The sequence below is a fragment of the Flavobacterium cryophilum genome, assembly GCF_048286555.1.
Lineage (GTDB): Bacteria > Bacteroidota > Bacteroidia > Flavobacteriales > Flavobacteriaceae > Flavobacterium.
Window position 1 is genome coordinate 1 of sequence record NZ_JBLVPZ010000007.1, and the last position, 115343, is coordinate 115343.

Here is a 115343-nt window from a genome sequence, read left to right on the forward strand (position 1 = left end):
CAAAAAGTTGTTTCCAACTTTTCCAACAAGCCGCTGGAACGGAATTCGTAATCGAAAAACACCCTACATATAACCATCTTAAAAGTTGTTAATAACTTAATGATGCTTTACATAGGAACAGCTGTTACCTGTTGCCCTTTTTTATCACTTAATTTTTTATTTACTAATTATTATGTCTGTTAAGTTTAAAGCAATTTGACCATCACCTTCTTTTAGGACATCATAATATTCTTCTTCCTCTCTTGGATCATAGTCGTCCGCTGGGTCATAATAATTGTAACTAGGATTATAAACGCGTTCATATTTGTCTTTAAAGTCAGTTGTCAAAGTATTGACTTTTTCGTCTTTGAATAAAACTTTAGCGAATATTTCATATTCTATCGATTTATTAAGAGTGATAAATTTCTTGAATTGTTCAAATTCTATGAAAATGTGTCGAAAATTTTTAAACTTAAGTTCTGGATGAACTACTTCTATTTGACTTACAATGGTTTTTCCAAATTCAAAATTGAAGTTTTTGCAAATTGCTTTTGAAACAGGAAGTGGTTGTCTTTTAAACTTTATTTTTAATTTTATTTCTCGTCCTGAATATGCAGCTGGCACGAGAAAAAACAAATTAAGGATTTTATTCGTGTTTTCGTATTCATCTTCAATAACTGCTGTAGCCTTGGGGGTTAATAATTCCTTAAATTTTCTTTGAAGTTTTGTAACTAAATCTTGCGAATTAGAAAATGTGTCAATCGTATGTTTATCTTTAAGAATAGCTTTGAAGTTATTTAGCTTCTGAATTTTATCAAACTGAATTAAGTTTGGAATTACAGGAGAACTTTCTTCGTCAATAAGGTAGATTAGGATTTCTTTATTTTGCTTAACAGCCTTTTCGTATTCTAATTGTGAATAGGATTTTCCACTATTTGGCTCTTCGCTACCATATCTCATTCCTATTATGCCAACATATATGTCAGATTGCTCAACTTCAGAGATGCAAGTCGTTAAAGGATTAGATGTTCTTGCACCGAATTGTTCCATTCCTTTGACTGTTACGTCAAATTTCTCAAGAGTATCCCAAACCTTTTTTCTTTCCTCTTTTAGGTCTACAAAAGTTGAGGATATAAAAACAGTTTTTCTTGTTATGTTTTTTTTAGCAGTCATTTTATTTTGTTATTTGTTTTTTGTAGTGTCGACACAAGGTTGCAGGTAATGTCTTGGTACTAAAGCGGGTTTGGGACTAAATTAAGCACATTATTCGAATTTGCCACCCGAGCGATAGCGAACAGGCGAAGCAAATCAAAGTATGGTTTTTTCATAAAAAGTAACTTCATGTCACTTTTGTTTAGGTTTACGATATCTTATTGATACAGATATTCCAAAAGTAAATTCAGAAGTTTATAGAGTGCGATTCCTGTAGCTACTCCAATTAGCATCCAAAAAAATCTTTGCGATTTGTCTACTTTTACCAGTAACTCTTGTACCAATTCACCATTTTCTTTCAATTCAAGTTTGATTTCTTTTTTGTCGAATTGTTTGTATTTGGATTCCAATATTAAATCTCTGGCGTGTAGTTTTATTTCATGCTTAATTCCATTAAAAGAAAACTTTTTAGAAATTCTTTTCCCATTCAATAAAACGCTTTCTATTCCAAAAATAGAGTTCCAGAATTCTATTTTGTTCGATTCAATATTAAATTCAGCGTATTTCATTTTTAATTTGAGTTTTTTTTTAACGTTTCGCGTCTTTGCGAGGTTGTGAACTTCGTAACCGAGATCTTTCGACTAAGATAAAATTTCTTGCGAAACGGAAACGTGAATTAACCACAAAATTCGCACTCTCGCAATTAGGCGTAGTTTATATTATTAACTTCATGCTCAAATGAATTATAGTTTAGGCTTGTATCGTTTTTAATTTCATCGTAAACATTAATATTCCCATTTTCATCTATGACTTCTATAATTATAGCATAGTCTTGCTTGAAATTTACATCATTTATACTCCTAGTATATAACCTTAAAGCAACTTCCCATTCCCCAGCATCAAAATTTCTAGTAAAAGACTTTTCAAATTGTAAAATTGGACTCCATTGTTTAGTATAAATATTTGAATTTGAAAGACTAATTTCTTTTAACCCAATTTCAGTATTTTTAACCAATTTTACCGAAAGTCTCGTTTTTGAGTATTCACAATCATTATTTAAATTAACCTCTGGATTATATACAATTGTGATTTTTAATTTAAGCTTGCCTTCTGAGTTTCCATCAGAAAAAATATTTGGAATGTTAAATTTTACATTATCGTAATTGTCCATATCTAACTCTCCTTGATATAGGTATGTTGCTGTATTATTTGCATATAAAGCATTTTGTATCAAAGGTTCACCGAATCCTGTAAATTTAAAATCGAAATCAAAATTTTCAAAAATTTCTCTTTTTTCTGCAAAATGAATAAGCAAAGCTTTAATTATATTTGTTTTTGCGAACGGATAGTAGTCGAAAAGCATTTGAGCATATCTTGAGATAATGGGGGAAGAAAAGCTAGTTCCATTATCATAAGACAAGCTTAAACCATCTTCAAACAATCCACAAGTTGAAATTCTAGGGAATGAAGTATAAGGAGACATAAGATTTCCACCATGAGAAACTAACTCAGGTTTCAAACCGCCATCTGTGCCAGGACCAATTTTTGAAAAAGGAGAAATTAAGTCCCTTTTTGTTAGTGAACCGTGATCGTCATATTTAGCGATGGATCCAACCGTTAATCCTAATAATGATTCTGCTGGTGAGCCAATTCTAGCATTTACATTAGAAAAATGATTTTCGGGGTAAGTTCCAAGACTAAAATCTATATTCCCTGACGAAATAACAAATAACACATCAAATTCTTTAGATAAAAAATCAAGTGTTTTCCCTAAATGGGATCGCTCATTATCTCTTAATGAATTTGGATTCCCTAAAGATAAGTTATAGACTTTAACTTCTAAATATAGAGATTCAACAACTTCTGTAATAGCAATTGCTAAATCAAAATCATTTAATCCAAGTATATTATTAAGACTATCAATCCCGAAAACTGGAACATCAATAACATAACAATATGGTTTTAAATTTTTAGTAGTAATTTGAAACTCTATGTTATCACCGAAAACACAACGACTTGCAACAAATGTTCCGTGAGAATATTGTGGTGAAACAGAACCCGTTGGTAAATAGGAGTTAATTCTAGCTCGAACATAATTTGGAATTATTTGACCATTAGTTGTAATTCCAGAATCAAATATACAAATTGCCGAACTTGAAGAAACATCTTCGAATTTTATATCATCTGCAATTGTTTCTCCTTTTACAGAATTTGTAATGAAGTAATTTTGATTTAAAGTAATTTCTTTAATTGAGTTAAATTCATTGAGAATGGAATTAATTTCCGAACCATTTAATCTTGTTTTTACAGTTACTATCCGATTTGAAATATTTGAAAAATTATATTCGAAATCATTCTGAAGAAACTCTGTTCTTATTAATTTTTCTAAAGGTTTAATTTCGTCTTTTTTTATTCCATCGAAGAATTGTATAAGCAAATCATATCTTGCCTCTGAATTGATATCAATATCGTGTGATACTTTAGTTTCAATAGGTATTGCTTTTATATTTTCAATGGCGGAAAAGTAAGTTTTATATTTGTTTTCTGGAGTACTAATATACTCTTCTAATTTTACTTCAAATTCTTCAAATTTATCATCATCAATTTTAAAATTCGCAATAGATTTATTTTCGTGATTTAAGGAAACTAGTTCAAATCCTAAATTCTCTATTTTGAGAATATGCGATTTAATTTTTATGTTATCGAGTGTTGAAAGTTGTAAAAATATATTACTTATAACCTTCAAATCCTTTTTTGCAGACTCAATTTCCTTAAATTTATTTGTATTATTTCTTAAAGAAATCCCATGTTCAGAGTAACTAAATCTTGGAACAGATTCACCAAATCCGGTTTTATTTATTTCCGTTTTTTTAATATTCTCTTTAGGAATTTCCAAATGGTATTTTTTTTTCATGTGCAGTTTTTAAATTACGCCTAATTAATATATCGACGAAACAAACCTTCGTACATGCACCCAAATATGGGTAGGTTGGCGAAGATTTGTTTTATTCTATATTTCTCAAATATATTAAAATTTTCTTACAATTTTTCTTGAAAAGAATAAACGTTATAATTGTTGCGGTTTGCGTGAGGGAGGGAAGCGGCATCCTTTATTTTCTTTCTTTAAGAAAATAAAGATACAGCGTACCGCCCGACCCAAAGTTGCGAGGAGGAACGACAAAGCTACTGCAGGGGCACGCCCAAAGGAACAATCTCACTTCGCTTTTACCACTCACCATTCACTTTTCACGATTGACTTTGCTGTCACTTTCCACTTCCATTTTATGAAATTTCCAAAAAAAGTATATCTTTAGCCAACTAAAAACCCAAAACCCAATACCAAAAAAAAATATGGAAGACCAAAAACCAGACGATTTTAAAAGAGAATTAGGATTACTCGACGGAACCATGCTTGTGGTGGGTTCTATGATAGGTTCCGGGATATTTATTGTAAGCTCTGATATGGTTCGCCAGTTGGGTTCCGCTGGTTGGTTGATTGCTATGTGGGTGCTTACGGGTGCCATTACGGTGATTGCTGCCGTGAGTTATGGCGAGTTGAGCGCGATGTTTCCTAAAGCGGGTGGTCAATATGTGTACATTAAGGAAGCCTACGGCAAATTGGTGGGTTTTTTATACGGTTGGAGTTTCTTTGCCGTGATACAAACCGGTACGATTGCTGCGGTGGGTGTGGCTTTTGCTAAATTTGCCGCCTATCTGTACGCACCTTTAAGTGATAAGAATATTTTATATGAAATAGGGGATTTCAAACTCAATGCGGCTCAGATTGTTTCTATTTTCACCATTATTTTGCTGAGTTACATTAACAGCCGTGGGGTGAAAAACTCAAAGATTTTACAAACGGTTTTGACAGTTATAAAAATTCTGTCGTTAGCAGGTTTGATTATTTTTGGCTTTATGGCTGCCAAAGCCGAGGTTTGGGACGCAAACTGGACGAATGCCTGGACGTCACAAGCATTGAATGTGAAAACTGGTGCGTGGTTGCCCATCAGCGGAACGGCTTTAATATCGGGGATTTCGGCTGCCTTGGTAGGTTCGATGTTCTCCAGTGTGGCTTGGGAAGGAGTAACTTTTATCGCCGGTGAAATAAAAAATCCAAAACGCAATGTGGGATTGAGTTTATTCTTAGGAACCTTAATTGTGAGTGTGATTTATGTTTTGGCGAATATCATGTACTTGGCAGTGGTGCCTTTGTACGAAATAGCAACGGCTGAATCTGATCGGGTGGCTGTTGTGGCTTCGCAGAGTATTTTTGGAGCTGTTGGAACATTAATTATTGCTGTGATGATTATGATTTCGACTTTTGCCTGCAATAACGGACTGATTATGGCGGGTGCCAGAGTGTATTATACGATGGCGCAAGACGGTGTTTTCTTCAAGAAAGCAGCTGAACTGAACAAAGCCAGTGTTCCGGCTTGGTCTATCTGGGCGCAATGTATTTGGGCGTCGGCGTTGTGTCTTACAGGGAAATATGGAGATTTATTGGATTTTGTGGTCATCATCGTTTTGATATTTTATATTCTGACTATTTTAGGAATATTTATTCTGCGCAAGAAAATGCCAAATGCTGAAAGACCGTATAAAGCGTTTGGATATCCATTTTTACCGGGATTGTATATTGTTATCGCAACAGCTATTTGTATCGCTTTATTGTATACTAAAACCAGTACCAGTGGTTGGGGGGTGGTGATTATGCTAATTGGTATTCCGGTGTATTATTTGACCAAAGCTAAGGAGTAGTTTATTTTAATTATGAATTATGAATTTGTGGCTGTATTACACTATTTATGAATTCAAATTAGTCCAACTTATATTTCTTATATGTTTAAAAAACAATCATAATTAATTTTAGTAGTTTTTAAAAAATCCGCGTCATCTGCGTTCCAATTCGGTACAATAAAGACATTAACACTTAAATAAAAAAATCCGTCTCGTTTTGATAACGCGACGGATTTTCTGTTAAATTCAGGTTGGGTTGCTGCTTTTTTCAATTTAAATCTAAAAACTAAAAAACTAAAAATTACAACCTGCAATCCACAACCTGTAATCTATAGGCTAGTAATACGTGAAGCGTCTTACTTTGGCAATGTATTTTGCTAATCGGATTACTTGATGACTGTATCCGTATTCGTTATCGTACCAAATGTATAACACGATATTTTTTCCATCGGCAGAAACGATTGTGGCGTTACTGTCATATATTGCAGGTGCTGATGTCCCCACGATATCTGAAGAAACCAATTCGTTATTCAAAGAATATTTTATTTGCTCTACTAATTCGCCTTCCAGTGCGTATTTTTTTATAATGGCATTGATTTCTAACAGCGATGTTTCTCTGGATACTTCAAGATTCAAGACAACCAATGAACCGTTAGGAACTGGCACCCGAATCGCATTTGAGGTTAATTTTCCGGCAAGGCTTGGCAATGCTTTTGCAACAGCATTTCCTGCACCTGTTTCAGTAATTACCATATTCAGGGCTGCTGCTCGACCGCGACGGTATTTTTTGTGCATATTATCAACAAGATTCTGGTCGTTTGTATAGGCATGAATAGTTTCTAAATGGCCTTTGACAACTCCTAAAGTGTCTTCAACAGCTTTCAAAATTGGCGTGATGGCATTCGTAGTGCAGGAGGCTGCCGAGAAAATATTGATCTCGTCAGGATTGTATTCGTTATGGTTTACGCCATGAACAATATTAGGAACTCCTTTTCCGGGAGCGGTAAGCAACACTTTGTCCACACCTTTCGAAACCAAATGTCGGCTTAACGCTTCATGTGAAGTGAAAGCACCTGTGTTGTCAATTACTAACGCATTGGTAATTCCATAAAGCGTATAATCAATTTCTTCCGGTCCGTTAGCAGTAATGACATGTACGGTAGTTCCGTTAATAATTAAAGCATTATTTTCAGGATCAGCAGTTACTGAGCCTTGAAAATTACCGTGAATAGAATCGTATCGCAGCAAGGAGGCTCTTTTTTCAAGAGAAATGGCGTCATTTTTATCGCGAGTTACGATAGCTCGCAGTCGCAATTGACTTCCTTTTCCGGTCTTAGACATTAATTCTCGGGCTAATAAGCGTCCAATACGACCAAAACCATACAACACAACATCTTTCGGCTGAATGTCCTCAGAGTTTTTGGCTTTCTTTAATTTGTCAATGACAAAATACTTGGCATCCGGATATTTGTCTTCTTCTAAACCATATTCGTACGTCAGTTTACCAATGTCCAATTTTGCCGGTGGTAAATTCATTTCTAAAATGGCTTTTGCAATTTTAACAGAATCAAATACGGAGATTGGCTTGCCTACAAATTCGGCAGCATATTCATGCAGGTTTATAATATCACTGACATTGCGATCAATTAATTGATTTCGGAAGAAGACCATTTCTATGGATTTATCATACCATAAATCGCTGATGATTTTAATGAGTTTTACTCCTGCACGTCGCCTGTCGGCTTGAAAAGAAACTTCTTTTTCGTATAATGTTGTAATTGCCATGTTGAAAATTTAATGAAAATAAGGAATTGTATTTTTTAAAATTTGCGCAAAAATACCCATTTCAATCGATTTCGTAACGCATTTTTAAGATTATTTACAAAATAAAAAAGCCACCTTGTTTTGTCAAGATGGCTTTGGTTTTTTAAAAAATAGGATGCGTTAAAGAATCACGCGCAGTACTTCTCCATTTTTATTAATCATTTCGATACGTACAGTTTGATTTTCCTCTTTTTGACTTAAAAGTTTAGAAACCGTTTCCACGTCTGTAGCTTTGATATTGTCAATGCTCAAGATAATATTTCCTATTAATTCGTCTTCATACTGTTTTAAACTTTGACTGCTGATTGATTTAATTCGTACACCGTATTCAATTTTAAACTTTTTTTTGTCAGCGGCCTCAATATTCTCTAATTCGATTCCTTTAAATTCGGCGTTGAAAAATTCATTTTTACTCAAAATCACAGGCACTATTCTGGTTTTTCCCGCTCTGATATACGTGACCTGTATTTTATCATTCGGTCTTTTTGTATTGATGTACCCAGAAAGATCCGCAAAAGTTGCCACATTTAGTTCGTCTAATTTAACGATGACATCTCCTTTTTCCAGACCTGATTTCTCGGCACCGGAATTTTTGGTCACTTTATTAATGTAAAAACCTTGCGTTTGTGTTATTCCTAATTCTTTAGAACTAATACTGTTCAATTCTCCTCCTTCAACGCCAAGAATTCCGCGTTGTACATTTCCAAATTCCATAAGATCCTCAATAATTTTTCGGGCAATATTTGAAGGAACGGCAAAGGAATAGCCTACGTATGAACCGGTCATGGACGAAATCATCGTGTTGATTCCTATCAGTTCACCACGCGTATTAACTAAGGCACCACCACTATTTCCGGGATTCACAGCAGCATCTGTTTGTATAAAAGACTGGATTCCGCTGGTGTCTAAATCTCGGGCTTTCGCCGAAACAATTCCTGCAGTTACTGTAGAAGTTAAATTGTACGGATTTCCAACTGCCAGAACCCATTCTCCCACTTTAACCGAATCAGAATTGGCAAAAACAGTATATGGTAATTTCTCTTCCACATCAATTTTCAATAAGGCAATATCCATTTTAGAATCGGTTCCAATGAGTGTTGCTACATATGATTTTTTGTTGTTCAAGGTAATTGCAATTTCTGATGCATCTTTAATTACGTGATTATTCGTCACAATGTAACCGTCCTCAGAAATGATCACTCCGGAACCTGTTCCTACTTGCTCCTGGGATTGTCCCCCTTTGTACCCGTAAAAATATTCTAATATCGGATTGGTAACAGTTCTGCGGGACACGTTTTTCACGTGTACCACGGTATGGATGGTTTTTTCGGCAGCCTCAGTAAAATCAAGCACATCGGATGATAATCCTACTTTCTTTCCGTAAGAATCGGATGCTCTCGTTATTCCTAAATTTCTATCATTAGAAAAATATCCATTAGTGTCAAATAATAATTTGTAGGCACCTAGTGTTACTACTCCGCTCAACAGGGAAACCAAAAATAGTGTTGAAAATTTTTTCATAATTAAATTCGTTTATTACGATTTTTATTCGTAAAAATAAAACTAAATTAGCTAGGTAAAATACAGTTTAACGCTCTTTAACAATGATTAACATTTCATTAATAATTCGTAATTTTGTACAACTCAATTCAAATTAAATGCAACTAGAATTTTATAAATACCAAGGGACAGGAAATGATTTTGTAATGGTTGATAGTCGTTCCAATTGTTTTCCATTAGAGAATACACAACTCATCGCGCACTTATGTGACAGACGTTTTGGAATAGGCGGCGATGGTCTTATTTTATTGGAAAATGACGCTGAAACTGATTTCAAAATGATCTATTACAACTCGGATGGAAACCAAAGTTCGATGTGTGGCAACGGCGGAAGATGTTTAGTGGCTTTCGCCAAAAAGCTAAACGTAATCCAAAACAGCGCTACTTTTATTGCGACAGATGGTTTGCATCACGCAACAATTGCGGATGACGGATTGGTTTCACTTCAAATGATAGACATTGACGAGGTAAAAGTGAGTTCAGATCATGTTTTTCTAAATACGGGTTCGCCACACCATGTGCAACTGGTAGATGATTTAGAAAATTATAATATAAAGGAAAAGGGAGCAGCCATTCGATATGGAGATTTGTACGGGAACGCAGGAAGCAACATCAATTTTGTAAAACAAATTGACGAATCGACTTTTGCGTTAAGAACCTATGAAAGAGGTGTTGAGGATGAAACGCTTTCTTGTGGAACCGGCGCTACCGCAGTTGCAATTGCAATGAATGTATTAGGAAAAACGAATGCTTCTTCTATTGATTTGAATGTAGAAGGCGGAAAATTAGTCGTTTCTTTTGATAAAAAAGAAGGACAGTTTACTAATGTCTTCTTGAAAGGACCAGCGGAATTTGTATTTAAAGGAACAATTCAGATTTAACTAAAACCCAAAACCTAAAACCCAATACCAAGAACCTAATACCTAAATGAAAACATTAAAAGGCGAGAACATCTATATTCGTGCATTAGAACCCAATGATTTGGAGTTTGTATATGGTTTAGAAAACGACCAAAGCATTTGGGAAGTCAGTAATACACATACTCCTTATAGCCGGTTTTTAGTGAAACAATATTTAGAAAATGCCCATCAGGATATTTATGAAGCCAAGCAGTTGCGATTGGCTATTTGTCAGGATCAGGATTTTCCCGCTTTGGGTTTAATCGATTTATTTGATTTTGATCCAAAGAATAATAGGGCTGGAGTAGGTATTGTTATCCAAGACAATGAAAATAGAAAGCAGAATATTGGTTCAGAAGCTTTGGGGCTATTAATCGAATATGCTTTTTATAATCTTAATTTACACCAATTATATGCAAATATTGGTACCGAAAATGAAGCTAGTAAAGCACTTTTTGCTAAATTTGGATTCGAAATGATAGGTGTCAAAAAAGATTGGACCTTTGTGAACGGGACTTATAAAGACGAAGCTGTTTTTCAATTAATCAATACTAAATTTTAAATTTTTTAGTTTTGAATCATTACCATTTTAATATCAAATAAAATAGGAAGAATGACACGATTGTCATGCCATAAAAAATAACACCACCTATGAATCTCAAGAAAATTATCACCATCGCTTCAATTATTTTAATATCAATATTAATGATTTACGGATTAATATTATTAAGACAGATTTTTTCGGCCAATACAAAATTTACAGATAATGAAATGTATGTGTACATTCCAACGGACTCTAAATACGAAGATGTCAAGAAGATAATTGCGCCATATGTCGAGAATATGGATCGTTTTGAAATGGTAGCCAATAAAAGAGGCTATACTGATAATGTGATTCCGGGTCGTTTTTTATTCACAAAAGGAATGAATAGTTATGAAATGGTAAAAACTTTAAGACTTAATTCGGCTGTAAAACTGGCATTTAATAATCAGGAACGAGTAGAGAATTTAGCGGGGCGAATTGGTTCTCAAATAGAAGCCGACAGCGTATCATTACTGACGTCGTTTAAAGATTCTATTTTTTTAAAAGAAAACGGGTTCAATGAAGAGAACGTTTTGGTAATGTTTATTCCTAATACGTATGAGATTTATTGGAACACTACGGCTGAAAAGTTCCGTGATAAAATGATTAAGGAATACCGTAATTTTTGGAATAAGGAAAGAGTTGCCAAAGCGCAAAAGCAAGGATTAACACCTATTGAAGCGACTATTTTGGCTTCGATCGTTCACAAAGAATCTGTTAAAAAAGATGAACGACCTAGAATTGCAGGGGTGTATTTGAACCGATTGAGAGCGGGAATGCCATTGCAGGCTGATCCAACTGTTATTTTTGCGATAAAAAAGAAATCGAATGACTTCAATCAGGTCATCAAAAGGGTTTTTTACAATGATTTGACAAGGAGTCATCCCTACAATACATATATGAATATAGGACTTCCTCCTGGACCTATCGCTATGCCTGACATTACAGCATTAGAAGCGGTTTTAAATCCGGAAAAAAATAATTTTATTTATTTCTGTGCCAGTGTTGAGCGTTTTGGATACCACGAGTTTGCCGCGACCTTAGAGGAACACAACAAAAATGCCAAAAAATACTCGGATTGGATCAATAGCCAAGGCGTAAAAAGATAATTTTGGGATTAAAAAAATTACTGGTATTTTTATTTTATGTTGGAATTCAAATTGGATATTCACAAAATGAAGCGGATAGTTTCTTTCAGCCATCCGATTCGTTACAGATTAAAAGACAAAATACAGTTGTCATTTCCGAAGCAGTTTTGGCTACGGGAACTTTAATTGGTTTAAACCAAGTTTGGTATGCCGATTATCCTAAATCTCCGTTTCATTTTATAAATGACACTTCAGAGTGGCTCCAAATGGATAAAGCCGGTCATGTATTTTCGTCGTACCATCTAGGTCGATTTGGTGCCGAAATGCTACACTGGAGTGGGGCCAGTAAAAAAAATCAATTGTTGTACGGAGCGGGATTAGGATTTGCGTTTTTAACGGCAGTTGAAGTTCTAGATGGGTATTCCACTGAATGGGGCGCTTCAGTAGGGGATGTTGTTGCTAATGCATCTGGAACCGCTATATATGTTTCCCAAGAATTAATCTGGAAAGAACAGCGCATTGCACCTAAGTTTTCTTTCCATACTACAAAATATGCTAGTGACAGGCCAGAGGTTTTAGGAAGTTCCTTTACGGAGCAAATTCTAAAAGACTATAATGGACAAACCTATTGGCTTTCGGTGAATTTACATTCTTTTGCTAAAGGCTCAAAAATACCAAAATGGCTCAACTTGGCTTTGGGGTATGGAGCCGATGGTATGATCACCGGAAATAAAGAAGATACTTCGCCAGTTTTAACTTCGAATCCACAAAGATTGAGACAATTTTACCTGAGTTTGGATGTCGATTTGACAAAAATTAAGACAAAATCCCATTTTTTGAAGACCGTTTTCTCTGTTTTTAATACCGTTAAAATTCCTGCACCGACCATCGAATTTGTGCGTTTTAACGATATAAAATACCACTTCATCTATTTTTAGAAAAGTTTAACTACTTGATTATCAGTATAATTATTTTTGTTGTATCTTTGCACATAGAAATTTCTTAACGGGACAGCGTTTTGAAGAAAAATAATTTATGATAAAGAAGTGGTATTTTTACACTAGTCTGACTGTTATTACAGTTTTTTTAAGTTCAGGTTTTAAACCGTTTAAATTAGAAACCAGCCCTTGGTTTCTCATCAATGAAGAAGAAGGAACACACTACTTATTTCCTTCTGAAAAGCAAGAAGATTACATCAATTCGAACATCCCTTTTACTGGAAATTTTTTCATTGGTTTTAAAGAAGCGATCGGATATCGAGAATCTGAAAGTAAATATAAAAAAATCAACTCTTTAGGATATTTAGGTAAATACCAATTTGGTGTTGAGACTTTAAAATCAGTAGGAGTTCGCAATAGTATTACTTTTTTAAATAGCCCTGAATTACAAGAAAAAGCATTTATTGCACTGTTGGCTAAAAATAAATGGGAATTGAAAAAAGAAATTGAAAAATATGAAGGAACAATACTTAATGGCATACATGTTACTGAATCTGGAATTTTAGCTGCAGCTCATTTAGGCGGTGCCGGATCAGTAAAAAAATATTTTAAAAACAATGGAAAGCGTTATTTTAAAGATGCTTATGGAACTTCCATTCGAACATATATGAAGCTTTTCGGCGGGTATGATACCTCATTTATTGTTGCAGATATTAATGCAAGCGTAAAAAGCATATAAGCCAAAATCAAAAATAGTCAAATAAAAAAAGGCTGCCTACAAGTTAACTTGTAGACAGCCTTTTTTTTATTATAAAACTAAATTATCTAGATTTTAGAATTTCTCCATCAGGACGCACCACTAATTTTATTGTTTCTTTATCTTTTTTGATTTTAATATTATATTGTTTTTTCAGCACATCTCCATCTTCCTGTGAATAGAGAAAGCTGTCATTTACAATAGCCCAACCAGGATAGGTACGATAAATAGAATAAATAACTTCACCAGGCAGCTTTACATTTTTGAATTCTTCCACAACCCGTACTAATTTTCCATTTTCATTATAAGTTGCGGTCAAAGAACCATTTTTCATTTCCATTACTACAAGGTATTCTTCAAACCCTTCAGCATCCGTACCTAAATCATAGGCTATAAATTTTTCTTCAATAGTTTTCACTCTTTGGTCAGGATTATTATCAGGAATATAGACAGAAAAATCTGATCCAACCCTTTTAATAACGACACCAGGTAGTTCTTCGATTTTAATTTTACCTTTTGGAGTTTCTTGTGAATACGATGCTATAGTAACGCTTAAAAAAAGTAGAATAATAAGTGCTTTCATAATACTTAAGTTTTAAATTAATTAATGATTTTTATAATTGTAATAAACTAGTAGCTTGTAGTTTTGCCGTATTATTTTTAATTTATCAAAAAACATAAAAAACTGTATATCAGTAATATAAAGTTTAATTCTTCAGTAAAAAACATAAATATTAGTGTAAATTTAGCTTTTTAATTTAGCTATTTGCGTTAACACATACCATAAGTTATGTTAATAAAATAAGTCAAATAATCTCTTTTTTAATAAGAATAATATGTTTTTAATTTTTTGATTAAAACAAAAAAGCACTAATCTTTTGACTAGTGCTAAATAGAATTGACAAGTAGATTGTTGTTTTTAATCGAAACTATCCATTAAAATTTCTAATATTTTAATGGCAGCTTCGCTGATTTTTGTTCCAGGTCCAAATACGGCAACTGCACCGGCATCAAATAAAAACTGGTAATCTTGTGCCGGAATTACTCCACCAACCACCACCATAATGTCTTCGCGACCGTATTTTTTTAGTTCTTCGATTACTTGTGGCACCAGCGTTTTATGTCCTGCCGCAAGAGAGGAAACGCCCAAAATATGCACGTCGTTTTCTACCGCTTGTTTGGCCGCTTCGGCTGGTGTTTGAAAAAGTGGCCCAATGTCTACATCAAAACCAACATCAGCATAACCTGTAGCCACAACTTTTGCACCACGATCATGACCGTCTTGCCCCATTTTGGCAATCATAATTCGGGGCCTGCGTCCTTCTTGTTTTGCAAATTCGTCTGCTAATAGCTTTGCTTTTTCAAAACTTTTGTCGTCTTTTATTTCTTTACTATACACACCGCTAAAGGATTTAATTTGTGCTTTGTATCTTCCAAAAACCGTTTCCAGTGCATCACTAATTTCTCCTAATGTCGTTCGGTTTCTGGCAGCTTCAACGGCAATTTCAAGTAAATTACCTTTTCCTGTTTGTGCACAAAGGGTTAGTTTTTTTAGTGAATTTTGTACTTTTTCTGAATCTCGAGTTGCTTTAATTCGCTCTAATTGTTCCAATTGTTGTTTGCGAACCATTTGGTTATCGACATCCAAAATTTGTAACGGATCTTCTTTTTCTAATCGATATTGATTCACGCCCACAATAATATCTTGTCCGCTGTCTATTCGTGCTTGTTTTCTAGCGGCTGCTTCCTCGATTCTAAGTTTGGGTATTCCAGATTCAATGGCTTTAGTCATTCCGCCCAGTTCTTCCACTTCTTGAATCAGTTCCCATGCCTTTTCGGCAATCTCGTTCGTCAAACTTTCTACATAATAACTGCCTGCCCAAGGGTCAACGGTTTTAGTAATCTTAGTTTCTTCCTGTAAAAATATCTGCGTGTTTCTCGCAATTCTGGCAGAGAAATCGGTTGGTAAGGCAATAGCTTCATCTAAAGCATTCGTGTGTAAGGATTGTGTTCCTCCAAAAGCTGCAGCTGAGGCTTCAATGCATGTTCGAGCCACATTGTTAAAAGGATCCTGCTCTGTTAAACTCCAGCCCGAAGTTTGACAATGGGTTCGCAATGCCAATGATTTATCATCTTTTGGGTTGAATTGTTTCACCAGTTTTGCCCAGATCATTCTACCAGCACGCATTTTGGCAATTTCCATAAAATGGTTCATTCCAATGGCCCAAAAGAAAGAAAGGCGAGGAGCGAACTCATCAATTTTCATTCCTGTGGCAAGTCCGGTTCTAATGTATTCCAATCCATCGGCCAGGGTGTAAGCCAATTCAATATCTGCAGTGGCACCGGCTTCCTGCATGTGATATCCTGAAATTGAAATCGAGTTGAATTTCGGCATTTTTTTGCTGGTAAATTCAAAAATATCAGCAATGATTTTCATCGAAGGTGTTGGCGGATAAATATACGTATTACGCACCATGAACTCTTTTAAAATATCATTTTGTATTGTTCCCGAAAGTTTTTCCGGTTGTACGCCTTGTTCTTCGGCGGCGACAATATAGAAAGCCATAATGGGCAAAACAGCTCCATTCATCGTCATCGAAACGGACATTTCATCCAACGGAATTTGGTCAAATAATACTTTCATATCTTCCACGGAATCTATTGCAACTCCCGCTTTTCCTACATCACCTACAACGCGTTCATGATCAGAATCATAGCCTCGGTGTGTTGGTAAATCAAAAGCGATGGAAAGTCCTTTTTGACCTGCAGCCAGATTTCGTCTGTAAAAAGCATTGCTTTCTTCGGCAGTCGAAAATCCTGCATATTGACGCACAGTCCATGGTCGACGAACGTACATCGTAGCATAAGGACCACGTAAATTTGGTGCAAAACCAGCTCCAAAATCAAGATGAGTAAGATTCTCAATATCTTGTTCTGAATACGTTTGTTTTAGTTCGATTCCTTCGGCTGTTAAAAATGCATCATCCAAAGAATTTTCGTTCTCCACTTTCAAAGGCGTGCTTTCTAATTGTATATGTTGTAAATCTTTTCTTTTCATTTGTTTAGTACCAAATTACAGGAATGTTGATGATATTTAATTTTGATTAATCGAAATAGCGGACTGACTATTCAAGATTCAATCGCTCTTGTTCTATTTTTTCTGCCATACGTTTTTCGATTATAGGCGTGATTAAGGTTTTTCTAGGATTTTGTTTTACAAAAGGAAATAATTCTAAATCATGTTTCATTCTGTCATCCTTGTTGGGATATTTATTTGTTCCTAATAAAATTTCCTTTCCGGCATCAAATAATTCTTGTTCTTTGTCTGCACTTTCCTGAATTTTTCTTTTAATTATTCCATCGTTAAGTTGTTTCAAGAAACCGCCATTCACCTCTATATCTTTGAATAAAGCCAATGATTTTTCTGCTAATTGACTGGTAATATTTTCTATATAATAACTGCCGTCCGCGGTATTGTTGACTTTATCAAAATAACTTTCTTTTTTGAGAATCAACAATTGGTTTCGGGCGATTCGGTCACCAAATTCGTTGTCTTTGTGATATAATGCATCGTAAGGTAAGTTAGCAATTGCATCCGCTCCGCCAATAATCGCGCTCATACATTCAGTTGTAGTGCGCAACATGTTTACATTATAATCATATAAAGTTTTGTTTCGTTTTGTGGGCGAAACGATGATGTTGCAATCTAAGGTATGATTGTATTCTTTGGCAATCAAATTAAAAAGTAATCGCAAAGCACGCAGTTTTGCAATTTCAAAAAAGTAATTTGTCCCAACGGCAACTTCAAAAACAATGGGTTGATTTACGGCTTCGATTCTATTGAAATATTCATTGGCCTGTCCTAAACTATAAGCAATTTGCTGCACCATGTTGGCTCCAGCATTTTGATACAAAGAGGCATTGATACCTATTAGTGATACTGATGTAGTCGCCGAAGAAAGTAAATTTAGTGTTTCGAAATTACTTTTTTCGTTAGTTACAAACCAGTTTCCATCTTTGGCTAATTGCCCAATTGGATCCAGATTACAGAAAATGGCAGTGTGGCTTTTGTTTGCAAAAGCATCTATTTTTTTGACGAAATCGATTGAAATAAAGGAGAGATTAAAATAGACAGTAATGTTTTCTAAAGGTAATTTTTCCAATAGTTGTGTAATATCAATTGACTCATTTTCTATTGTAAAACGAATACTATCAGCACCACGTTTTAGCGAGTCAAGTGCTCTATCTATCGATTTTTCAACATCGTAAACAAATATGTTTTGGCAAATTTTGAAATTTGTCGCTTTTGTAGGTACTGAAAAAACCTTCGTGAATTCATCTTTGTGATAAAAAGGTTTCACTTGGATGTCTTCGGGAGAATTCCACACTAAGGTTTCATTATAATCAGCTCCATTGAGTTCAAATTGGATTTTTTGTTTCCATTGTTTTGACGAAATGGAAGTGAAATCATCGAAAAGATTTGTTGTCATTTTGTATATGGTTTTCCTAATCCCAGGTTCACCAAAGGAAAGTGAGCTGAAACTGAGTTGTTGTGTTTTCAATAATTACTATAAATTTCACACTCCCTTCCCTTTAAGAAGGGTTGGGGATGGGTTTTTATTTTTCAATAGTGTCGCCTTCGAATTCAATGATATAAATATCTTCACTATCTTTTTTCATATAGTATTTTTCGCGGGCGTATTTTTCTATCTGCTCTGAATTTTTTAATTGCTTGATGTTTTTCTGATCTTTTTTTATTTCTTCCTTATAATAATTTGCATTGTCTTCTAATTCGTTAATTTGTTTGTCTAAAACACGATGTCCGAAATAGGAATAGTTATCCAGAAAAATCATCCACGCAGCAAAAAATAATAAGACCCATACATATTTGTTACTTAAAAATTTAAACCAGGGTTTGTTTTTGTACGGATTTGTCATTTTTTATTTGTTTTAGCCCCGATTACAGTGAAAATCCTTTTAGTAGGTGATGATGACGAAAGGAAGATTCACCTACTAATAAGATTGCAACGGAAAGCGGGAAATAGCTCCTGATATTTAGTGCACTAAAAATACAATTAAATTATAGAATTTTTTGATTAATTACCGCACGAACCACGTCGATGGCTACGGTGTTGTATTTGTCGTTTGGTATAATAATGTCTGCAAATGCTTTGGTAGGTTCGATGAACTGTTCGTGCATGGGTTTCAATGTTGTTTGATATCTGTTGATTACTTCATGCATGTCTCGGCCGCGTTCCGTGATATCACGTTTCATACGGCGGATTAATCGCTCGTCAGAATCAGCATGAACGTATATTTTCACATCAAATAATTCTCTTAATTCTGGGTTTGCCAATATTAAAATTCCTTCCACAATCATCACTTTTCGGGGATGTGTGAAAACGGTATCGTCCGTTCTATTATGCGTTACGAATGAATAAACGGGTTGATGAATGTTGTTTCCTTCTTTTAATTCCTTAAGGTGCGCTACCAATAATTCGAAATCAATGGCACGCGGATGATCAAAATTAATTAATGCTCTTTCATCAAATGACAGTCCATGGTTTTCTTTGTAGTATGAGTCTTGCGAGATAATGCCCACCTCGGTTTGTGGTAATTCATTCATGATTTGATGTACAACGGTCGTTTTTCCGCTTCCTGTACCACCTGCAATTCCTATAATGAGCATAATTTATTTGTTATGTGTTTTATCCTGACAAAAATAGGAATTTAATTGGGAGTGGATTTTATTTTTTGCGGAAATCTTGCTAATTTAATATATTTAGGATGCGTTATTAATTGACATTTTTTCTATCTTTAGTATCTAAAAAACACTATTTTGTATTCACAAATCAATAAAAATATTAGCCGCTATGTCACTTTTGAACCTAAAGAAGTAGAAATTTTTAATTCTTTGTTGGTCTATAGAACGATTCCTAAGAAAACAATTTTACTGCAGGAAGGCGAGATGTGCAATTTTGAAGCTTTTGTCATCAAAGGTTGTGTCCGAAAATATTATATTGATGCCAATGGTTTTGAAGTCATTTTGCAATTTGCTGTCGAAAATGCTTGGGTGAGCGATATTTCTTTTAGTATTTACGAGAAAAAAACCAGTAGGGTATATATCGAAACATTGGAAGATTGTGAGTTTTTTATGTTTAGCCCTGACACTAAAGAAGATTTATTTATCAGAGCACCAAAATTTGAAAGAGCTTTCCGTATCCTGATGCAAAGGAGTCTTGCAGTGACTCAAGAACGCTTATTCAATACTATTTCTAAAACTGCTACTGAAAAATATTTAGAGTTTCTCGAACATTATCCCACACTTTCACAGCGAGTTGCCCAGCATTATATTGCTTCTTATTTAGGTATTTCTGCAGAGTTTCTCAGTAAGATAAGAACTAAAATTGCCAAAAATTAAAATCCTAGTACTTTTCATTTCTTGTCCTAGTTCAATGCAGGCGCTTTTTTTTTGCCGCAACTTTGCATCCTACTATTAAAGGATACAACGATGGAAAATACAGATAAAATAACAGACGGTGTAATTACGCATTCTGTTTTGCATAAAGCGAATACGCGCGGTCATGCTAATCACGGTTGGTTAGAATCGTACCACACTTTTAGTTTTGCAAATTACCACAATCCAGAACGTATGAATTTTGGTGTGCTTCGCGTTTTGAATGATGACAGAGTCAATCAGGGAATGGGTTTTGGAAAACATCCACATGACAATATGGAAATCATTTCGATTCCGCTCGAAGGGGATTTGGAGCATCAAGATAGTATGGGAAATACTACCGTAATTAAAGAAGGAGATATTCAGGCAATGAGTGCCGGCACCGGAATTTTTCATAGTGAGTACAATAAGAACAAAGACCAATCGGTTAAGTTTTTACAGATTTGGATTTATCCGAATCAGAAAAATGTAACGCCACGTTACGACCAAATCACTTTAGATTTAAACGATCGTCATAATAAATTACAGCAAATTTTGTCGCCAAATCCAGAAGATGAAGGGGTTTGGATTCATCAAGATGCTTGGTTTCATATCGGGAAATTCGACAAGGATTTTTCTATTTCGTATGAATTGAAAAAACCTGGAAATGGAATCTATGCTTTTGTTTTAAAAGGGGATTTCACCATAGGGAACATCGCTTTACAGGAACGTGACGGATTAGGAATTTGGGATACAAATAGTATTAAAATTACCGCTAATTCAGTTAATGCCGAAATCCTGGTGATGGAAGTGCCAATGAAATTGTAAATAATCTAAAGAAAACATAATTAAAATAAATAATAAATCACAATACTATGTCAACAACAAAATGGGTAATTGACCCGACACACTCAGAAATTGGTTTTAAAGTAAAACACATGATGTTCACTACTATTTCAGGTAAATTTTTAAAATTCGACGCAACGATTGAATCAGAAGACAATGATTTTGAAAATGCAAAAATTGAATTTACTGGAGCAATTGATTCCGTAACTACAGGAAATACAGATCGAGATACTCATTTATTGAGTCCCGATTTTTTTGATGCTGCACAATTTCCAGAAATTAAATTTAGCGCTTCTTCTTTTTCCAAAATTAATGAAGGTGAATATGAATTGGTTGGAGATTTAACCTTACATGGCGTTACAAAATCAGTAAAATTAGCTGCAGACTATGGAGGATTAATGAAAGATCCGTGGGGAAATACCAAAACGGCACTTTCATTAGAAGGTAAAATTAATAGAAAAGATTGGGGGTTAAATTGGAATTCGGCTCTTGAAACGGGTGGTGTTTTAGTAAGCGAAGAAGTTCGTTTGAATATTGAACTACAATTTTTGCAACAATAATTTTAAAGTAAATAAACGCAAATCTCAAAGAATTATTTCCTTTGGGGTTTGTGTTTTTTAAAAAAGTGGAATGATGGAAACCATTACTATTTTATACATAGGAAGACATCTTGAAATTCTAGAAACTGTCATCCGATTAATAAATGCAAACGAAAATTGGAATGGAGTTGGCGTAATGAACGACGAGGAAGCGAAGGAAATTTTTCTAAGAAAAGATTTTTCCCTTGTATTATTGGGTTCTGGAATTCAGGAAGAAAGCGAAACTGAATTGTGTGCTTTTATCAAAAATCAAAATCCAAATATAAGTATTGTTCAACATTATGGCGGTGGAAGTGGTTTGCTAAAAAGTGAAATTTTGGGGGCCTTAAAAAACAATAAAAATTAAACCATTAAGAAAGGAAGGTTTATTAATCGTTAATTCTTAATTTTTCTTAATCTCTTAATGGTTCAATTTTTTAAAACTATTACTTATTCTTTTTTGCTTTAATCATCATTTCCAACTGATCCCATAATTCTTCAGGAATAGCTTCCAGAATGTTAAATTGTCCGGCACCTTTCAGCCATTCGCCACCGTCAATAACAACTACTTCACCATTTACATAGGCTGAAAAATCAGAAACTAAATACGCTGCTAAGTTGGCTAATTCCTGGTGATCTCCTACGCGCTTTAACGGTACTTTTTTGGCCATATCAAATTTTTCGGCTAGATCTCCGGGTAACAATCGGTCCCAAGCACCTTTAGTTGGGAATGGTCCGGGTGCAATCGCATTAGAACGAATTCCGTATTTTGCCCATTCTACCGCAAGACTTCGTGTCATTGCCAAAACTCCAGCTTTTGCAGTGGCACTAGGCACAACGTAGGCAGAACCTGTCCAAGCGTACGTCGTTACGATATTCAATATGGTAGATGATTTTTGTTTGGTGTCAATCCAATGTTTTCCAAAAGCAAGTGTACAGTTTTTAGTCCCCTTTAAAACAATGTCAATTACAGTATCAAAGGCATTGGCAGATAATCTTTCGGTAGGAGAAATAAAATTTCCGGCAGCATTATTAAGCAAAACATCGACTTTGCCAAAAACTTTCAAAACTTCTTGAAGCATATTCTCTACTTCTTCATAATGCCGTACGTCACATTGAACAGGAAGACAGGTTCCGCCTGTTTCCGTTTCTAACTCTGCAGCCGTGTTTTTTAGTTTTTCTAAATCTCTGGAGGTAATGGCAACTTCTGCTCCCAATTCCAAGAAATATTTAGTCATTGCTTTTCCTAAGCCGCTTCCGCCTCCGGTTACAACAATTACTTTGCCTTTCAGGGCATCGTCTCGTAACATTTTATCTGTAGAACTCATGTTTTTTATATTTTTTCATTGTAAATATAATCAATTAAATAGTATGCATGCATAATAAAAAAATATAATCAGTGCTTTCAAATCGCACACAATCTTTTAGTAGCTTCCTCTAACGTATCATTGTCTTTAGCAAAACAGAAACGTATTAATTTCAGATCTTTTCCATCGGCATAAAAAGCAGAAATGGGAATTGCCGCCACACCATGTTCCGTGATGAGACGTTTGCAAAAATCAATATCACTCTCATTTGATATAGCTGCATACGAAGCCACCTGGAAATAGGTTCCTTCGCATGGCAGTAGTTCGAAGCGGCTACTAATTAATAATTGTCTAAAATAATCTCGTTTTTCCTGATATAATTCCCCGATTTTAGTTATCGAAACGATGTCAAAATACGCGCTAATGGCAGCTTGACAAATACTATTTACGCTAAAAACTAAAAACTGATGTACTTTGTTGATTTCCTTCATTAAGTATTCAGGAGCTACTAAATAGCCCACTTTCCATCCAGTTACGTGAAACGATTTTCCAAAAGAGGAAACCATCACGCAACGATTAAGTAGTTTCTCGCGTGTATGAGCCGAAATATGTTTTTCCTCGAAAGTGATGTATTCATACACTTCATCAGAAAGAAGCACGATGTCGGGATATTTTTCCAACAGGATTTCCAAAGCTTCGAAATCAATTTCCGTTAAAATTTTCCCTGTTGGATTATGCGGATTATTAATGATAATCATCTTAGTTTTTGCCGTACACGCTTTTTCGATAATTCCCCAATTTGGCGTATAATCATCGTTTAGTGCTACCCGAACCGGATTAGCGTTGCACAATAACACGGGTGCTTCATAGCAATCATAACTTGGGTCTAAAATAATTACATCCTCATTATTTTTCACTAAAGCCGTTATAATGGTGAAAATGGCTTGGGTCGCTCCAGCAGTAACTAACAATTCCGTTTCCGGTTGAATTGTTCTTCCATAGGAGGTATTAATTAAGGTTGCTATTTTTGATAATAACGGCGGATAGCCAGACATAGGGGTGTATTGATGCACGTTTTCGTTAGCCAGTTTGGCAACAATATCAGTTAATCTTTGGTCAACAGGAAAGTTTGGAAAACCTTGTGAAAGATTGATGGCATTATATTCAGCTGCCATTTTTGACATTACCGTAAAAATACTCGTGCTAATATTAGGAAGTTTACTCATTACAAATAACATTGATTACTTTATAAATGTAGTAGTTTAATCCTTATTTTAATTTTTTGCGGACTGATAATTCATCAAAAATATAATTTCATACGTTTCATATTAATCTGCAAAAATTGTATTTTATATTTACTGTCTCGAAAGGACAAAACTAATACAAAGTAATTTTCCAGTTTAGGAAATAGACAGGAGGAAAACTTTCAAAATGTTTAATTTTTGAAATGAGTTTGCATTGCTATAAAAGCTGTACTTTGACAAGTGATTAATCTCTAATTGAGATCTAAATATATTTATATTCCAAAAGCTGAAATATTAAATTTTGTGAATAATAAAAATAGTAGGACGGTTGTGTAAATCTACTTGCACTTTTTTCCATTCAGAAGCGCGCATCGTTTTGATATATTCTGTTGGTAAAGTAATATCTGTTGCAATACAAAGGTGAGTCGCGGGATTAATAGCCTGTAAGATATCCTCCAACATTTTATTATTTCTATACGGAGTTTCTATGAAAATTTGAGATTGGTTTTTATCCTGAGATAGTTTCTCTAAATTTTTTAGAGTTGTTTTCTTTTCTCCTTTTTCTATAGGCAAGTAACCATTAAATGTAAAACTTTGTCCGTTCATTCCTGATGCCATCATCGCCAGAAGAATAGAAGAAGGGCCTACCAAAGGAATAACCTGGATTCCTTTTTCATGGGCTAATTTCACAATCACAGCGCCAGGATCAGCCACTCCGGGACAACCTGCTTCGCTCATTAAACCCATGTTGTGACCTTCCAGCAAAGGTTTTATAAATTCTAAATGTTCTTTGGTTTCAGTGTGTTTGTTTAATACAAAAAGTTTGAGCTCAGATTGTTTCTTTTCAATATTTACACCTTTTATTGATTTTCGGGCTGTTTTTTCGTTTTCAACAATATAATAATCAATGAAATCAATGCTTCTTTTTATGGTTTGAGGCAACACATCCATTGGATCGCAATTCCCCATTGTAGTAGGGATTAAATATAGTTTTCCTAATAAAGTAGTTGTTTGCATCGCTGTAATTTTACGTTTCTAGAGTAAATTTTTTGTTGTTTTGTAATAAGAATTTTAAATCCAAAGGATTATTGATGTTTGTCTTTTAATTTTTTTGCAATTACTTCACAAACTTCATCCAGCATGTTATAAACAATCTCAAATCCATTGGGTAAACCAAAATAAGGATCCGGAACATCTACTTTTTCGTTTGGAAATAATTCATCTAAAATTAGTTTGACTTTTTGTTTTTGTTCTTGATTTTCGGCAAGTTCAATTACGTGCTTGTAATTAGAATTATCCATTACATAGATATAATCGTAGGAATCGAAATCCGATTTACTGAATTGTCTTCCTTTTTGATCGGAGATATTTATTTTATTTTTTTTTGCTACGGCAACAGAACGATCATCCGGTTTATGGCCAACATGCCAAGCACCAGTTCCTGCTGAATCAACTTTGAATTTATTTTTTGGGAGCTTTGAAGCTAATATGCCTTCGGCCAAGGGTGATCGACAAATATTACCTAAACAGATCATTAAAATTTTTACGGACATGATGCGTTTACAGCGTTAATTTTTTATTGATGTCTTCAACAAATTTTTTGAATTGTTTGTCAGTAGCAACTAAATTATCAACGGTTTTACACGCGTGTAATACGGTAGCATGGTCTCTGTCCCCTATTTGAGAACCAATATTGGCCAAAGATGCTTTTGTGAATTTTTTTGCAAAAAACATAGCCAACTGTCGGGCTTGAACAACGTGTCTTTTTCTGGTTTTTGATTGCAATGTTTCTAAATCCAATTGGAAATAATCAGAAACAATTTTTTGAATGTAATCAATAGAAATTTCTCGTTTTACATTTTTAACAAATTTTTCGACAACACTTTTAGCAAGTTCCAGTGTGACTTCTTTTTTATTAAATGAAGATTGTGCAATCAAGGAAATGATAGCTCCTTCGAGTTCTCTAACGTTCGATTTGATATTGCGGGCAACATATTCAATTATTTCTTCCGGGATTTCAACACCATCTCTGTACAATATGTTTTTAAGGATAGAAATTCTGGTTTCATAATCCGGCTGGTGCAACTCAGCAGACAATCCCCATTTGAAACGCGATAATAAACGTTGTTCAATATCTTGCATGTCAACTGGAGCCTTGTCAGATGTCAAGATTACCTGTTTACCATTCTGGTGTAAATAATTGAAAATATGGAAAAATACATCCTGCGTTCCAGATTTTCCAGAAAGGAACTGAACATCATCAATAATTAAAACATCAATTAATTGGTAAAAGTGTATAAAATCATTTCGGTTGTTTTTCTTTACCGAGTCAATATACTGCTGCGTGAAAATCTCAGCTGAAATGTATAAAACTGTTTTTTCGGGATATTTATCCTTAATTTCTACACCAATAGCATGCGCTAAGTGTGTTTTCCCTAGACCAACTCCTCCAAAAATCAACAACGGATTAAAGGAAGTTCCTCCCGGTTTATTGGCAACAGCCATACCTGCCGAACGGGCTAAACGATTAGAATCTCCTTCTAGAAAATTATCAAAACTGTAATTTGCATTTAGTTGCGATTCAATTTTTAAATTTCGGATTCCTGGTATTACAAATGGATTTTTTAACTCTGGGTTTAAGTTTTTAAATGGAGCATCAATTTCTTGTGGCTTCATCGGAACTCTGTTGGCACTTGGCAATTGCTCCGTAAACGGTTGTTTGTTGCCATAAGTGTTTTCCATTCTAATTTTATAAAGTAACTTAGCGTTTTTTCCAAGTTCTTTGGTTAGTGCTACTTTTAATAATTTCACATAATGTTCTTCTAACCATTCGTAAAAAAATTTACTTGGAACTTGAATATATAATGCGTTATCGGTAAGTTCAACTGATTTGATTGGTTCGAACCAAGTTTTGTAAGCTTGATCCTGAATGTTGTCTTTTATAAAAGACAAACAGTTTTCCCATACTGATTGAGCAGTTTTGTTCATATATTCTGTTAAATTGTTTTTAATTGGTAATTTTTATCTTACTAAAAAAAAGATGTTTTGTTATTATTTATCGGGTTAACAAATATGTGAACAAATTTCTATAAAAAAAAATATATTGGACAAAAATTTTATAAATTATTGTTGTAAGGAGCTTTTTCAATTTAAAATTTTTAATACATAATTAATGAAAGATCATCAAATACAAGTTAGGGTTCGTTACTCTGAAACAGATCAAATGGGTGTGGTATATCATGGAAATTACATCCCCTATTTTGAGATTGGAAGAGTGGAATGGCTTAGAGACAAAGGGATCTCGTATAAAAGCATGGAGGAAAGTGGGATTGCGCTTCCAATAGTTTCGATGAATATAAATTATAAAAAATCAGCCCGCTATGATGAGTTGTTAAGCGTTCACACTATTTTCAAAAGTCAGAGTTCTGTGAAGATAGAATTTGATTGCGCTATTTATAACGAATCTGATGAGTTATTAACAACTGCCCAATTTATTCTTGTTTTTGTGTCCTTAAAAACAGGTCGTCCTACTGCGCCGCCCGATTATATTTTAGAACTCTTAAAAACAATGGAATAAATTATAAAAAAAGCAATTTTGAATAGTAATTAATGTTGTTTTATATCAATTTCAAACATTGAATTAAAAATGTCGAATACCATTTCGGCATTTTTTTTTCTGGTTTTTAGCTCAATTTTGCCTATCGGAAGCCCTGAATTTTCATTTATTTCCATTGCTTGACTTACAATATCTAGCTTTTTCTCCTTGATTACCCGCATTACTTTATTCATGTTTTGATAATCAAAAGTGATTGTGAAATGAATATCAATCGTCTTTTCGACTATTTCGCTTGTCGCCAACACCATCTGTGCGGTAGTTTTATAAGCGGAGATTAATCCTCCTACGCCTAATTTAACACCGCCAAATATTCGGACTACAACAATAAGTAAATTGGTAACAGAATAGGACTGAATTTGTCCGTAAATAGGCATTCCGGCACTATTACTGGGCTCGCCATCATCATTTGCTCTATAGGTTACAGTTTCAGCTCCTATTTGATACGCATAACAAAAATGTCCAGCAGTATGGTGTAGTTTTCGTAAGGTTTCCATTAGTGGTTTTACTTCCTCCTCTGATTGAATTGGAAATGCATAACCAAAAAATTTACTGTTTTTTTCTTTGAATAATACTACTGAAGAGGGAACTTCAATAGTGTTGTACGTGTCTTTCAATTCCAAAAGTGACTTTTCTAAATTATTTTTATGTCAAATAACTGCACTACATCTTCTTTTCCCACTTGTAAGTTCCAAACTTGAAATCCTAATGCAAGCGCTGCATCGGTATTTTCTTTTTTGTCATCAATGAACAACGTTCGTTTTGGAGTTAAATCATGTTTTTTTACCAAATAATTGAAAATTTCGGCGTCGGGTTTTCGCATTCCTAACTCAAAAGAAAAATAAACCCTTTCAAAACATTGATAAAATTCTCTGTAAAACGTTATTCCAGCTTTGTGTTGAAAGGTGTCAATGTGAATTGCATCGGTGTTACTCAATAAAAACAAGCGGTATTTTTGCGAAAGCATTTGTAAAAATTCAAGTCTATACAATGGGAAATCTAATATAATGGTATTCCATGCGCTCCTGATCTCATCTATTGAAGCATGAGGTATGTGTTTCTGGAAACCTTCAATGAATTGAAGTTCAGAAATTTTTCCTTTTTCAAATGATAGGTTGAGTATATTTAAATCCTCCGTCCATTCTTTTAAACCTAGTTTAGTAAACGCAGCTATAGGAGCTTCTTTGTCTAAGTTGATGAAAATATCTCCAAAATCAAAAATTATCGAATTAATCATAGTTTCTAAATAATGTTAATTGATCCTTACCAATAGATTGTCTTTTAAACTGGTTTTTCACAATAATTGGAGCTTTGGTCCCTTCTTTAAATTGGACACTTCCAACAAATATTCGCGCTTCGTCCCAAAGATTGGCATCAATAAATGTTTGTAATGTTCGCCGTCCACCTTCAATAATAATGGATTGAATTTGATGCTGATAAAGCGATTGTATTATTTGGAAGGCTATGTTTTGTTCAAAATCAATAGATTCAAAGATACATTTTTCTTTCTCAATAGTTCGTTTTGATTTAGAAAACACAATTGTTTTAACTTGATTATCAAATACATGGTTGTCTTTGGGAATGCGATTATTTTGATCCAAAACTACTCGAATGGGATTTTCTCCGGACCAATCCCGTGCGTTTAATTTTGGATTGTCTTCGATAGCGGTTTGAGTTCCCACCAGGATAGCTTGTTCCTGGGTTCTCCATTTATGAACCAATTGTTTCGAATACTGATTTGTAATCCAAACGGGTTTTTTTTCTAATTTTTCTTTTGGTGCAATAAAACCATCTTGACTTTCGGCCCATTTCAAAATAATATAAGGTCTTTTCTTTTTGTGAAAAGTAAAAAACCTTTTGTTGAGTTCATTACATTCGTCTTCAAGAATCCCTACGGTAACTTGTATTCCAGCTTCCATTAGTTTTTTGATTCCGTTTCCTGCCACTTTCACATTGGGGTCTACAGTTCCAATAACTACATTTGGAATTTTATTTTTGATAATCAAATCACTACATGGTGGCGTTTTGCCAAAATGACTACACGGTTCTAAACTCACGTAAATTGTCGCTTTTTTCAATAACGATTTGTCTTTTACAGAATTCACAGCGTTAACCTCGGCGTGTGGTTCTCCTGATTTTTTGTGCCAGCCCTCGCCGATAATTTTATCTTCGTAGACAATAACACTGCCTACCAAAGGATTCGGATATGTTGTTCCTAAACCATTTTTGGCTAACTCGATGCACCGTCGGATATATTTTTCATGTGTATTCACAACACAAAAGTAGTAATTTTTGAGTTGAGCCCCAATCGGGTAGTTATAGAATGGGATTATTTTTGAAACTTTCTAAAATAACAGCAAACAATTTCTACTTTTGCATGTAAAATTAGTTTTAGATAAAAATGGAAAATTACAGCATTAGAAAAATAAAAAAAGAGGACAATCCAGCAGTTGCAGCATTGATAAGAGCAGTTTTTGATGAATTAAATATTCCAAAAGTAGGAACAGCTTATGAAGATCCATATTTGGATTTGATGTTTGAGGAATATAGTAAGCCAAAATCAGTTTATTATGTTTTAGAAAAGGACGGAAAAATTATTGGCTCGGCTGGTGTCGCACCACTTGAAAATGAAGCAGAAACCATCTGCGAACTTCAAAAAATGTATTTTCTGCCAGAAACCAGGGGGCTTGGAATTGGAAGCCAAATGATGTCCAAATGTTTGCAAAGTGCCAAAGATTTTGGTTTTGAAAAATGCTATTTGGAAACAATGCCTTTTATGCTGGATGCTCAAAAACTATACAAGAAAGTAGGTTTTGAATACATTTCTTCTCCGATGGGAAGCACGGGTCATACCAGTTGTCCTGTTTGGATGCTCAAAAAATTATGAATTTTAAATTATGAATTTTAAATGAAAAACAGCTCTTTTAAAATTAAAGAATATAGAACCCTATTTATTCACGAACTGACATCAATTTATGATGCCGGTGAAGCGGAGAGTTTTTTCTATTTAATTTTAGAAGAAAAACACAAAGTGAAAAGAATTGACTTGGCGTTGCATCCTGATTTGGTTTTTTCGGAGGAAGAAATAATAATTTGGAACTCGATTTTGGAACAATTGAAACAGGAAATTCCAGTACAATATCTTTTGGGAAAAACGAGTTTTTATGGATTGGATTTTGAAGTCAATGAAAATGTTTTGATTCCAAGACCTGAAACGGAAGAATTAGTGGAATGGATTTTAGAAAGTCAAAAGTCGAAAGGCGAAAGTCAAAAGATCCATATTCTGGATATTGGAACGGGAAGTGGCTGTATTGCTATTTCATTGGCAAAAAATCTTCCACATGCAACAGTTTTTGCAATTGATATTTCTGAAAAGGCGTTGGCTACAGCCAAAATAAACGCAGAAAATAATTCGGTGAACGTTACTTTTATCAATCAGAATATTCTTGAAACGGTCGATTTAAGGCAACAATTTGATATCATTGTTTCTAATCCGCCGTATGTTCGCCATTTAGAAAAAGCGGAAATCAAGAAAAATGTATTGGACAATGAACCGCATCTGGCGCTTTTTGTAGAAGATAATGATGCGTTGATTTTTTATAAAAAAATAGCCGAATTGGCAAAAAAAAACCTGTCTAAAAACGGACAATTGTTTTTTGAAATCAATCAGTATTTAGGAAAAGAAATGGTCGATTTACTCGAAAAAATGAATTTCAACAACATTGAATTACGAAAAGACATTTACGGGAATGACAGGATGATTAAAGGAAGTGTGCAGTAATCGTAGTGAGTTTTGAATGTACTGCATGTTAAACTAAACTAATTACTCTAAATTACTCATATCGCAATGCCTCAATTGGATCCAGCATAGCCGCTTTTATGGCAGGATATAATCCAGAAGCGATTGCAACCATAAAACTGGTGATGAATGCCGCCATAATTGCGCTCCACGGAATTACGAATGCAAAACTCATGGCAGTTGCAATCCCAAAACCAATCAAGATCCCAAAAATAATACCCACCAATCCGCCTAATTGACCAATAAGTAATGTTTCTATAAAAAACTGAAAGGCAATTGTCGTTTTTTTGGCGCCTAAAGCTTTTCGAACGCCTATTTCCCGTGTACGTTCCGTTACCGAAACAATCATAATATTCATCAAAGCAATGGAAGATCCAAGTACGGTGATAATACCGATAAGCCAAGAGGCAAGGCCAAGATATTTTGTGATTCCAAGGATTCTGTTGATAAGATCATCACTGCGAACGACTCCAAAATTATTGTCTTTTACGGGACTTAATTTACGTACGCGACGCATGGTGCTTGTTGCATTGTCTATGGCCTGCTCTAATAATTCTTTTTTAGACACCATGACACTCATAGTATAATTTATACGTGGCGCTGTAAACATGGAACGAGCCACTTGAATAGGTATCAAAATTCTTAAATCTTGATTATTGCCAAAAGTGGATCCTTTCTCCTTTAATACTCCAATGACTTTAAATTTAGCTCCTCTAATCGAGATTAGTTTATCAATAGGATTTACGTCTTTTAATAATCCTTTTTCAAAATCAGAACCTACAATACACACATATGCATTGTTGTCGACGTCAAATCGGGTGAAATTACGTCCGGAACTGGTTTCTAATCCAGAGTTAGTAATGAAAAATTCATCCACACCAACGACCGTATTTTCAGGATCCGTTTTTGAGGACCCGTATTTTACTTCAGCAACTGAGGTTGCGGTAAAAGAAAGTGAAGTTTCGGTAAAAGGATATTTGTATTTGTTTTTGAAAGCAACCGCTTCAGGATAAGAAATAATTGGATTGATCACCTCACGTTCATCACTTCCGTGCCTTCTCGTGTTGTTTTCATACTGATTAATGTTAAATGTATTGGCTCCCATCGATGCAAAATCTGAGGAAATAGTGTTTTCCAAAGCAGAAACTACGGTAAGAATACTTACTAAAGCGGTGATACCAATAGCAATAATCAACACAGTAAGAACGGTTCTCAACAATTGTGTTCTGATAGAACCGAATGCAATTCGAATATTTTCTTTGAATAATTTTAACATCATAGCAGTTTGACACGAAAATACAATTTTTGTTACAAATTTGTTTTAGAAGAAGCATTATTTATTTTAAAGTAATACATTTGCTGTAAGAAAATTTGACGTTTAGGTTTTGACTAAATAGATTTTTTGAAATTCTTTTTTTGTAAATTAATTGAAATGAACAATATTTTTTATACCCTTTTCTGTATTCTTTTTTTTAGCAATGTTGGGAACTCTCAAAGTTTTAAAATCAGTAAAATAATTGCTGACCAAACAACAAAATTACCTTTAGAAAACGTCAGTATTTACAATGATAAAGATAATTCTACAACGAATCAAGAGGGATTATTTGTATTTGTTTCTGGTGTAAACGAAATCAATTTCAATTTGTTGGGTTATAATTCCTCAAAAACTAATTTTGAAGGAATAGAAAAGCAAGATACCATTTTTATGGAAGCCAAAACCTTTGAGCTCAAGGAGGTTGTGGTGACTAATAATGAATCGTTTATCAAAAAAGTCTATGATAAAATGGTCGACAATTATAGTACAAAGTACACTTCAAACTTCTTTTTAAGAAATGTACTCAAAAAAGGCAATAACATCGTCGTATTGCAAGATATTCACGCCAAAAGAGGTAAAAATTCATTTCCCAAAAATTTTAGCGAGATCGAAGTTTTAAATATGAGGAAAACCAGTTTTTTTGAAAAAAAGAAGCATATTGATTTTGCCTTTCCAGATTTTACAGAGTTTTTTGGTGGGTTCTATCCTGCATTGGATCAAAATATTTTTACAGAAGTTGATTACAATGAAGTTGATTACAGAAAATTTTTATTTGAAGCTCAAGAGAAAAATGTGTGGGGACAAATTAGCAAAGGGTATCTTATTATTAATATAAACGATTATGCAATCATCGAATTTTATGTGTCAATGTATGATAATCCTGGAGAGCTTCCTCTTAAGAAATTTAAACTTTCGACTACACAATATAGAACTACACAGTATGAAAAAATCATCAAGTTCAACAAAAACGATGCCTTAAATAAATATTATCTCAGTTTATCAAAACTGAATGCGCAGGTTGAAGTATTGGCAGATAAAAAAAGTGATGAAAGATTTTATTACAATTTAACAATGGATTATTTCACGACCAATTCTATTACGAATGAAAAAGTGGAATCCAATTTTGATGTTGACAAAGATGTTTTTAAAGCTAAATTTCCTTATTCGGCAACTTTTTGGAACAATCAAAATCAATTACCCTTAACGAATGAACTTAAAGATTTTTTGAAACGAGTTTCTGATAATAAAGACCAAAAGAAGGAATTTGAGATAATTGGAAATTTCTAAATTTTTTTATTTTAAAATCAAGATATTTGCAGAGAGAATTAAAAATTTCAAAGTAGTAATTACGATTTTGAAGAAATCGGTTTTATTTTTTGAAATTTGTACTTCGTAATTTGTAATTAATTAAAATGGCATCAAAACCGAGCATTCCAAAAGGAACCAGAGATTTTTCACCAACTGAAGTGGCAAAACGGCACTATATCATCCAAATTATAAAAAGCAACTTCGAGAAATTCGGATTCCAACCCATAGAAACACCTTCATTTGAAAACTCCGAAACCTTAATGGGAAAATATGGAGAAGAAGGCGATCGTTTGATTTTTAAAATATTAAATTCAGGAGATTATTTGGCAAAAGCCAATGCCACTCATTTAGAAAACAAAGACAGCACTAAATTAACGTCAAGTATTTCTGAGAAAGCTTTGCGTTATGACTTAACCGTTCCATTTGCGCGATATGTGGTACAACACCAAAATGATATAGAATTTCCCTTTAAAAGATACCAAATTCAGCCAGTTTGGCGAGCGGATCGCCCGCAAAAAGGACGTTTCAGAGAGTTTTTTCAATGCGACGCAGATGTGGTAGGTTCTAAATCATTGTGGCAAGAAGTAGAATTAGTACAGCTTTATGATTCTGTTTTCACTGCTTTGGGTTTAAAGCGAGTAACCATCAAAATAAATAATCGAAAAATATTATCTGGGATTGCGGAAGTGATTGGCGCATCCGATAAATTAATAGATTTCACGGTAGCGTTGGACAAACTCGATAAGATTGGGGAAGACGGCGTGAAAAAAGAAATGATGGAAAAAGGGATTTCGGAAGAAGCAATTGCCAAAGTACAACCGTTATTTAATTTTACAGGAACTATTTCGGAGAAATTAAACCAGCTTTCAGTATTGCTTACGGAGTCCAATGAAGGAATGAAAGGAGTTGAAGAGCTACGTTTTATCTGTGACAACGTTACGGAACTCGGATTGTCAACAGCAATTTTAGACTTGGATGTGACCTTGGCCAGAGGTTTGAATTATTACACCGGCGCTATTTTTGAAGTGGCTCCGCCAAAATCAGTTTCGATGGGATCCATTGGCGGTGGCGGAAGATATGATGATTTGACCGGAATTTTCGGATTGAAAAATATGAGTGGCGTGGGGATTTCTTTTGGATTGGACCGAATTTATTTGGTCGTCGAAGAATTGAATTTATTTCCTGAAACCGTAACCGCAACTTCAAAAGCGCTGTTTATTAATTATGGAGATAAAGAAGCTTTTTATGCAATGAAAACGATTAAAGACTTACGGAATTCAGGTATAAAAGTTGAAATGTATCCTGATAATGCGAAAATAGCAAAGCAGTTTCAGCATGCAGATAAAAGAGGAATTCTTTTTGCCGTAATCGCGGGAGAACAAGAAATGGCATCTAATTCTTTTTTGCTTAAAAATTTAGCGAACGGCGAACAGACTTCTGTGGATTTTGAAGGTTTGAAAAACGCATTATTATAGTTTTATTTTAGGTGCATAAAAAAAGCTTCGTCTACTAAACGAAGCTTTTTTTAATATAAAATAATGGTGAATTAATAATTTGTAGGGAATCTCTAATTTTTCAGTACAGAAAAATAACTGTAAATTATTGGAAGCAAATTTATATAAACTACTTCAAGATAATCTTAAAATTGTATTAAAATTTTGAGTGGGTAAAAATTATTTTAAAGAGTATAATATGGAATATGATTTTTAAAGTCAATAAAAAGATGACAATTTGACATTTTAAAAGAATTGGCAGTACTTTTGCAATCCAAAGAAAAGAATAAAAATGAAGTTTAAAGATATTTTTAAAAATACAAGTAATATGACTACTGAAAATACAGAAATTGATCAAGAAATAGATGATGTGACCTTAGAGAATAATGCAAATGGAGAGCAAATCATTATTGAGGAATTAAGTCTGGAAGAGCAATTGACTCAAGACTTAGCCAAAGAGAAAGACAAGTATTTACGATTATTTGCTGAATTTGAAAATTACAAACGTAGAACTTCAAAAGAACGTATCGATCTTTTTAAAACGGCTAATCAAGACGTTTTGCTAGCCATGCTTCCTGTATTGGATGACTTTGACAGAGCTATAGTTGAAATAAACAAATCTGATGATGAATTATTGACAAAAGGAGTGGAGCTTATTCATGAGAAATTAAAGAATGCGTTGGTGTCTAAAGGATTAGAACAAGTAGAGGTACAGGCTGGAGACGCTTTTGATGCTGATTTTGCTGAAGCAATAACTCAAATTCCTGCACCATCGGATAAATTGAAAGGTAAAATTGTTGATGTTCTCGAAAAAGGATATAAATTAGGAGACAAGATCATTCGTTTTCCAAAAGTTGTATTAGGGCAGTAGTCGAGCCGCGATTTACCACGTCTTTATATCACGCTTAGAGGTGCACAGCAGTGTGACTCAACAAAAGAAAAAATAAAAATGAAAAAAGATTTTTACGAAATATTAGGCATTTCAAAAAATGCTGATGCTGCCGAAATTAAAAAAGCATACCGAAAAAACGCACTACAATTTCATCCTGACAAGAATCCTGGAGACAAATCGGCAGAAGATAAATTTAAATTAGCTGCTGAAGCTTACGAAGTATTAAGTGATCCTCAGAAAAAAGCAAAATACGACCAATATGGTCATCAAGCTTTTGATGGTTCAGGCGGTTTTGGAGGCGGTGGTCACGGTGGAATGAATATGGATGACATTTTCAGCCAGTTTGGTGATATTTTTGGAGGCGGTTTTGGTGGTTTCGGAGGTGGCGGTGGCGGTGGAGTTCGTCGTGCTAAAGGGAGCAACCTGCGCATCAAAGTAAAATTAACATTGGAAGAAATTGCCAATGGTGTAGAGAAAAAAGTAAAAGTAAAACGTAAAGTTCAAGCGCCTGGCGTTTCCTATAAAACATGTTCTACCTGCAATGGTCAAGGACAAGTGATGCGCGTTACGAATACAATTTTGGGTAGAATGCAGTCTGCTTCTACTTGTCCGACATGTAGTGGTTCGGGTCAAATTTTAGATAAAAAACCAGCAGAAGCAGATTCACAAGGAATGATTCTTGAGGATGAAACAGTTTCAATAAAAATACCCGCGGGTGTTGTGGACGGAATGCAATTGAAAGTTTCTAATAAAGGAAACGATGCCCCAGGAAACAGTATTCCGGGAGATTTAATTGTTGCTATTGAAGAATTGGAGCATGAGTTCTTGAAACGAGAAGGAGAGAATTTGCATTATGATTTATATATCAGTTTTTCTGAAGCGGTTCTTGGAATATCCAAAGACATCGAAGCTATAAACGGAAAAGTAAGAATCAAACTGGAAGAAGGAATACAATCCGGTAAAATCCTGAGATTAAAAGGAAAAGGAATTCCAAGCATCAATGGGTACGGTAACGGAGATTTATTGGTGCATGTAAATGTTTGGACTCCAAAAACGCTGAACAAAGATCAAAAACAGTTTTTTGAAAAAAATCTTACCGATGAGAATTTTATTCCAAATCCTGAAAAATCAGACAAATCATTTTTTGAAAAAGTGAAAGACATGTTTTCATAATAAATAGTAGAGACGCAATTTATCGATATTATTGAAAAAATATATTCCCCATCCTTGTTATAATAAGGATGGGTTTTTTATGCAATCGCCGCTAACAATTTGTTAGTTGCAAACAAACATCAATAATATAAGGCGATAACATATATGACCGCTAAAAATTAAATGCTACATATATGAAACTATTCTAAGTATTTTGATACTAATTATTTACTTTTACACCAATTAAAAAATAAGCATGAGTAACATTCTTGAAGTGCATAAAGTTGTCAAGCAATACGGTGATTATGTGGCGCTTAACGAGGTTTCATTAATGGTTCCAAAAGGAAGTATCTATGGGCTTTTAGGTCCAAATGGAGCGGGAAAAACATCACTTATTCGAATTATAAATCAAATTACATTGCCGGACCGTGGTGAAATTATTTTGGATGGTGAAAAATTGCAATCCAAACACGTCCAATATATAGGCTATTTGCCTGAAGAAAGAGGATTGTACAACACGATGAAAGTGGGAGAACAATGTTTGTATTTGGCTCAAATGAAAGGACTTTCTAAAGCTGAAGCCAAAAAACAGCTGGAATACTGGTTCGAAAGATTAGATATTCAGGGCTGGTGGGACAAGAAAATACAAGAGCTTTCTAAAGGAATGGCCCAAAAAATTCAGTTTGTTGTATGTGTCTTGCACAAGCCAAAACTATTGATTTTTGACGAACCTTTTTCTGGTTTTGACCCCGTAAACGCCAATATCATAAAAGATGAAATCCTTGCACTGAGAGCCGAAGGCGCCACCATAATTTTCTCAACACACCGTATGGAAAGCGTTGAAGAATTATGTGATCACATCGCTTTGATTCATAAATCGAATAAACTCATTGAAGGAAAACTGGACGATGTAAAAAGACAATTTAAAACCAATAGTTTTGAAGTGGGTATTTTGTCGGAGAATATAGAAGGTTTGATGTATGCTATTACACAAAAATTTAATGTTGGCCCCGCTAATTTTAAATCACTAAACAACGAATTAAAATTGGAAATTCAACTCGGGGATGCATCACCAAATGAGTTATTGAATATCCTGACACAACGCGGCCAAGTAACACATTTTGTGGAAAAAATTCCAAGTGTCAATGATATTTTTATTCAAACAGTAAGTAAATAGACTTCCTTAGACTTCTTAGATTTTCAGAAAATCTAAGGGTTTATAAATCTAAAATGTCTAACAATCTAATAATCTAAAATGTCTATAATAGCATTAATCATAAAAAGAGAGTTTATTGCCAAAGTGCGAAACAAATCTTTTATTGTTATGACTTTTTTAAGTCCGTTACTATTTGTGGGAATAGCTATTTTTGTTGCGTATTTAAGTTCGATGAAAGCAGATACTAAACGAATCGCTATTCATGACCAATCTGGTATGTTTGTAAAGGAATTTACGTCGCAAAACACTAAAAATCAAGAATATAAATACGTTGATTTGTCAACTATAGAATTAAGATTCCTCAAAGACAGTATCGTCAATGAAAGTTATGAAGGATTGTTATTCATCCCAAAAGCGACTAATACAAAGGATTTTGAAAGTAAAATCCAGTTTATTTCAAATAGTAGTCCCAGTATTTCATTCATTGAAAACGTTCAGGATGTAATAGCTAATAAACTGACCAGAAATAATTTAGAAAAGGCACATTTAGATACCCTGGCAATTAAAAATGCCCAGTCAAAAGTGAATATCAGCTTGTCCAAAGCATCTGGTGAAGAAAGTGTCAAAGGACTTAACGAAATCAAAATTGGGATTGGCGGCGCTTTTGGATATCTTATTATGATGTTCATAATCATTTATGGAAACATGGTGATGCGAAGTGTCATTGAAGAAAAAACCAGCCGTATCGTAGAAATCATAATTTCCTCAGTCAAACCATTTCAATTGATGATGGGGAAAATTATAGGAACTTCATTAGCGGGATTGCTGCAATTCTTTATTTGGGCAATAATCGGAATGTCATTAATGTTTGCTGCCTCGGTATTTTTGGGAGTAAATGTAGGGCCTACAGCCCGTGTTTCACCTGAATTGATGCATACTGCACAGCAAGAAATGACCGGAACTGCCCAGATGTATATTAAGGAATTATGGAATTTGCCCATTGCCAGTATCCTCATTGGATTTGTGATCTATTTCATTGGCGGTTATTTTCTGTACAGTTCGTTTTACGCGGCAATTGGTGCAGCAGTCGATAATCAAACTGATTCGCAACAATTTTTGTTACCTATCATCATGCCATTGATGTTAAGTGTTTATGTCGGATTTTTCACGGTTATCAATGATCCACACGGAACAGTTGCAGTTGTTTTTTCTATGATACCCCTTACTTCGCCAATCGTTATGCTGATGCGAATTCCGTTTGGCGTACCTTTGTGGCAAATTGCAATATCAGTTACGTTATTATTCGGAAGCTTCTTTTTTGTAGTTTGGTTTGCCGCAAAAATATACCGAATAGGAATACTCATGTACGGCAAAAAACCAACGTGGAGTGAAATGTACCGCTGGTTGAAATATTAAATTAAGATTAATTCGTTACTTTGGTTATTCGTTTAACGATTAAACAAATAACCAAATTAACGATCAAACAAATTATTAAAATATGTCAAAAATACTAATCATAGAAGACGAAGCCGCAATTCGAAGAGTACTTACAAAAATACTCACCGAAGAAAACGACACTTATCAGGTTGAAGAAGCCGAAGATGGTGTTGCAGGTTTTGAAAAAATAAAAAATAACGATTACGACTTGGTTTTGTGCGATATCAAAATGCCAAAAATGGATGGTGTTGAGGTACTGGAAGCAGTCAAAAAAATCAAGCCCGAAATTCCTATGGTTATAATCTCTGGTCATGGCGATATGGAAACGGCAATCAATACGATGCGTTTAGGTGCATTTGATTACATCTCAAAACCACCAGATTTAAACCGATTATTAAACACGGTTCGCAACGCCTTAGACAAAAAACAGCTCGTAGTAGAGAATAAAATTCTGAAGAAAAAAGTCAGCAAGAACTACGAAATGATTGGCGAAAGCGAAGCCATCAATCATATCAAAGTGATGATTGAAAAAGTAGCTCAAACCGAAGCCAGGGTTTTAATCACGGGGCCAAACGGAACCGGAAAAGAGCTCGTAGCACATCAATTACACGAAAAAAGTGAACGTGCTAATTTTCCTTTAATCGAAGTGAATTGTGCAGCAATACCATCTGAATTGATAGAAAGCGAATTATTCGGTCACGTAAAAGGAGCGTTTACATCGGCAGTAAAAGACCGTGCAGGTAAATTTGAAGCGGCCGATAAAGGAACTATTTTCTTGGATGAAATTGGGGATATGAGCCTTTCGGCGCAAGCCAAAGTATTACGTGCTTTACAGGAAAGTATGATTACCAGAGTGGGCGCGGACAAGGATATTAAAGTAGATGTTCGTGTTGTGGCAGCTACGAATAAAGATTTGACTAAAGAAATTGCCGAAGGTCGTTTCCGTGAAGATTTGTACCATCGTTTGGCCGTAATTTTGATAAAAGTTCCGTCATTGAATGATAGACGGGATGACATCCCGATGTTGATTTCGCATTTTGCTGATAAAATTGCTTCGGAGCAAGGAAATGCCGTCAAAAAGTTCTCTTCGGCAGCGATTAATTTACTGAAGGAATACGATTGGACAGGAAATATCCGTGAATTGCGAAATGTAGTGGAGCGGTTGATTATCCTTGGCGGAAGCGAAATTTCCGAAAATGATGTGAAGCTGTTCGCATCAAAATAAAATTAATTTAATGATTTAAAGATTTGGCACAAGTTTTAATCTTTTAATTTTTAATCTTTCAATCATAAGAAATGAAACTAAAAAAAATAAACGAAGAGTTGCAACAAGCCTTAATTGAAAACGGTTTGACCGAGGCCAATGCGATGCAAAAAGAAACCTTTTCGACAATGAAAAGTGGTTCGGATTGTATTATTATTGCACCTAAAGGAAGCGGGAAATCGACAACAATTGTGCTGAATGTAATTCAAAGGCTGGCAGGCGCAAACGAGGAATCACCAAGGGCTTTGATTATTGTTGAAGACAAAGCTAAAGTTTTGGAAATGGAATCACTTTTTGAAAAATACGGAAAGAATTCTAATTTAGAAGTTTATGGTGTTCATGATAAAGGAGATACGGAATACGACAAAAATTATATTTCTAGCGGCGTTGACGTATTGATAGGAACTCCAAATAAATTAAGCGAAATGTTTACTACGGCTGGATTTAACGTAAACCGATTGAAAATGTTTATTTTAGATGCTGCAGATCCAATTTTGAAATTGCGTCATGAAACAAAGATTATGCGTATTTCGAATAGCATAGTCAGAACCCAACGTATTATTTTTTCAGAACAATTCACAGAACGAATAGAAGTTCTTGCCGACAAAATGCTGGTAGAACCTTTTGAATTCGATTTTGGTGGAGTGGAAGAGTAGGAAGATTTTGAAGATGAAGAAAACGTTGAGGCAGTTGAAGATGCTGATTTTACGGAGCAAGACGGTGATCAAGAAAATGGTAATAAATAATTAAATAAAAAGTACAATGGGATTAATGAAAGTGTTTTCGGGAAGTGAAATTTTAGCAATGGCTTTACAACAAAAAATTGAAGCGATTGGTGTAAATGTTGTTGTGAAAAACAATATCCAATCAGCTCGATTGGGAGGTTTTGGAAATTCGGATTTAGCGGTTGAATTATTCGTCCAGGAAACCGAGTTTTCAAAAGTAAATCCAGTTATTGAGGAATTCAGAATGAGTATTTAAAATTTGTATATTTGTTATTCTAATAACTCCGTAACATGGATATAGCTGCAAAGAAAATAGAATTGATGGATTGGTTGCTTCATATTACGGATGAAAGTAAACTCAAAAAAATAATAGCGTTTAAATCTATTTTAGATAAAGAAGTTGTTGCTCATACTATTAGTGGATATCCAGTGGATAAAGAAGAATATATCAATATGATTAAAGAAGCTGATGAAAGAATATCCTCAGGTAACTATACAACAATTGAAGATTTAGAAAGAGAAATAGAGAATTGGTAATATGCAAAAACCAATTATTATATTTTGGGATAACCAAGCCAAAGCAGATTTAAGATTAATCTTTGAATTCATCAAATTAAAATCGTCTCAAGGAGCAATAAATGTTATCAAGGATATTGTTATTCAAAGTAAAAACATTCACTTTGTGGAACAATATCAAGTAGATGAATTCTTAGGTGAACCATACAGAAGAATGATTGTTCGAGATTATAAAGTTATATATAAAATTCACTCTGAAACGGAAATTCGTATTCTTCAAATTTTTGATACTCGTCAGAATTCAGTCAAATTGAAAAGGTAACTGTGAATCTGCGGTAGTTGAAACTATTACTTTTAAAAAATAAAAATGAAATATAAAATGTTGGTTTTGGACATGGATGATACTTTGTTGACCGATGACCATACCATTTCAAACGAGAATAAAGAAATGTTGTTTAAGGCACAGGAATTGGGTGTTCATATTGTTCTGGCATCCGGAAGGCCTACACCAGCAATGACTGCGTATGCCAAAGAATTGCAATTGGACGATTCGTATATGATATCGTATAATGGCGCTGTGATTACTGATCTAAAAGAAGATAAAGTCATTTTTGAGCAAACTTTAACGCAAGAACAAATTCATAAATTATATGATTATAGTTTAAAAAGTAAGACCCATATTATTACGTACGTTGCTGGTAAAATTGTAAGTGAAACAGATTCGGAATATATTGAAATCGAAAAAAACATCACTGGTTTAGAGCATAATAAAGTGGTAAGTTTTAAAGAGGAAGTTCAATCTTCAGCTGTAAAATGCATATTATTAGAAGAGCCAAGTTATTTGAAAGAAGTAGAAAAAGATTTGAAAGCAACTATGCCAGATCTTAGTGTCAGCATGTCAAAGCCTTTTTTTCTTGAAGTAGCACAAAATGGAATTGATAAAGGAGCCAGTATTAAATTTTTAGCGGAAAAACTAAATATCCTTCAAAGTGAAATTATCGCCGTTGGAAACGCAGAAAATGATTTAACCATGATTGAATATGCAGGATTGGGCGTTTGGGTCGATAATGTAGACCCTGAATTGAGAGATAAAGGAGATGTTATTGTTGCATCAAATAATGATCACGGCGTTGCTGAGGTTGTGAGACGATTTATCTTGAATTAGAATTTTAGTTTAAAAATTAATTTATTATCCGATACTTGGTCTCATAAAAGAGCCTGAGTGTCGGATTTAGTTTTTAATAAATTGGCTGTTGTCTAAAATTAATAAATTTTAGTTCGTAAATTTGCACACTCAATTTTTTGACAACGATTTCATTAATTGAGTTATTTTATGGAAAACAGAAAAAAAGTTGCTTTTTATACGCTGGGTTGCAAACTGAATTTTTCAGAAACCTCTACGATTGCCCGTAATCTTCAAGATGAGGGTTTTGATCGGGTAGATTTTGAGGAAGTGGCTGATATGTATGTGATTAATACGTGTTCGGTGACGGAAAATGCAGATAAGCAATTCAAGCAAGTCGTGCGAAAAGCAATGAAATTGAATGACAAAGCTTTTGTCGCAGCGGTAGGTTGTTATGCGCAATTGAAACCAGAAGAATTAGCGGCAGTTGATGGTGTGGATTTAGTGCTTGGCGCAACTGAAAAATTTAAATTGACCGATTATATTAATGATTTGTCCAAAAATGATTTTGGAGAAGTACACTCCTGTGAAATTTCTGAAGCTGATTTTTACGTGGGAAGTTATTCGATAGGAGACAGAACACGTGCTTTCCTGAAAGTACAGGATGGTTGCGATTATAAATGTACGTACTGTACGATTCCATTAGCGAGAGGAATTTCGCGAAGTGAAGAACTTGAAAATGTATTGAAGAATGCCGCTGAAATTTCGAAGCAAAATATCAAGGAAATTGTTCTTACAGGAGTAAATATTGGCGATTACGGAAAAGGGGAATTTGGAAATAAAAAACACGAACATACTTTTTTAGAATTAGTTCAGGAATTGGATAAAGTGGACGGAATCGAAAGATTGCGAATTTCATCTATTGAGCCGAATTTATTGAAAAATGAAACGATAGAATTTGTATCGAAAAGCAGGACTTTTGTACCGCATTTTCACATTCCGTTGCAATCAGGAAGTAATGATATTTTGAAATTAATGAAACGCCGGTACCAACGTGAAATATATACCGAAAGAGTAAATAAGATTCGGGAAGTTATGCCACATGCCTGCATTGGCGTGGATGTGATTGTTGGTTTTCCTGGCGAAACAGATGAACATTTCTTAGAAACCTATCATTTCTTAAATGAGATGAATATTTCGTATTTACATGTTTTCACGTATTCAGAACGTGATAATACGGAGGCTGCTACGATGGAAGGTGTTGTTCCAGGAAATGTTCGCGCAAAACGCAGCAAAATGATGCGCGGTCTATCGGTGAAAAAACGTCGTGCTTTTTATGAAAGTCAGTTGGGAACCAATAGAACCGTTTTGTTTGAAAGTGAAAATAAAGAAGGTTACATTCACGGGTTTACAGAAAACTATGTAAAAGTAAAAACACCTTGGAATCCAGAATTAGTCAACACGTTGCACGACATTAATTTGACAAAAATTGATGAAGACGGAAGTGTTCGAATGGATTTTGTTACGGCTATGGTTTAGTTTATAAACATATAAGTCATTTAAGTTTTTAGGACTAACCAGGACTTTAACAAAACAAAGAGATTAAGAGAATAAGAGTGATATTTAAATAAGTTTCTCGAAAGTTGTAAACCATTAAGAGATTAAGAAAATTAAGCGTAAAACTTAATGAAACTTAATTTCTTAATGGTTTTTTATTAGATATTGGTTATTCGACTTTTAGACTTTCGGCTACTTTTACGGATTCGTAGACCAAATACTGCTATTTTTGATAAAAACGCGTCGGTTTAATTTGAGTTGCGCGACGATTAATTCGGCCATATCTTCCGCTTGCATAACGGTATCAGGATTTCCGTCAGTCAGTTTTAGTTCTTTGGCCATATCAGTGGCAACAGTACTTGGCGTTAAGGCCGTTACACGAATGTTATGCTTACGCACTTCCTGCATCAAAGAATCGGTTAATCCTAAAACTGCAAATTTAGAAGCACTATAAGCGCTCGTTAACGCATTTCCGCTCAATCCTGCTGTTGAAGATATATTGATGATGTCGCCCGTTTGTCTTTCGATCATATTTGGCAAAACGGCACGCGTTACATAATATGTCCCCATTAAGTTTACCTGAATGATGCGTTCCCAATCCGTGGGTTCTAATTCTAAGAATTTTCCAAAAGCGGCTATTCCGGCGTTGTTGATTAAAATATCAATGGTCCCAAATTCAGCCAATGCTTTCTCAACTGCAACGTTCACAGAATTGATATCAGCGACATCAGCGGTTATCGCCAGTGCTTTTACTCTTAAAGAGCGCACTTTTGCCGCTACACTGTCTATTTCTTCCTGTGTTCGTGCTACCAATATTACATTTACGCCTTCTTTGGCTAAGGCCAAAGCAATCGCTTTTCCAATTCCTTTTCCTGCGCCGGTGATAAGGGCATTTTTATTTTTTAAATCTGTCATACTATTAATTGTTTTGATGCCAATGAAAGGCGCCGTTTACTGTAAAAGTACTTTGTTTTATATTTGAAATCTATTTTGATTTTCTATTTAATCTAAATTTAACGTTCTCTTATTTGGAACAAAACAAATATTTTTAATCTAATGGATTTCCGTTTAAATTCAAAGTTAATTTATAAATGTCCGTTTCTAAAACTTCTGTGTCCTTGTCTTCACAAAGTAAGAACTCGATTTTTTTGTTTGAATTGCTGTACAAAGTCAATCCTTCGAATTTATGGGTACTGCTAATTTTTTGGGTGAACTCGATTTTCATAGTTTTCAGGTTAATTCTCCCAATAAAGCTTCCTAAAACTTCACCGTCATCATAAGTAGATGCAGTATCTTCGGCTGTCGCCAAAAAATAAATGCAATTATTGACTAAAACGCCATCGGTAAAACTACTGCGAACTCCTTTTATTTTAGGAAGTTTGTAGGCGTTAGAAAGAATAGTGAAATCATTGGTGAGGTTTTTTCCTTCAATGGTAAAAAGGACATTCTTATGGGAACCGCCGTTTCCACGATTCAATAAAAACCACCTTTCCCCAGTGTATATGGCGCCTTCAATGTTGAAATCTTCAGGTTTTATTTCTCCAAAACTTTGCATGACTGCATACAAACCCGAGATATCATTTGTAGCAATTACCTTTTTATCGCTGGAATTGACTTGTATCATTTTGTTTCTTTTCTCGGTGGAACCGCTACCAAAAACATACATACTATCACCAAAATGAGTAATAGCTTCAAAATCAGCTTTGTCTTTTTTGGGCGTGTTCTCTGTGGGGTTTTCCAGTAAGGGATGTCGTTTCAAGTCCTGTGAATCCATGTGGTAGTCATAAAGATAACCGCTGTTGTCACCTATAATCAGTAGTGAGTTGTCTTTGTAAATAAGTCCTGATGCGGAACCAATGCCAATGATTTGAAAGAGTAATTCGAGTGTAAATTTTTCCATTGTATTTGTTTTAAAAGCGAGTTCCTAGCCCGGATTACTTCACTTAATTTCTATTTTCATAGGAGTTTAGCAAATTTAGTTTGCAGTGAAAATCCTTTTAATATTTTTTTTAAAAATAAAAAATTGCAACGTATAGCTGGAAAATGCTCCTTATAATTTGTTATATTTGAGTCTACAAAGATAAAATATTTGTTATGAAATCTATAAACCCTGATGATTTTAAAGTGATTGGCAAAATTGATTTGTCAAAAATTCCTACGAACTTGTTCAATGATTCCAGTGATGACGATAAAGAGGAGAAATTGGATAAGGTGCAGGAGAAATTGAGCGAGTTACAGGATGTCATGTATGCGCACAATCGATACGGTGTTTTGATTTGTCTGCAAGGCATGGACACCTCTGGGAAGGATAGTTTGATTCGGGAAGTTTTTAAGGAATTTAATTCACGAGGTGTTGTAGTCCATAGTTTTAAAACGCCAAATTCCAGTGAATTAGAACATGATTATTTATGGAGGCATTATTTAGTTTTACCTGAAAAGGGAAAATTCACGGTTTTTAATCGATCGCATTACGAAAATGTTTTGGTTACTCGTGTTCATCCCGAATATCTATTAAATGAAAATTTACCGGGAATTGACGATATATCAGCTGTCACGCCTCAGTTTTGGGACAATAGAATGGAGCAAATCAATAACTTTGAAAAGCACATTACCCAAAATGGTACCATCGTGTTGAAATTCTTTTTACACTTAAGTAAAGAGGAACAGCGAAAACGCTTGTTGCGCCGTCTAGAGGAGCAAAAACACAATTGGAAATTCTCTATTGGTGATTTGAAAGAGCGTGAACGTTGGGATGATTACATGCATTGCTATGAAGAAGCAATTAATAAAACAGCTACTGTTTACGCGCCGTGGTTTATTATTCCTGCTGATGATAAAGAAATGGCGCGGTATATTGTCGCTAAAATTATTTGGGAAGAAATGCGACAACATTCTGATATTCAAGAACCAAAAATGGACACTGCTATAAAGGCGAATATTGAGTTGTATAAAGAAATGCTTAAGAAGGAAAAGTAGCTTACAATAGTTCTTAGCGTAAGGTCAATTACAGTTTGTTATTGTAAATTTGATGTTCTGGCGTTCCTGTTAAATATGAATAATGAGAAACTAAAAATTGCCACTTACAGTAAATAAAAAATGCGCTGAATTTCAGCGCATTTTTCTTAACTAATTCAATATTTTTTTACAGTTGAAAACCATAAGCTAAACGTACACCAACTTGTCCAATTCCTCTACCAAGAGAACCGTTACTGTTTAAACGATCAAAATGATTGTACTGTGTATAGTTTAAAGAAATATCTATGTATTTCGTAGCATAACCTATACTTGGAGATAACAATAAAGAAGTTTTGTCTCTGGTATTTTCTACATTACTTGTTGCGAATGCTGCACCAGCTTCTCCCATTACGTAAAATTGGTCATTCCAAATAAAAGCTTTGAAACCAGCTTTAGCTGGAATAATACCTAAATCTTTTCCTTCTGTTTGACCAGGAAACCCATCAGCTTTGCTTACAAATAAATTAGTGTAACCTGTAGTCAAGGTCAAAGAGTATCTTTTTGATAAATCATATTGTCCTCTTACATCTGCACCAAGTGATAATTTGTAAGGATCATTAGTAGAGTATCCAGCATTTAAACCAACACCTAAACGGAATCCCTGATCGTAATTTGTATCTTGATTTGTTGTTTCTTGTGCTTGTACATTGTTAGCAAACATCATTGCTATTGCAAATACAAATAACATTTTGATTTTTCCTGTCATTTTCATAATTGTAAATTTTTTATTAATTTTTTTTTATGTTGTTTGATTTGTTTAATTCAAAACAACGGTGCAAATGTAGAGCCCTCATAAGCCTGTTTTGTTATAGAATTTTTTGGTTTTGTTATAGAATTCCTTGTTTTGTTAGAAAAATCAGTAAAAAAGACGCGTTATATATGTAATAGTTGTGATGCAATTGAAAGCTTCTAATTATCTTTGCCATCAAAAAAGTAAAAAGTGAATTTATCTCAGTACTTCAAAGAGTTTTCCTATAATATTAAATTAGCCTATCCTGTTGTTTTAGGAATGTTAGGACATACATTGATCGGTATAGTTGATAATTTCATGGTAGGCAAATTAGGTTCCACAGAGTTGGCTGCCGTTTCATTAGGTAATAGCTTTATTTTCATTGCTTTGTCTTTAGGAATCGGATTTTCTACGGCAATCACTCCGTTAGTGGCTGAGGCAGATGCCGAAAAAGACGACCAAAAAATCCGTTCTACTTTTCATCATGGGTTGCTTTTATGCACAGTTTTGGGAGTTGCCTTATTTATTCTGACAGTACTCTCTAAACAAATTATGTATTTGATGCACCAACCCAAAGAAGTTGCTGATATGGCTGCTCCATATATTGATTGGGTTGCATTTTCTTTGATTCCGGTGATTATCTATCAGGGGTACAAACAATTTGCGGATGGTTTAGCCAAAACAAAATATTCGATGTATGCTATTTTTATGGCTAACGTGGTGCATATATTTTTTAACTACGTATTGATTTACGGGATTTGGATTTTTCCTAAATTAGGAATTCTTGGAGCTGCATTAGGAACTGTTTTGTCAAGAATAATGATGGTAGTTTTCATGCATTACCTAATGAAACGAAATTCGGAATTAAAAAAATATTTTAAAAACTTCAGTTTTAAAGAAATACGGAAATTAATTTTGAAAAAAATTATCAGTCTTGGTTTACCGTCAGCAATGCAAATGTTGTTTGAAGTAACGTTATTTACCGCAGCGATTTGGCTTTCCGGTTCATTGGGTAAAAATAGTCAGGCTGCTAATCAGATTGCACTTATATTAGCCTCCTCCACTTTTATGGTTGCGATGGGTTTAAGCGTTACCGCAATGATACGAGTGAGTCATACCAAAGGAATGAACGATTATAAAAAGTTGATTACTGTAGCGCGATCTATTTTTCTGTTGGCGATTATACTGGAAACCTTTTTTGCGATAATCTTTGTCGCATTTCATAATTTTTTGCCGCATTTATTCCTCAATATGACAGATTTAGGTCAGATGATGGATAACGAAGAAATTATCATTATAACTTCAAAATTACTATTGATTGCAGCCATTTTCCAAATTTCGGATGGAATTCAAGTCGTTGTTTTGGGAGCGTTACGGGGTTTACAAGATGTAAAAATTCCCATGTACATTACCTTTGTGGCGTATTGGGTAATAGGTTTTCCTATTTCCTATTATTTAGGAAAATATACGGAGCTCAAAGCCGTTGGAATTTGGATAGGTCTTCTGGCAGGGTTAACCGCAGCCGCTTTATTTTTGTATATTCGCTTTGCGAGTTTGACAAGAAAGTTGGTGGTGCAAAACGAGAACAAATAAAATAATAAATTACTTAACTATTAAATTCATGGAATTACCAAAATTTTTACTGGGCGATAACACTGATTTTCCCGAGGATATTTTCATCATACATCTTGATTACCCTCGATTTATAATTAATCTGAAAGATGATGAGGTAGAGTTTATGGAAGAAGCTGAGGATCTTGACGAAGCAGAATTAAATGCTGAAATGGAAGGATTAATCGTTCTTGCCAATGAGTTTTACGATAGAGAAATGGAACGGTACGAGAAAGAGTAGTTTGTAACCAATTTAATTTATTTATATGAAAAATGTATTTATGTATTCCATGTTTATTTTTGGGACACTGCTCGTAATTAAAGGGATTTTTAATTTTTTCCCTTTTGAAATTCGTTCAAATGAAAACTTTAGTGATGCCTATAATTATGGACATGTTGCGGGTTATGTTATTGATAAATTTGCTAAAATTGCCTTAGGCTTAATGATGATAAAATACGGTTATGAAACCTATTTAAAAAGGAAGATGATAAAGTAATATATTAGTCTTTTTTAAAATACTGTTCCAGTAATTTCTGAGCGGCTGCAAAGGGTGAAATTTCATCATTTTGCACCGCTTTTTTAGTTGAATCCAATGATTTTTGAATTTCCGGATTGCTATAAAAATTCGTTTTCAATTGCTCGTTGATGGTCTCCATCATCCAATATTGGTTTTGTTCTTTTCGTTTTTCAAAGAAATAGGTATTGCCTTTTGTCAGTTCTAAGAATTTTTGAACGGTTTCCCATACATCAGGTATTCCTTCATGGGTTATGGCGCTACAGGCTGCTGTTGTAGGTGTCCAACCTGATTTTTTAGCAGGAAAAAGATGCAAGGCTCTATTGAATTCCAATTTAGCAAGATGTGCTCTTTTAATATTGTCACCATCCGCTTTGTTGATGACAATAGCATCCGCCATTTCCATGATTCCACGTTTGATTCCTTGCAATTCATCACCTGCACCAGAAATTTTTAAGAGTAGAAAAAAATCAACCATGCTGTGAACGGCAGTTTCACTTTGGCCTACGCCAACCGTCTCGATGATGATGGTGTCAAAACCTGCGGCCTCACAAAGGGTAATAGTTTCGCGGGTTTTTCGAGCTACGCCACCTAATGTTTCCCCCGAAGCTGATGGGCGTATAAAAGCATTCTTGTCTTTGACGAGTTCTTCCATTCGGGTTTTATCACCCAAAATACTTCCATGTGAAATCGTACTGCTGGGATCAACAGCCAGCACCGCTACTTTTTTTCCTAAACCGGTCAAGTATTTTCCAAAAGCTTCAATAAAAGTGCTTTTTCCAACACCCGGAACGCCCGTTATTCCTATCCTGACGGATTCATTGGCATGAGGCAAACAAGCATTTATTACTTCATTGGCTTTTGCCAAATGGCTTATATTCGTACTTTCGACTAACGTAATCGCACGGCTCAGCGCAGTGATATTTTTTTCTAAAATCCCTTTAACGAGTTCTTTTGCCAAAGGTTGTATTTTTCTAAATTGCTGAATATTTCCAACAGCAATGGCACTGATGATTTCTGGAGGAGAAATCCCGGGTTTTTCGTTAAGGGCTGAATGCTGTGGGTTTTTATGTGGCAAAGTGACTTATTTGAACAGTAAAATTAATAAAAAACTATCTTGAATAGACGGTCATGCTCTTAAAATGTCAGTTCCTTTTAAATTATTGATGTCATCTTACTACTTTTCTGCAAAATTTTACATTTTTTGAATTCATTTTATAAATCATTTGTCAATATCTTTGCGGTATTATGACCAACATTATACTAATCTTTGTTTTTTTATTCCTAGGCATTGTACTTCAGAATATAAAAGGATTTCCTGTAAATATCTATAAGCTATTAAATAAGATTGTTATTTATATCTGTCTTCCAGCGCTGGCCCTGTATTATATTCCAAAAATAAAATGGAGTAATGAATTGTTATTTCCAATTGGAGTTGCTTGGATTGGATTTATTGTTTCCTATTTTTTATTCAGTTTTTTAGGCAACAAATTCGGCTGGTCTAAAAAACTGATTGGTTGTTTAATTTTAACGGCTGGTTTGGGTAATACGTCCTTTTTAGGTTTTCCAATAATTGAAGCATTGTATGGGGAAGAAGGTTTAAAAACGGCTATTTTAGTCGATCAACCCGGTTCTTTTGTGGTACTTACTACGTTGGGAATTCTAGTAGCGACGGTATATTCCAGAGGCAATCCAAATGGTTACATAATCGCCAAAAAAATTCTTCTCTTTCCACCATTTATAACTTTCTTAATAGCCTGTTTGATGAATGTTTTTAATCTCGATTTTCATGAGTTGGTTCAGCAGTTATTTTTAAAACTAGGAAGTGGTGTGACGCCTTTAGCTTTGCTTTCTGTAGGGTTGCAATTGCGTTTTGATCGCAAAAGCAAGCATTGGAAGTTTTTAGGACTGGGACTTTTGTATAAATTAATATTGACTCCAGCTCTCATTTACGTGTTGTATGTCGTAATTTTGCAACAGCATTCCAAAATTATTCAAGTCGCCATCATGGAGTCAGCGATGGCACCCATGATTACAGGTTGCATTTTAGCTTCTACCCATGGATTAAAACCTCGTTTAAGCAGTATGATGATTGGTTTTGGAATCCCATTATCGTTTATCACCTTATTATTTTGGTATTTCGTTGTTCAGTTTCTTTAATTTATAAAATGAATCTGAACCAATAATTAGTAATATAGTTTTTTAGAATTATGAATTCATCTCTTGATACTGTATCAAAAATTGATACAACTCCTATTGCTCAGCAAACCGTCTACTCTATATTATTTTCCATCGCATTCGCCCATTTATTGAATGATTTATTACAGTCGGTTATTCCAGCTGCGTATCCTATTTTAAAAGAAAATTTCAATTTAACATTCACACAAATCGGATTAATCACCCTGGCGTATCAGTTGGCAGCTTCTATATTGCAGCCTTTGGTAGGTTTATATACGGACAAAAGACCTAAGCCTTTTTCTCAAATTTTCGGAATGCTGTTTACCTTATCCGGTATTGTGTTTTTATCGTATGCTTCCAGTTTTTCAATGATCATAATTTCGGTTATTTTGGTTGGGATAGGTTCTTCCATTTTTCATCCTGAAGCGTCCCGAATCTCATTTTTGGCATCAGGTGGAAAACGTGGTTTGGCACAATCCATTTTCCAACTGGGAGGCAATGCCGGAACTGCAATAGGACCTTTATTGGTTGCCTTGATTGTTGTACCAAATTCACAATATTACATCATTTGGTTTGTGGTGGTTGCCATTATCGCAATGATTGTTTTGAGCAGAATCGCGTTTTGGTATCAAAACCATTTAAGTTTGAGAAGTAGTAAGAAAGTGATAATCGATTTGCCTAATCTATCCCAAAAAACGATTGTAATCTCAGTGGGAATCTTGCTGGTTTTAATATTTTCAAAATTCTTTTACATGGCCAGTATGTCCAGTTACTTCACCTTTTATTTAATCGAAAAATTTGGATTGTCGGTTCAGGATGCGCAATTTTATTTGGTTTTATTCTTGGCTTCTTGTGCCATTGGAACTTTAATAGGAGGACCAATAGGCGATAAATTCGGAAGGAAATATGTGATTTGGTTTTCGGTTTTGGGAGCCGCGCCTTTTACTTTATTGTTGCCTTATGCTGATTTGTTTTGGACAGGAGTTTTATCAGTCTTAATTGGAATTATAATCTCCTCTGCATTTCCGGCAATCTTGGTTTACGCACAAGAATTATTGCCTAAAAAACTCGGAATGGTTTCTGGTCTGTTTTATGGTTTTGCCTTTGGTATGGGCGGGTTAGGTTCCGCTTTATTAGGGAATCTTGCCGATCACACCAGCATAACTTACGTGTATTACCTCTGTGCGTATTTGCCTTTGATAGGGATTATAGCGCTCTTTTTGCCTAACCTAAAGAAAAAATAATATTTTTTTTCAGAAGCTTTTTCCTGCTATTCGCTGTATCCGCGCAGAAAAAGCGCGGGATGCCGCTGCTATCAGGGCTAGCGCATCTAGTTTCCTACTTGCATTATTTTAAAAGAATAGCTATCTGGTTTTATAAAAATTAATACAATTTTAAGATTAGTTTTCTCCTTTATTGCTTTTATTTCAATAACTTACAGTGTTACTAATTAATAAAATAAATTACTATGGCAACATTACGATTAGGCGATATTGCTCCTGATTTTGAAGCAGAAACGTCGCAAGGAAAAATAAATTTTCATGAATGGTTAGGAGATTCATGGGGTATTTTATTCTCACATCCCGCTGATTTTACACCTGTTTGTACCACTGAATTAGGAACAGTTGCAAATTATTATCCTGAATTTGAAAAACGAAATGTAAAAGTAATCGCTTTGAGTGTCGATGGAGTAGATTCGCACATGGAGTGGATTAAAGACATCAATGAAACTCAAAACACAACTGTAAATTTCCCTATAATTGCCGATGAAGACAGGCATATTGCTGAATTATATGATATGATTCATCCCAACGCAAGTGAGAGTTTCACGGTTCGCTCGGTGTTTATTGTAGGACCAGATAAGAAAATAAAATTAACGCTGACGTATCCAGCTTCAACTGGTCGAAATTTCGATGAATTAGTACGTGTAATAGACAGTTTACAATTGACTGCTAATTATAGCGTTGCAACACCAGCAAATTGGAAAGATGGTGAAAAGGTAGTAATCTCTACAACGATTAAAGATGAAGATATTGCTGCTAAATTCCCAAAAGGTTATGAACGAGTAAAGCCGTATTTAAGAATGACCCCACAACCTAATAAATAAAATTTGTTTGAAACACCTTTTAAATTGAAAAGCAGAATAAATTGATTTTTATTCTGCTTTTTTTTGGGATGTAGTATTTAGAATAAAGGTATTTACGTTTTTTAATGTAATATATAAAATCTTCAAATGTGCTCGTAAATTCTTAATTTCATTGTTGGATTTAGTGCTTAATTTAGTACTAAAAAAAACGAATAATTACTTCTTATTGGAGATAAATAACCCTGAAATAATGATTACCATGCTTATGATTTGCGTCAGTAAAATCGCTTGATTTAAAAAAAAATACGCCAAGATCCCACTGAATACCGGAATCAAATAGTAAATTAATGCGGTTTTTGATGTACCAATTAATCGAATGGCTTCGTTCCATAAATAAAAAGAAATTAGGGAAGCGCAGATACCTACATAAGAGGTTACCAAAACAGTTTTAGTGTCAAAAATCACTTTTTTATGATAGATGTGTTCATACATATAAAAAGGGAAAAGTACAATTGTACCAATGACAAATACACTAAACAAAAATACTTTAGCCGTTAATTCCTCTGGTTTTTGTCGGACTAATATCGTGTAATAAGCAAAAAAAAAGCAAGCCATGAGCATCAATAAATCCCCAATTGTGAAGTTGATGTGGAGTAGTGCTTGCAAGGAACCTTTTGAAATAAGCACTAGAACCCCCGTGATTATGGTAGCAATTCCCACTATTTTTATATTAGACACTTTCTCTTTAAAAATAATTCTAGAGAGTACAACAATAAAAAGCGGAATCGTAATAGCAATTAATGATAAATTGACTGCACTTGTTGTTTTTCCTGCAAAGTAAATAAGCGTATTGAAAATTGTAATGCCTAAAACAGCGGTAAGAGAAAGATACCGAATATGTTTTTTTACAATTTTGAAGCTTTCAATAGTGGTTTTTACAGCGAATGGAGCCAAAACGACACAAGCAATTGACCAACGCCAAAAAGCCAACCCAACAGGTGGGATGTGTCCTTTTATACCACTGGCGATCACCATATTTACTGACCAAAGCAAGGTAGCGAATAAGGCAAATAAAACTCCTTTACTGGTATTGTTCATTAAATAAGACAATTTATTTTGGCATATTGTAATAACATAATGGTCTTTGCATCCTGCATTTGACCGGATTCAATCATATCGTACGCGTCGTTGAATGCCATTTCCATCACCTCTATGTTTTCTTCTTCATGCTCTGCTCCACCACCGTCACTCACTTTCATGGATTCATCATATTCGCCCACAAATAAATATAAAATTTCAGTTACGGCACCGGGAGACATATAGGTTTCCATTACTTTTTTGACTTTAGAAATACGGTATCCTGTTTCTTCTTCAGTTTCCCGAATGATGCATTGCTCTGGATTATCTTGGTCCAGAAGTCCTGCACAAACCTCAGTCATCATACCGGTTTCATTTCCGTTAAGATAGGTTGGCAAACGAAACTGTCTAGTTAGAATAACTGTTTTTTGTTGTGTATTATAAAGCAAAATGGCAGCGCCGTTTCCTCTATCGTAGACTTCTCTTTTTTGGGTAATCCAAGAGGCATCTTTTTTTTGATAGTCAAAAGTTACTTTGTTTAAGACGTACCAATTGTCAGAGAGCAATTCGGTTTTTTGTATTTTGATAGCTGGGTTTTTCATTCGGTTGGATTGGTTTTTTAAACTAAAAAAAACGCTCTGAAATTTCAGAGCGTTTGGAATCTATTTTAGAATAGTTTGCTTTCTGTCTGGACCTACAGAAACGATTCTGATAGGAACTTCCACTTCTTTTTCAATGAATTCAATGTAATCTTTTAACTCTGTTGGTAATTCATCATAGGTTGTCATACCCGTCAAATCAGCTTGCCATCCTTTGAAATCCTGATACACCGGAGTTACATTTTCTGGCTCGATATTATAAGGGAAATGAGAAATATTCTCGCCTTTATAATTGTATTCAGTACATACTTTCAACGTTTCAAATCCTGAAAGAACATCACCTTTCATCATCATCAGTTGTGTTACACCATTCACCTGAACAGCATATTTAAGTGCTACTAAATCTAACCACCCACAACGTCTTTGTCTTCCGGTTACTGAACCAAATTCATTTCCTACACGTGCCATAGTTGCACCATCTTCGTCAAAAAGTTCAGTAGGGAATGGACCACTTCCTACACGTGTTACATATGCTTTGAAGATTCCGTATACTTCTTTGATTTTATTTGGAGCAATCCCTAAACCGGTACAAGCACCGGCAGCAGTGGTATTAGATGAAGTTACAAATGGATACGTTCCAAAATCAACATCCAATAACGAACCTTGAGCACCTTCACATAATATTGATTTACCCGCTTTTTGAGCTTGGTGTAAATATTCTTCGCTGTCGATAAAATCTAATTTTTTTAGTTCTTCGATGGCTTCAAAAAATTCTTTTTCTAATTCCTCTAAGTTGTATTGGATAGCAACATCGTAAAATTTAATCATGGCTTCGTGCTTGTCAGCCAAAGCTCTGTAACGATCAGCAAAATCTTCTAATTCAATATCACCAACACGAATACCATTTCTTCCGGTTTTGTCCATATACGTTGGGCCAATTCCTTTTAATGTTGAACCAATTTTTGCTTTACCTTTTGAAGCCTCAGAAGCGGCATCTAATAAACGGTGAGTAGGCAAAATTAAATGCGCTTTTCTTGAAATAATTAATTTATTTTTAATGTCTAAATTAAATTTTGCAAGACCTTCAATTTCTTTTTGAAAAACAACCGGATCAATTACTACTCCATTTCCAATTATGTTTATTGCAGTTTTATGAAAAATACCAGAAGGAATTGTTCTAAGAACATGTTTTATACCGTCAAATTCCAAAGTATGTCCTGCATTTGGGCCGCCTTGAAAACGAGCGATAATATCATAATTTGAAGTTAGAACATCAACAATTTTTCCTTTACCTTCATCTCCCCATTGTAATCCTAGTAATAAATCTACGGTCATTCTATCTGTTATTTGTAGTTAGTGATATATTAAAGGGACAACTTATAAGTTATCCGTACTATTTTTGCTTTTTTATTCCATATAAATATAGGGAATGGTTTGTAATCTCTATGTCGAAAATTTCTTCGATTGTTTTTTTGATACTTTGAATTCTGGGGTCACAAAACTCAATTACTTCACCAGTATCTGTCATTATAATATGATCGTGCTGTTTGTCAAAATACGATTTTTCGTAATGCGCCTGGTTTTGTCCAAATTGGTGTTTTCGCACTAAAGCACAATCTAGTAGCAGTTCAATCGTGTTATAGAGAGTTGCTCTACTCACACGGTAGTTTTTATTTTTCATTTTAATATAAAGATTCTCTACATCAAAATGTTCTTCGCTATCGTAAATTTCCTGAAGGATAGCATAACGTTCAGGAGTCTTGCGATGTCCTTTTTTTTCAAGATACATCGTAAAAACATTTTTTACAATTTCTTGGTTTTTGGAGTTATCTGTGGAAATGAGTGTCATATGCAGGCAAAGATAAATTTTTTAGTTTAAAGTATAAAGTTTCAGGTTTGTTTAGTTTCAAGTTTTTTAGCTTCAAGTTAAATAAATCGAGAAGTAAAACAAAAAAAGCAGATTTTTTTTTACGTTTTGTATACCCTTGTTACTTTATCGATTCCGTCAATTTTTTTGATGTTATTGATCATTTTTTTTAAAATAGTATTATTTTGAACAATTACCGCAACCTGACCGTGAAAAATTCCTGCATCTGTACTCAAAGAAATACTCTGAATATTGACATGCATATTGTTTGAAATTACCTTTGTTAATTGGTTTGTCAGCCCTAAAACATCCATTCCGGTTATGTTTATAATGGCTTTAAATTCTTCTTGTGAAGAGTCAATCCATTTGGCTGTCATTATTCTGTAGGCATAATTAGATTGCATTCCAATGGCGTTTGGGCAATCTTTTTTATGCACTTTTATTCCTTCGTTGATGGTTACAAATCCAAACACGTCATCACCAGGTATGGGGTTGCAGCACGGAGATAATTTGTAATCCAGTTTGTCGTGTTCTTTACCAAAAACAAGCATATCATAACTACTGCTTATGATTGGTTTATGGATGTCTTCATCAGCAGTACTAGGCGTACGTTTCATTTTGTTTTTGAAAAAATTAATGAAAGTATTGCTTTTTTGAGCTGCGTAATCTTTGAGCTGCTGGTTTTCAATAGCCCCAATTCCCACCCGATAAAATAAATCTAAACTAGTTTTGAGTTTGAAAAAGTTAACCAATTCGTTTACTACTGATTCATTTAATGTGATTTTTAAATGTTTGAGTTTTCGCGTGAGCAGTTCTTTTCCTTCCTCGCCAATTTTCTTGGTGTTTTCGTTTAAAACATTTTTTATTTTCGTTTTCGCTCTGGAAGTGGTTACGTAATCGAGCCAGTTGATTGTAGGTTTTTGATGTTGTGAGGTAATAACTTCAATTTGGTCACCACTTTTTAATTCAAAGTTCAAAGGAACCAGCTTCCCATTAACACGTGTACCTCTTGTTCTAATTCCTATTTCAGAGTGAATGCTGAAAGCAAAATCAAGCGAAGTGGCGCCTTTTGGCAAAGATTTTATTTCTCCTTTAGGAGTAAACACAAAGATTTCTTTAGAATATAAATTCATTTTGAAGTCTTCTACAAAATCGACCGCATTCGTTTCGGAATTTTCCAGCGCTTCTTTTAGTAAATTTAGCCAAACATCCAAACCGCTTTCTTCAGTAGCGCCATTTTTATATTTGTAATGTGCTGCATATCCTTTTTCAGCTATTTCATCCATACGTTCGCTTCGCACCTGCACTTCAACCCAGCGTCCTTTTGGACCCATTACTGTAATATGTAACGCTTCGTAACCAGTAGATTTTGGTGACGAAATCCAGTCACGCAATCTACTTGGGCTTGGTCTGTAATGGTCAGTTACGATAGAATATATTTTCCAGGCAAGAAATTTTTCGTCATGAGGATTTGATTTGTATACGATGCGCAACGCAAACTTATCATACACTTCGTCGAAGCTTACGTTTTGCGCTTGCATTTTTCGACGAATAGAATAAATAGATTTTGGGCGACCTTTTATCATGTACTCAATTCCTTCTTGATCCAAAGCTGTTTTTAGAACAGTTGTAATATTAGCAATGTAGTCATCTTGCTCTTCTTTGGTTTCTTTTATTTTACTTACAATATCATTGTATACAGCGGGTTCCGTGTATTTTAATCCTAAATCTTCTAGCTTTGTTTTTATGTTGTATAAACCCAAACGATGCGCTAATGGAGCATATATGTATAAAGTTTCAGAGGCAATTTTAGTTTGCTTGTCTTCCTGCATTGAATCCATAGTCTGCATATTATGCAAACGATCGGCTAGTTTAATCAAAATCACACGAACGTCATCATTCAGTGTAAGAATCATTTTCCTAAAATTCTCGGCTTGTAAAGAGGCATTTAAATCTCTTTGCACCATCGATATTTTTGTCAATCCTTCAACGATTTGAGCGACTTTAGGATTAAACAAACGTTCAATATCCTGCACTGTAGTTGGAGTGTCCTCAACAACATCATGCAATAGTGCAGCAGCAATGGATGTTGCTCCTAAACCTATTTCGGAAGCGACAATTTTTGCCACAGCAATAGGATGAAAAATATAGGCTTCCCCCGATTTTCTCCGTTGCTCTTTATGAGCTTCAACGGAAACATCAAATGCTTTCCGAATCAGTTTTTTGTCTTCAGGAGTTAAGGTTTGATAACTTATCCGAAGCAGTTCTTTATATTCTTGAGCAATTGCTTTGTTTTCTTTTTCTAAATCTATATCAGTCATAACGGCATGGTTCATTTTCTAAAAATAGCAATAAGCTCGGAGATATGCAAATGTATATTTGAATTTAAGGTTACGAAATGTGGCTTTCTATTACTGTATTCTTTTAAAATCTAAATCCTGAAAATCATAACTAAAATCGGTTAATTGAGAAATCGGTTTCATAGTTATTCTAACAGCTTTTCCGCTTGCATCACATTCAAAAAATAAATGCGCATCGGCATGGAAATAGGCATTGTCCCATTTCACCACATAATTCGTGTCCTTGTAGAAAAAAACTTCGCCCGTAAGTTGGGGAGAACGTTTTGAAGCAAAATACAATCTTCCTTTTCTTTCTGAAAGAACGACTTCGCCAAACCAATTGTCTTTGTATGTTCCAATGAAACTTTTAAAATCGATTTTGATATTTTCTTTTTTCTTTGTGGCTACCGAAGCCCATACTTCAGCTGTTATTTTATCGGCAGTTTCTTCATTCGCTTTCATTCGATCGCTATAAATAGTTACATAATTCTCCGATTGAATCCCCAAATAATTATCTTTTATCGTATTAGTAATAGCATTAAAAGCAGCTCCAGATTGTTGATTGGTCAATACAATAATTCCTAATTTTAATTCTGGAATCAAAGTCACTTGGGTAACTATTCCTTCTAATCCGCCCGTATGAGATACTTGTTTATAGCCTTTTACATCATTTAAAAACCAACCAAGCCCATAGCCGCTAAAATGAGTGTTATAGGGCGCTTTAGTTTTTGTAGGAATGATAGTTTGTAATTGCCACATTTCGTCGTGCTCTTTCTCGGAAAATAATTGTTTGTTTTGTGGGCCGTATTTTCCATTGTTCATTTGCATAATCGTCCATTTGCTCAAATCATTAACACTAGAGTAAATTCCGGCGGCAGCATCAAAAAGCTGATTTTGGTAGCGTTTAATTACTTTTAGTTTACCGTCAATAGGAACGTGTGGCGCAATAATGTTTGTGGTGTCTTTTAATCGTAAAAAAGAAGCGACACTATTATTCATTTCCAAGGGCTTCATCATGCGTTCTTCCACAAAATCACACCAGCTCAAACCGCTTGCTACGCGAATTACTTCTCCGGCAACAATGTACAGTAAATTATCATAATCGTATTGTGTTCTAAATGCCGAAACGGGCTTTAAATACTGTAAATTCTCAATAATATCTGTTGGTGTAAAGTTACCTCCTCCAGGCCAAATCATTAAATCGCCTGCGCCAAGTCCAAGGCCGCTCCTATGCGTGAGTAAATCCCGAATCGTAAATTCGGTCGTTACATAGTCATTATACATCTTGAAATTAGGAAGGTATTTAATCACTTTATCATCCCATTTCACTTTTCCCTCGTCTACTAACATTGCTAGTGCTGCACTCGTAAACGCTTTACTATTGGATGCAATTCCAAAAAGGGTATTTGCATCTACTTTTTCATTAGTCAAAATCGATTTTACACCGTATCCTTTAGCATGAATAACCGTTCCATCTTTTACGATGGCGACAGCAATTCCAGGAACATTGAATGTTTTTAGTGTACGATTTACCACTTCATCGACTTGAGTTGAACTGATTTGTGCGAAAGAAAGTGTTGTGGTTAATAGCGTGATTACAAGTACTAATTTATTTTTCATAGTATTAATTTTATTTTTTTTAAAAGCGGAAATCGAAAATCAGCAATTTACATCTAATAATCTAAAATCCTCGCTGTCTTTTGGCTTCAAAAATCAAGATGGCTGCTGCAACCGAAACATTCATAGAGTCGATTTCGCCTTGCATGGGAATAATAATATTTTGGGTCGCTTCTTTTCTCCATTCCTCCGTTAATCCAGTGGCTTCGGTCCCTACTACCAAAGCGGTTGGAGTAGTGTAATCTTGTGTATGATATGAAGTGGAGTTTTGCAAAGTAGCGCAATAAAAATTGATTTTTCTTTCTTTCAAAAAGGCAATAATTTCAGCGGTAGTTCCGGCGGCAATTTGGTTGGTAAACAAACAGCCCACGCTGGAACGCACAATATTTGGATTGTATAAATCGCTTTTTGGATTGGCAATAATTACTGCATCAAGGTTAGCAGCATCGGCGGTACGAAGCAATGCGCCTATATTTCCAGGTTTTTCGGGTGCTTCAGCAATAAGAATCAATGGATTTTCAGATAATTTCAAATCAGATAATTGCAACGACTTGGTTTTGGCTACAGCCAAAATTCCTTCAGTAGTATCTCGATAAGCAAGTTTTTGATAAACTTCCTTGTTAATTTCGATCAGTTCTGCGTTTTTAGATAATTGTCTGGCTTCGGCTTCTGAACAAATTTCGGGTAAAAATAGCAGTGTCTCCATAACATAATTACCCTTGATCGCAATTGAAATTTCGCGTTTTCCCTCGATTAAAAAGGTACCAGATTGTTTACGTGCTTTTGCTTTTTCCTGCAATTGCACTAATAATTTTATGTATGGATTTTGTATCGAAGTGATTTGTTTCAAGAGGTACACCTATTTTAATTTATTGGAAACAAAGATACATAGAGAAAGTTCAGTTTTCTATATTTGAATTCGAATATTTATTAGCTGTAATGTATGTTTATTAAAAGTAGACAATAGGAGTTGGTTACAGCAGTATTTTCTTTAATTTTGCCTAAATCATATTCAATTCACTGCATCATTTTTATCCATTTTTAAATCCAAAACAGCATGTTTCATTTATTAGACATCATCGGTACACTGGCTTTTGCCATGTCTGGCGCTTTGACGGCAATGAGTAAAAAAATGGATCCTTTTGGTGTATTTATTATTGCATTTGTAACTGCCGTAGGCGGCGGAACCTTACGAGATGTTATGATTGGTAGTACGCCTGTGGGATGGATGCTGAATTTACAATACGTTTATATCATAATCATCGGATTTATAGTGGCTATTATTTTTAGAAAAAAATTCGATCGATTGCGAACTTCTTTGTTTTTATTTGACACCATTGGGTTAGGCGTTTTTACTTTAATAGGGCTTGAAAAAGGAATAAATATTGGACTTCATCCCGTCATTTGTATCGCTTTAGGAACCATGACAGCTTGTTTTGGAGGTGTTATCCGTGATATTTTATGTACTGATATTCCAGTTATTTTCAGTAGAGAAATTTATGCAACGATTTGTATTTTGGGCGGAATTGTTTTCTTTATCCTTCGGGAATTTAATCTACAAAATGATGTTTTATACGTAGTGACATCCGTAGTGATCATTTCGGTTCGTTTGATGGCAGTACAATTTAAATGGTATTTACCTACTTTAGAAAACAAATAAAAAATGCTTAATTTAACGAAGTCTAAAATTAAAGAGTGAAAAATTATTTCGTCAAACGATACCAAGAAAATGATTATGCACATTGGAATGCCTTTATTGGTCAAGCCAAAAACGCTACCTTTTTATTTCACCGTGATTTTATGGAATACCATAAAGATCAATTTGAGGATTTCTCGTTGCTGGTTTTTGAGAATAAAAAACTGGTTGCTGTTTTGCCTGCAAATAGGACTGGGGCAATAGTTTATTCCCATCAGGGTTTAACCTATGGCGGCTTAGTTTTTAATGGACAATCAAAATTGACCACTGTAATTAAGGCTTTTAGATCTATTTTGTTGTTTTTGGAAGAAAATAAGATACAGAAATTGCATCTCAAAACAATTCCTTATATTTATAATACTAAACCTGCCGAGGAAATTCAATATGCGTTATTTTTAGCAGAAGCCCAATTGGTGCGTAGAGATAGTTTGTCGGTTATTGATTTGTCACATCATAATAAGTTGTCAAAAATCAGAAAAAGAGGCATTCGAAATGCACTTGTAAACGGATTGATAATTAAGGAAGAAGAGGTTTTTGAATCCTTTTGGAATGAAATTTTGATTCCAAACTTAAGTGAAAAACACCATGCAGAGCCGGTTCATTCCATTACAGACATGAAACTTTTAAAAAGTCATTTTCCTAATAATATAAGGCAGTTTAATGTGTTTTACAACGATAAAATTGTGGCAGGAACAACAGTTTTTGAAAGCGAAAGGGTTGCGCATTGTCAGTACATTTCTAAATATGAAAAAGGGGAGAATCTTGGTAGTTTAGATTTATTATGTCATTTTTTGATTACGGAAGTTTTTTCTGATAAACGATTTTTTGATTTTGGAACTTCTAATGAAGCACAAGGACGAAAACTGAATAAAGGATTGTCCTATTGGAAAGAAAGTTTCGGAGCCGGCACTGTAGCGCATGATTTTTATGAAGTAGAAACGGCAAATCATTTCAAATTAGAAAATATATTTGTCTAATAATCGATTTTAAACAGACAGAATTAAAACCATCTTAAATCCGCTTTTAATGATCCCATTTCTTGATTTAAAAAAAATAAACGAACCATATGAATCTGCTTTTCAGGAAAAATTGAAAACAGTTTTAGCTAGTGGTTGGTATGTTTTAGGAAATGAAGTGAAGGATTTCGAGACCAGTTTTGCTAAATATTGCGGTACAAAATACTGCATCGGGACAGGAAATGGTCTAGACGCTTTAATTTTGATTTTCAAAGGTTATATTGAACTTGGGAAATTGCAAAAAGGCGATGAAGTTATTGTTCCTGCGAACACTTATATTGCCAGTATTCTGGCTATTTTACAAGCAGGTTTAGTTCCGGTTTTGGTTGAACCAAAATTAGAAACCTACAATATTAATCCCGATTTAATTTCAGAAAAGATTACTTCAAAAACCAAAGCGATTCTGGCAGTTCATCTTTATGGACAACTGGCTGAAATGAGCAAGATAAATGAAATTGCTGTTGCACATGATTTGCTTGTTATTGAAGATGCGGCTCAGGCTCATGGCGCTTTCTTTGAAGACGAAAATTCTGATACCCAGAACGTGGAGCCAAAAACCCAAGCCTATAGTTTTTATCCAGGAAAAAATTTAGGAGCATTGGGGGATGCAGGTGCAATTACAACAAATGATTCCGAATTAGCAAAAACGATTCAATCACTCCGGAACTATGGTTCAGAAGCTAAATATTACAATGATTATATCGGTATAAATTCAAGATTAGATGAACTGCAAGCGGCTTTCCTGAATGTGAAATTACCGAATTTAGATTCTGAAAATAAAAAACGGCGATTAATTGCAGAGTGCTATTTGTCTGAAATTAAAAACGATAAAATAATATTGCCAACTATGTTAGTGCGAGGCAAGAAGCAATCCAGTCATGTTTTCCATTTATTTGTCATTCGAACTCAAAATAGAGTTGATTTACTGGGTTATTTACATCGAAATAATATTCAAACGGTAATTCATTATCCTGTTCCGCCGCACAATCAAAAAGCTTTATCGCACTGGAATCATTTATCTTTTCCAGTAACCCAAAAAATTCATGATGAAGTGTTGAGTTTACCTATAAGTCCAGTTATGACAATGGATGAGGTGCATTTTATTATTGAAATTCTAAATAAATATTAAGTTGAAATTTATTAGAAAAATTGTCCAAACACAGCTGTTTAAAATTTCTTCTTTAAATAGTTTGAGTGTTATTGTAAAGATTGCAATTGGTTTAATAACTTCAAAATTATTGGCTGTTTTTGTTGGCCCAAGCGGAATGGCTTTAGTGGGAAATTTGAGAAATTTTTTAACTTCATTAGAAGGTGTTTCGACTTTAGGTTTTCAAAACGGAATTATAAAATATGTTGTTGAAAACAAAAAAAACGAAGAGCAGCTTAAAAAAATAATTAGTACAATTTTTATTAGTTTAGTTGTTGTTGCGAGTGTTTTAAGTGGTGTTTTATACTTTTTTGCCTCGTATTGGAATTATCAAATATTTGGAGGCAATGTCGAATATTCTGTTGTTTTTAAAGCGCTGGCCTTCGCTCTGCCTTGGTATGTAATTTCGGTCTTTTTGTTAGCTGTAATCAATGGTCTTGGACAATTCAAAAGAGTGATTTGGGTTAATATTATAGGGAATGCAATAGGTTTAATGATTGCAATCGGGATGATTTTGAACTATCAAACTCTTGGTGCATTACTGTCGTTAGTTATTTCGCCGGCGTTATTGTTTTTTGTGACATTTTATTACATAAATAAAGACATTAATTTTATTAAAACGATTCAGTTTAATCAATTTGATTATCAGGTTTTAAAAAATTTATCATCATATTCTTTAATGGCAGTAATTTCAACGGTTTTAGGACCTTTGGTTTATTTGGTAATCAGAAATCATATTATTCAGCATGTTGGACTTGAACAAGCCGGTTTTTGGGAGACAATGACACGAATTTCTACCTACTATATGATGTTTGTCACTACAATTTTGACGGTTTATTTTTTACCAAAATTGGCTGTTGCCAAAAGTATTCAAGACACAAAACGTGTTTTTTGGACGTACTTTAAAAGTATTGTACCCGTTTTTATCTTTGCTTTAACGCTTGTTTATTTTATGCGGTTTTTTATCGTTAATTTAGTGTTTACCACGGCATTTCTACCCGTTACAACTTTGTTTTTTTGGCAATTATCTGGAGATGTTTTTAAAGTAGCGTCTTTAATTTTAGGGTATCAATTTTTCGCAAAAAAATTAACTGTAGCCTTTATAGTTTCCGAAATATTTTCACTTCTTGTATTGTACTTTTCAAGTATTTATTTAATTAATTTATTCGGAATTCAAGGAGTTGTAATGGCTCAGGCTTTTGATAATTTGCTTTATTTTTTAGTGTTGGTTCTTTATTTCAGGAAGAGTTTATTTTAGTTTATTTGATAAAAAATTAAGCTTTATTCCAAGTTTCTAAATATTGAGTCGCTATTTTTATATAATCATGTTCTTTCTCCACAAATGCTCGTGCTCGTTTGCCAATTGCGATAATCTCTTCGGGATGTTCAATCAAAAAAGACAATTCCATAACTAAATAATCTACATCAGGTAATGCATTTACAGCAACTCGTTCAGAAAGGTTGTAATGCTGTACAAACTCTTTTTCGGCACCCGTGAAAACCACTTTTCCTTTTGCCATAGCTTCCAGTGCATTATATCCTTGGTCACAACTAAAAGATTGGTCTAATAAAATATGTGCCTTGTTGTAGGAGTCAATATAGAGGTCATACGCAAGTGTTTTTGTAATAATTATTTCAACTTTTTTTTCGTATTTTATTTTTATAATTTCAAGTGCTTTTTCAAAATAGGAGATGCCTTTTTGATTGTAACTCCATTCATTTATACCAAGAAATATCACTATTTTACTTTCAATACTCAATTCTTGAAACAGTAATTTATTATGATTAATTGGATATGGAATAAAACCGGAATATTTTGGGTTTTGGCTTATGGCAGCTACATAATCAAAGTCGGTTGCGATTATTCCACTGCATTTTTCTAGAACAAAAGTGTGTAGTTTTTTATGGTTTTCTTTTAAATATGCAAACAAAGAATGATACTCTTTTGTCAAGCTTGGATCTTGAAAGAACGGCTGTAATATTGATTTTTTGGATTTATTTTCCAAATCAAATTTCATGTTTAAATAATCGACACCACAAGACAAAACGAACACCTTTTTGGTTGTTTCAAAGACTTTTTTAAGCAAGAAAAGTTCGAAATTTTTATTGGTTTTTATTGGAGTTTCATTGATGAACTGAACGATGTCAAAATTTTTGACCTTTTTTAGCAATAAATAAAAACGGATGCCTTTTTCTAATTTTGCAATATCATAGTGAAACAAACGTGCAATTACTTGTCTCGGAATATTGATGATTTTTGTTTTGCTAAATTTATAATCAATAGAGTGATCTACAGGAAAATCTTTAAAACCATCGCTGTCAGCAACAATGACAACTTCATGGCCTAATTGTAGCAAACCTTCCTTTAAGGAATTATGTAAACGACTGTATTCGCCAATAAGTAAAATCCGCATGAATGATTATATTTGTAACGAAAATATGCAATCAGCAATGATAAAACAAAACTTTAAGTATAAAATTGCTTTAATTGGGTATCGGTTAAGTGGAGGAGGAAGCGAAAAAGTTATGGCTACGTTGTCGATTTTTTTTGATAAAATGGGAATAGACGTTTATAACATAATTATTTTAGATGAAGTATCGTATCGGTATTCTGGGAAGCTTGTCAATTTAGGTTTATTGAAAGACAACAAAAATGGATTTATCAATAAATACAAGCGACTGATTGCATTGCGAAATTGTTTAAATGCAAATAATTTTGATTATATAATAGATTTTCGTTTTAGAATCAAACCCCTTCAAGAGTTAATTTTGTCACGATTGATTTATAATACAAAAACGATATTTACAGTTCATAGTTTTTTGATAGATCATTATATGCCCAACAACTCTTTGTTAACTAGGTTTATGTACAATCATTGTTATGCGAATGTCGCTATTGTGGAAGAAATGAAGGAGTTGATTGAGCAAAAACATAATTTAAAAAACGTAGTTACTATTTCTAATCCAGTAAATATAGAGGAAGTTAACGAGAAGTGCACGGAATCTATTGACATTGAATTTGATTATATCATAGCGATAGGTCAATATGAGAGTACAATAAAGCAGTTTGATAAGTTAATAGTGAGTTATGTAAATTCAATGTTACATCGTAGAAATATTCATCTCATAATCCTTGGAAAAGGCAATAAAAGCCCATTGAAAAGTATAGCAGAAGCAAATGGAGTTTTAGAATATGTACATTTTTTAGGATACCAAAACAATCCTTTTAAGTATATTTCTAAAGCTAAATTTTTGGTACTTACGAGTAAAAATGAAGGATTTGCCAATGTTTTATTAGAAGCTTTAGCATGTGAAACACCCGTTATAGCATTTGATTGTCCCTGTGGGCCAAGCGTAATAATCAAGCATAATAAAAATGGGATTTTAGTAGAAAATCAAAACTTGCAAAAACTTACGGAAGCAATGAATTTACTAGAGTCAGATGAATCTCTATATCTCCATTGCAAGCAAAATGCATTAGAAAGTATAAAGCCTTTTTTACTGGAAACAATTGGACAGCAATGGTTAGAACTAATGAAAATGGAAGGTTCTTTTAATACAACTAAATTAAAATTATGAATGTAAAAATAATAGACATTCCAAAAATAGAAAATGCCTTAGGAAACATTGCAGTAATGGAAAATGGTTCCATTCCTTTCGATATAAAAAGAGTTTATTATCTATATGATATTCCAAGTTCTTCAAAACGAGGTGGTCATTCCCATAAAAATCTTCATCAAATATTGATAGCCATTTCAGGAAGTTTTGATGTAGTTTTAAAGAACGGAAATTCAGTCAAAACAATTACATTGAATAAACCGGACAAAGGATTATTTATAGAAAATCACATTTGGAGGGAATTAGAAAATTTTTCTTCCGGAGCAGTTTGTTTGGTTTTGGCATCTGATGTATTCGATGAAGAAGATTATATTCGGGATTTTGATGAATTTTTGATTTCTAAAAAATGAAACTTTTGTACATTGTCCCCAGCATAAATAACGAAGGCGGTGTGGCCCGAGTTATTTCCGTAAAAGCCAACTATCTCGTTGAAAAATTTGGATATGAAGTCCATATTCTGACGCAAAACGAGGGATTTTTCCCTTTGTTTTATTCTTTTAATGCCGCTATTGTTTTTCACGATTTGCGATTGAAAGGTAACTTATTTCAGTTTTTTTATTCTTTCGCGCAAGGACTAAAAAGTAAAATAAAAGCAATACAACCGGATGTTATTATTGTTTGTGATAATGGTCTAAAAGCGTATTTAATTCCTTTTATTTTAAAAAATAAAGTTCCTATTGTGTTAGAAATGCACAGTTCCAAATTTGTTGAAGAAAAAGAATCAGATAAAAATATTTTGACGAAAGTTGTGTCTACTTGTATTCCTCTTTTAAAAAAAATCGGGATAAAAAAATACAATAGATTTGTTGTGGAAACAAGCGAAAGCATTGTAGAATGGCAGATAAAGAATTCAGTTATCATTCCCAATCCTTTATGGTTTACTTCAGAAAAATGCAGTGCTTTAGAAAATAAAAAAGTTATTGCAGTTGGTCGCCATACTTATGAAAAAGGATTTGACAGGATGTTGCAAATCTGGAAAAAAGTGGTCGCGAAATACCCAAATTGGAAATTGGAAATTTATGGAAAATCATCTGACAATAGTAATTTACGATTGTTAGCTGAAGATCTGAATATTTTCAACAATGTTATTTTTCATGAACCAGTTCAGAATATTAACGAAAAATATTTAGATGCTTCATTTTATCTAATGACGTCTCGATTTGAAGGTTTTGGAATGGTTTTAATTGAGGCAATGGCTTCTGGATTGCCCTGTATTGTTTATGATTGTCCGTGCGGACCAAGAGGAATAATTTCTCAAAATGAAGACGGATTTTTGATTGAAAATGGCAATGAACCAGAATATATCAAAGCAATTGAGACTTTAATCGAAAATACTACAGTAAGAAAAAAAATGGGAGCAAAGGCAAAATTATCCAGCGAAAAATACAATATCGATGCTATTATGGAAACTTGGAATCAATTATTCATTGGAATGCAAAAGAATTAATTTTTATCATTTATTGAGCATAAATAACCTATCCGAAACCAATTATAAAGGAATAAATTAGGATTTTTCCCGGTTAAATTTCGCAGCTGATATTTTTCAAAAACCGAATGTATTTTTGAAATGATAAAAGTGCATTTTGTTTGTTTCAAAAAATGATACAATTGAATAAGCTTTACAAACTCAATAGTAATTATTTCTTCTTTGTACAGCGAAATCAAATTTTCTAAGGACTCTTTGGTTTTGTTCATATAAACCAAGTTTGTGTCAATTTCGCCGTGTTCAACAGGATTTTCAATCTGATTTACTTTAACTTTTAACAGACTCAACTGATATGAAAGTTGGGTGTCATCATGACCGTATTTTTTCCTGTTTGTATCAAATTTTACTTTGTCAAAACAGTCTTTTTTAATTACAGTATTATTAAAAAGTAACGACTGATATTGTTTTTTCTTTCGGTGTACTGCAGATTTGTCCTCAATAAATCGTCCGTATTTCCAACGTAGTTTTTGATTGTCGGAAGGACATTTTTCAGGATGTATCCTGCCGCCAAAAACCACATCAAAATCTTGGAGATTATCAATATATTTTTTTATGTAATGATCATGAATAATTATAGAGTCCCCGTCAATAAAAAGCAAATAATCAAATTTTGCTTGCTCTGCCAAGGAATTTCTGTTTTCACGATGTGCTAGATTCTCTTTCAAGGAGACAAAACTGCAATTTGATAAAGCATTTACAGGCTCATTAAATGCATTCAGACTTGATTTTGAAGCGTCGTCTTGACATAAAATTTCAAACGGTATTGCGCAATTGTTGCATTGTTTGTGCAGCTCTAAAACCAGCGGATAAACATTGTAATTGTATATTGGAACAAGAATGGAAAGCATTATGCCGTTCTCTGAACTACTTCAAAGATTTTTGCGTCTTCACACTTCAACGTTTTTGAAGGGAATTTCATCAATAGAGCGTAATCGTGCGTCGCCATAATGATGGTTTTTCCATTGGCGTTGATTTTCTTTAAGACCTCCAGTATTTCGGCACTCGTTTGAGGATCTAAGTTTCCTGTTGGTTCATCAGCAAGGATTAATTCCGGATCGTTAAGTAAAGCGCGAGCTATGGCAACACGTTGCTGTTCTCCTCCAGAAATTTGATGCGGCATTTTTTTGCCAAAATCTCTCATTCCCACTTTATTTAAAACTTCATCAATCTTATTTTGCATTTCTATATTGTCTGTCCAGCCAGTTGCTTTGAGTACAAATAGCATGTTGTCATTTATAGTACGGTCCGGAAGTAATTTGAAATCTTGAAAAACGATTCCAATTTTTCTTCTTAAAAACGGGATGTCATTTTCTTTTAAAGTGGCTAAATCAAAATCTACTATGCTTCCTTCTCCTTCCGTTAAAGTTAAATCTGCATATAAAGTTTTCATTAAGCTACTTTTTCCCGAGCCTGTTTTTCCAATGATGTAAAGGAATTCACCATGTTTTACCTCTAGGTTTACCTCTGTTAAGATAGATTTTCCTTCTTGATAAATCGTTACATTTTTTAAAGACAGTACGGATTGTGACATAATTTGCATTTGTTTATTGGGTAAAAGTAATAAGATAACGGTTCTATTCAAAATAAATTCTATTCAATTAGATAGAATTCTGATAATTATAAATAATAGGGGAAAGTAGCGGCATTTACAGCGATGAATAGTAGGGCCTGTAAAGGTGAATTCTGCAGTGTTAAAAAAAATGTTCATAATAAAAGCCAATAACGATTCGTTATAGAGTTCAGAATATGATACATTTGAATTATTAAAATAAAATCACAATGCGTAAAATTTCTTGGCTCTTCTTTATTCCAATTTTTATCATAACGACCGCTGTTACGGCACAAAAATCAACTATTTATACACACGATTCGAAAGATTATAATAAAGCGGTTTCGTTATTTAAAGATGCGCAATATGCATCGGCGCAAATTATTTTTAATAAAGTAAAGGAAACGGCGACAACTGAAGAGCTAAAATCAGACTGCGCATATTATGCCGCTAATTGTGCCATTCGAACCAATCAATCCAATGCAGATGCATTAATGGAGCAATTTGTTTCGGATTATCCTACGAGTGTGAAACAAAATCAAGCTTACATTGAGGTGGCACATTATCATTTTAGCCAAGGAAATTATCCGCAGGCGTTACAATGGTTTGATAAAGTGGACGAAAGCAGTTTAAGCAGAAATGACCAAGATAAATTTAATTTCCAGAAAGGTTACAGTTTTTTTAATGCCAAAAAGAAAAAAGAGGCTACAGTTTATTTGAATAAAGTAGTGAACTCCGCTGAATATGGCTCTCAAGCTAAATATTACTTGGGGTTTATGGCCTATGAAGGCGATGATTATAAGCAAGCTACAAAATATTTTGATGAAGTTTCGGGAGAAGAAAAATACAAAGAAAAGCTTTCTTACTATCAGGCTGATATGAATTTTAAATTGGGAAATTTCCAAAAAGCAATAGATTTAGGTCAGAAAGCAATGGCAAAATCAAGTCCTTTAGAAAAATCTGAATTGAATAAAATTATTGGCGAAAGCTATTTTAATTTGAAGCAATATGATAAAGCAATTCCATTTTTAGTAGATTATAAAGGAAAAAAAGGAAAATGGAACAATACGGATTTTTACCAATTGGGATATGCGTATTACAAACAAAAAGACTACGAAAATGCGATTTCTCAATTCAATAAGATCATTGGTGGGAAAGATTTCGTAGCGCAAAATGCCTATTATCATTTGGGTGAAAGCTACCTGAATACCGATAAAAAACAACAGGCCTTGAATGCTTTCAAAAATGCTTCGGAAATGGAATTTGATTTGGCCATTCAGGAAGATGCCAGTTTGAATTATGCTAAATTGAGTTATGAATTAGGGAATTCATACCAAAGTGTACCCGCTGTTTTGCAAGCTTTTTTGAATAAATATCCAGACAATGGAAGCCGTTCTGAGGTTGAAAAATTATTGATTGACTCTTATATTTCCTCGAAAAACTACAAAGAAGCCCTTGTTTTATTGGAAAAAAATAAAGCACCAGAAAATAAATTAGCGTACCAAAAAGTGCTTTTTTATAGAGGTTTAGAATTATACACCGATGAGAATTATTCAGAGGCATTGAAAATGTTCACTAAATCTATAAATGAACAAAAAGATGCGGTTTTTACTGCCCGAGCTACTTTCTGGAAAGGAGAGTCTGAATATGTTTTAAATGATTTCAAAGAGGCGTTATTAAGTTTTAAGCAATTCATTGGTTCAAATCAAGCCGCAAAAACACCGGAATTTAAAAACATTAATTACAATATTGCTTACGCGTATTTTAAATTGAAAGAATACGATCAGGCGGGTAACTATTTTCAAAATCAAATAGAAAAAGCACCTAGTGATAAAGTGCGATTGAATGATTCCTATTTGCGTTTGGCTGATTGTCGTTTTGTAACTTCAAAATATGGTCCGGCAATGGATGCGTACACTCAAGTGATTGAATCTAAAAGTGTCGATGCGGATTATGCGTATTTTCAAAAAGCAATTTCCTATGGGTTTATGGCTAAAAACGATAAGAAAATGGAGGAGCTAAATGCTTTTTTACAATTGTATCCAAAATCAGAATACAGAGACGATGCGCTTTTTGAACTTGCTAATACCTATGTTGCCGAGAATAAAAATGACCTTGCAATTAAAACGTATGACCGATTAAATACTGAATTTAAAAAAGGTTCCTTTACTTCCAAATCTATTTTGCGTCAGGGATTAGTGTATTATAACACTGATAAAGACGATCAGGCATTGTTGAAATTTAAAAAAGTAGCCGCTGATTTTCCTAGAACGGCTGAAGCTTTAGCAGCGGTAGCCACCGCTCGATTGATTTACGTGGATAATGGCAGAGTGGATGAATATGCAACATGGGTTCGTACATTGGATTTTGTCGCGGTGACTGATGCAGAACTTGATAATGATACGTATGAAGCCGCTGAAAAACAATTTCAACAGAATAATGTTAAGCAGGCAATTGCAGGATTTAGTGGTTATATAAATCAGTTTTCTCGCGGTATTCATGCTTTACAGGCTAACTATTATCTTGCTCAATTGTATTTCTCTGAAGGATCAGAGAGCAAATCTATTGCTAATTATGAATACGTAATTGCACAATCTCGAAGCGAATTTACAGAGCAATCTTTGTTGCGATTGGCTCAGATTTTCCTTAAAAATAAAGAGTCTGAAAAAGCAATTTTGGTGTTATCTCGTTTAGAAAACGAAGCTGATATTTCTCAGAATAAAACATATGCACAATCCAACTTGATGAAATCCTACTATGACAAAAAAGATTATCCAAATTCAGTTATTTATGCGGAGAAAGTTTTGATCAATCCTAAAACTGACGATACTGTAAAAAGCGATGCGCAAATTATTATCGCTCGCGCGGCAATTGAAACAGGTGATGAAGCGAAAGCTAAAGTTGCTTACGCAAAATTAATGACGATTGCCAAAGGGGAATTAGCCGCCGAAGCTTTATATTATGATGCTTATTTTAAAAATAAAGAAGAAAAGTTTGAAGCTTCTAATACTGCAGTACAAAAATTAGCGAAGAATTATTCCAGCTATAAATATTTTGGAGCCAAAGGATTAGTATTGATGGCTAAAAACTTTTACGGACTGAAAGATAGTTACCAAGCAACCTATATTTTAGAAAATGTAATTCAAAACTTCACTGATTTTCAGGATGTAGTTTCAGATGCACAAAGAGAATTGAACACTATAAAGGCCGAAGAATCCAAAACAAATTCATCAATTACTAAATAAAGGAAGTCCGAAAATTGGATTACGGAAACAGGAAGAAACGGCATGGAATTTTTTAATAAACGAAAGCCAAAAAACAAATTGAATGAGTTTATCTTTTTATATCGTTGATGTTTTTACGTCAAAAAAATATGCAGGCAATCAGTTGGCTGTTTTTTTAGGAGCTCAAGCATTAAGTGACGAACAGATGCAAAAAATTGCCCGTGAAATCAACTTTGCGGAAAGCACTTTTATCACCAAGCTTAATGCTGAAAACAATTCGGCAACAATTAGAATTTTTACTCCGGAACACGAAATGAAGTTCGCCGGTCATCCAATTATTGGAACTACGTGGGTTTTGATGAATAAAATATTTGAGCACCAGCCTGAAAAGATTACGCTATCAGTACCTATTGGTGAAATTCCAGTGAATCAATCGGGAGATTTAGTATGGTTGCAGGCAGCTCAACCGGAATTTTTGGATACTTTTTCCTCAGAGGATTTTAAATCTTTCAGCAATTTAAGCAGTACGGATTTTGATGATAAATTTCCTATTCAGGAGGTGACTACAGGAAGCGCTTTTGTAATTGTTCCTGTTAAAAGTAAAAAGGCATTGGAGAATTTAATTCTTGACAAGGTTAAAATGGATGAATGGTTACACAAGCACTGTAAAACCAATCATAGAGCGTTCTATTTTTATTGTTTAGATGATGCAGAACTCAGTAGCAGAATGCTGTGCATTGAAAATAATCAACTTGTTGAAGATGCGGCAACGGGAAGTGCAAGCACTTGTTTGCAGGCTTTTCTGTTAAAATATGACGCGCCTGAAATTCAAATAATCAATCATCAGGGCGATTTTATAAACAGACCTTCACAGATTTATTTTGATGGAAAATTGACAAAAAATCATTTTGATATAAAAATCGGAGGGAAAACGGAATTCATTGCAAAAGGCGAATGGGAAGTGTAATACTATAATTATAAGCATTAGAAATAAGAAGTAAAAAAAAATAAAACATGACATTCAAACAATTAAACATAAAACCATTTTTAAATCAGGTAACGCCATTTTCGGCTTCCTTTCCTTCGGGGAAGGTTGGTATTGGGATTTTATTTCTTTTCGTTTCCCAATTTTCTTTTGCTCAAAAGAAAGAGCAAATAGGCACAGAAACCGTAAATGTAGTAAAACCATATACACCCAAAATTTCCGACGCATTCAAAGTGAAAGAAATTCCGGAACTCGATGATGAGGCGAATACCAAAAAAGAAACTATAAAATATACGATTTTCTCTTTTCCTGTCGCGTCTACTTTTACACCGTCTAAAGGAAAAGCTGAAGGCGTAGAGAAAGAAAAACAAGCACATTTGTTTCAAAATTATGCCACTTTTGGTGTTGGAAATTACGGAACTTTTATAGGGGAATTATTCGTAAATCATGCTATCAGCAACACGGATTATCTTGGCGGGATGTTTCGTCATCATTCGTCTGAAGGCGGAATTAAAAATATAGCATTAGAAGATCGTTTTTATGATACATCGATTGACTTGATGTATGGTTCAAATCAAAAAAACGTGTCGTATAATCTTGACTTAGGGTATCAAAACCAAATTTATAATTGGTACGGATTACCTGAAAATTTTGGAAGCTCTTTGGCTTCTCAAAACAGAGTGGCTTTGATTAACGGAATTAATCCACAGCAGACTTATGGTACGATATCGTTCGGCGGAAATGTAGTATTAAACGAAAGTTTTTTAAATAAAGCAAGTTTAAAATACAACCATTTTTCAGATGCTTCCGGATCTTCTGAAAATCGATTTTATGTTAAGCCAACAGTAACGTTTAATGTAATGGAAAGTGCGGTAAAAACCAACATAATTGTTGATTATGTGGGTGGTAGTTTCAAGAAAAATTATTCAAATACGAATACCGAGCGTGTAGAGTATGGTTTCACGAATTTTGGAATCGTTCCTAGTTTTGTAATGCAGCAAGATGATTGGACGTTAAATATTGGAGCTGGTTTGTTTTACAGCTTAGATAATGTAAACAGCAACAATAAATTTCTAGTCTATCCGCAGTTCAATGCCTCGTACAAAGTGGTGGGTGATTTGATGATTTTTTATGCTGGAGCCGAAGGAAACATAGAGCAAAATTCTTATATGGATTTTGTTAGTGAAAATCCGTTTTTATCGCCAACATTAAATATTGCTCCAACAGACAAACAGTATGACGTTTTTGCCGGATTAAAAGGGAAATTAATTAATACTATAAGTTATAATGTTAAGGCTTCCTATGTAAACGAAAGAAATAAAGCTTTATTTAGAAGCAACGATTACAATGAAAATGCGAGCAATGCTGATTATGGGTATGGAAATTCCTTTCAAGTGGTCTATGACGACATGAGAACATTGAGTTTTTACGGAGAATTAAAAGCTGATTTTTCTGACGATGTGTCTTTTGGGATCAACGGGACTTTCAGTAAATATACCAATGATTTTGAGCAAGAAGCTTGGAATCTGCCTACTATAAAAATAAGTTCAAATCTTGATTTTAATATTACGGAGAAATGGTTCGCTGGTGCAAATGTGTTTTACGTAGGCGAGCGAAAAGATTTTCAGGTAAATACCGACTTAGTATATGTAGTTCAGCCGGGTCCTTTTACTTTAAAATCTTATTTTGATGTAAATGCAAATGTAGGATTCAAATACAGTGACCGATTGACTGCTTTTGCAAGAGCCAATAATATCACTAATAATGCGTACCAAAAATGGTTGAATTATCCAGTTCAGGGTTTTCAGGTGATTTTAGGCGTGAACTATAAATTCGATTTTTAATCTTCACCCCAGCCCTCCCCGAAAAGGAGGAAGCCAAAACGCAACAACAATAATAATTACTTTTGTATTCAAAAACTTCGCGCCTTAGTGGCAAGATCCTATGACTTTCAAACAAAAAATACATACTCATTATCTGCAATTAGTTCAGGATCGAATCGATGTTTTTAAAGATATGATCGTGGCACTTACCGAAGATTCTAAAAACGACGCCAAAGGTTCTGCCGGAGACAAACACGAGACCGCTTTATCAATGATGCACATTGAGCAGGAAAAACTCAATCGAAAATTGAGAGAAGTACTGGATCAAAAAACAGTCTTGGATAAAATTGATGCCGTCACAATTGCCGAAACTATTATTGTGGGGAGCTTAGTAAAAGCAAATGGAATCTATTTATACCTAAGTGTGGCACTTCCAAAAATCAATGTCGAAGGAATCAATATTATCGCATTATCTCCACAATCACCTTTGGGAAATAAACTGATGGGAAATCAAGAAGGTTTTACTTTTGAGATTAACGGGACGAAGTATTTGGTGGAGAATATTGAATAAAACTCATCTCATCTGCGTTTCATTTTACAATCCGCAACTTCCAAGCTATTTTTATTACCTTTCAATTACATTTTAAACACAAATAATCTTTTTTTGTTGTTATCTACAACTAAAAATAGCATTTGTGTTTTTCAATTAGAACTATAACGCCATCTTTGCCCTATCAAAATAAACAAAACAATAAAAATATATAGTTATGTGCGGAATAGTATGTGCCTTTGATTTAAAACAAAAAGCCGAAGTTTTAAGACCACAAGTGTTAGAGATGTCTAAAATTATCCGTCATCGTGGACCTGACTGGAGCGGAATTTTTAGTAATGAAAAAGCGATTTTGTCTCACGAACGTTTGGCAATTGTTGATCCTGCTTCTGGAAAACAACCGTTGTTTAGTGAAGACAAACAACTTGTTTTAGCAGCAAATGGTGAAATATACAACCACAGAGAATTACGTAAACAATTTGAGGGTAAATATAACTTTCAAACTGAAAGTGACTGCGAAGTAATTTTAGCGCTTTACAAAGAAAAAGGGCCTCATTTTATAGATGAAATGAACGGGATTTTTGGATTTGCCATTTACGATGTCGAAAAAGATGAGTATTTTGTTGCTCGGGATCACATGGGAATTATTCCATTATACATTGGTTGGGATGAGCACGGAACGTTTTACGTCGCGTCAGAATTGAAAGCATTAGAAGGATATTGTACCAAAATCCAATTGTTTCCTCCGGGACATTATATGTCAAGTAAAGATGGCGAATTTGTACAATGGTATAAAAGAGAATGGGTTGATTATGATGCTGTAAAAGACAACGTAACCAGTATTGATGCTATTAAAGTCGCTTTAGAAGCAGCGGTTCACAGACAATTGATGAGCGATGTGCCCTATGGAGTTTTACTTTCGGGAGGATTAGATTCGTCAATTACTTCGGCTGTAGCCAAAAAATATGCGCAAAAACGTATTGAATCCGGAGATGTAGCCGATGCCTGGTATCCCCAATTACATTCGTTCTCGGTAGGATTAGACGGTTCTCCAGATCTAGCGGCTGCGCAAATAGTAGCGGATCATATTGGAACCATTCACCACGAAATTAAATTCACTATTCAAGAAGGGCTAGACGCGGTTAAAGATGTAATTTATAACTTGGAGACGTATGATGTGACAACAATTAGGGCCTCAACACCAATGTGGTTGATGGCAAGAGTTATTAAATCTATGGGTATCAAGATGGTGTTATCTGGTGAAGGAGCAGATGAGCTTTTTGGAGGATATTTGTATTTTCACAAAGCGCCAAACGCGAGAGAATTCCATGAAGAAAATGTACGTAAATTAGGGAAACTTCACATGTATGACTGTTTGCGGGCTAACAAAAGTTTAGCAGCATGGGGAATTGAAGGCCGTGTGCCATTTTTAGATAAAGAATTTATCGATGTGGCGATGAGAGTTAATCCACAAGATAAAATGATTAATGCAGAACATCCCATGGAAAAGTGGGTGGTTCGCAAAGCTTTTGAAGAGATGTTACCGCCCAGTGTGGCTTGGAGACAAAAAGAACAATTTAGTGATGGTGTAGGTTACGGCTGGATTGATACATTAAAAGAAGTGGTAGCTGTTGAAATTTCGGATGAACAATTAGCAAATGCTAAATACAAGTTCCCTTTACAAACGCCTACCTCTAAAGAGGAATATTACTATCGTTCAATTTTTCACGAGCATTTTCCAAGTGATGCTGCAGCTTTGTGCGTTCCACAAGAAGCAAGTGTTGCGTGTAGTACAAAAATTGCATTGGAATGGGATGAGGCTTTCAAGAATATGAATGATCCCTCCGGAAGAGCGGTAGCGAGTGTGCATGATGACGCGTATGTAAAAGCATAAGCATAAAATAATTAAGATTTTTTAAATTCACAGAACGCTCTCCATTCGAGAGCGTTTTTTTATGGAAACTATATTTGTGTAGAAATATAGAATTTGAATAAACGTTATAATTACGCATTGTTTAAAATAATTAGGTGAGTTTTTTTATATTAGCGCAACTAAAATGTTTATTATGAAATTTATTACACTATTCTTTGGCTTATTCTTATTGATTTCTTGTGATCAAAAAAATAAAATTTCCGTTGATACCATTATTACCGATGCAACGATTTACTCGGTCAATAACGCTTTTGAGACCGCTTCGGCTATGGCAATAGATAAGGGCAAAATTGTGGCTATTGGTACTAATCGTGAAATTACAAAACAATACGAATCTAAAAATACGATACAAGCGGAGGGAAAATTCATTTATCCTGGCTTAATTGATGCGCATTGCCATTTTTACAGCTATGGATTAAGTCTACAAGAAGCTGATTTGCGTGGAACTAAAAGTATGGACGAAATAATTACCCGCTTAAAGACTTTTCAAAAAGATAAGAATCCTACATTTATTGTTGGTAATGGTTGGGATCAGAACGATTGGAATGTAAAAAAGTATCCAACAAAAGCAGATTTAGATGTTGCATTTCCGGATATTCCTGTAGTCTTGAATAGAGTAGATGGGCATGCGATAATCGTAAATAGCAAGGCGTTAAAATTAGCTGGAATTACAAAAGATACGAAAGCTGTTGGCGGTCAGATTGAAATTGCAAACGGGGAACCAACAGGAATTTTAGTTGATAATCCAATGGAATTAGTGTTTAAGATAATTCCAAAACCAACTCGTAAAATACAAATTGCTGCTTTATTGGATGCTGAAAAAGTAATGTTTGATTATGGATTGACAACGGTAAATGATGCAGGATTAGATCCGGATGTAATTCATTTAATGGATAGCTTACAAAAAGCAAAATTGATGAAGCTTAATGTATATGCTATGGTTACGGCAAATCAAAAAAATATTGATTTATACTTAAAAAAAGGAATTTATAAAACGGATAATCTAACTGTACGTTCCTTTAAAATGTATGGAGATGGCGCTTTGGGTTCGCGTGGCGCTTGTATGCACAAACCGTATTCTGACAAGCCAGATCAAAATGGAGCTTTGTTAGCACCTCCTACAGAATTACGAGCGGTCGCGAGTCAGATTGCGGGCTCAGATTTTCAATTAAACACACATGCCATTGGTGATTCGGCAAATACGGTGATTTTAAAAATATACAAAGAAGTTTTGACAGGCACAAAAGATCGAAGATGGAAAATTGAGCACGCCCAAGTTTTACGTGAAGCTGATTTTGACTATTTTAAATTTGGAATTATTCCGTCGGTTCAACCCACTCATGCCACATCTGATATGTATTGGGCAGAAGACCGATTGGGGAAAGAAAGATTAAAAAATGCATATGCTTATAAAAAATTACTTCAAAAAGCGGGAATGATAGCTTTAGGAACAGATTTTCCTGTGGAAGAAGTGAATCCAATGCTAACTTTTCATGCTGCCGTAGCCAGAAAAGACAGTAAGGAATACCCAAAAGATGGTTTTCAAAAGGAAAATGCGTTAACCAGAGCCGAAACTTTAAGAGGAATGACAATTTGGGCTGCTTTTTCTAATTTCGAAGAAAAAGAAAAAGGAAGTTTAGAAGTGGGTAAATGGGCTGACTTTGTAATGTATGATCAAGATTTAATGAAAGTGGAAGAAAATAAAATAGTGAAAATGAAACCGACGAACACATATTTGAAAGGCAAGAAAGTGAAATAAAGGAGTGCTCCGTTTTGATCATTTATATTTGTCATGAAAAATTTAATTTATTGCTATTTAAATTACTGTTTTGATTTAAAATCAAATTTTTTGTTTTAAATGTAAACTAAAAAGTGTGTTTGTGTTTTGAGTTTGTAACTGCTGTCGCATATTTGTTATGGTAAAAGTGGTGAAAAAATAAAAAAAATAGTGTTATGTGCGGAATATTAGCTATCATCGGAAGAGGAAAAGAGGAGCAATTATTTGGAGAACTTTCAAAAAGAATGGCGCATCGTGGCCCGGATGAAAGTGATTTATACGTTACGGAAAGAGGACACATTTTAAGTCATGAACGGTTATCGATAATCGATTTGCATTCTGGAAAACAACCGATACAAGGCACGAAAACGGCCTATATGGTTCATAATGGAGAAATATACAATCATCAGGAATTAAGAAATGGTGTTTTGAAAGGGCACACTTTTAGAACGAAATCAGATTCAGAAGTTATTGTGCATTTGTATGAAGAGTTTGGATACGATTTTTGCAACATGCTGGATGGAGACTGGGCTTTTATAGTAATTGATGGGGATGATTTTATTGCCGGCAGAGACCCAATGGGAGTGAAGCCGTTGTATTATGGTTTGGACGAAAGAGGCAGAATTTATTTCTCCTCTGAAATGAAATCTATAGCTGATCAATGCAAAACATTTTCTACTTTTCCTCCGGGACATTATTATACTCAAAAAACAGGCTTTGTAAAATATTACAAACCGGAATACGAAGATTATTTAAAAGCGGATCAAGAATTAGATTTGGATTTAATCAGAGCAACTTTGACTGAAGCAACTCGCAAACGATTAATGAGCGATGTGCCCATTGGAGTATTGCTTTCCGGTGGATTAGATTCCTCATTGACTTCAGCTATTGCGTCCAGATTATTGGCCGAAAGCGGGAAAAAATTACATTCTTTTTCTATCGGATTGGATGCGGATGCACCAGATGCTGCCGCTGCCAGAAAAGTGGCGAAGTATTTAGGTACTGAACACCATGAAGTTCACTTTACTATTGAAGAAGGAATTAAGATTTTAAATACATTAATCTGGCATTTAGAAACGTACGATGTGACTTCGGTACGAGCAAGTACACCTATGTATTTCTTGTCAAAAGCCATTACTGATTTGGGAATAAAAGTGGTGCTTTCTGGAGAAGGTGCCGATGAGATTTTTGGAGGTTATTTGTATTTTAGAAATGCGCCATCAGCGGAAGATTTTCAAAAGGAAACAATCGAAAGAGTTCAAAAATTATTTACTGCTGATTTGTTAAGAGCCGATAAATCAACCATGGCACATGGATTAGAAGCTCGGGTTCCGTTTTTAGACAAAGCCTTCTTAGATGTGGCTGTTCGTATTAAAGCAGAGGAAAAGATGCCTAAAACGTACGAGGGAAAAGAAAAATACATATTAAGAAAAGCATTTGATACTCCGGACAACCCCTATCTTCCAGAAGAAGTTTTATGGAGGCAAAAAGAGCAATTTTCCGATGGAGTGGGGTACAAATGGATCGATCAATTGATTGAATACTGTGCTGCTCAAGTTACGGATGATCAGTTAGCTGGAGCTGAGGCAGAATTTCCATACAACTCGCCTGCGAGTAAAGAAGCGTACTTTTATCGATCCATATTTAATAAATATTACCCGCAAGTAAGTGCGGCACAAACGGTTAGGAAATGGATCCCAAAATGGCAGGAAAATCAAGATCCTAGCGGAAGAGCAAATGCAGCGCACGTTCAGGCAGACACCGAAATTGCTAAAAAAGGCGCTACGGTTTAAAATACTAATTTGATTTTGCATAAATAAAAAACGCTCTCGATTTTGAGAGCGTTTTTTCGCTATTATATGAACAAATGTTAATAACTTAGGCGCTTAAAAAGGGATTTTAACGCTTATATAATTTACGTTTTTATATATTTGCGTGTTAGACAAAAATTACATTTTTTAGAATAAAATATATGAGCGAAGAAATCAAGAAGGACAGTTATTCAGCAGATAGTATTCAGGCATTAGAAGGAATGGAGCATGTTAGAATGCGTCCGTCGATGTATATTGGAGATGTAGGAGTTCGAGGACTCCATCATTTAGTTTATGAGGTGGTAGATAACTCTATTGATGAGGCAATGGGAGGTCATTGTGATACGATTATAGTTGATATAAATGAAGATGGATCTGTTTCTGTTGAGGACAACGGTCGTGGAATTCCGGTTGGCATTCATAAAAAAGAAGGTGTTTCGGCATTAGAGGTTGTAATGACCAAAATTGGTGCTGGAGGGAAATTTGATAAAGATTCGTATAAAGTTTCCGGGGGACTACACGGTGTTGGGGTTTCTGTCGTAAATGCATTATCAAATCACTTAAGAGCAACCGTTCACAGTAGTGACGGAAAGGTCTACGAGCAAGAATATGAAAAGGGAAAAGCGTTATATCCGGTTAAACAAATTGGCGTAACTACAAAAAGAGGGACAATAGTCACTTTTTACCCAGATGAAAGTATTTTTACACAAACGACCGAGTTTTCATATGATACCTTGTCAGCGCGTATGCGTGAGTTGTCTTATTTGAACAAAGGGGTTACAATTACATTTACAGACAAAAGAGAAGTAGATAAAGACGGAAATTTTGTTTCTGAAATTTTTTATTCTACTGAAGGTCTTAAAGAATACATCCGATATTTAGATGGTAATCGTGAGCCAATTATAGCGCACGTTATTTCTATGGATAACGACAAAGGAGAAATTCCAGTTGAAGTGGCTTTGATTTACAATACAAGTTACACTGAAAATATTTTTTCGTACGTAAATAATATCAATACACACGAAGGAGGAACGCACTTGCAAGGTTTTAGAACGGGTCTTACCAGATCGTTAAAGAAATATGCAGATGCATCGGGAATGTTAGATAAATTAAAATTTGACATATCTGGTGATGACTTTCGTGAAGGACTTACCGCTATTATTTCAGTAAAAGTTGCTGAGCCACAATTTGAGGGACAAACAAAAACTAAACTTGGAAATAGAGAAGTTGTTTCGCCAGTAAGTCAAGCTGTTGGTGATATGATTGAGGCTTATTTGGAAGAAAATCCAAATGATGCTCGAATCATTGTTCAAAAAGTAATTCTTGCAGCCCAGGCACGTCACGCAGCCAAAAAAGCGCGTGAAATGGTTCAGCGTAAAACCGTAATGGGTGGTGGCGGATTGCCAGGTAAACTATCGGATTGTTCCGAACAAGATCCTGCAAAATGCGAAGTATATCTTGTCGAGGGAGATTCGGCAGGTGGAACGGCAAAGCAAGGTCGTGACCGTGCATTTCAGGCCATTTTGCCGTTGCGAGGTAAGATTTTGAATGTCGAAAAAGCAATGGTTCACAAGGTTTTCGAAAATGAAGAGATTCGCAATATATTTACGGCGCTTGGAGTTACGATTGGAACAGCCGAAGACAGCAAGGCTTTAAATATTGAAAAATTACGCTATCATAAAGTAATTATTATGTGTGATGCCGATGTCGACGGTAGTCATATTTCTACTTTAATCTTGACGTTCTTCTTTAGATTTATGAAAGAATTAATTGAAGAAGGTCATGTATATATTGCAGCGCCACCGTTGTATTTAGTTAAAAAAGGAAACAAAAAAGAATATGCTTGGAATGACTTACAACGTGACCAAGCAAATGAAAGAATGGGCGGAAGCGCAGGAATTCAACGATATAAAGGTCTTGGAGAAATGAATGCCGAACAATTATGGGAAACTACAATGGATCCAAGTTTTAGGACTTTACGTCAAGTAACTATTGACAGTTTGGCCGAAGCTGATAGAGTATTTTCTATGTTAATGGGTGATGAGGTACCGCCAAGAAGAGAATTTATTGAGAAAAATGCTGTTTATGCCAATATTGATGCTTAATTAAAACGTTTATTCGTTGATTTGGTTATTAGTTTAATCGATTCAATGATTAAACAAATAACCAAATAAATATAAAAAAATGAAAGTTACTATCGTAGGAGCAGGAAATGTAGGCGCAACGTGTGCAGACGTAATTTCTTATAGAGGAATTGCCAGCGAAATAGTTTTGTTAGATATTAGAGAGGGTTTTGCAGAAGGTAAAGCTTTAGATATTATGCAGTGCGCTACCAATACAGGTTTTAATACCAAAGTAGTAGGGGTTACCAATGATTATTCTAAAACCGCGGGAAGTGATGTAGTTGTTATTACATCAGGAATACCAAGAAAGCCCGGAATGACCCGTGAAGAATTAATAGGTATTAATGCAGGAATCGTTAAAACGGTTGCTGAAAACGTATTGAAACATTCGCCAGATACTATACTGGTTGTAGTTTCTAATCCTATGGATACCATGACATATTTAGCCTTGAAATCTACTGGATTGCCAAAAAATAGAATTATTGGTATGGGTGGCGCATTAGATAGTTCTCGTTTTAGAACGTATTTGTCTTTGGCGTTAGACAAACCGGCTAATGATATTTCAGCAATGGTTATTGGAGGACATGGGGATACTACTATGATTCCTTTAACAAGATTGGCTTCTTATAACGGAATTCCAGTTTCTCAATTTTTATCGGAAGAGGAATTGCAAAAAGTAGCTGCAGACACGATGGTTGGTGGGGCTACACTTACGGGTCTTTTAGGAACTTCGGCTTGGTATGCTCCAGGAGCTTCAGTTGCTTTCTTGGTCGACAGTATTTTGAATGACCAAAAGAAAATGATTGCTTGTTCTGTTTTTGTTGAAGGCGAATACGGTCAGGATGATATTTGTATCGGTGTTCCTTGTATTATTGGTAAGAATGGTGTAGAAGAAATTCTTGACATTACGCTCAATGAACAAGAAAAAGCCTTATTTGCTAAAAGTGCTGACGCCGTTAGACAAATGAATGATGCCTTAAAATCGATTTTAGCATAAAAAAACACAGATATAATAAGGAAGACTGCTAATATGCAGTCTTTTTCTTGAGATTAATCAATAAATTAATTGGTTAATCTTAACGTTAATTATATATTTGCTCGGTTTAAAAAAATGATGTAGTGCGAGATATTCTTTTTTGAATTTAAAAAATCGATGTCACGTCCCATTCTATAAGGTTTAAAGTAAAAACAAATAAATAAAAAATAATTAATTTTTAGTAATAATGCAGAATAAAGGACTTATTAAATTTTTCGCAATTCTATTTGCATTGGTAAGTATTTACCAACTTTCTTTCACTTTTGTGGCCAACAAAGTAAAAAGTGATGCAAAATCTTTCGCTGGTGGAAATCCTGAAAAAGAAGTAAAATATTTAGATTCTATTGGTAAAGAAAAAGTATTTAATCTTGGGTTTACTAATTTTACGTTTAACGAAGTTAGTGACAAACAAATCAACAAGGGACTTGACTTAGAAGGCGGTATTAATGTTATTCTTCAAATATCGGTAAAAGATATTTTAAAAGGATTATCTAATAATTCTAAAAATCCAGTTTTCAATAAGTCGTTGGCTGATGCAACTGCAAACCAAAAAGGAAATCAGACCTATCTAGATGCTTTTTATGATGCTTTTGATGCCAATTCGAAAGGTAATGTAAAACTAGCATCGCCCGATATTTTTGCTAACAGAAGTTTGCAAGGTGAAGGTGGCGTTGATTTTCAAATGACAGATGCAGAAGTAAAAAAGGTAATCTCCAGAAAAGTAGATGAATCCGTAGAAAGCGCTTTTGGAGTTTTAAGAAAACGTATCGATAAATTTGGGGTAACACAACCTAATATTCAAAAATTAGGAGAGTCGGGACAAATTCTCGTAGAACTTCCAGGTGCAAAAGATGTAGACAGAATTAAAAATTTATTACAAAGTACTGCTCAATTAGAGTTTTGGGAAACGTATAAAATTGAAGAAATGGGTACCTTTTTAATGGCTGCTAATGAGTCATTGAAAAAAACTGAAATCAAAACTACCGAAGTAAAACCAGTTGTAAAAGATTCTTTAAGTGCTTTGCTTACGGATTCTAAGGATTCAACTGCTGCTAAAACAGGAGAAAATCCTTTATTTGATAAAATTATCGGGCAAGGTGGAGGTCCAGTTTTAGGACTTTTCTCTCCAAAGGATACTGCAGTTGTAAACGGATATTTGAAAAGAGCAGACATTAGACTTTTATTAGCAGGTGACCAACGTTATGCGAAATTTGTTTGGGGTATACCAACAATTATTAAAGATGCTAAAGCTAAAGATATTGAAGTTTTAGAATTATATGCTTTAAAAGGAAACAGAGACAATGTGCCAGCAATGAGTGGTGGTGTTGTTACAGATGCTAGTGATACATTTGATCAATCGGGTAAACCAGCGGTTTCAATGCAGATGAACGGTCAAGGAGCTAAAGCTTGGGAAGAACTAACCGGTAGAGCATATACTCAAAAAAGTAATATTGCTATTGTTCTTGATGATGTAGTTTATTCTGCACCTGGAGTTTCTACAGGCCCTATTTCAGGTGGTAGATCTGAAATTTCAGGAGCTTTTGATATTACACAAACTAAAGATTTAGCGAATGTTTTAAGAGCAGGGAAACTTCCTGCGGCGGCGGATATTGTTCAGTCAGAAGTAGTAGGTCCATCCCTGGGTCAGGAAGCAATTGATAACGGAACTAATTCTGCTTTGATAGGTTTGCTTTTAGTATCACTTTGGATGATGATCTATTATGGTAAAGCAGGTTGGTATGCTAACCTTGCCTTGGCGGTTAACTTACTTTTCTTATTCGGAATTTTAGCGAGTATTGGAGCCGTACTTACATTGCCTGGTATTGCAGGTATCGTTTTAACAATGGGAACAGCGGTTGATGCGAATATCATTATTTACGAACGAGCAAAAGAAGAATTGCGTGCGGGAAAAACACTTGAAGAAGCTATTAAAACTTCGTACAGTTGGAGAGGGGCAATGTCATCAATTACAGATGCAAATGTTACGCATATTTTAACAGGAGCAGTTTTATTTATATTTGGTTCAGGACCAATTAAAGGATTTGCTACTACGTTATTGATCGGTATCATAACCTCTTTGTTTACTTCTATTTTTATCGCAAGAATTTTTATAGATTGGAATATAAGTAAAAAGAATAATTTAAGTTTTGTTACTAAGTTTTCTAAAAATATGTTTAACAATTTTCATTTTGATTTCTTAGGAGTGAAAAAATGGACGTATTTATTCTCAAGTATTGTAGTAATTATTAGTGTTATCTCTTTAGCTACAAACGGTCTTGATGAAGGTGTAGATTTTGTTGGAGGAAGAACCTTTCAAGTTCGTTTTGAAAAACCGATTGAAACAGAAATAGTAAAAGCGGAATTAGCAAAAGTTTTTGACGGTAGTGCTGAAGTAAAAGTTTTTGGTAGTCAGAATCAATTGAAAATTACTACTAAATATAAAGTTAAAGAGCATGGAAGTAAGGCTGACGAAGAAGTTAACAGGTTGTTATACGATAATTTGAAACAGCATTACTCAGCAGGATTAACTTATGATCAATTTATAAATGCATATGATGGTAAAAAAGTAGGTGTTTTACTGGCTTCAAAAGTAGGTCCTACCGTTGCTGAAGATATCAAAACCAATGCATATTGGGCTGTATTAGGTGCTATGCTTATCGTGTTCTTATATTTGATGATCAGTTTTAGAAAATGGCAATATAGTTTAGGAGCTATTGCAGCTGTAGCACATGATGTTATTTTTGTATTGGGTATTTATTCACTATGTTATAAATTTATGCCTTTTGGTATGGAAATAGATCAACATTTTATTGCTGCTATTTTAACTGTTATTGGGTATTCAATGAATGATACCGTTATTGTATTTGACAGGGTTAGAGAGTATTTAGCCGGAAAAACTAAAGGAACATTCGCTGATATTGTAAATCAATCCATCAACACTACCATGTCACGAACAATCAATACTTCATTAACAATGATTGTGGTATTATTGATCATGTTTATTTTTGGTGGGGAATCTATCAGAGGATTTATTTTCGCTATGTTAGTGGGTATCATCGTAGGAACTTATTCTTCGTTGTTTATTGCAACTCCAGTACTTGTAGATACAATTTCAAAAGAAGATAAGAGCAAGGTAGAAAAAGCTCATCAGGAAAGCTAAAAAAATCTTTTTACATAAATTTCAAAAAAAGAGATTCAGCGAAAGTTGAATCTCTTTTTTTATTCTATAAGGTCAATAGTAAACCATTATTTGGAAGGAAATTGATTGGTTGTAAAATTAATTTCATTTACAAAAAAAAACACTTCTTTTTTTAATTGTTTTAGGTATTCTAAGAGTTATAATAAACTACAATTAAACGATACCGTAAGCCAAACAAAAAATCTTTTTATAGGGAATCTTGCTTAAAAAACTACAGATGACTTAAAGCCTAAATTTGTCCTGTTAGTAATGCGCTGTGACCAGATTCAAATCCAGATAAATACTAAAAAATATTATTTGGTTGTTCATTTTCTTTATTAAATTGCTTCTAGTTTTTCTATCTCATTTATAATCAGTTAATATGTACTAACATATTTATTATGAATGTATAAAATTTATATATTTACTAAATATTTGTTAAAGCACACTACTTTTTTAATTGAAATTTAAACCTAACTAATAATGGAAAAATTTATTAAGTCTTTCGTTTTTATTTTTCTGATTACAATTTTATCAAATGCAATTGTTCACGCAAAAAGCAATTTTATTGGTTGTGGGGTTAAAAGTGAAGGATTAATTATCGACTATTTTTTTTTATCATTAGAAGCTAGTTGCCATTCTAAGGATACTTTAATATTTCTTAATACTGTAAGTAAAGAATTGGATTTTTTTGCTTCCCCACCAACAGTTACTTCCCCAGTTTATTATTGTCAAAACGCTACTGCTGTTGCTTTGACAGCCACAGCATCTTCCGGAGGAACATTGAATTGGTATGGAATAAACGCAACAGGAGGGACAGCATCAGCTACTGCACCAACTCCTTCAACAGCTGCCGTTGGCACAACGTCTTATTATGTTAGCGAAACTGTTGGAGGTATTGAAAGTACCCGTTCTAAAATTGATGTAATTGTTGTTGCTAATAATGGATCGAAGATTCTTCTTTTTAGATGTGATCCTTCGCAAATTTTACTTGCAGATAAATATTCTTCTGTTAATTTTGATTGGACAAATACTACAGGTGTACCCAATCAATATACATATAGTTATTCCATTGATGGAGCTCCTGCAATTACTGGGACTACAATTTTCTCCAGTTTACAGGTCTTTGGATTGTCACCAGGACAATCAGTTACTTTAACAGTATCGCATACTACATATCCATGTGATCGTTCAGTATTAACTTGTACTGTTCCTTGTCTTACTTTATCAACCCCAACTTTTAATCCTATAGCTCCTTTTTGTTCAGGGACTACTCCGGTACCCTTATTATCATTGGCTTCGAATGAAGGTATTACCGGAACTTGGTCACCAGCTCTTATAAACAATACGACGAGCGGAAGTTATGTATTTACTCCAAATCCAACTTTGTTTCCATGTTCTACCACACAAACTTTGAATGTGGCCGTTGTACCATTGGTAACACCAACATTCACCGGTATTCCAGCTACTGTCTGTCAAAATTCGACTCCGCCATTCTTGTCAACCACGTCGAATAATTCACCTGCTATTTCAGGTTTCTGGAGTCCTGCTACGGTGAATACGACTATGCTCGGAGCCACCACTTATACTTTTACACCTAACCCGGGTCAATGTACATCAGCTACACCCACTACTGTTTCTATAACTATTGTGCCTGTTGTAACACCTAATTTTGCGAATATTCCACCTTTTTGTTCAGGAACCACAGCGCCACTTTTATCTAACACATCTCCAAATGGTACTGTAGGTACTTGGTCACCGGCAATAATTAGTAATACAGTTAGCAGAAATTATGTTTTCACACCAAATCCTAATCAATGTGCCACAACTCAAACCTTAAGTGTAACTGTCACAGCAAAATCAGCTCCAAGCTTTGCGGCGATACCCGCTTTTTGTTCTGGAAGTGCAGCGCCAACTTTAGCAACCACTTCCCCAAATGGTATAACCGGTACTTGGTCGCCAGCAGCAATAAGTAATACTGTAAGTGGGAGCTATGTTTTTACACCTAATACTACGGAATGTGCTACAAACCAAACACTGGCAGTAACAGTTAATCCCCTTATTGTGCCTAATTTTATTAATTTTTCAATTTGTTCAGGTAAGCCAGCACCTAATTTGAATACTACATCCCCAAATGGAATTCGCGGAACTTGGTCTCCAGCGACAATTGATAATACAACTAGTGCCACTTATGTCTTTACTCCAAATCCTGGCCAAATGTGTGCGTCCACGGTTAAAACCATAAATGTAACTGTAAATCCATCCAATGCAATTACAAATTTAAATTGGACTGTTACAGATGCATTTGCCAAAAATCAAATAGTTACTGTTACGGATCCAGTGGGAGTGAATTATTTGTATCAACTGGATAACGGCCCTATTCAAGTAAGTACTGTATTTGAAAATGTTTCTTTAGGAACGCATTCCATTACTGTAAAACATGTAAATGGTTGTAGTGAATTTACAAATGATAATGTTCTAGTCATTAATTATCCTAAATTTTTCACGCCAAATGATGATGGATACAATGATACATGGAATGTTTTTACTTTACAAGAGCAATTAAATTCCAAAATTCTAATATTTGACCGTCATGGTAAATTTTTAAAAGAAATTTTTCCAAATGGTACCGGATGGGACGGCACGTATATTGGACAGCCAATGCCAGCCAATGATTATTGGTTCAGTATTGAATATATAGAACAGGACGTAGTCAAAAATTTTAAATCCCATTTTTCTTTAAAAAGATAAAAATAAAAACTTCCTAATTTAGAGGGTAATGAAATTAAAAGACATAGCAAAACACGAACGCTCCTCGACATCACATCTGAGATGGTATAAATTGTTTTCAAAAGCAAATACGTGAACATATGAACAGGCCTTGCTGCCGTGCGACCATTATTTTTACAGCATGTATTTAACAACGCATCGTAAAAATGATTACACTTAAAAATACATAAAAAAAGGAGTAAAAATCAAATTTTCCTACTCCTTTTAATTAATACTTTATTCCTAAAAAGACTTTTTTAATACCTTCTGATTTTAGGAAGCTTTTTTTACTTTATAACGCGAATTTGAAGTTAAACTTTTAGAGGTTTTTCGGCTGTAAAAATAAAATACAACCCTATAAATATAAAAGGAATACTTAACCATTGTCCCGTAGAAAATAACCCTAACGAACTCTCAAAACCACCTTGACTTTCTTTAACTGATTCTATTACAAAACGCACAGAAAATAAAAGGACTAAAAACATACCAAATATATATCCCGTTTTGTTTCTTTTTTCAGTTTTCCAATACAAGAAAAATAAAATTGCAAAAACAAAAATGTAACAAAAGGCTTCGTATAATTGCGTAGGATGTCTTGCTGGAACCTGCTCAAGCAATGACGCAAATTTTGGGTCAGTTGCGATCGCTGTATAGGCCTCTTTAGGATTTGCTATTTGCGTAGCATTGACAGCATCCATTGGACTGAAATGATCTTTGACAAATTTAATTCCAAATGTAGATGTAGTTTCATGACCAATTATTTCTGAATTGAAAAAATTCCCTAATCGTACAAAAATAGCGCCACTGGCGACGGGAATTACCACTCGATCCAAAATCCACATTTGTGGTTTTTTAAGTACATTTTTACTGTAAAAATACATCGCAATTATTATAGAAATAGCAGCGCCATGACTGGCTAAACCTTGGTAACCCGTAAATTCAAAAGTCGGAGAAAAACGAAACGGTAAAATGATTTCCAATACATGATTGCGATAATATTCCCAATCATAAAAGAAAACATGTCCTAAACGCGCACCAATTAAAGTAGCAAGTACAGTCCAGATAAACAAAGAATCTAGTTTCTCTATAGATTGTCCTTCACGTTCAAATATATGTTTCATTATGTACCAGCCTAATCCAAAAGCGATTACAAACATTAAGCTGTAAAATCGAATGATAAAAAAGCCTAAATCGATTCCTTCTGATGGATTCCAAACGATGTTTAAAGCGTGTGTCATTTAGTGTTAAATTTGTTAATTAGTCGTAAAAATAAAGATTTAAAGTACAATTTCGTATTTAAAAAAAGTTAATGTTTGTGATGGCACACTTTTTTTGGAACAGGATCATAGCCTGTTTTTCCCCAAGGATGACATCTCAAAATACGCTTCAATCCCAAAAATCCACCATAAAATAAACCATGGGTTTGTAATGCTTCAATCATATACGACGAGCAAGTAGGCTGAAATCTACAAGCTGCAGGAAGAAAAGGGGAAATTGCAACTTGATAAAACCGAATCAATACTAGAAATGGATAAACAATTATTTTTGACAACATGACTTTAGAATTGGAATTTAAAACTTCACATTTGTTAATCTTAATTATTTTACGGTATTAATTATAAACGTATTAGAGGAAACTAGATGTTAAAAGTAGTACCTTCTTTTCCGTCTTTCAGCTGAATTCCTAGTGCAATCAATTGATCCCTAATTTGGTCTGATAAGGCAAAATTTTTATTGTCGCGAGCTTGTTTTCTCATTTCAATAAGCATCGTGACCGTTCCTGCTAATCTGTCATTATTGCTATCCGAAATTTTTTCCTCTTCCAGACCTAGAACTTCAAAAATAAAACCGTGCATTGCTTTTTCGAAAGATTTTATATCCTCAGTATTTAATGTTTCTTTTCCATCTTTCAAGACATTTATAAAACGAACGCCTTCAAATAACTGTGCAATCAAAATGGGAGTATTAAAATCATCATTCATGGCGTCATAACACAACTGTTTCCAAGCCGAAATATCAATAGTGCTTTTTGTGCCCGCCGCAATGTCCTTTAACGCATTCATCGCTTCCATCAATCGTTTGTATCCTTTTTCTGCAGCAACTATGGCGTCATCAGAAAAATCAAGAATACTGCGGTAATGTGCTTGTAACATAAAAAATCGGGCTACTGATGCTGAAAAGGCTTTACTTAGAATAGTGTTGTCTCCAGTCAATATCTCTCTTGGCAAAATGTTATTACCAGTAGATTTAGCCATTTTTTTACCGTTTAATGTCAGCATATTGGCATGCATCCAGTAATTAACGGGAGTTTGACCGGTACACGCTTCATTTTGAGCAATTTCACATTCGTGATGCGGGAATTTTAAATCCATTCCGCCTCCGTGAATATCAAAATGATTCCCTAAATATTTTGTGCTCATGGCGGTACATTCTAGATGCCAACCCGGAAATCCATCACTCCATGGCGATGGCCATCTCATGATATGTTGTGGTTCGGCTTTTTTCCAAAGCGCAAAATCCTGTGAATTTCTCTTGTCACTTTGACCGTCGAGGTCACGAGTGTTCGCAAGCATATCCTCAATGTTTCGACCGCTTAATCTGCCGTAATGATTGGTTTCATTAAACTTTACTACATCGAAATAAACAGATCCATTGGCTTCATAACCAATTCCCTTTTCAATTATAGTTTTAATAATTTCAATTTGCTCAATAATATGTCCTGTGGCTGTTGGCTCAATACTTGGCGGTAAAAAATTAAATTCATTCAAAATATCATGAAAATCTACCGTATAACGCTGCACCACTTCCATGGGTTCCAGTTGCTCTAAACGTGCTTTTTTTGCAATTTTATCTTCACCTTCGTCAACATCATCCACGATATGCCCCACATCGGTAATGTTCCGAACGTAACGCACTTTGTAATCCAAGTGCAAAAAATATCTAAAAATTACGTCAAAAGACATGAATGTTCGCACATTCCCAAGATGTACATTACTGTAAACCGTAGGTCCACAAACGTACATTCCTACATTTCCTGCATGTATGGGGGTGAAAGTTTCTTTTTCTCCCGAAAGAGAATTGTATATTTTTAGAGTTTGGCTACTATATAATGACATTTTTTATTTTTTAAGAGCTTATTCCTGCTGTACGCTTAATCTTTTTTTGGCTAAAGACGCCATAAAAAGGATACCGCTACCATCAGGGCTAGGCTTTATCGGTAAAATGAATTTATTTCTATTTTAGAACTTTGTTTCTAATTTGATATAATCCAAAAACTCTCTTCGAGTTGCGTGGTCTTTAAATTTTCCGCCAAATTCTGAGGTCACAGTGCTACTTTCAATATCACTGACTCCTCTTGAGTTAACACAAAGGTGTTTGGCATCAATCACACAAGCGACATCTTTAGTCCCCAAAGCGATTTGTAATTCCTGAACAATTTGCATGGTTAAACGCTCTTGAACCTGAGGTCTTTTAGCGTAAAACTCTACAATACGATTCATCTTAGATAAGCCAATAACTGTTCCGTTAGAAATATAAGCTACATGAGCTCTTCCTATAATTGGTAATAAATGATGCTCACAAGTCGAGTAAACGATAATGTTTTTTTCAACTAACATTTCGCCGTATTTGTAATTATTGTCAAAGGTAGACGCTCTTGGTTTTTTTGCAGGATTTAAACCTGCAAAAATTTCTTTCACAAACATTTTAGCAACACGATTGGGCGTGCCTTTCAAACTATCATCAGTCAAGTCCATTCCAAGTGTTATTAGAATGCTCTCCACGTCCTTTTTTATTTTCTCAATTTTTTCATCATCAGACAAATCAAAAGCATCGTCTCTTACTGGATTTTGTGCAGATAAACTAAAATGATTATCTCCTATTTCGTCTTGAAATTCTTCGTTTTTTATCATTAAAAGCAACTATTATTGTGGGTGTAAATATTTAAGCGGTAAAGATAAATAATAAAAAGTAAAGAATTTCTATAGCTCATACTATTTAATGATGACTTTATAGCCTACAAAGTCAGTGGCTTGTTTCTATTGGTTATAAAAATCAAAAGGCACTAACACAATGATTACTGCCTTTTGATACAATATAAATTTTTTCGGCTATCGTTTAGCGCTAAAAAGCGACGCTTAATTTAGCCCTTTATTTGAATAGCGTTATAAACTGGAATAGCGGCTTTCAAAATAGATACTGCCGTAATTAAATCCTCTTTCTTTAATACGTAAGCTATTCGGACCTGATTTAATCCCATTCCTGGAGTCGAATAAAACCCTGCAGCGGGGGCTACCATTACAGTTTCACCATTTAAATCATAGGATTCTAAAAGCCATTGTGCAAAATTATCGGCATTGTCAATAGGAAGTTGTGCGATACAATAAAAAGCACCTTTTGGTTTTGATATTATAACACCTTCAATTTTATGTAGCTCATTTATTAATGTGTCTCTTCGCTCTCGATATTCTGAAATTACTTCATCAAAATAACTTTTTGGAGTATCAAGCGCAGCTTCACTCGCAATTTGTTCAACAGTAGGAGGGCTTAATCTTGCTTGTGCAAATTTCATAGCGGTAGCCATAAGTTCTTTGTTTTTAGAAACAATACAACCTATTCTTGCGCCACACATGCTGTATCTTTTCGAAACTGAATCAATCATAATAGCGTGTTCTTCAAGCCCGGGAACATTCATGACTGAATAATGGATATCACCATCATAGGTAAACTCACGATATACTTCGTCAGAAATCAAGAATAAATCATGTTTTTTTACTAAAGCTGCGAGCTTCATAATTTCTTCTTTCGAATATAAATAACCCGTTGGATTTCCGGGATTACAAATCAGGATAGCTTTGGTCTTCGGGGTGATAAGTTTTTCAAAATCTTCTACAGCTGGTAAAGCAAAACCTGTTTCAATAGTTGAAATTACTGGAACAACAGTTACACCGGACGCTGTTGAAAATCCATTGTAATTCGCATAAAATGGTTCTGGAATAATGATTTCATCTCCTTGATCCATTGTGCTTCCCATAGCAAACATTAGTGCTTCTGATCCACCAGTAGTGACAATGATGTCCTCAATATTTACTGAAATGCCTTGTTTGATGTAGTAGTTTGATAATTTTTTTCTATAGCTTTCATTTCCTGCTGAATGACTGTATTCCAGTATCGTTAAATCGATATTTTTAATAGCATTCATGGCAACTTCTGGCGTTTTGATATCCGGTTGGCCAATGTTTAAATGGTAAACTTTATGTCCTTTTTTCTTTGCAATTTCTGAGTACGGAACCAATTTTCGTATTGGCGATTCAGGCATTTGTTTGCCTTTGTTTGATATTTTTGGCATAGTCTTAATTATTGAATTGCAAATTTGCGATTTTTTTTTCGAATTTTTTCGAATCAATATGCGTATATATTGTTAAATCTGCATTTTTGATATGATTTATTTAGTAATTTTATGTAAAAGATTAACAATGAAAAAAACGATAGTTATAATTTTCATTTACTTATTTACTAGCCTTGTTGTTGCACAACAAGGATTTCAGTTTGAAAAAAACATGAATAAAATTAGTGTCCCTTTTCAATTGATTAATAATTTAGTTTTTGTGCCTATAAAAGTAAATGGCGTCGAATTGAATTTTTTATTGGATACCGGTGTTGCCGAAACCATATTATTTAGTTTAAAAGATAAAAAAGAAGTTCGTTTTTTTAATGCCGAAAAAATATTATTGAAAGGTTTAGGCAGCCAAGAGGCTGTTGAAGGTTTGAAATCCACTAATAATATTTTAGAATTCAGTAGTATGAAGTATAGCAATCACATGCTCTATATTATTTTAGACCCTGAATTTAATTTGTCTTCACATGTTGGGATTCCCGTTAACGGAATTATTGGGTATCATTTTTTTCGAAATAATTTAGTAGAAGTTAATTACAGGAAAAAGAGAATTATCGTGTATAAAGACACCGATAGAAATCGGAAAAAAATCAAAAAAAGTTACAAAACAATTCCTATTACCATTGAAAAATTTAAACCTTATTTAAAAAGCACAGTGATTCAAAATGCAAAAGAAATTTCAGCAAAGTTATTGATAGATATAGGGAATAGCGATGCGATATGGTTGTTTCAAGATCGATCAGAATGGATTAAAATTCCGGCAAAAAATTTCGAAGATTTTTTAGGAAGAGGTTTTAGTGGTGATGTACTAGGAAGAAGAGCCATAACTGAAAAGATTGAAATAGGAGATTTTGAATTTAATAATCCTGTGGTCGCCTTTCCCGATTCGGTATCCATTAGAAATGTAAATATGGTGCCAGATAGGAGAGGTTCAGTAGGAGGAGAAATTATGAAGCGATTTACAGTTGTTTTTGATTACCAAAACAACCTACTGTATTTAAAAAAAAACCGTGATTATAAAGCTCCCTTTAGCTATAATAAAAGTGGCGTTGAGATCCAACAGAACGGTTTGCAGTGGGTTCAGGAAACCGTGCGAATGGAAACGGTTCCGTTGTCTAAAAAATATAATGAGTTTGGTATTGTTAAAGTATTTACCAATGACTTTAAATACAAATTCCAATTAAAGCCTATTTATCAAATCGCCCATGTTAGGCAGAATTCTCCCGCCGCGAACGCAGGATTGCAAAAAGGAGATATAATCATTTTGATTAATAATAATCCCATTCACAAACATTCATTACAAGAGATTAATGCGCTCTTTAGGACGGAAGAAGAAAAATGGATTACGTTAGAAGTAGAACGTAAAAGCGAAATTTTAAAGTTTAGTTTTCAATTGTATAATATTTTATAGACAGAAAACGCTTTTGGAAATAATATCCAAAAGCGTTTTTAATTTTTTTTTTCTTCTGCAAATTAATTAGAAATAACTTCTCCTTTAATTTTCAGAGCAACTCTTCCCGCTTCATAATTCACTGCATTTGACTCAACGGTTAACGTTTTTCGGATTGGTCCTGGTGCCATATTGTATTTTACAGTTATTATTCCTGTTTTTCCAGGCATGATCGGTTCATCAGGCTTTGTAGGAACCGTGCAACCACATGTTGATAGAACATTTGTGATAATTAATGGAGCATTACCCGTGTTTGTAAATATAAAATCACGAGCGCCATTTTCATTCTTAGTAACCTTTCCGTAATCGATAGTATTGTCTTTAGCAGCAAATTCAATTTTTGGGCCATTTTGAGCAAAACTACTAGTACTGATTAAGGCGAACGCGAATAAAGCTATTGTTTTTTTCATTTTCTTATATTTAAATTCATTTAGTAAATTTACTTTCTTTTAATTAACGTACAAATTTTTATTTCTCTTTTTATAGTGTACTTAATTATTTACTTTTGTTCCCAATTAGAATTACAAATATCAGACCAAAGATTAATTTTGGTTTTAACAGTTGCTTTTTATGACAATATCTGCACAATTTGACGCTAAAACCATTGAGAATAAGTGGTATGACTACTGGATGAAGAACAATTATTTTCATTCAGAACCTGACCAAAGAACACCTTATACCATTGTAATTCCTCCGCCTAATGTTACTGGAGTTTTACACATGGGACACATGTTAAATAATACCATTCAAGATGTATTAATTAGAAGAGCGCGGCTTAAAGGATTCAACGCTTGTTGGGTTCCGGGAACAGATCACGCGTCAATAGCCACTGAAGCTAAGGTAGTTGCAAAATTAAAAGCGGAAGGGATTAATAAAAATGATTTGACTCGTGAAGAGTTTTTGAAACACGCTTGGGAATGGACGGATAAATATGGTGGAGTAATTCTCGATCAATTGAAACAATTGGGCTGTTCTTGTGATTGGGAACGCACTAAGTTTACGATGGATCCTGATATGTCAGCCTCGGTAATTCGTTCTTTTGTCGATTTGTACAATAAAGGCTTGATTTATAGAGGATACCGAATGATTAATTGGGATCCCGAAGCTAAAACTACGTTGTCTGACGAGGAGGTAATTTATGAAGAACAACAAGGAAAATTGTATTTCCTAAAATATAAAATTGAAGGTGGTGAAGACTTCCTGACGATTGCTACAACGCGTCCGGAAACTATTTTTGGAGACACTGCAATTTGTATTAATCCAAATGACGAACGTTCTGCTCATTTGAAAGGCAAAAAAGCGATTGTTCCTATTTGCGGAAGAGTAATTCCAATTATTGAAGATGAATATGTTGACATCGAGTTTGGAACGGGTTGCTTAAAAGTCACTCCGGCGCACGACATGAATGACAAAGCATTGGGAGAAAAGCATAATCTTGAAATTATTGATATTTTCAACGAAGATGCAACTTTGAATAGTTTTGGACTACATTATCAAGGACAAGATCGTTTTGTGGTTCGGGAAGCAATTGCCAAAGAATTAGAAACCATCGGAGCTTTAGCAAAAACTGAAATTTACCTGAATAAAGTAGGAACTTCTGAAAGAACCAAAGCGGTCATCGAACCTCGTTTATCAGACCAATGGTTCTTGAAAATGGAAGATTTGGTAAAGCCGGCAATCAAATCCGTTTTAGAAGATGGTGAAATCAAATTGCATCCTGCGCGTTTTAATAATACGTACGCACACTGGTTGAACAACATTCGTGACTGGAATATTTCGCGTCAATTGTGGTGGGGACAACAAATTCCTGCGTATTTCTATGGAGATGGGAAAGAAGATTTCGTTGTTGCTGAATCTATCGAAGAAGCTTTAGTTTTAGCTAAAGAAAGAACCAACAACTTACAACTTACAACTTCAGACCTAACTCAAGATGTTGATGCATTGGATACTTGGTTTTCTTCTTGGCTGTGGCCAATGTCGGTTTTTGGAGGAATAATGGATCCAGAAAGCGAAGATTTTAAATACTATTATCCAACGAATGATTTAGTTACCGGTCCGGATATTTTGTTTTTCTGGGTAGCTAGAATGATTATTGCAGGATATGAATATACAGGCAAAAAACCGTTTACAAATGTGTATTTGACTGGTTTAGTGCGTGACAAACAACGTCGAAAAATGTCTAAATCGTTAGGTAATTCACCTAATCCTTTGGATTTGATTGGAAAATTTGGTGCTGATGGAGTTCGTGTGGGATTGCTTTTGAGCGCTTCTGCAGGGAATGATATAATGTTTGATGAAGAATTGTGTAATCAAGGAAAAGCGTTTACCAATAAAATATGGAATGCTTTCAAACTAATAAAAGGTTGGGACGTTTCGGATACAATTGCGCAGCCGGAATCTTCAAAAGTGGCAATTGAGTGGTACGAAGCTAAATTGCAACAGACACTGCTAGAAATCGAAGATAATTTCGGAAAATATAGAATTTCCGATGCTTTAATGGCAATTTATAAATTGGTTTGGGATGATTTCTGTTCTTGGTTTCTCGAAATGATAAAACCGGGTTATCAACAGCCAATTGACGGCGTAACTTTTGCGAAAGCGATAGAAATGCTTGAAAATAATTTAAAATTATTGCATCCGTTTATGCCATTCCTAACAGAGGAAATTTGGCAAATTCTTGCCGAACGAACTACTGAAGAAGCGTTAATCGTTTCGATTTGGCCAGAAATGAAACCTTTTAACGCCGCTATTATCGCTGATTTTGAAAATACAATCGAAGTGATTTCTGGAATCAGAACGATTCGTAAAGACAAGAATATTGCGTTTAAGGATGCTATTGAACTGAAAGCGGTAAATAACGATAAAGCATCCACGTATTTTGATTCGGTAATCATTAAATTAGGAAACATCACTTTGTTAGAATATGTGTCGGATAAAGTAGACGGAGCTCTATCTTTCCGTGTAAAATCGAATGAATATTTCATCCCAATTACCGGAAATATAAATATTGAGGAAGAAATTTCAAAACTAACTGCTGAGTTGAAGTATACGCAAGGTTTCTTGAAATCAGTGCAAAATAAACTGGGGAACGAGAAATTTGTCGCGGGTGCCCCGGAAAAAGTTTTGGCAAACGAAAGACAAAAAGAAGCCGATGCTTTATCTAAAATTGAAACAATCGAACACAGTTTAGTCGGATTGAAATAAAATTTATTTTACGTATAGCATTCAAAATCCCATTCGCCTTGGCGAATGGGATTTTTTTGTTGAAAAGTTGAATAAATACTTTGTTTTTGGTTAAAGTGAAATACTTGCTTTTTATAATGATTTGATACTATTTTATCGATAAACGACAGTGGTATTGTGCTTTAAAGAGTATTTTATCCTTTAAACGATTTTTTTGCATGTATTGAAATTTTGTTACTATGTTTGTGAGGCAATTCTCAATTATACAGTAGTAAAAAAAATGAAAAAAATATTTAATCCAGTCTATAGAGACCACTACCTTGACGGATATTCAATGGGTTTAAATCCATTTATGGAATTTAATTTTGCAGAAACAAATGAAGCTTTCATTGCTGGATTTGATTCTGGAAGATCAGACTATGAACGGATGAACGGAACTATTAGTGATGGAATTCCACCATGTATTGTTACTAATAAAATTCTGGAAGATTTTCTTCTTGCGGGTTTATTAGACTTGAGAACCCATACAGAAAACTATACTTCACATCAGAAAGACTTAATATCAAGATGGTATCAAAGTGGTGTAGAAAAACAAGAGCCAAATCAAAGTATCGCTCTTGATGAATTATTGGAAAAGAACGGAATTCAAATAAATTAAAGTTTTTTTCAAATAGCGAAAACTAATAATCGTGCAATAACCTGCCCCCAAAAAGTTAGATACTATTTGGGGGCAGTCTATTCTTAAATGATTCGCACTTCGAAACAGAATCCGGTTCCCCATTTTATAAATAACCTGAAGTTAAGCCTGATAGATGAGATGGACCACTAATTGTATGCAGCTATTGTGATTTCCGAACGAGTACAGACATTCTCGGGTATCATTTTTTCAAACCACAAAAAAAGCTTTCTAAACAAATAATCTTGACATCTGAAATGTTTTAGATATCTATCCCTATAATACCTTTTAACGGCCAATTTAATCATCGGATCCTAATTTATAGAAATTAGCTGATCGAAAACTAATTTGGTCAAAAAACAGCTATTTTTGTCCGTCGTTATTTTGATTTTGTAAAACTAAATTGCGATTTTTATAAAAAGACATTAATTGGGCTTCTTTTTTTATCGGATACAAAAGACAGTTTAATTAGCATTACATTTATACGATTCTTTGGACTGGTTAGTAATAGTTTATGGCCTGACACAAATATCTATTTTCAGCAAAAAATATTTTGAGATTAGTTTTTTAGTACATTTATTAAAATTTATAAAATTTAGCATTTTGAAAATTTCTAAAACATGGGTAGTTCTATTCTTCGTATTTGTTAGTTTTGGTTATGCGCAAAATAAGCTAACCGGAAAGGTTGTGGATTACAAGAATAAACCAGTAGTAAATGCAAGGATATATTTAGATTCCATTTATTCAAACGTTTCTACAAATAGGAATGGAAATTTTGAAGTTTTACTTCCTAAAAAGGTTGCTGTTATTAACGTGTACTCACATAAATATGGTTTGTTGTCTTCTAAATTCAATAATGAAAATGTAATGACTTTCATGTTTTTAGAATCTCAAAAATCGATAAAAAATCGAGTCAAAAATGGAGATAATATAAATGTAGGATATTCTGAAGTGGATAAGCAATATAAAGTATATACAACACAAAGTTTAGATGCTCAAAACGATAAAAACGCAAGTATTTATAATACTATTTATGACCTTATTCGAGGGCGTTTAGCAGGGGTTACTGTCACTAGGGACAATAAAATATCGATTAGGGGAGTAAGTTCACTTCGAAACATTGGCGAGCCATTATTTGTAGTCGATGGCGTAATCGTGTCAAGTATTGATTATATTTTCCCTAATAATGTAAAAAGTGTAAGCGTATTAAAAGATGCAGCCGCATCTATTTATGGAGCCCAGGGAGGTAATGGAGTTATCCTGATTAAGACTAAGTAAAGTGTAATCTTCATGTATTTATTTATTGTATTCGGATTATCTATTTTGGAATACTATTTTTCGTCCAAACTGCGATTTCACCTGAATGAAATTTAAGTTTTATATTTTCTGGAATTTATTCTATCGTATAATTTATGCTTTTTAGACTATCATAAAATTAAAAAATCCCTAGACGATAAAATGTATTGTCTAGGGATTTGTCATGTCAGTTCGGGACTGATTTATTTACGATAATAATTAGGAAACATTCAATAGTGGCGACGTTCATTTTAATAATACAATCTGAAATCGAGTAGTTTGCAAAGGCCATAGTGTTTTTCAAATAACTCTTTGACAATTTCGGCCACATCATCCAGCTCTGCAAATAAGCCAAAGAAAGCTTTGTCGAGAGCGATGCTGGTTAAGTCGTACAATCCTGCACCATAACCAGAAATAGCTCGCGCTCCTGTAATATCTAAAAAATATTGTGCTTCTTCCGGGCTTAAGTCTAATGTCTTTGAATTGGCGAAATGTAAAATTTTTCCTTTCATTTTTCCTTCAAAAAGCTCGGCTATTTCTACTAAACTATAGTAATAGTCATTAAGGCAAATGTTATTTCCTTCACCTTGCATTACTAAATAGATTATTTCATAATTGGTAAAATTATGATCCTCGTAGAGCAACGTATTTAAACTTTCTTCTAATCCTTCAATAGTATCACATGTTTTATAAATACTGGTAATACCTTGTTCAACGGTTAGTCGTTCTAAGTTTTTGAACACTTCACAACTAGTGTCGGTTTCTATATCGGAAACGGCTTCGAGGCAGAAAATAAATGTATCTGAATCCATGTAATTTAGTTTATTTAAGTGATATAATACAAACAACTATTTTTTACAATTAAATGGCAAGAACGGGCACTCTAAACATTATAAAAACAAGCGAACGTTTTTTTACGACTTTTTTCAATGCACGAAATTCTCTTAGATCAGAGTTTAGTAATTTCATTTTGTAAAATTACTTCAGAAAGAAATTTGTTGTTAGTATTTAGCAATAAATAGTTATTAACTTTTCGCCAAAATTTAGAATTTTCGGTTTTTTTAATGTAAAAATAACTTCGAAGCAAAAACACCGCTGAGAGTTGAGATTTTTATTGTGAGTACAGGTTGCAAATGCTTCTTTGCTTTACATTTGAAAAAAAGAAAAGACAATGCATGGAAAATTTATATTTTTACAAATAAACGTCACTCTAAGCGTTAAAGTATGAAGGATAAATAATATTTTAAACATAAAAAAGCCCTAACATATTGATGTTAGGGCTTTTGTTTTGGTAGCGAGACCGAGATTTGAACTCGGGACCTCAGGGTTATGAAAATTGAAATGTCACTTTTATTACTTTGTAAAGCACTGATTATTAGGGGTTATGTTTTTGAGCATAAATTGGTTTATGTCGTGTTTTTTACTTTTCCTCACTCTTTTTCCTCACTCCTCTAATTTCGAACATATTTTTTTTTCGATATATGAATTAGCTTGTAATGTCACTCAACTAAAGCGACTTTAATTGTTTTAGAAAAATATAACAGATATGGAAATAGGGAATTCAATTGTACTTTTTTCAAGACATCTCATTTAATTATACCCAACGGGTTTTTATAATTTTGTTCTAAAGTATAACGTTCTTATTTAGCTATTGTATAATCTTACTAAAAATTAAGTGACACCTTATCTATTACTGATAGAACGAGTTTTATGTGCTTTTTAGATAAATAGAGGCGAAAATGAGTATTGCAATATTAAGTAAATACCGGTCTATCACTTCTTATGTTCATATTGAATTAAATATATAAAATTGTTATAAGAATAATGCTAAATTTTATTGACTGCTTTAAATGGAGGCATGTATCCAAAAAAACAATGCCTGAAGATTCCCGCCAATTTTCTCTCTTAATTTATTAAAGGCTTTTGTTATTTGAGCTTCAACAGTTTTGATGTTTATTTGCAGATAAATTGATATTTCAAGATTAGTAAGTCCTTCTTGTTTGCTTAAAATAAAAATCTCTTTGCATTTGGGAGGAAGTTTTTGGATTTCTAGTTTTAATATTTTAACTAGGCGTGCAGTTGTTTCATATTCATCCTCATCCATAACAAAGTCAAGAGCCTTAATGTGAATTTTTTCAATTGCGAGCGTAGATTTGTTTTTTCGATATTGATCAATGAATTCGTTTTTTACTGACCTTAACAAGAAGTTTTTAATATTAATATCCTCATTTAAATAAGTTCTTTTTGTCCAAATGTTTAATAGTACATTCTGAACAATGTCTTCAGATTGAAAATTATTTCTTACTAAACTATTTGCAAACACACATAAAAGGTGGTGATACTTGTCCGTTAGATAGGTATATGCTTGTTCATCTCCTATTTTGAGATGTTGAATCAATACTTTGTCTTCTTCAAATTTATTTATCACTTTCTGCATTAAATGCAATATACATAAATTTCTGACAATTTGTATTTTGATGATATAATAAAATATTGTCGTGGTTTTTTTTAAAGTAACAAATGGTATTATGTGCTTATAGTCAATGTTTTAATCATTAATTTTTAAATATTTTTTATTTGCATTAAGCGTATAGTAATTTCAAATAGAAGCATTAAACCTTGTTTATTTGGCCTTAAATAAATATAATATTAAAAAATATTAATAAATAGTAAGGGTATTCGTAATTGGTTTCGTCATAGGATAAAACAAGACAATGTCATTTATAAAAAACAGTAAGATGGAAGGTATAATTGTCAAATATTTAAGTACTCAGGCAACACCTATTGAAACGGAGAAACTGCTCGAGTGGTTAAAAGAACCTGAAAATATAATTATTTATAATTTGTATGTAAAAGTAAATTATGCAGCTGATTATGAATTAAAAAAATTTGATACCGAAAAGGCAAAAAGAGGGGTAATACAATTTATTCACAATGACAAAAATATTCAATTAAAACGGAAGCGTAATTTGGTTTTAAGATTTGCGGCAGTATTAATTCTTTTAATAGGTATCAGTCAGTTGTTTAATAGTATTGAGACTGATAATTTGGAAAGGACTACTTTAATCGCCAAAACTGACATTATCACCTTGCAGTTACAAGATGGAACTGTCGTATCTCTAGATCCAGAGGACTCTACTAAAATAAAAAACATTAATGGAAGGATTGTGGGGAATCAAAAACGCACACAACTAGTCTATACAAGTTCAAATAGACACAATAAAATTGAATACAATACCCTGAAGGTTCCTAATGGGAAAAGATTTAATGTGACTTTATCTGATGGTACTTTAGTTTATTTAAATGCGGGAAGTACTTTAAAATACCCTATTGATTTTATAGAAGGAAAAGCAAGGAAAGTTTTTTTAAGCGGAGAAGCCTATTTTGATGTGTTTAGTGATAAAAAACATCCATTTATTGTCAACATTAACAAAGTTAATGTAAAAGCTTTGGGAACGGAATTCAATATAACCTCTTATCCGGAGGATAATTCTATAAATACTGTTTTAGTTGAAGGCTCTGTGAAAATATATGAGAAGGGAAAAGAAGACCAAATTTCTTCTTCCAAGGTAATTAAGCCTAATTATCTAGCAGTGTGGGATAAAAAAAAGGAATCCATTTCTGTTAAAAGTGTTGATTCAAAAATTTATACAAGTTGGCTAAGTGGTAAATTGATTTTTAGGAATACAAAATTTAAAGAAATCAGAAAGGTACTAGAGAGAAAATACAATATCAAAATAATAAATAATAGTAGCGCATTAGATGAACAACTTTTTGATGCCACATTTGATATAGAAAGTATTGAACAAATACTGAATTCATTTAGTTCCATTTATACGATTAATTACAAAATAGAAGATAATGTAGTCATAATTAATAACTAAAGAAATAGGCCTATGGATAAAATGAATTTAGATACTTATTTAAAAAAAAATCGGAAAATGCTCTAACATTTCCCGATAATATTAAAATGATTTAATGAAAAACAAATTAAACCAATACTCAAGGCAAAATTATGAAAAAAATTATTTATTCAAAGGAAAAGATAGTTAATCCTTTAAAACTCTCCCTAAAGATGAAATTAACAATACTGTTAATAGTGGTTTCTTTTTTTAAAGTAGAAGCTAGTACTTATTCTCAAAATACAAATGTTTCCTTAAATATGAAGGATGTAAGTGTTGAAAGCGTTTTGCATGAGATAGAATCATTATCTGACTTTAAATTTATGCTAATGCGTGAAAATATTGATTTAGATAGAAAGATTTCTATAAATGTTAATAAAAAACGGATTGACGAAGTTTTAGATAATATTTTTTTTAATGAAAATGTTAAATTTGAAGTGCTTCACAAACAAATTATATTAAAAAAGAAGGAAAGAATGTTACTCATTCAGGAGGATATAAAGGTAAATAATTTAATTCTTCAACAGCTAATTAAAGGAAAAGTTACTGATAATAAAGGGGAAGCCTTGCCAGGAGTTTCTATTCTGATAAAAAACACTCAGAAAGGCATACAAACTGATTTAGATGGGAATTATGCTATCACTGCAAGTGCAAATAACGTTTTAATATTTTCCTATTTAGGTTTTAAAACCCAAGAGATTTTAGTGGGCAGTAACGTAGTGATAAACGTTAGTATGATACAAGAAGGCCAAAATCTTGAAGAAGTTTTAGTTGTAGGTTATGGAAAGTTGGCTAAAAAAAGAGTAACAGGTTCAATTTCTTCTATTTCATCGAAACAAATTGAAGAAATTCCGGTAGTAAGTATTGAAAATGCTATTGTTGGGCAGGTTGCAGGAGTGCAAGTACAGGAAACTTCGGGTGAGCCTGGAGCCAGTCCTACAATAAGAATCAGGGGAACAGGTTCAATTTCTGCAGGTAACGATCCCCTTTATGTTGTTGATGGTATCCCGATTTCAAAAGGATCAGCATCCCAAAGTCAAGGTGAGATTGTAGGGAGGCTAGGTAGTTTTGCACAGCCATCAGCTAATCCTTTGGCTACAATAAACCCTAATGACATAGCTTCCATCGAAATTTTAAAAGATGCTTCAGCAGCAGCTATATATGGCTCAAGAGCGGGGAATGGGGTTATACTTATTACTACAAAGAAAGGGTCAAATACTGATGAAGGTGTTTTTTCATTTAATTCCTTTTTTGGTTTGCAAAGTGTAGCAAACCGTGTGGACTTAATGAATTCGGAAGAGTTGATAGCTTATACACGTGATGCTAGAAATAATAATTATATTTCATCAGTAGCCGGAGCGTCTATAAATGATCCAATTGGCCCTGGTCAAAGAGGTAATACAAATTATGAGATGCCTGAATCCTTCCTTAATTGGGATGGAACAGATACAGATTGGCAAAAGTTAATCTTCAAAACAGCTCCTATGAAAAGTTATAATTTGTCTTACGCCTCTCCCCTTAAAAACAACACTAGTTTTTATGTTTCAGGAGGTTATTTTAATCAAGAAGGTGTTGTGAATAAAACAGAATATGAGCGATTTACATTATTAGGGAATTTAAGTTCACAATTAACAGATAAATTAAGTTTAGATTTGAGGTTAGCACCTTCCTTAACTAATAATCAGAAGAAGCCAGTTAATGCGCCTTATTTCGCTACTCCCCCGGGAATTGTATATTCAGCTTTAGTTCACTCTCCAACTGTACGACCTTATAATGCTGATGGTTCAATTAATCAAACAAATAACCAATCACATTTAGGAGGAGGGACAACTACAGCGAGTAATCCATTAGCGATAATTGAAGGTATTGATGATCAATTGTTTCAATTCCAAAATCAAGCTTCATTGGGATTATCTTATGAAATCGTGCCTAAACTAATTTTTAAAACTTTTGGAGGCTCTTATTTAAATGTTTACAATAGAGATTATTACCAAGCAAATTCTTTGTTATTCAGAGAGGCAATCAAAGGAGTTTCAAATGCACAATCTTCGTCGTCAACTCAGTTTAATTATTTATGGGAGAACACTTTAAATTGGGAAAAAGAGTCAGATAGTCATTATTTTAATGGAATAGGAGGTTATTCAATCCAAAGAGATAAAATTAATATTACCCAAGTACAAGCCAATAAATTTCCAGATGATTTGGTTCATACTATAAGTGGAGGTCAGGTATTCGCTGGAACTTCAATAGAAGAAGAATGGTCATTAGTTTCTGGATTTTTAAGGATGAATTATAGTTTTAAAGATAAATATCTTTTTACAGGAACTATGAGGTCTGATAGATCTTCAAGATTTGGGAATGACAATAAAACAGGTTACTTTCCCTCTTTTTCTTTAGGTTGGAGGGTAAATGAAGAAAGTTTTATGCGTTCAGTGAAAGCTATTTCAGAACTAAAGCTTCGTTTTAGTTGGGGGCAAACAGGAAATTTTGAAATACCGAATTATGGATCTATAGGTTTATTGAATCCCTTTAATTATAACTTTAATGGAACACAAGTTAATGGATTGGTACAATCTACGATATCGAATCCAGACCTTACTTGGGAGAAATCAGCGCAAACCAATATCGGGATTGAGTTAGGAATGTTTGAAAATCGCTTGTTCCTGTTAGCAGATTACTATAAATCAATCACTTCTGATTTGTTACTCAATGTAAGTGTATCTTCTGTATCCGGCTTTAGTACTACTTTACAAAATTTGGGAAAAGTAGAAAATAAAGGAATAGAATTAGCTCTAAAATCAAGGAATCTTGTCGGAGATTTTACTTGGGACACTGAGTTGAATTTTTCAAGTAATAAAAATAAAGTACTTTCATTGAATGCGGGTAATGAGCCAATTTATTCAGCGGGAGGTGCAGGAGTTAGACACGTTACTCGTGTTGGAGATGCGATTGGTAGTTATTATGGTTATGTGGTTGATGGTATTTATCAAAATGCACAAGATATTTTAAATTCACCCTTTGATACACAGGCTCCAAAGCCAGCTCCAGGAGATTTAAAATTTAAGGATGTAAATGGAGATGGAAAAATAACACCTGATGACAGAACCGTTACTGGTAGTTATTTTCCCGATTTTACGTGGGGAATCACCAATCGTTTTAATTATAAAAATATAGATATGAGTATTCTTATACAAGGAGTTGAGGGGAATGAAATTTTAAATTTAACCTCTAGACACCTTAATAATGGGGAGGCAAACTTTAACTCATATTCAATACAAAATGAAAGGTGGATTTCAGAGGAACAACCAGGAAATGGAAAGGTGCCTAGAGCTGATAGAGAATCGGGACTCCACGGTAATAATGGAAGGCCTTCATCCTATCAGGTTGAAGATGGATCTTTTGTTCGACTAAGAAACATATCACTAGGGTATACATTACCTTCTAAAATATTATTTGGTGGTGCTATCGATAAGCTTAGAGTATATGTTACAGGTAATAATTTATTTACTCAAACCGATTATTTGGGTTACAATCCAGAAGTTAGTAATATTTCAAGTGGATTAACGCCGGGAGAAGATTACGGAGCCTATCCACTTAATAAAACAATTGTTTTTGGAATAAACCTCAATTTTTAATTTTAAAAAAAGACAAATGAAAAAGATATTTTTTACATTAATTGGATTAATTGTTTTTACATCATGCAGTGATAGTTTTACTGACTTAGCACCTATCTCTAATAGAAATGAAGCTGATTTTTATAAGAATTCAGATGATTTTATCAGTGCAATAAATTCAAGTTATAGAGGATTGTTAGCAAATGGAGTGTATGGTCGAGCATATTGGACCATGTTTGAAATGAGAAGTGACAATACTGATCAAGGCCCGGATCAAACCGGTTTAGCAAGTCAATTTAAAGAAATAAATTCGTTTACTGAGAATGCGTTAAATGAATATGTGGAATCAGCATGGAGTGGCTCATATAGGGTTATTGCAAATAATAATGTTATTCTAAGCAGAATAGATCCTATAGAAATGGATGCTACATTAAAAAACAGGATTATTGGAGAAGCCTTGTTTTTAAGATCTTTAATGTATTATCATTTAGCAGTTGCTTTTGAAAATATCCCACTTCAGTTAATCGCCTTTAAACCTGGAGATAAACTAACGCAAGTTCGTTCAAGTGAAGTATACAATCAATTAATTACAGATTTAATTAAGGCTGAAGCGAATTTAGGAGTATCTTATTCTGACGTTAATAAGGGGCGAGCAACAAAAGGAGCTGCAGCTACCTTATTGGCTAAAGTTTATTTAACAGTAGGTAAAAAAAGTGAAGCCGAAGTGGTTCTAAGAAGAATTAAGAATACGTACAACTACAGATTGTTAAATGATTACTCTGCTTTATGGGGTAAAGTAAACGAAAATAATGCCGAATCAATATTTGAAGTGCAATTTTTAAGCGGAGGTATTAGCCAAGGCAGTTCTTTTACAAATGATTTTTCTCCTAGCGCGTCTTTACAAACGGGTCAAGGATTTGGAAGAAATCGTCCTACAGAATCAATGAGAAATGATTATTTAGTTAACGACAAAAGATTTAATCCCTCAATGGGAGCAAAGTGGGTAAATCTTTCAGGAACTACGATTACACAAAATTATATAAAAAAATACTTCAGTAACCCCCCTTTAGAAAATGATTCTGACATAAACTTTGTAGTGTTTAGATATGCAGATGTGTTATTGATGTTGTCAGAGGCAATCGGTGAATCAAATGAAAGTTACAGTTACATTAATGAAGTAAGAAACAGAGCTGG

99 protein-coding genes and 1 pseudogene (1 of these 100 running past the window's edge) are annotated in these 115343 nt (G+C 34.1%); 58 read left to right on the forward strand and 42 right to left on the reverse strand.

Annotated features, from left to right (window positions below):
• Window positions 1-156 precede the first annotated feature (156 nt).
• The 3 genes from ACNQGJ_RS10965 to ACNQGJ_RS10975 all read right to left on the reverse strand — a co-directional run bounded on the left by ACNQGJ_RS10965 (window position 157) and on the right by ACNQGJ_RS10975 (window position 4045).
• Window positions 157-1152 (reverse strand): DUF4062 domain-containing protein, encoded by a 996-nt coding sequence (locus ACNQGJ_RS10965; protein ID WP_417972766.1) that lies wholly within the window; start codon window positions 1150-1152, stop codon window positions 157-159.
• 197 nt (window positions 1153-1349) lie between these two features.
• A complete protein-coding gene (locus tag ACNQGJ_RS10970) occupies window positions 1350-1700 on the reverse strand; it encodes a hypothetical protein (protein WP_417972767.1) in 351 nt (116 codons plus the stop codon).
• A gap of 134 nt (window positions 1701-1834) precedes the next feature.
• A complete protein-coding gene (locus tag ACNQGJ_RS10975; protein ID WP_417972768.1) occupies window positions 1835-4045 on the reverse strand; it encodes a S8 family peptidase in 2211 nt (736 codons plus the stop codon).
• A gap of 437 nt (window positions 4046-4482) precedes the next feature.
• On the opposite strand from ACNQGJ_RS10975, the gene ACNQGJ_RS10980 reads away from it, so the two are divergent.
• The gene (locus tag ACNQGJ_RS10980; protein WP_417972769.1) at window positions 4483-5889 is read left to right on the forward strand and encodes an APC family permease; all 1407 of its coding nucleotides are present in this window, start codon (window positions 4483-4485) and stop codon (window positions 5887-5889) included.
• A gap of 315 nt (window positions 5890-6204) precedes the next feature.
• On the opposite strand, the gene ACNQGJ_RS10985 is transcribed toward ACNQGJ_RS10980, so the two are convergent.
• Both ACNQGJ_RS10985 and ACNQGJ_RS10990 read right to left on the reverse strand, forming a co-directional pair.
• The gene (locus ACNQGJ_RS10985; protein WP_417972770.1) at window positions 6205-7653 is read right to left on the reverse strand and encodes a glyceraldehyde-3-phosphate dehydrogenase; all 1449 of its coding nucleotides are present in this window, start codon (window positions 7651-7653) and stop codon (window positions 6205-6207) included.
• Window positions 7654-7812: 159 nt separating this feature from the next.
• A complete protein-coding gene (locus ACNQGJ_RS10990; protein ID WP_417972771.1) occupies window positions 7813-9213 on the reverse strand; it encodes a trypsin-like peptidase domain-containing protein in 1401 nt (466 codons plus the stop codon).
• Between the two features lie 137 nt (window positions 9214-9350).
• On the opposite strand from ACNQGJ_RS10990, the gene dapF reads away from it, so the two are divergent.
• The 5 genes from dapF to ACNQGJ_RS11015 all read left to right on the forward strand — a co-directional run bounded on the left by dapF (window position 9351) and on the right by ACNQGJ_RS11015 (window position 13499).
• On the forward strand, window positions 9351-10133 hold the full coding sequence (gene dapF / locus ACNQGJ_RS10995; RefSeq protein ID WP_417972772.1) for a diaminopimelate epimerase: 783 nt from the start codon (window positions 9351-9353) through the stop codon (window positions 10131-10133).
• A 46-nt stretch (window positions 10134-10179) separates the two neighbouring features.
• A complete protein-coding gene (locus tag ACNQGJ_RS11000) occupies window positions 10180-10713 on the forward strand; it encodes a GNAT family N-acetyltransferase (RefSeq protein WP_417972773.1) in 534 nt (177 codons plus the stop codon).
• A gap of 89 nt (window positions 10714-10802) precedes the next feature.
• Window positions 10803-11843: an endolytic transglycosylase MltG gene (mltG, locus tag ACNQGJ_RS11005; RefSeq protein WP_417972774.1), complete on the forward strand. Its 1041-nt coding sequence runs from the start codon at window positions 10803-10805 to the stop codon at window positions 11841-11843.
• A 2-nt stretch (window positions 11844-11845) separates the two neighbouring features.
• Complete coding sequence (locus ACNQGJ_RS11010; protein ID WP_417972775.1) at window positions 11846-12760, forward strand: DUF2279 domain-containing protein; 915 nt, start codon at window positions 11846-11848, stop codon at window positions 12758-12760.
• A 97-nt stretch (window positions 12761-12857) separates the two neighbouring features.
• Window positions 12858-13499 carry a peptidoglycan-binding protein LysM gene (locus ACNQGJ_RS11015; RefSeq protein ID WP_417972776.1) on the forward strand — a complete coding sequence of 214 codons (642 nt, stop codon included), beginning with the start codon at window positions 12858-12860 and terminating at the stop codon, window positions 13497-13499.
• Window positions 13500-13581: 82 nt separating this feature from the next.
• Here ACNQGJ_RS11015 and ACNQGJ_RS11020 read toward each other — a convergent pair whose 3' ends face one another.
• The 5 genes from ACNQGJ_RS11020 to udk all read right to left on the reverse strand — a co-directional run bounded on the left by ACNQGJ_RS11020 (window position 13582) and on the right by udk (window position 19206).
• Window positions 13582-14100, reverse strand: coding sequence for a hypothetical protein (locus tag ACNQGJ_RS11020; protein ID WP_417972777.1), 519 nt, complete (start codon window positions 14098-14100; stop codon window positions 13582-13584).
• A 336-nt stretch (window positions 14101-14436) separates the two neighbouring features.
• Window positions 14437-16575 (reverse strand): methylmalonyl-CoA mutase, encoded by a 2139-nt coding sequence (scpA, locus tag ACNQGJ_RS11025; protein ID WP_417972778.1) that lies wholly within the window; start codon window positions 16573-16575, stop codon window positions 14437-14439.
• A gap of 67 nt (window positions 16576-16642) precedes the next feature.
• Window positions 16643-18007, reverse strand: a complete 1365-nt coding sequence (locus ACNQGJ_RS11030) for a methylmalonyl-CoA mutase subunit beta (protein WP_417972779.1) — start codon at window positions 18005-18007, stop codon at window positions 16643-16645.
• 127 nt (window positions 18008-18134) lie between these two features.
• Window positions 18135-18455: an FtsB family cell division protein gene (locus ACNQGJ_RS11035; protein WP_417972780.1), complete on the reverse strand. Its 321-nt coding sequence runs from the start codon at window positions 18453-18455 to the stop codon at window positions 18135-18137.
• Window positions 18456-18597: 142 nt separating this feature from the next.
• Entirely contained in the window at window positions 18598-19206 is a 609-nt protein-coding gene (gene udk / locus ACNQGJ_RS11040) for a uridine kinase (protein ID WP_417972781.1), read from the reverse strand.
• 150 nt (window positions 19207-19356) lie between these two features.
• On the opposite strand from udk, the gene ACNQGJ_RS11045 reads away from it, so the two are divergent.
• The 4 genes from ACNQGJ_RS11045 to ACNQGJ_RS11060 all read left to right on the forward strand — a co-directional run bounded on the left by ACNQGJ_RS11045 (window position 19357) and on the right by ACNQGJ_RS11060 (window position 21744).
• Window positions 19357-19938, forward strand: coding sequence for a Crp/Fnr family transcriptional regulator (locus tag ACNQGJ_RS11045; RefSeq protein WP_417972782.1), 582 nt, complete (start codon window positions 19357-19359; stop codon window positions 19936-19938).
• A 90-nt stretch (window positions 19939-20028) separates the two neighbouring features.
• Window positions 20029-20781: a pirin family protein gene (locus tag ACNQGJ_RS11050; RefSeq protein ID WP_417972783.1), complete on the forward strand. Its 753-nt coding sequence runs from the start codon at window positions 20029-20031 to the stop codon at window positions 20779-20781.
• A 47-nt stretch (window positions 20782-20828) separates the two neighbouring features.
• Window positions 20829-21359: a YceI family protein gene (locus ACNQGJ_RS11055; protein ID WP_417972784.1), complete on the forward strand. Its 531-nt coding sequence runs from the start codon at window positions 20829-20831 to the stop codon at window positions 21357-21359.
• A 70-nt stretch (window positions 21360-21429) separates the two neighbouring features.
• Window positions 21430-21744 carry a response regulator gene (locus ACNQGJ_RS11060; RefSeq protein ID WP_417972785.1) on the forward strand — a complete coding sequence of 105 codons (315 nt, stop codon included), beginning with the start codon at window positions 21430-21432 and terminating at the stop codon, window positions 21742-21744.
• Between the two features lie 79 nt (window positions 21745-21823).
• Here the strand turns inward: ACNQGJ_RS11060 and ACNQGJ_RS11065 are convergent, their stop codons facing one another.
• The 5 genes from ACNQGJ_RS11065 to dnaA form a co-directional block, all read right to left on the reverse strand.
• A complete protein-coding gene (locus ACNQGJ_RS11065; RefSeq protein ID WP_417972786.1) occupies window positions 21824-22705 on the reverse strand; it encodes an SDR family oxidoreductase in 882 nt (293 codons plus the stop codon).
• 77 nt (window positions 22706-22782) lie between these two features.
• Window positions 22783-23910 (reverse strand): methionine aminotransferase, encoded by a 1128-nt coding sequence (locus tag ACNQGJ_RS11070; RefSeq protein ID WP_417972787.1) that lies wholly within the window; start codon window positions 23908-23910, stop codon window positions 22783-22785.
• Window positions 23911-24222: 312 nt separating this feature from the next.
• Window positions 24223-24945, reverse strand: coding sequence for an SAM-dependent methyltransferase (locus ACNQGJ_RS11075; protein ID WP_417972788.1), 723 nt, complete (start codon window positions 24943-24945; stop codon window positions 24223-24225).
• A gap of 68 nt (window positions 24946-25013) precedes the next feature.
• Window positions 25014-25481, reverse strand: coding sequence for a low molecular weight protein-tyrosine-phosphatase (locus ACNQGJ_RS11080; RefSeq protein WP_417972789.1), 468 nt, complete (start codon window positions 25479-25481; stop codon window positions 25014-25016).
• Between the two features lie 7 nt (window positions 25482-25488).
• Entirely contained in the window at window positions 25489-26916 is a 1428-nt protein-coding gene (gene dnaA, locus ACNQGJ_RS11085; protein WP_417972790.1) for a chromosomal replication initiator protein DnaA, read from the reverse strand.
• A gap of 184 nt (window positions 26917-27100) precedes the next feature.
• Here dnaA and ACNQGJ_RS11090 point away from each other — a divergent pair, with 184 nt between their 5' ends.
• On the forward strand, window positions 27101-27505 hold the full coding sequence (locus ACNQGJ_RS11090) for an acyl-CoA thioesterase (protein WP_417972791.1): 405 nt from the start codon (window positions 27101-27103) through the stop codon (window positions 27503-27505).
• Between the two features lie 29 nt (window positions 27506-27534).
• Here ACNQGJ_RS11090 and ACNQGJ_RS11095 read toward each other — a convergent pair whose 3' ends face one another.
• From ACNQGJ_RS11095 to ribD, 3 genes are read right to left on the reverse strand one after another with little or no spacing between them, the layout of a single operon-like run.
• Window positions 27535-28164, reverse strand: coding sequence for an IMPACT family protein (locus ACNQGJ_RS11095; protein WP_417972792.1), 630 nt, complete (start codon window positions 28162-28164; stop codon window positions 27535-27537).
• An 11-nt stretch (window positions 28165-28175) separates the two neighbouring features.
• Window positions 28176-28778, reverse strand: coding sequence for an HAD family hydrolase (locus tag ACNQGJ_RS11100; protein ID WP_417972793.1), 603 nt, complete (start codon window positions 28776-28778; stop codon window positions 28176-28178).
• A complete protein-coding gene (ribD, locus tag ACNQGJ_RS11105; RefSeq protein WP_417972795.1) occupies window positions 28771-29814 on the reverse strand; it encodes a bifunctional diaminohydroxyphosphoribosylaminopyrimidine deaminase/5-amino-6-(5-phosphoribosylamino)uracil reductase RibD in 1044 nt (347 codons plus the stop codon). Before ribD ends, ACNQGJ_RS11100 begins: the two co-directional genes overlap by 8 nt.
• 128 nt (window positions 29815-29942) lie before the next feature.
• Between ribD and ACNQGJ_RS11110 the strand changes: the two genes are divergently transcribed.
• Window positions 29943-30428: a GNAT family N-acetyltransferase gene (locus ACNQGJ_RS11110; protein ID WP_417972796.1), complete on the forward strand. Its 486-nt coding sequence runs from the start codon at window positions 29943-29945 to the stop codon at window positions 30426-30428.
• A 21-nt stretch (window positions 30429-30449) separates the two neighbouring features.
• Entirely contained in the window at window positions 30450-31322 is an 873-nt protein-coding gene (prmC, locus tag ACNQGJ_RS11115; RefSeq protein ID WP_417972797.1) for a peptide chain release factor N(5)-glutamine methyltransferase, read from the forward strand.
• Between the two features lie 52 nt (window positions 31323-31374).
• On the opposite strand, the gene ACNQGJ_RS11120 is transcribed toward prmC, so the two are convergent.
• Entirely contained in the window at window positions 31375-32619 is a 1245-nt protein-coding gene (locus tag ACNQGJ_RS11120) for an ABC transporter permease (protein WP_417972798.1), read from the reverse strand.
• Between the two features lie 153 nt (window positions 32620-32772).
• Between ACNQGJ_RS11120 and ACNQGJ_RS11125 the strand changes: the two genes are divergently transcribed.
• The 13 genes from ACNQGJ_RS11125 (at window position 32773) to mtaB (ending at window position 45260) form a co-directional block, all read left to right on the forward strand.
• Window positions 32773-33942 carry a hypothetical protein gene (locus tag ACNQGJ_RS11125; protein ID WP_417972800.1) on the forward strand — a complete coding sequence of 390 codons (1170 nt, stop codon included), beginning with the start codon at window positions 32773-32775 and terminating at the stop codon, window positions 33940-33942.
• 125 nt (window positions 33943-34067) lie between these two features.
• Window positions 34068-35438: a histidine--tRNA ligase gene (gene hisS, locus ACNQGJ_RS11130; RefSeq protein ID WP_417972801.1), complete on the forward strand. Its 1371-nt coding sequence runs from the start codon at window positions 34068-34070 to the stop codon at window positions 35436-35438.
• Window positions 35439-35748: 310 nt separating this feature from the next.
• The gene (locus ACNQGJ_RS11135) at window positions 35749-36327 is read left to right on the forward strand and encodes a nucleotide exchange factor GrpE (protein ID WP_417972802.1); all 579 of its coding nucleotides are present in this window, start codon (window positions 35749-35751) and stop codon (window positions 36325-36327) included.
• Between the two features lie 78 nt (window positions 36328-36405).
• Entirely contained in the window at window positions 36406-37521 is a 1116-nt protein-coding gene (gene dnaJ / locus ACNQGJ_RS11140; RefSeq protein WP_417972803.1) for a molecular chaperone DnaJ, read from the forward strand.
• Window positions 37522-37756: 235 nt separating this feature from the next.
• Complete coding sequence (locus ACNQGJ_RS11145) at window positions 37757-38677, forward strand: ABC transporter ATP-binding protein (protein WP_417972804.1); 921 nt, start codon at window positions 37757-37759, stop codon at window positions 38675-38677.
• A 78-nt stretch (window positions 38678-38755) separates the two neighbouring features.
• Window positions 38756-40072, forward strand: a complete 1317-nt coding sequence (locus ACNQGJ_RS11150; RefSeq protein ID WP_417972805.1) for an ABC transporter permease — start codon at window positions 38756-38758, stop codon at window positions 40070-40072.
• An 82-nt stretch (window positions 40073-40154) separates the two neighbouring features.
• Window positions 40155-41318, forward strand: a complete 1164-nt coding sequence (locus ACNQGJ_RS11155; protein WP_417972806.1) for a sigma-54-dependent transcriptional regulator — start codon at window positions 40155-40157, stop codon at window positions 41316-41318.
• 71 nt (window positions 41319-41389) lie between these two features.
• Window positions 41390-42013 (forward strand): DEAD/DEAH box helicase, encoded by a 624-nt coding sequence (locus ACNQGJ_RS11160; RefSeq protein WP_417972807.1) that lies wholly within the window; start codon window positions 41390-41392, stop codon window positions 42011-42013.
• A 106-nt stretch (window positions 42014-42119) separates the two neighbouring features.
• Window positions 42120-42338, forward strand: a complete 219-nt coding sequence (locus ACNQGJ_RS11165; protein WP_091204018.1) for a DUF2007 domain-containing protein — start codon at window positions 42120-42122, stop codon at window positions 42336-42338.
• 35 nt (window positions 42339-42373) lie between these two features.
• Complete coding sequence (locus ACNQGJ_RS11170) at window positions 42374-42619, forward strand: hypothetical protein (protein ID WP_417972808.1); 246 nt, start codon at window positions 42374-42376, stop codon at window positions 42617-42619.
• A gap of 1 nt (window position 42620) precedes the next feature.
• Window positions 42621-42920, forward strand: a complete 300-nt coding sequence (locus ACNQGJ_RS11175; protein ID WP_417972809.1) for a type II toxin-antitoxin system RelE/ParE family toxin — start codon at window positions 42621-42623, stop codon at window positions 42918-42920.
• A 45-nt stretch (window positions 42921-42965) separates the two neighbouring features.
• Window positions 42966-43763 carry a Cof-type HAD-IIB family hydrolase gene (locus ACNQGJ_RS11180; protein ID WP_417972810.1) on the forward strand — a complete coding sequence of 266 codons (798 nt, stop codon included), beginning with the start codon at window positions 42966-42968 and terminating at the stop codon, window positions 43761-43763.
• Window positions 43764-43931: 168 nt separating this feature from the next.
• Window positions 43932-45260 carry a tRNA (N(6)-L-threonylcarbamoyladenosine(37)-C(2))-methylthiotransferase MtaB gene (mtaB, locus tag ACNQGJ_RS11185; RefSeq protein WP_417972811.1) on the forward strand — a complete coding sequence of 443 codons (1329 nt, stop codon included), beginning with the start codon at window positions 43932-43934 and terminating at the stop codon, window positions 45258-45260.
• Window positions 45261-45476: 216 nt separating this feature from the next.
• Here the strand turns inward: mtaB and ACNQGJ_RS11190 are convergent, their stop codons facing one another.
• Together ACNQGJ_RS11190 and ACNQGJ_RS11195 are read right to left on the reverse strand one after the other, a co-directional pair.
• A complete protein-coding gene (locus tag ACNQGJ_RS11190) occupies window positions 45477-46193 on the reverse strand; it encodes a 3-ketoacyl-ACP reductase (RefSeq protein WP_417972812.1) in 717 nt (238 codons plus the stop codon).
• 133 nt (window positions 46194-46326) lie between these two features.
• Complete coding sequence (locus ACNQGJ_RS11195; protein WP_417972813.1) at window positions 46327-47178, reverse strand: DUF6929 family protein; 852 nt, start codon at window positions 47176-47178, stop codon at window positions 46327-46329.
• Window positions 47179-47372: 194 nt separating this feature from the next.
• Between ACNQGJ_RS11195 and ACNQGJ_RS11200 the strand changes: the two genes are divergently transcribed.
• Window positions 47373-48254 (forward strand): PPK2 family polyphosphate kinase, encoded by an 882-nt coding sequence (locus ACNQGJ_RS11200; RefSeq protein WP_417972814.1) that lies wholly within the window; start codon window positions 47373-47375, stop codon window positions 48252-48254.
• A 166-nt stretch (window positions 48255-48420) separates the two neighbouring features.
• Here ACNQGJ_RS11200 and ACNQGJ_RS11205 read toward each other — a convergent pair whose 3' ends face one another.
• On the reverse strand, window positions 48421-49005 hold the full coding sequence (locus ACNQGJ_RS11205; RefSeq protein ID WP_417972815.1) for a hypothetical protein: 585 nt from the start codon (window positions 49003-49005) through the stop codon (window positions 48421-48423).
• A gap of 228 nt (window positions 49006-49233) precedes the next feature.
• Here ACNQGJ_RS11205 and ACNQGJ_RS11210 point away from each other — a divergent pair, with 228 nt between their 5' ends.
• From ACNQGJ_RS11210 to ACNQGJ_RS11220, 3 genes are read left to right on the forward strand one after another with little or no spacing between them, the layout of a single operon-like run.
• The gene (locus ACNQGJ_RS11210; RefSeq protein ID WP_417972816.1) at window positions 49234-50616 is read left to right on the forward strand and encodes an MATE family efflux transporter; all 1383 of its coding nucleotides are present in this window, start codon (window positions 49234-49236) and stop codon (window positions 50614-50616) included.
• A gap of 28 nt (window positions 50617-50644) precedes the next feature.
• Window positions 50645-50875 carry a hypothetical protein gene (locus tag ACNQGJ_RS11215; protein ID WP_379755437.1) on the forward strand — a complete coding sequence of 77 codons (231 nt, stop codon included), beginning with the start codon at window positions 50645-50647 and terminating at the stop codon, window positions 50873-50875.
• Between the two features lie 25 nt (window positions 50876-50900).
• The gene (locus tag ACNQGJ_RS11220) at window positions 50901-51131 is read left to right on the forward strand and encodes a hypothetical protein (protein WP_417972817.1); all 231 of its coding nucleotides are present in this window, start codon (window positions 50901-50903) and stop codon (window positions 51129-51131) included.
• A 4-nt stretch (window positions 51132-51135) separates the two neighbouring features.
• On the opposite strand, the gene meaB is transcribed toward ACNQGJ_RS11220, so the two are convergent.
• Window positions 51136-52227 (reverse strand): methylmalonyl Co-A mutase-associated GTPase MeaB, encoded by a 1092-nt coding sequence (gene meaB, locus ACNQGJ_RS11225; protein ID WP_417972818.1) that lies wholly within the window; start codon window positions 52225-52227, stop codon window positions 51136-51138.
• 170 nt (window positions 52228-52397) lie between these two features.
• On the opposite strand from meaB, the gene ACNQGJ_RS11230 reads away from it, so the two are divergent.
• From ACNQGJ_RS11230 to ACNQGJ_RS11240, 3 genes are all read left to right on the forward strand, one after another.
• Window positions 52398-53309 carry an AEC family transporter gene (locus ACNQGJ_RS11230; RefSeq protein WP_417972819.1) on the forward strand — a complete coding sequence of 304 codons (912 nt, stop codon included), beginning with the start codon at window positions 52398-52400 and terminating at the stop codon, window positions 53307-53309.
• A 50-nt stretch (window positions 53310-53359) separates the two neighbouring features.
• Window positions 53360-54571, forward strand: coding sequence for an MFS transporter (locus tag ACNQGJ_RS11235; RefSeq protein ID WP_417972820.1), 1212 nt, complete (start codon window positions 53360-53362; stop codon window positions 54569-54571).
• A 224-nt stretch (window positions 54572-54795) separates the two neighbouring features.
• Entirely contained in the window at window positions 54796-55434 is a 639-nt protein-coding gene (locus ACNQGJ_RS11240; RefSeq protein WP_417972821.1) for a peroxiredoxin, read from the forward strand.
• 195 nt (window positions 55435-55629) lie between these two features.
• Here ACNQGJ_RS11240 and ACNQGJ_RS11245 read toward each other — a convergent pair whose 3' ends face one another.
• The 7 genes from ACNQGJ_RS11245 to ACNQGJ_RS11275 all read right to left on the reverse strand — a co-directional run bounded on the left by ACNQGJ_RS11245 (window position 55630) and on the right by ACNQGJ_RS11275 (window position 63762).
• Window positions 55630-56511: a DMT family transporter gene (locus ACNQGJ_RS11245; protein WP_417972822.1), complete on the reverse strand. Its 882-nt coding sequence runs from the start codon at window positions 56509-56511 to the stop codon at window positions 55630-55632.
• On the reverse strand, window positions 56511-57092 hold the full coding sequence (nudK, locus tag ACNQGJ_RS11250) for a GDP-mannose pyrophosphatase NudK (RefSeq protein WP_417972823.1): 582 nt from the start codon (window positions 57090-57092) through the stop codon (window positions 56511-56513). Before nudK ends, ACNQGJ_RS11245 begins: the two co-directional genes overlap by 1 nt.
• A 60-nt stretch (window positions 57093-57152) precedes the next feature.
• Entirely contained in the window at window positions 57153-58424 is a 1272-nt protein-coding gene (locus ACNQGJ_RS11255; RefSeq protein WP_417972824.1) for an adenylosuccinate synthase, read from the reverse strand.
• A gap of 58 nt (window positions 58425-58482) precedes the next feature.
• Complete coding sequence (locus ACNQGJ_RS11260; RefSeq protein WP_417972825.1) at window positions 58483-58938, reverse strand: Fur family transcriptional regulator; 456 nt, start codon at window positions 58936-58938, stop codon at window positions 58483-58485.
• 119 nt (window positions 58939-59057) lie between these two features.
• A complete protein-coding gene (locus ACNQGJ_RS11265; protein ID WP_417973015.1) occupies window positions 59058-61277 on the reverse strand; it encodes a RelA/SpoT family protein in 2220 nt (739 codons plus the stop codon).
• Window positions 61278-61367: 90 nt separating this feature from the next.
• Entirely contained in the window at window positions 61368-62915 is a 1548-nt protein-coding gene (locus tag ACNQGJ_RS11270; RefSeq protein WP_417972826.1) for a serine hydrolase, read from the reverse strand.
• Window positions 62916-62976: 61 nt separating this feature from the next.
• Window positions 62977-63762, reverse strand: coding sequence for a TrmH family RNA methyltransferase (locus tag ACNQGJ_RS11275; RefSeq protein ID WP_417972827.1), 786 nt, complete (start codon window positions 63760-63762; stop codon window positions 62977-62979).
• Between the two features lie 207 nt (window positions 63763-63969).
• On the opposite strand from ACNQGJ_RS11275, the gene ACNQGJ_RS11280 reads away from it, so the two are divergent.
• From ACNQGJ_RS11280 to ACNQGJ_RS11295, 4 genes are read left to right on the forward strand one after another with little or no spacing between them, the layout of a single operon-like run.
• On the forward strand, window positions 63970-64572 hold the full coding sequence (locus ACNQGJ_RS11280) for a trimeric intracellular cation channel family protein (RefSeq protein WP_417972828.1): 603 nt from the start codon (window positions 63970-63972) through the stop codon (window positions 64570-64572).
• Window positions 64573-64607: 35 nt separating this feature from the next.
• Window positions 64608-65585, forward strand: a complete 978-nt coding sequence (locus tag ACNQGJ_RS11285; RefSeq protein ID WP_417972829.1) for a GNAT family N-acetyltransferase — start codon at window positions 64608-64610, stop codon at window positions 65583-65585.
• Window positions 65586-65634: 49 nt separating this feature from the next.
• Complete coding sequence (locus ACNQGJ_RS11290) at window positions 65635-66753, forward strand: DegT/DnrJ/EryC1/StrS family aminotransferase (protein ID WP_417972830.1); 1119 nt, start codon at window positions 65635-65637, stop codon at window positions 66751-66753.
• A 1-nt stretch (window position 66754) separates the two neighbouring features.
• Window positions 66755-68029, forward strand: coding sequence for an O-antigen translocase (locus ACNQGJ_RS11295; RefSeq protein ID WP_417972831.1), 1275 nt, complete (start codon window positions 66755-66757; stop codon window positions 68027-68029).
• 16 nt (window positions 68030-68045) lie between these two features.
• Here the strand turns inward: ACNQGJ_RS11295 and ACNQGJ_RS11300 are convergent, their stop codons facing one another.
• On the reverse strand, window positions 68046-69185 hold the full coding sequence (locus tag ACNQGJ_RS11300) for a glycosyltransferase (protein ID WP_417972832.1): 1140 nt from the start codon (window positions 69183-69185) through the stop codon (window positions 68046-68048).
• On the opposite strand from ACNQGJ_RS11300, the gene ACNQGJ_RS11305 reads away from it, so the two are divergent.
• The 3 genes from ACNQGJ_RS11305 to ACNQGJ_RS11315 are packed head-to-tail and all read left to right on the forward strand — an operon-like array spanning window position 69184 to window position 71836.
• Entirely contained in the window at window positions 69184-70350 is a 1167-nt protein-coding gene (locus tag ACNQGJ_RS11305; RefSeq protein WP_417972833.1) for a glycosyltransferase, read from the forward strand. The genes ACNQGJ_RS11300 and ACNQGJ_RS11305 overlap by 2 nt on opposite strands.
• Window positions 70347-70739, forward strand: coding sequence for a sugar 3,4-ketoisomerase (locus ACNQGJ_RS11310; protein WP_417972834.1), 393 nt, complete (start codon window positions 70347-70349; stop codon window positions 70737-70739). Before ACNQGJ_RS11305 ends, ACNQGJ_RS11310 begins: the two co-directional genes overlap by 4 nt.
• Window positions 70736-71836, forward strand: a complete 1101-nt coding sequence (locus ACNQGJ_RS11315) for a glycosyltransferase family 4 protein (protein WP_417972835.1) — start codon at window positions 70736-70738, stop codon at window positions 71834-71836. The genes ACNQGJ_RS11310 and ACNQGJ_RS11315 overlap by 4 nt, the downstream gene beginning before the upstream one ends.
• On the opposite strand, the gene ACNQGJ_RS11320 is transcribed toward ACNQGJ_RS11315, so the two are convergent.
• A complete protein-coding gene (locus ACNQGJ_RS11320) occupies window positions 71833-72723 on the reverse strand; it encodes a glycosyltransferase family 2 protein (protein ID WP_417972836.1) in 891 nt (296 codons plus the stop codon). The genes ACNQGJ_RS11315 and ACNQGJ_RS11320 overlap by 4 nt on opposite strands.
• The gene (locus tag ACNQGJ_RS11325; protein ID WP_417972837.1) at window positions 72723-73406 is read right to left on the reverse strand and encodes a cell division ATP-binding protein FtsE; all 684 of its coding nucleotides are present in this window, start codon (window positions 73404-73406) and stop codon (window positions 72723-72725) included. Before ACNQGJ_RS11325 ends, ACNQGJ_RS11320 begins: the two co-directional genes overlap by 1 nt.
• 248 nt (window positions 73407-73654) lie before the next feature.
• Between ACNQGJ_RS11325 and ACNQGJ_RS11330 the strand changes: the two genes are divergently transcribed.
• From ACNQGJ_RS11330 to ACNQGJ_RS11380, 11 genes are all read left to right on the forward strand, one after another.
• Entirely contained in the window at window positions 73655-76669 is a 3015-nt protein-coding gene (locus ACNQGJ_RS11330; RefSeq protein ID WP_417972838.1) for a tetratricopeptide repeat protein, read from the forward strand.
• Between the two features lie 82 nt (window positions 76670-76751).
• Complete coding sequence (locus ACNQGJ_RS11335; RefSeq protein WP_417972839.1) at window positions 76752-77615, forward strand: PhzF family phenazine biosynthesis protein; 864 nt, start codon at window positions 76752-76754, stop codon at window positions 77613-77615.
• A 47-nt stretch (window positions 77616-77662) separates the two neighbouring features.
• A complete protein-coding gene (locus ACNQGJ_RS11340; protein ID WP_417972840.1) occupies window positions 77663-79477 on the forward strand; it encodes a TonB-dependent receptor in 1815 nt (604 codons plus the stop codon).
• Window positions 79478-79577: 100 nt separating this feature from the next.
• Complete coding sequence (locus ACNQGJ_RS11345) at window positions 79578-80027, forward strand: hypothetical protein (protein ID WP_417972841.1); 450 nt, start codon at window positions 79578-79580, stop codon at window positions 80025-80027.
• Between the two features lie 196 nt (window positions 80028-80223).
• Complete coding sequence (gene asnB, locus ACNQGJ_RS11350; RefSeq protein WP_417972842.1) at window positions 80224-81900, forward strand: asparagine synthase B; 1677 nt, start codon at window positions 80224-80226, stop codon at window positions 81898-81900.
• A 172-nt stretch (window positions 81901-82072) separates the two neighbouring features.
• Window positions 82073-83698 (forward strand): amidohydrolase, encoded by a 1626-nt coding sequence (locus ACNQGJ_RS11355; RefSeq protein WP_417972843.1) that lies wholly within the window; start codon window positions 82073-82075, stop codon window positions 83696-83698.
• Between the two features lie 194 nt (window positions 83699-83892).
• Entirely contained in the window at window positions 83893-85509 is a 1617-nt protein-coding gene (asnB, locus tag ACNQGJ_RS11360) for an asparagine synthase B (RefSeq protein WP_417972844.1), read from the forward strand.
• 179 nt (window positions 85510-85688) lie between these two features.
• A complete protein-coding gene (gyrB, locus tag ACNQGJ_RS11365; RefSeq protein WP_417972845.1) occupies window positions 85689-87632 on the forward strand; it encodes a DNA topoisomerase (ATP-hydrolyzing) subunit B in 1944 nt (647 codons plus the stop codon).
• 79 nt (window positions 87633-87711) lie between these two features.
• Window positions 87712-88647, forward strand: a complete 936-nt coding sequence (gene mdh / locus ACNQGJ_RS11370; RefSeq protein ID WP_417972846.1) for a malate dehydrogenase — start codon at window positions 87712-87714, stop codon at window positions 88645-88647.
• 226 nt (window positions 88648-88873) lie between these two features.
• On the forward strand, window positions 88874-91846 hold the full coding sequence (secDF, locus tag ACNQGJ_RS11375; RefSeq protein ID WP_417972847.1) for a protein translocase subunit SecDF: 2973 nt from the start codon (window positions 88874-88876) through the stop codon (window positions 91844-91846).
• A gap of 501 nt (window positions 91847-92347) precedes the next feature.
• On the forward strand, window positions 92348-94615 hold the full coding sequence (locus tag ACNQGJ_RS11380; RefSeq protein ID WP_417972848.1) for a T9SS type B sorting domain-containing protein: 2268 nt from the start codon (window positions 92348-92350) through the stop codon (window positions 94613-94615).
• A gap of 30 nt (window positions 94616-94645) precedes the next feature.
• Here ACNQGJ_RS11380 and ACNQGJ_RS11385 read toward each other — a convergent pair.
• The 6 genes and pseudogenes from ACNQGJ_RS11385 to ACNQGJ_RS11410 form a co-directional block, all read right to left on the reverse strand.
• Window positions 94646-94797 (reverse strand): annotated as a pseudogene (locus ACNQGJ_RS11385) (transposase); the annotation flags it as partial.
• Between the two features lie 147 nt (window positions 94798-94944).
• Window positions 94945-95871, reverse strand: coding sequence for a prolipoprotein diacylglyceryl transferase (gene lgt, locus ACNQGJ_RS11390; protein WP_417972849.1), 927 nt, complete (start codon window positions 95869-95871; stop codon window positions 94945-94947).
• A 68-nt stretch (window positions 95872-95939) separates the two neighbouring features.
• Window positions 95940-96188 (reverse strand): membrane protein insertion efficiency factor YidD, encoded by a 249-nt coding sequence (gene yidD, locus ACNQGJ_RS11395; protein WP_417972850.1) that lies wholly within the window; start codon window positions 96186-96188, stop codon window positions 95940-95942.
• Between the two features lie 82 nt (window positions 96189-96270).
• Window positions 96271-97749, reverse strand: a complete 1479-nt coding sequence (cysS, locus tag ACNQGJ_RS11400) for a cysteine--tRNA ligase (protein WP_417972851.1) — start codon at window positions 97747-97749, stop codon at window positions 96271-96273.
• 123 nt (window positions 97750-97872) lie between these two features.
• Window positions 97873-98544, reverse strand: coding sequence for a GTP cyclohydrolase I FolE (gene folE / locus ACNQGJ_RS11405; protein ID WP_417972852.1), 672 nt, complete (start codon window positions 98542-98544; stop codon window positions 97873-97875).
• A 230-nt stretch (window positions 98545-98774) separates the two neighbouring features.
• Window positions 98775-99980: a pyridoxal phosphate-dependent aminotransferase gene (locus ACNQGJ_RS11410; protein ID WP_417972853.1), complete on the reverse strand. Its 1206-nt coding sequence runs from the start codon at window positions 99978-99980 to the stop codon at window positions 98775-98777.
• 127 nt (window positions 99981-100107) lie between these two features.
• Here ACNQGJ_RS11410 and ACNQGJ_RS11415 point away from each other — a divergent pair, with 127 nt between their 5' ends.
• Window positions 100108-101439 (forward strand): PDZ domain-containing protein, encoded by a 1332-nt coding sequence (locus ACNQGJ_RS11415; protein ID WP_417972854.1) that lies wholly within the window; start codon window positions 100108-100110, stop codon window positions 101437-101439.
• 62 nt (window positions 101440-101501) lie between these two features.
• On the opposite strand, the gene ACNQGJ_RS11420 is transcribed toward ACNQGJ_RS11415, so the two are convergent.
• Window positions 101502-101888 (reverse strand): DUF1573 domain-containing protein, encoded by a 387-nt coding sequence (locus tag ACNQGJ_RS11420; RefSeq protein WP_417972855.1) that lies wholly within the window; start codon window positions 101886-101888, stop codon window positions 101502-101504.
• Between the two features lie 160 nt (window positions 101889-102048).
• Here ACNQGJ_RS11420 and ACNQGJ_RS11425 point away from each other — a divergent pair, with 160 nt between their 5' ends.
• From ACNQGJ_RS11425 to ACNQGJ_RS11435, 3 genes are all read left to right on the forward strand, one after another.
• The gene (locus ACNQGJ_RS11425) at window positions 102049-104682 is read left to right on the forward strand and encodes a valine--tRNA ligase (RefSeq protein ID WP_417972856.1); all 2634 of its coding nucleotides are present in this window, start codon (window positions 102049-102051) and stop codon (window positions 104680-104682) included.
• Between the two features lie 331 nt (window positions 104683-105013).
• Window positions 105014-105319 carry a hypothetical protein gene (locus tag ACNQGJ_RS11430; RefSeq protein WP_417972857.1) on the forward strand — a complete coding sequence of 102 codons (306 nt, stop codon included), beginning with the start codon at window positions 105014-105016 and terminating at the stop codon, window positions 105317-105319.
• 621 nt (window positions 105320-105940) lie between these two features.
• Window positions 105941-106615 (forward strand): TonB-dependent receptor plug domain-containing protein, encoded by a 675-nt coding sequence (locus ACNQGJ_RS11435; RefSeq protein ID WP_417972858.1) that lies wholly within the window; start codon window positions 105941-105943, stop codon window positions 106613-106615.
• Between the two features lie 269 nt (window positions 106616-106884).
• On the opposite strand, the gene ACNQGJ_RS11440 is transcribed toward ACNQGJ_RS11435, so the two are convergent.
• Together ACNQGJ_RS11440 and ACNQGJ_RS11445 are read right to left on the reverse strand one after the other, a co-directional pair.
• Window positions 106885-107445, reverse strand: a complete 561-nt coding sequence (locus ACNQGJ_RS11440; RefSeq protein ID WP_417972859.1) for a DUF6642 family protein — start codon at window positions 107443-107445, stop codon at window positions 106885-106887.
• A 1034-nt stretch (window positions 107446-108479) separates the two neighbouring features.
• Window positions 108480-109070, reverse strand: coding sequence for an RNA polymerase sigma factor (locus ACNQGJ_RS11445; RefSeq protein ID WP_417972860.1), 591 nt, complete (start codon window positions 109068-109070; stop codon window positions 108480-108482).
• 301 nt (window positions 109071-109371) lie between these two features.
• Here ACNQGJ_RS11445 and ACNQGJ_RS11450 point away from each other — a divergent pair, with 301 nt between their 5' ends.
• From ACNQGJ_RS11450 to ACNQGJ_RS11460, 3 genes are all read left to right on the forward strand, one after another.
• The gene (locus ACNQGJ_RS11450) at window positions 109372-110517 is read left to right on the forward strand and encodes a FecR family protein (protein ID WP_417972861.1); all 1146 of its coding nucleotides are present in this window, start codon (window positions 109372-109374) and stop codon (window positions 110515-110517) included.
• Between the two features lie 131 nt (window positions 110518-110648).
• Entirely contained in the window at window positions 110649-114170 is a 3522-nt protein-coding gene (locus ACNQGJ_RS11455) for a SusC/RagA family TonB-linked outer membrane protein (protein ID WP_417980366.1), read from the forward strand.
• 16 nt (window positions 114171-114186) lie between these two features.
• On the forward strand, window positions 114187-115343 hold the 5' portion of the coding sequence (locus tag ACNQGJ_RS11460) for a RagB/SusD family nutrient uptake outer membrane protein (protein WP_417972863.1). The gene runs 235 nt beyond the window's last position; 1157 of the gene's 1392 nt are visible here — the first part of the coding sequence; its start codon is at window positions 114187-114189; its stop codon lies off the right edge, out of view.

What these genes read in the sequence shown, in the direction of transcription:
- ACNQGJ_RS10965 (WP_417972766.1), bottom strand. Translation starts at nt 1,152, where the DNA reads ATGACTGCTAAAAAAAACATAACAAGAAAAACTGTTTTTATATCCTCA.
- ACNQGJ_RS10970 (WP_417972767.1), bottom strand. Translation starts at nt 1,700, where the DNA reads ATGAAATACGCTGAATTTAATATTGAATCGAACAAAATAGAATTCTGG.
- ACNQGJ_RS10975 (WP_417972768.1), bottom strand. Translation starts at nt 4,045, where the DNA reads ATGAAAAAAAAATACCATTTGGAAATTCCTAAAGAGAATATTAAAAAA.
- ACNQGJ_RS10980 (WP_417972769.1), top strand. Translation starts at nt 4,483, where the DNA reads ATGGAAGACCAAAAACCAGACGATTTTAAAAGAGAATTAGGATTACTC.
- ACNQGJ_RS10985 (WP_417972770.1), bottom strand. Translation starts at nt 7,653, where the DNA reads ATGGCAATTACAACATTATACGAAAAAGAAGTTTCTTTTCAAGCCGAC.
- ACNQGJ_RS10990 (WP_417972771.1), bottom strand. Translation starts at nt 9,213, where the DNA reads ATGAAAAAATTTTCAACACTATTTTTGGTTTCCCTGTTGAGCGGAGTA.
- dapF (WP_417972772.1), top strand. Translation starts at nt 9,351, where the DNA reads ATGCAACTAGAATTTTATAAATACCAAGGGACAGGAAATGATTTTGTA.
- ACNQGJ_RS11000 (WP_417972773.1), top strand. Translation starts at nt 10,180, where the DNA reads ATGAAAACATTAAAAGGCGAGAACATCTATATTCGTGCATTAGAACCC.
- mltG (WP_417972774.1), top strand. Translation starts at nt 10,803, where the DNA reads ATGAATCTCAAGAAAATTATCACCATCGCTTCAATTATTTTAATATCA.
- ACNQGJ_RS11015 (WP_417972776.1), top strand. Translation starts at nt 12,858, where the DNA reads ATGATAAAGAAGTGGTATTTTTACACTAGTCTGACTGTTATTACAGTT.
- ACNQGJ_RS11020 (WP_417972777.1), bottom strand. Translation starts at nt 14,100, where the DNA reads ATGAAAGCACTTATTATTCTACTTTTTTTAAGCGTTACTATAGCATCG.
- scpA (WP_417972778.1), bottom strand. Translation starts at nt 16,575, where the DNA reads ATGAAAAGAAAAGATTTACAACATATACAATTAGAAAGCACGCCTTTG.
- ACNQGJ_RS11030 (WP_417972779.1), bottom strand. Translation starts at nt 18,007, where the DNA reads ATGACAACAAATCTTTTCGATGATTTCACTTCCATTTCGTCAAAACAA.
- ACNQGJ_RS11035 (WP_417972780.1), bottom strand. Translation starts at nt 18,455, where the DNA reads ATGACAAATCCGTACAAAAACAAACCCTGGTTTAAATTTTTAAGTAAC.
- udk (WP_417972781.1), bottom strand. Translation starts at nt 19,206, where the DNA reads ATGCTCATTATAGGAATTGCAGGTGGTACAGGAAGCGGAAAAACGACC.
- ACNQGJ_RS11050 (WP_417972783.1), top strand. Translation starts at nt 20,029, where the DNA reads ATGGAAAATACAGATAAAATAACAGACGGTGTAATTACGCATTCTGTT.
- ACNQGJ_RS11055 (WP_417972784.1), top strand. Translation starts at nt 20,829, where the DNA reads ATGTCAACAACAAAATGGGTAATTGACCCGACACACTCAGAAATTGGT.
- ACNQGJ_RS11060 (WP_417972785.1), top strand. Translation starts at nt 21,430, where the DNA reads ATGATGGAAACCATTACTATTTTATACATAGGAAGACATCTTGAAATT.
- ACNQGJ_RS11065 (WP_417972786.1), bottom strand. Translation starts at nt 22,705, where the DNA reads ATGAGTTCTACAGATAAAATGTTACGAGACGATGCCCTGAAAGGCAAA.
- ACNQGJ_RS11070 (WP_417972787.1), bottom strand. Translation starts at nt 23,910, where the DNA reads ATGAGTAAACTTCCTAATATTAGCACGAGTATTTTTACGGTAATGTCA.
- ACNQGJ_RS11075 (WP_417972788.1), bottom strand. Translation starts at nt 24,945, where the DNA reads ATGCAAACAACTACTTTATTAGGAAAACTATATTTAATCCCTACTACA.
- ACNQGJ_RS11080 (WP_417972789.1), bottom strand. Translation starts at nt 25,481, where the DNA reads ATGTCCGTAAAAATTTTAATGATCTGTTTAGGTAATATTTGTCGATCA.
- dnaA (WP_417972790.1), bottom strand. Translation starts at nt 26,916, where the DNA reads ATGAACAAAACTGCTCAATCAGTATGGGAAAACTGTTTGTCTTTTATA.
- ACNQGJ_RS11090 (WP_417972791.1), top strand. Translation starts at nt 27,101, where the DNA reads ATGAAAGATCATCAAATACAAGTTAGGGTTCGTTACTCTGAAACAGAT.
- ACNQGJ_RS11100 (WP_417972793.1), bottom strand. Translation starts at nt 28,778, where the DNA reads ATGATTAATTCGATAATTTTTGATTTTGGAGATATTTTCATCAACTTA.
- ACNQGJ_RS11110 (WP_417972796.1), top strand. Translation starts at nt 29,943, where the DNA reads ATGGAAAATTACAGCATTAGAAAAATAAAAAAAGAGGACAATCCAGCA.
- prmC (WP_417972797.1), top strand. Translation starts at nt 30,450, where the DNA reads ATGAAAAACAGCTCTTTTAAAATTAAAGAATATAGAACCCTATTTATT.
- ACNQGJ_RS11120 (WP_417972798.1), bottom strand. Translation starts at nt 32,619, where the DNA reads ATGATGTTAAAATTATTCAAAGAAAATATTCGAATTGCATTCGGTTCT.
- ACNQGJ_RS11125 (WP_417972800.1), top strand. Translation starts at nt 32,773, where the DNA reads ATGAACAATATTTTTTATACCCTTTTCTGTATTCTTTTTTTTAGCAAT.
- hisS (WP_417972801.1), top strand. Translation starts at nt 34,068, where the DNA reads ATGGCATCAAAACCGAGCATTCCAAAAGGAACCAGAGATTTTTCACCA.
- ACNQGJ_RS11135 (WP_417972802.1), top strand. Translation starts at nt 35,749, where the DNA reads ATGAAGTTTAAAGATATTTTTAAAAATACAAGTAATATGACTACTGAA.
- dnaJ (WP_417972803.1), top strand. Translation starts at nt 36,406, where the DNA reads ATGAAAAAAGATTTTTACGAAATATTAGGCATTTCAAAAAATGCTGAT.
- ACNQGJ_RS11145 (WP_417972804.1), top strand. Translation starts at nt 37,757, where the DNA reads ATGAGTAACATTCTTGAAGTGCATAAAGTTGTCAAGCAATACGGTGAT.
- ACNQGJ_RS11150 (WP_417972805.1), top strand. Translation starts at nt 38,756, where the DNA reads ATGTCTATAATAGCATTAATCATAAAAAGAGAGTTTATTGCCAAAGTG.
- ACNQGJ_RS11155 (WP_417972806.1), top strand. Translation starts at nt 40,155, where the DNA reads ATGTCAAAAATACTAATCATAGAAGACGAAGCCGCAATTCGAAGAGTA.
- ACNQGJ_RS11160 (WP_417972807.1), top strand. Translation starts at nt 41,390, where the DNA reads ATGAAACTAAAAAAAATAAACGAAGAGTTGCAACAAGCCTTAATTGAA.
- ACNQGJ_RS11165 (WP_091204018.1), top strand. Translation starts at nt 42,120, where the DNA reads ATGGGATTAATGAAAGTGTTTTCGGGAAGTGAAATTTTAGCAATGGCT.
- ACNQGJ_RS11170 (WP_417972808.1), top strand. Translation starts at nt 42,374, where the DNA reads ATGGATATAGCTGCAAAGAAAATAGAATTGATGGATTGGTTGCTTCAT.
- ACNQGJ_RS11175 (WP_417972809.1), top strand. Translation starts at nt 42,621, where the DNA reads ATGCAAAAACCAATTATTATATTTTGGGATAACCAAGCCAAAGCAGAT.
- ACNQGJ_RS11180 (WP_417972810.1), top strand. Translation starts at nt 42,966, where the DNA reads ATGAAATATAAAATGTTGGTTTTGGACATGGATGATACTTTGTTGACC.
- mtaB (WP_417972811.1), top strand. Translation starts at nt 43,932, where the DNA reads ATGGAAAACAGAAAAAAAGTTGCTTTTTATACGCTGGGTTGCAAACTG.
- ACNQGJ_RS11190 (WP_417972812.1), bottom strand. Translation starts at nt 46,193, where the DNA reads ATGACAGATTTAAAAAATAAAAATGCCCTTATCACCGGCGCAGGAAAA.
- ACNQGJ_RS11195 (WP_417972813.1), bottom strand. Translation starts at nt 47,178, where the DNA reads ATGGAAAAATTTACACTCGAATTACTCTTTCAAATCATTGGCATTGGT.
- ACNQGJ_RS11200 (WP_417972814.1), top strand. Translation starts at nt 47,373, where the DNA reads ATGAAATCTATAAACCCTGATGATTTTAAAGTGATTGGCAAAATTGAT.
- ACNQGJ_RS11205 (WP_417972815.1), bottom strand. Translation starts at nt 49,005, where the DNA reads ATGAAAATGACAGGAAAAATCAAAATGTTATTTGTATTTGCAATAGCA.
- ACNQGJ_RS11215 (WP_379755437.1), top strand. Translation starts at nt 50,645, where the DNA reads ATGGAATTACCAAAATTTTTACTGGGCGATAACACTGATTTTCCCGAG.
- ACNQGJ_RS11220 (WP_417972817.1), top strand. Translation starts at nt 50,901, where the DNA reads ATGAAAAATGTATTTATGTATTCCATGTTTATTTTTGGGACACTGCTC.
- ACNQGJ_RS11230 (WP_417972819.1), top strand. Translation starts at nt 52,398, where the DNA reads ATGACCAACATTATACTAATCTTTGTTTTTTTATTCCTAGGCATTGTA.
- ACNQGJ_RS11235 (WP_417972820.1), top strand. Translation starts at nt 53,360, where the DNA reads ATGAATTCATCTCTTGATACTGTATCAAAAATTGATACAACTCCTATT.
- ACNQGJ_RS11240 (WP_417972821.1), top strand. Translation starts at nt 54,796, where the DNA reads ATGGCAACATTACGATTAGGCGATATTGCTCCTGATTTTGAAGCAGAA.
- ACNQGJ_RS11245 (WP_417972822.1), bottom strand. Translation starts at nt 56,511, where the DNA reads ATGAACAATACCAGTAAAGGAGTTTTATTTGCCTTATTCGCTACCTTG.
- nudK (WP_417972823.1), bottom strand. Translation starts at nt 57,092, where the DNA reads ATGAAAAACCCAGCTATCAAAATACAAAAAACCGAATTGCTCTCTGAC.
- ACNQGJ_RS11255 (WP_417972824.1), bottom strand. Translation starts at nt 58,424, where the DNA reads ATGACCGTAGATTTATTACTAGGATTACAATGGGGAGATGAAGGTAAA.
- ACNQGJ_RS11260 (WP_417972825.1), bottom strand. Translation starts at nt 58,938, where the DNA reads ATGACACTCATTTCCACAGATAACTCCAAAAACCAAGAAATTGTAAAA.
- ACNQGJ_RS11265 (WP_417973015.1), bottom strand. Translation starts at nt 61,277, where the DNA reads ATGACTGATATAGATTTAGAAAAAGAAAACAAAGCAATTGCTCAAGAA.
- ACNQGJ_RS11270 (WP_417972826.1), bottom strand. Translation starts at nt 62,915, where the DNA reads ATGAAAAATAAATTAGTACTTGTAATCACGCTATTAACCACAACACTT.
- ACNQGJ_RS11280 (WP_417972828.1), top strand. Translation starts at nt 63,970, where the DNA reads ATGTTTCATTTATTAGACATCATCGGTACACTGGCTTTTGCCATGTCT.
- ACNQGJ_RS11290 (WP_417972830.1), top strand. Translation starts at nt 65,635, where the DNA reads ATGATCCCATTTCTTGATTTAAAAAAAATAAACGAACCATATGAATCT.
- ACNQGJ_RS11305 (WP_417972833.1), top strand. Translation starts at nt 69,184, where the DNA reads ATGAATGATTATATTTGTAACGAAAATATGCAATCAGCAATGATAAAA.
- ACNQGJ_RS11300 (WP_417972832.1), bottom strand. Translation starts at nt 69,185, where the DNA reads ATGCGGATTTTACTTATTGGCGAATACAGTCGTTTACATAATTCCTTA.
- ACNQGJ_RS11310 (WP_417972834.1), top strand. Translation starts at nt 70,347, where the DNA reads ATGAATGTAAAAATAATAGACATTCCAAAAATAGAAAATGCCTTAGGA.
- ACNQGJ_RS11315 (WP_417972835.1), top strand. Translation starts at nt 70,736, where the DNA reads ATGAAACTTTTGTACATTGTCCCCAGCATAAATAACGAAGGCGGTGTG.
- ACNQGJ_RS11320 (WP_417972836.1), bottom strand. Translation starts at nt 72,723, where the DNA reads ATGCTTTCCATTCTTGTTCCAATATACAATTACAATGTTTATCCGCTG.
- ACNQGJ_RS11325 (WP_417972837.1), bottom strand. Translation starts at nt 73,406, where the DNA reads ATGTCACAATCCGTACTGTCTTTAAAAAATGTAACGATTTATCAAGAA.
- ACNQGJ_RS11330 (WP_417972838.1), top strand. Translation starts at nt 73,655, where the DNA reads ATGCGTAAAATTTCTTGGCTCTTCTTTATTCCAATTTTTATCATAACG.
- ACNQGJ_RS11335 (WP_417972839.1), top strand. Translation starts at nt 76,752, where the DNA reads ATGAGTTTATCTTTTTATATCGTTGATGTTTTTACGTCAAAAAAATAT.
- ACNQGJ_RS11340 (WP_417972840.1), top strand. Translation starts at nt 77,663, where the DNA reads ATGACATTCAAACAATTAAACATAAAACCATTTTTAAATCAGGTAACG.
- ACNQGJ_RS11345 (WP_417972841.1), top strand. Translation starts at nt 79,578, where the DNA reads ATGACTTTCAAACAAAAAATACATACTCATTATCTGCAATTAGTTCAG.
- asnB (WP_417972842.1), top strand. Translation starts at nt 80,224, where the DNA reads ATGTGCGGAATAGTATGTGCCTTTGATTTAAAACAAAAAGCCGAAGTT.
- ACNQGJ_RS11355 (WP_417972843.1), top strand. Translation starts at nt 82,073, where the DNA reads ATGAAATTTATTACACTATTCTTTGGCTTATTCTTATTGATTTCTTGT.
- asnB (WP_417972844.1), top strand. Translation starts at nt 83,893, where the DNA reads ATGTGCGGAATATTAGCTATCATCGGAAGAGGAAAAGAGGAGCAATTA.
- gyrB (WP_417972845.1), top strand. Translation starts at nt 85,689, where the DNA reads ATGAGCGAAGAAATCAAGAAGGACAGTTATTCAGCAGATAGTATTCAG.
- mdh (WP_417972846.1), top strand. Translation starts at nt 87,712, where the DNA reads ATGAAAGTTACTATCGTAGGAGCAGGAAATGTAGGCGCAACGTGTGCA.
- secDF (WP_417972847.1), top strand. Translation starts at nt 88,874, where the DNA reads ATGCAGAATAAAGGACTTATTAAATTTTTCGCAATTCTATTTGCATTG.
- ACNQGJ_RS11380 (WP_417972848.1), top strand. Translation starts at nt 92,348, where the DNA reads ATGGAAAAATTTATTAAGTCTTTCGTTTTTATTTTTCTGATTACAATT.
- lgt (WP_417972849.1), bottom strand. Translation starts at nt 95,871, where the DNA reads ATGACACACGCTTTAAACATCGTTTGGAATCCATCAGAAGGAATCGAT.
- yidD (WP_417972850.1), bottom strand. Translation starts at nt 96,188, where the DNA reads ATGTTGTCAAAAATAATTGTTTATCCATTTCTAGTATTGATTCGGTTT.
- cysS (WP_417972851.1), bottom strand. Translation starts at nt 97,749, where the DNA reads ATGTCATTATATAGTAGCCAAACTCTAAAAATATACAATTCTCTTTCG.
- folE (WP_417972852.1), bottom strand. Translation starts at nt 98,544, where the DNA reads ATGATAAAAAACGAAGAATTTCAAGACGAAATAGGAGATAATCATTTT.
- ACNQGJ_RS11410 (WP_417972853.1), bottom strand. Translation starts at nt 99,980, where the DNA reads ATGCCAAAAATATCAAACAAAGGCAAACAAATGCCTGAATCGCCAATA.
- ACNQGJ_RS11415 (WP_417972854.1), top strand. Translation starts at nt 100,108, where the DNA reads ATGAAAAAAACGATAGTTATAATTTTCATTTACTTATTTACTAGCCTT.
- ACNQGJ_RS11420 (WP_417972855.1), bottom strand. Translation starts at nt 101,888, where the DNA reads ATGAAAAAAACAATAGCTTTATTCGCGTTCGCCTTAATCAGTACTAGT.
- ACNQGJ_RS11425 (WP_417972856.1), top strand. Translation starts at nt 102,049, where the DNA reads ATGACAATATCTGCACAATTTGACGCTAAAACCATTGAGAATAAGTGG.
- ACNQGJ_RS11430 (WP_417972857.1), top strand. Translation starts at nt 105,014, where the DNA reads ATGGAATTTAATTTTGCAGAAACAAATGAAGCTTTCATTGCTGGATTT.
- ACNQGJ_RS11440 (WP_417972859.1), bottom strand. Translation starts at nt 107,445, where the DNA reads ATGGATTCAGATACATTTATTTTCTGCCTCGAAGCCGTTTCCGATATA.
- ACNQGJ_RS11445 (WP_417972860.1), bottom strand. Translation starts at nt 109,070, where the DNA reads ATGCAGAAAGTGATAAATAAATTTGAAGAAGACAAAGTATTGATTCAA.
- ACNQGJ_RS11450 (WP_417972861.1), top strand. Translation starts at nt 109,372, where the DNA reads ATGGAAGGTATAATTGTCAAATATTTAAGTACTCAGGCAACACCTATT.
- ACNQGJ_RS11455 (WP_417980366.1), top strand. Translation starts at nt 110,649, where the DNA reads ATGAAAAAAATTATTTATTCAAAGGAAAAGATAGTTAATCCTTTAAAA.